The sequence below is a fragment of the Emticicia soli genome, assembly GCF_037860775.1.
GTDB lineage: Bacteria > Bacteroidota > Bacteroidia > Cytophagales > Spirosomataceae > Emticicia > Emticicia soli.
Window position 1 is genome coordinate 173,015 of the sequence record NZ_JBBEWC010000008.1, and the last position, 115,343, is coordinate 288,357.

General features: G+C 40.3%; 100 protein-coding genes (2 of these 100 running past the window's edge). 61 read left to right on the plus strand and 39 right to left on the minus strand.

Annotation, left to right across the window (positions count from 1 at the left end; genetic code table 11):
* From WAE64_RS14490 to WAE64_RS14500, 3 genes are all read left to right on the plus strand, one after another.
* A protein-coding gene (locus WAE64_RS14490) for a RagB/SusD family nutrient uptake outer membrane protein (RefSeq protein ID WP_340237617.1) crosses the window boundary here: on the plus strand, nt 1–1,111 show its 3' portion. Its footprint begins 509 nt before the window's first position; only the last 1,111 of its 1,620 coding nucleotides appear in the window; its start codon lies off the left edge, out of view; the stop codon is at nt 1,109–1,111.
* A gap of 281 nt (nt 1,112–1,392) precedes the next feature.
* A complete protein-coding gene (locus tag WAE64_RS14495) occupies nt 1,393–3,273 on the plus strand; it encodes a heparinase II/III domain-containing protein (RefSeq protein ID WP_340237619.1) in 1,881 nt (626 codons plus the stop codon).
* A gap of 25 nt (nt 3,274–3,298) precedes the next feature.
* Nucleotides 3,299–5,233: a heparinase II/III domain-containing protein gene (locus WAE64_RS14500; RefSeq protein ID WP_340237621.1), complete on the plus strand. Its 1,935-nt coding sequence runs from the start codon at nt 3,299–3,301 to the stop codon at nt 5,231–5,233.
* A 117-nt stretch (nt 5,234–5,350) separates the two neighbouring features.
* Here the strand turns inward: WAE64_RS14500 and WAE64_RS14505 are convergent, their stop codons facing one another.
* Complete coding sequence (locus tag WAE64_RS14505) at nt 5,351–6,508, minus strand: MFS transporter (RefSeq protein WP_340237623.1); 1,158 nt, start codon at nt 6,506–6,508, stop codon at nt 5,351–5,353.
* Nucleotides 6,509–7,135: 627 nt separating this feature from the next.
* Between WAE64_RS14505 and WAE64_RS14510 the strand changes: the two genes are divergently transcribed.
* The 10 genes from WAE64_RS14510 to WAE64_RS14555 all read left to right on the plus strand — a co-directional run bounded on the left by WAE64_RS14510 (nt 7,136) and on the right by WAE64_RS14555 (nt 24,431).
* Nucleotides 7,136–7,693 carry an RNA polymerase sigma factor gene (locus tag WAE64_RS14510; RefSeq protein ID WP_340237625.1) on the plus strand — a complete coding sequence of 186 codons (558 nt, stop codon included), beginning with the start codon at nt 7,136–7,138 and terminating at the stop codon, nt 7,691–7,693.
* A 48-nt stretch (nt 7,694–7,741) separates the two neighbouring features.
* Nucleotides 7,742–8,773, plus strand: a complete 1,032-nt coding sequence (locus WAE64_RS14515) for a FecR family protein (RefSeq protein WP_340237626.1) — start codon at nt 7,742–7,744, stop codon at nt 8,771–8,773.
* A gap of 589 nt (nt 8,774–9,362) precedes the next feature.
* Nucleotides 9,363–12,497: a SusC/RagA family TonB-linked outer membrane protein gene (locus tag WAE64_RS14520; protein WP_340237913.1), complete on the plus strand. Its 3,135-nt coding sequence runs from the start codon at nt 9,363–9,365 to the stop codon at nt 12,495–12,497.
* Between the two features lie 20 nt (nt 12,498–12,517).
* Nucleotides 12,518–14,401 carry a RagB/SusD family nutrient uptake outer membrane protein gene (locus WAE64_RS14525; protein WP_340237631.1) on the plus strand — a complete coding sequence of 628 codons (1,884 nt, stop codon included), beginning with the start codon at nt 12,518–12,520 and terminating at the stop codon, nt 14,399–14,401.
* Nucleotides 14,402–14,487: 86 nt separating this feature from the next.
* A complete protein-coding gene (locus tag WAE64_RS14530; protein WP_340237633.1) occupies nt 14,488–17,877 on the plus strand; it encodes a VCBS repeat-containing protein in 3,390 nt (1,129 codons plus the stop codon).
* 216 nt (nt 17,878–18,093) lie between these two features.
* On the plus strand, nt 18,094–19,395 hold the full coding sequence (locus WAE64_RS14535) for a vanadium-dependent haloperoxidase (protein WP_340237634.1): 1,302 nt from the start codon (nt 18,094–18,096) through the stop codon (nt 19,393–19,395).
* Between the two features lie 111 nt (nt 19,396–19,506).
* Nucleotides 19,507–21,219 carry a GMC oxidoreductase gene (locus tag WAE64_RS14540; RefSeq protein ID WP_340237635.1) on the plus strand — a complete coding sequence of 571 codons (1,713 nt, stop codon included), beginning with the start codon at nt 19,507–19,509 and terminating at the stop codon, nt 21,217–21,219.
* 39 nt (nt 21,220–21,258) lie between these two features.
* Nucleotides 21,259–22,305 (plus strand): glycoside hydrolase family 2 TIM barrel-domain containing protein, encoded by a 1,047-nt coding sequence (locus WAE64_RS14545; RefSeq protein WP_340237637.1) that lies wholly within the window; start codon nt 21,259–21,261, stop codon nt 22,303–22,305.
* Between the two features lie 44 nt (nt 22,306–22,349).
* Nucleotides 22,350–23,825 carry an arylsulfatase gene (locus WAE64_RS14550; RefSeq protein ID WP_340237638.1) on the plus strand — a complete coding sequence of 492 codons (1,476 nt, stop codon included), beginning with the start codon at nt 22,350–22,352 and terminating at the stop codon, nt 23,823–23,825.
* Nucleotides 23,826–24,095: 270 nt separating this feature from the next.
* The gene (locus WAE64_RS14555) at nt 24,096–24,431 is read left to right on the plus strand and encodes a LytTR family transcriptional regulator DNA-binding domain-containing protein (protein WP_340237640.1); all 336 of its coding nucleotides are present in this window, start codon (nt 24,096–24,098) and stop codon (nt 24,429–24,431) included.
* Between the two features lie 106 nt (nt 24,432–24,537).
* Here the strand turns inward: WAE64_RS14555 and WAE64_RS14560 are convergent, their stop codons facing one another.
* The 4 genes from WAE64_RS14560 to WAE64_RS14575 all read right to left on the minus strand — a co-directional run bounded on the left by WAE64_RS14560 (nt 24,538) and on the right by WAE64_RS14575 (nt 28,145).
* Complete coding sequence (locus tag WAE64_RS14560; RefSeq protein WP_340237642.1) at nt 24,538–25,182, minus strand: DedA family protein; 645 nt, start codon at nt 25,180–25,182, stop codon at nt 24,538–24,540.
* A gap of 212 nt (nt 25,183–25,394) precedes the next feature.
* A complete protein-coding gene (locus WAE64_RS14565; RefSeq protein ID WP_340237644.1) occupies nt 25,395–25,838 on the minus strand; it encodes a VOC family protein in 444 nt (147 codons plus the stop codon).
* Between the two features lie 87 nt (nt 25,839–25,925).
* Entirely contained in the window at nt 25,926–27,803 is a 1,878-nt protein-coding gene (locus WAE64_RS14570) for an ABC-F family ATP-binding cassette domain-containing protein (RefSeq protein WP_340237646.1), read from the minus strand.
* A gap of 48 nt (nt 27,804–27,851) precedes the next feature.
* Nucleotides 27,852–28,145, minus strand: a complete 294-nt coding sequence (locus WAE64_RS14575; protein ID WP_340237649.1) for a hypothetical protein — start codon at nt 28,143–28,145, stop codon at nt 27,852–27,854.
* Between the two features lie 337 nt (nt 28,146–28,482).
* Between WAE64_RS14575 and WAE64_RS14580 the strand changes: the two genes are divergently transcribed.
* Complete coding sequence (locus WAE64_RS14580; protein ID WP_340237651.1) at nt 28,483–29,082, plus strand: porin family protein; 600 nt, start codon at nt 28,483–28,485, stop codon at nt 29,080–29,082.
* An 81-nt stretch (nt 29,083–29,163) separates the two neighbouring features.
* On the opposite strand, the gene hemJ is transcribed toward WAE64_RS14580, so the two are convergent.
* Nucleotides 29,164–29,706 (minus strand): protoporphyrinogen oxidase HemJ, encoded by a 543-nt coding sequence (gene hemJ / locus WAE64_RS14585; RefSeq protein WP_340237653.1) that lies wholly within the window; start codon nt 29,704–29,706, stop codon nt 29,164–29,166.
* Nucleotides 29,707–29,796: 90 nt separating this feature from the next.
* Between hemJ and WAE64_RS14590 the strand changes: the two genes are divergently transcribed.
* The 7 genes from WAE64_RS14590 to WAE64_RS14620 all read left to right on the plus strand — a co-directional run bounded on the left by WAE64_RS14590 (nt 29,797) and on the right by WAE64_RS14620 (nt 36,789).
* On the plus strand, nt 29,797–31,671 hold the full coding sequence (locus tag WAE64_RS14590; RefSeq protein ID WP_340237655.1) for an OmpA family protein: 1,875 nt from the start codon (nt 29,797–29,799) through the stop codon (nt 31,669–31,671).
* A 126-nt stretch (nt 31,672–31,797) separates the two neighbouring features.
* The gene (gene trxB / locus WAE64_RS14595) at nt 31,798–32,739 is read left to right on the plus strand and encodes a thioredoxin-disulfide reductase (protein ID WP_340237915.1); all 942 of its coding nucleotides are present in this window, start codon (nt 31,798–31,800) and stop codon (nt 32,737–32,739) included.
* A 90-nt stretch (nt 32,740–32,829) separates the two neighbouring features.
* Complete coding sequence (locus WAE64_RS14600; protein WP_340237657.1) at nt 32,830–33,948, plus strand: peptidoglycan DD-metalloendopeptidase family protein; 1,119 nt, start codon at nt 32,830–32,832, stop codon at nt 33,946–33,948.
* Nucleotides 33,949–34,156: 208 nt separating this feature from the next.
* A complete protein-coding gene (gene bshB1 / locus WAE64_RS14605; RefSeq protein WP_340237658.1) occupies nt 34,157–34,876 on the plus strand; it encodes a bacillithiol biosynthesis deacetylase BshB1 in 720 nt (239 codons plus the stop codon).
* A gap of 33 nt (nt 34,877–34,909) precedes the next feature.
* Entirely contained in the window at nt 34,910–35,770 is an 861-nt protein-coding gene (locus tag WAE64_RS14610) for a hypothetical protein (protein WP_340237660.1), read from the plus strand.
* Nucleotides 35,771–35,909: 139 nt separating this feature from the next.
* On the plus strand, nt 35,910–36,386 hold the full coding sequence (locus tag WAE64_RS14615; protein WP_340237661.1) for an RDD family protein: 477 nt from the start codon (nt 35,910–35,912) through the stop codon (nt 36,384–36,386).
* Nucleotides 36,376–36,789 carry a DUF2752 domain-containing protein gene (locus tag WAE64_RS14620; protein WP_340237663.1) on the plus strand — a complete coding sequence of 138 codons (414 nt, stop codon included), beginning with the start codon at nt 36,376–36,378 and terminating at the stop codon, nt 36,787–36,789. Before WAE64_RS14615 ends, WAE64_RS14620 begins: the two co-directional genes overlap by 11 nt.
* Nucleotides 36,790–37,029: 240 nt before the next feature.
* Here WAE64_RS14620 and WAE64_RS14625 read toward each other — a convergent pair whose 3' ends face one another.
* The 3 genes from WAE64_RS14625 to WAE64_RS14635 form a co-directional block, all read right to left on the minus strand.
* Nucleotides 37,030–39,300, minus strand: a complete 2,271-nt coding sequence (locus WAE64_RS14625; RefSeq protein WP_340237664.1) for an NADP-dependent malic enzyme — start codon at nt 39,298–39,300, stop codon at nt 37,030–37,032.
* Nucleotides 39,301–39,625: 325 nt separating this feature from the next.
* Nucleotides 39,626–40,936, minus strand: coding sequence for a cation:dicarboxylate symporter family transporter (locus WAE64_RS14630; RefSeq protein ID WP_340237666.1), 1,311 nt, complete (start codon nt 40,934–40,936; stop codon nt 39,626–39,628).
* Between the two features lie 17 nt (nt 40,937–40,953).
* The gene (locus WAE64_RS14635; protein WP_340237667.1) at nt 40,954–41,445 is read right to left on the minus strand and encodes a YybH family protein; all 492 of its coding nucleotides are present in this window, start codon (nt 41,443–41,445) and stop codon (nt 40,954–40,956) included.
* Between the two features lie 215 nt (nt 41,446–41,660).
* On the opposite strand from WAE64_RS14635, the gene WAE64_RS14640 reads away from it, so the two are divergent.
* From WAE64_RS14640 to WAE64_RS14665, 7 genes are all read left to right on the plus strand, one after another.
* The gene (locus WAE64_RS14640; protein ID WP_340237669.1) at nt 41,661–43,484 is read left to right on the plus strand and encodes an ABC transporter ATP-binding protein; all 1,824 of its coding nucleotides are present in this window, start codon (nt 41,661–41,663) and stop codon (nt 43,482–43,484) included.
* A gap of 100 nt (nt 43,485–43,584) precedes the next feature.
* Nucleotides 43,585–44,097, plus strand: coding sequence for an alpha-ketoglutarate-dependent dioxygenase AlkB (locus WAE64_RS14645; protein WP_340237670.1), 513 nt, complete (start codon nt 43,585–43,587; stop codon nt 44,095–44,097).
* Nucleotides 44,098–44,099: 2 nt separating this feature from the next.
* Nucleotides 44,100–44,798 carry a DUF7003 family protein gene (locus WAE64_RS14650; RefSeq protein WP_340237672.1) on the plus strand — a complete coding sequence of 233 codons (699 nt, stop codon included), beginning with the start codon at nt 44,100–44,102 and terminating at the stop codon, nt 44,796–44,798.
* 87 nt (nt 44,799–44,885) lie between these two features.
* Nucleotides 44,886–45,959, plus strand: a complete 1,074-nt coding sequence (locus tag WAE64_RS14655; RefSeq protein ID WP_340237674.1) for an AAA family ATPase — start codon at nt 44,886–44,888, stop codon at nt 45,957–45,959.
* Nucleotides 45,960–45,964: 5 nt separating this feature from the next.
* Nucleotides 45,965–46,405: a DUF4276 family protein gene (locus WAE64_RS14660; RefSeq protein ID WP_340237676.1), complete on the plus strand. Its 441-nt coding sequence runs from the start codon at nt 45,965–45,967 to the stop codon at nt 46,403–46,405.
* On the plus strand, nt 46,405–46,626 hold the full coding sequence (locus WAE64_RS24780; RefSeq protein WP_379977501.1) for a DUF4276 family protein: 222 nt from the start codon (nt 46,405–46,407) through the stop codon (nt 46,624–46,626). The genes WAE64_RS14660 and WAE64_RS24780 overlap by 1 nt, the downstream gene beginning before the upstream one ends.
* Nucleotides 46,627–46,646: 20 nt before the next feature.
* The gene (locus WAE64_RS14665) at nt 46,647–47,120 is read left to right on the plus strand and encodes a YdeI/OmpD-associated family protein (protein WP_340237678.1); all 474 of its coding nucleotides are present in this window, start codon (nt 46,647–46,649) and stop codon (nt 47,118–47,120) included.
* A gap of 63 nt (nt 47,121–47,183) precedes the next feature.
* Here WAE64_RS14665 and recQ read toward each other — a convergent pair whose 3' ends face one another.
* Nucleotides 47,184–49,322 (minus strand): DNA helicase RecQ, encoded by a 2,139-nt coding sequence (gene recQ / locus WAE64_RS14670; protein WP_340237680.1) that lies wholly within the window; start codon nt 49,320–49,322, stop codon nt 47,184–47,186.
* A 107-nt stretch (nt 49,323–49,429) separates the two neighbouring features.
* Here recQ and WAE64_RS14675 point away from each other — a divergent pair, with 107 nt between their 5' ends.
* The 23 genes from WAE64_RS14675 (at nt 49,430) to WAE64_RS14785 (ending at nt 74,379) form a co-directional block, all read left to right on the plus strand.
* Complete coding sequence (locus WAE64_RS14675; protein ID WP_340237682.1) at nt 49,430–51,043, plus strand: M28 family peptidase; 1,614 nt, start codon at nt 49,430–49,432, stop codon at nt 51,041–51,043.
* A 370-nt stretch (nt 51,044–51,413) separates the two neighbouring features.
* On the plus strand, nt 51,414–52,241 hold the full coding sequence (locus tag WAE64_RS14680) for a MotA/TolQ/ExbB proton channel family protein (protein WP_340237917.1): 828 nt from the start codon (nt 51,414–51,416) through the stop codon (nt 52,239–52,241).
* A 55-nt stretch (nt 52,242–52,296) separates the two neighbouring features.
* Complete coding sequence (locus tag WAE64_RS14685; RefSeq protein ID WP_340237684.1) at nt 52,297–52,896, plus strand: ExbD/TolR family protein; 600 nt, start codon at nt 52,297–52,299, stop codon at nt 52,894–52,896.
* Nucleotides 52,897–52,933: 37 nt separating this feature from the next.
* Nucleotides 52,934–53,485, plus strand: coding sequence for an ExbD/TolR family protein (locus WAE64_RS14690; RefSeq protein WP_340237685.1), 552 nt, complete (start codon nt 52,934–52,936; stop codon nt 53,483–53,485).
* A 32-nt stretch (nt 53,486–53,517) separates the two neighbouring features.
* Nucleotides 53,518–54,345, plus strand: coding sequence for an energy transducer TonB (locus WAE64_RS14695; protein WP_340237686.1), 828 nt, complete (start codon nt 53,518–53,520; stop codon nt 54,343–54,345).
* Between the two features lie 4 nt (nt 54,346–54,349).
* On the plus strand, nt 54,350–54,592 hold the full coding sequence (locus tag WAE64_RS14700; RefSeq protein WP_340237688.1) for a hypothetical protein: 243 nt from the start codon (nt 54,350–54,352) through the stop codon (nt 54,590–54,592).
* A 162-nt stretch (nt 54,593–54,754) separates the two neighbouring features.
* Nucleotides 54,755–55,654, plus strand: coding sequence for a PstS family phosphate ABC transporter substrate-binding protein (locus tag WAE64_RS14705; RefSeq protein WP_340237690.1), 900 nt, complete (start codon nt 54,755–54,757; stop codon nt 55,652–55,654).
* 250 nt (nt 55,655–55,904) lie between these two features.
* Nucleotides 55,905–57,614, plus strand: coding sequence for a tetratricopeptide repeat protein (locus WAE64_RS14710; RefSeq protein WP_340237691.1), 1,710 nt, complete (start codon nt 55,905–55,907; stop codon nt 57,612–57,614).
* Between the two features lie 175 nt (nt 57,615–57,789).
* Nucleotides 57,790–58,368, plus strand: a complete 579-nt coding sequence (locus WAE64_RS14715) for an adenylate kinase (protein WP_340237693.1) — start codon at nt 57,790–57,792, stop codon at nt 58,366–58,368.
* Between the two features lie 106 nt (nt 58,369–58,474).
* A complete protein-coding gene (gene obgE / locus WAE64_RS14720; RefSeq protein ID WP_340237918.1) occupies nt 58,475–59,473 on the plus strand; it encodes a GTPase ObgE in 999 nt (332 codons plus the stop codon).
* 290 nt (nt 59,474–59,763) lie between these two features.
* The gene (locus WAE64_RS14725) at nt 59,764–62,481 is read left to right on the plus strand and encodes a sialate O-acetylesterase (protein ID WP_340237694.1); all 2,718 of its coding nucleotides are present in this window, start codon (nt 59,764–59,766) and stop codon (nt 62,479–62,481) included.
* 114 nt (nt 62,482–62,595) lie between these two features.
* Nucleotides 62,596–65,541 carry a T9SS type A sorting domain-containing protein gene (locus WAE64_RS14730; protein WP_340237695.1) on the plus strand — a complete coding sequence of 982 codons (2,946 nt, stop codon included), beginning with the start codon at nt 62,596–62,598 and terminating at the stop codon, nt 65,539–65,541.
* 154 nt (nt 65,542–65,695) lie between these two features.
* Nucleotides 65,696–66,073 carry an NADH-quinone oxidoreductase subunit A gene (locus WAE64_RS14735; protein WP_340237920.1) on the plus strand — a complete coding sequence of 126 codons (378 nt, stop codon included), beginning with the start codon at nt 65,696–65,698 and terminating at the stop codon, nt 66,071–66,073.
* 204 nt (nt 66,074–66,277) lie between these two features.
* Nucleotides 66,278–66,820, plus strand: a complete 543-nt coding sequence (locus WAE64_RS14740) for an NADH-quinone oxidoreductase subunit B (RefSeq protein ID WP_340237696.1) — start codon at nt 66,278–66,280, stop codon at nt 66,818–66,820.
* A 156-nt stretch (nt 66,821–66,976) separates the two neighbouring features.
* Complete coding sequence (locus WAE64_RS14745) at nt 66,977–67,477, plus strand: NADH-quinone oxidoreductase subunit C (RefSeq protein ID WP_340237698.1); 501 nt, start codon at nt 66,977–66,979, stop codon at nt 67,475–67,477.
* A gap of 81 nt (nt 67,478–67,558) precedes the next feature.
* Entirely contained in the window at nt 67,559–68,797 is a 1,239-nt protein-coding gene (gene nuoD, locus WAE64_RS14750) for an NADH dehydrogenase (quinone) subunit D (RefSeq protein ID WP_340237700.1), read from the plus strand.
* Nucleotides 68,798–68,814: 17 nt separating this feature from the next.
* Nucleotides 68,815–69,315 (plus strand): NADH-quinone oxidoreductase subunit NuoE family protein, encoded by a 501-nt coding sequence (locus WAE64_RS14755; RefSeq protein ID WP_340237701.1) that lies wholly within the window; start codon nt 68,815–68,817, stop codon nt 69,313–69,315.
* Between the two features lie 2 nt (nt 69,316–69,317).
* Nucleotides 69,318–69,533, plus strand: a complete 216-nt coding sequence (locus tag WAE64_RS14760; protein WP_340237705.1) for a zinc ribbon domain-containing protein — start codon at nt 69,318–69,320, stop codon at nt 69,531–69,533.
* Between the two features lie 4 nt (nt 69,534–69,537).
* Complete coding sequence (nuoF, locus tag WAE64_RS14765; RefSeq protein WP_340237706.1) at nt 69,538–70,872, plus strand: NADH-quinone oxidoreductase subunit NuoF; 1,335 nt, start codon at nt 69,538–69,540, stop codon at nt 70,870–70,872.
* 36 nt (nt 70,873–70,908) lie between these two features.
* Nucleotides 70,909–72,003, plus strand: coding sequence for an NADH-quinone oxidoreductase subunit G (locus tag WAE64_RS14770; protein ID WP_340237708.1), 1,095 nt, complete (start codon nt 70,909–70,911; stop codon nt 72,001–72,003).
* Between the two features lie 10 nt (nt 72,004–72,013).
* On the plus strand, nt 72,014–73,189 hold the full coding sequence (gene nuoH / locus WAE64_RS14775; protein WP_340237710.1) for an NADH-quinone oxidoreductase subunit NuoH: 1,176 nt from the start codon (nt 72,014–72,016) through the stop codon (nt 73,187–73,189).
* Nucleotides 73,190–73,247: 58 nt separating this feature from the next.
* A complete protein-coding gene (locus WAE64_RS14780) occupies nt 73,248–73,799 on the plus strand; it encodes a NuoI/complex I 23 kDa subunit family protein (protein WP_340237712.1) in 552 nt (183 codons plus the stop codon).
* A gap of 34 nt (nt 73,800–73,833) precedes the next feature.
* On the plus strand, nt 73,834–74,379 hold the full coding sequence (locus tag WAE64_RS14785; RefSeq protein ID WP_340237714.1) for an NADH-quinone oxidoreductase subunit J family protein: 546 nt from the start codon (nt 73,834–73,836) through the stop codon (nt 74,377–74,379).
* Nucleotides 74,380–74,518: 139 nt separating this feature from the next.
* Here WAE64_RS14785 and WAE64_RS14790 read toward each other — a convergent pair whose 3' ends face one another.
* Nucleotides 74,519–74,875, minus strand: coding sequence for a hypothetical protein (locus WAE64_RS14790; RefSeq protein ID WP_340237715.1), 357 nt, complete (start codon nt 74,873–74,875; stop codon nt 74,519–74,521).
* Between the two features lie 209 nt (nt 74,876–75,084).
* On the opposite strand from WAE64_RS14790, the gene ade reads away from it, so the two are divergent.
* Entirely contained in the window at nt 75,085–76,734 is a 1,650-nt protein-coding gene (gene ade, locus WAE64_RS14795) for an adenine deaminase (RefSeq protein WP_340237716.1), read from the plus strand.
* Between the two features lie 402 nt (nt 76,735–77,136).
* Here the strand turns inward: ade and WAE64_RS14800 are convergent, their stop codons facing one another.
* The 8 genes from WAE64_RS14800 to WAE64_RS14835 all read right to left on the minus strand — a co-directional run bounded on the left by WAE64_RS14800 (nt 77,137) and on the right by WAE64_RS14835 (nt 84,613).
* On the minus strand, nt 77,137–78,084 hold the full coding sequence (locus tag WAE64_RS14800) for a threonine ammonia-lyase (RefSeq protein ID WP_340237718.1): 948 nt from the start codon (nt 78,082–78,084) through the stop codon (nt 77,137–77,139).
* A 33-nt stretch (nt 78,085–78,117) separates the two neighbouring features.
* Nucleotides 78,118–78,558, minus strand: a complete 441-nt coding sequence (locus WAE64_RS14805) for a DinB family protein (RefSeq protein ID WP_340237720.1) — start codon at nt 78,556–78,558, stop codon at nt 78,118–78,120.
* 1 nt (nt 78,559) lies between these two features.
* Complete coding sequence (locus WAE64_RS14810; protein ID WP_340237722.1) at nt 78,560–80,107, minus strand: putative maltokinase; 1,548 nt, start codon at nt 80,105–80,107, stop codon at nt 78,560–78,562.
* 238 nt (nt 80,108–80,345) lie between these two features.
* On the minus strand, nt 80,346–81,311 hold the full coding sequence (locus WAE64_RS14815; protein WP_340237723.1) for a DUF2167 domain-containing protein: 966 nt from the start codon (nt 81,309–81,311) through the stop codon (nt 80,346–80,348).
* A 127-nt stretch (nt 81,312–81,438) separates the two neighbouring features.
* Nucleotides 81,439–82,215: a diaminopimelate epimerase gene (gene dapF / locus WAE64_RS14820; RefSeq protein ID WP_340237725.1), complete on the minus strand. Its 777-nt coding sequence runs from the start codon at nt 82,213–82,215 to the stop codon at nt 81,439–81,441.
* Between the two features lie 52 nt (nt 82,216–82,267).
* The gene (locus WAE64_RS14825; RefSeq protein WP_340237726.1) at nt 82,268–82,792 is read right to left on the minus strand and encodes a DinB family protein; all 525 of its coding nucleotides are present in this window, start codon (nt 82,790–82,792) and stop codon (nt 82,268–82,270) included.
* A 161-nt stretch (nt 82,793–82,953) separates the two neighbouring features.
* Entirely contained in the window at nt 82,954–83,307 is a 354-nt protein-coding gene (gene rplS, locus WAE64_RS14830; protein ID WP_340237727.1) for a 50S ribosomal protein L19, read from the minus strand.
* 256 nt (nt 83,308–83,563) lie between these two features.
* Nucleotides 83,564–84,613 (minus strand): VOC family protein, encoded by a 1,050-nt coding sequence (locus tag WAE64_RS14835; protein ID WP_340237729.1) that lies wholly within the window; start codon nt 84,611–84,613, stop codon nt 83,564–83,566.
* 279 nt (nt 84,614–84,892) lie between these two features.
* Between WAE64_RS14835 and WAE64_RS14840 the strand changes: the two genes are divergently transcribed.
* The gene (locus WAE64_RS14840; protein WP_340237732.1) at nt 84,893–86,410 is read left to right on the plus strand and encodes an NAD(P)H-hydrate dehydratase; all 1,518 of its coding nucleotides are present in this window, start codon (nt 84,893–84,895) and stop codon (nt 86,408–86,410) included.
* Between the two features lie 178 nt (nt 86,411–86,588).
* Here WAE64_RS14840 and WAE64_RS14845 read toward each other — a convergent pair whose 3' ends face one another.
* The gene (locus WAE64_RS14845; protein WP_340237735.1) at nt 86,589–87,824 is read right to left on the minus strand and encodes an OmpA family protein; all 1,236 of its coding nucleotides are present in this window, start codon (nt 87,822–87,824) and stop codon (nt 86,589–86,591) included.
* Between the two features lie 162 nt (nt 87,825–87,986).
* Here WAE64_RS14845 and WAE64_RS14850 point away from each other — a divergent pair, with 162 nt between their 5' ends.
* The gene (locus WAE64_RS14850; protein WP_340237736.1) at nt 87,987–88,478 is read left to right on the plus strand and encodes a peptide deformylase; all 492 of its coding nucleotides are present in this window, start codon (nt 87,987–87,989) and stop codon (nt 88,476–88,478) included.
* Between the two features lie 81 nt (nt 88,479–88,559).
* Nucleotides 88,560–88,736 (plus strand): hypothetical protein, encoded by a 177-nt coding sequence (locus WAE64_RS14855; RefSeq protein WP_340237738.1) that lies wholly within the window; start codon nt 88,560–88,562, stop codon nt 88,734–88,736.
* 118 nt (nt 88,737–88,854) lie between these two features.
* On the opposite strand, the gene WAE64_RS14860 is transcribed toward WAE64_RS14855, so the two are convergent.
* From WAE64_RS14860 to WAE64_RS14890, 7 genes are all read right to left on the minus strand, one after another.
* Nucleotides 88,855–89,751: a flavin reductase family protein gene (locus WAE64_RS14860; RefSeq protein ID WP_340237741.1), complete on the minus strand. Its 897-nt coding sequence runs from the start codon at nt 89,749–89,751 to the stop codon at nt 88,855–88,857.
* Nucleotides 89,752–89,762: 11 nt separating this feature from the next.
* The gene (locus WAE64_RS14865) at nt 89,763–90,929 is read right to left on the minus strand and encodes a cation:proton antiporter (protein WP_340237743.1); all 1,167 of its coding nucleotides are present in this window, start codon (nt 90,927–90,929) and stop codon (nt 89,763–89,765) included.
* Between the two features lie 59 nt (nt 90,930–90,988).
* A complete protein-coding gene (fahA, locus tag WAE64_RS14870) occupies nt 90,989–92,215 on the minus strand; it encodes a fumarylacetoacetase (RefSeq protein ID WP_340237744.1) in 1,227 nt (408 codons plus the stop codon).
* A 30-nt stretch (nt 92,216–92,245) separates the two neighbouring features.
* On the minus strand, nt 92,246–92,677 hold the full coding sequence (locus WAE64_RS14875; protein WP_340237745.1) for a MarR family winged helix-turn-helix transcriptional regulator: 432 nt from the start codon (nt 92,675–92,677) through the stop codon (nt 92,246–92,248).
* Between the two features lie 383 nt (nt 92,678–93,060).
* Complete coding sequence (gene phhA / locus WAE64_RS14880) at nt 93,061–93,792, minus strand: phenylalanine 4-monooxygenase (RefSeq protein ID WP_340237746.1); 732 nt, start codon at nt 93,790–93,792, stop codon at nt 93,061–93,063.
* A 15-nt stretch (nt 93,793–93,807) separates the two neighbouring features.
* Nucleotides 93,808–94,938 (minus strand): 4-hydroxyphenylpyruvate dioxygenase, encoded by a 1,131-nt coding sequence (gene hppD / locus WAE64_RS14885; protein WP_340237747.1) that lies wholly within the window; start codon nt 94,936–94,938, stop codon nt 93,808–93,810.
* A gap of 28 nt (nt 94,939–94,966) precedes the next feature.
* Nucleotides 94,967–96,127 (minus strand): homogentisate 1,2-dioxygenase, encoded by a 1,161-nt coding sequence (locus tag WAE64_RS14890; RefSeq protein ID WP_340237748.1) that lies wholly within the window; start codon nt 96,125–96,127, stop codon nt 94,967–94,969.
* A gap of 464 nt (nt 96,128–96,591) precedes the next feature.
* Between WAE64_RS14890 and WAE64_RS14895 the strand changes: the two genes are divergently transcribed.
* Both WAE64_RS14895 and WAE64_RS14900 read left to right on the plus strand, forming a co-directional pair.
* Entirely contained in the window at nt 96,592–96,837 is a 246-nt protein-coding gene (locus tag WAE64_RS14895) for a hypothetical protein (RefSeq protein ID WP_340237750.1), read from the plus strand.
* A gap of 2 nt (nt 96,838–96,839) precedes the next feature.
* On the plus strand, nt 96,840–97,439 hold the full coding sequence (locus WAE64_RS14900) for a class I SAM-dependent methyltransferase (protein WP_340237752.1): 600 nt from the start codon (nt 96,840–96,842) through the stop codon (nt 97,437–97,439).
* A gap of 171 nt (nt 97,440–97,610) precedes the next feature.
* On the opposite strand, the gene acs is transcribed toward WAE64_RS14900, so the two are convergent.
* From acs to WAE64_RS14935, 7 genes are all read right to left on the minus strand, one after another.
* Nucleotides 97,611–99,512: an acetate--CoA ligase gene (gene acs / locus WAE64_RS14905; protein ID WP_340237753.1), complete on the minus strand. Its 1,902-nt coding sequence runs from the start codon at nt 99,510–99,512 to the stop codon at nt 97,611–97,613.
* 329 nt (nt 99,513–99,841) lie between these two features.
* Complete coding sequence (locus WAE64_RS14910; RefSeq protein WP_340237755.1) at nt 99,842–100,894, minus strand: acyltransferase; 1,053 nt, start codon at nt 100,892–100,894, stop codon at nt 99,842–99,844.
* A complete protein-coding gene (locus WAE64_RS14915; protein ID WP_340237757.1) occupies nt 100,891–101,124 on the minus strand; it encodes a DUF6814 family protein in 234 nt (77 codons plus the stop codon). Before WAE64_RS14915 ends, WAE64_RS14910 begins: the two co-directional genes overlap by 4 nt.
* A 4-nt stretch (nt 101,125–101,128) precedes the next feature.
* A complete protein-coding gene (locus WAE64_RS14920) occupies nt 101,129–102,691 on the minus strand; it encodes an MFS transporter (RefSeq protein ID WP_340237758.1) in 1,563 nt (520 codons plus the stop codon).
* 76 nt (nt 102,692–102,767) lie between these two features.
* Entirely contained in the window at nt 102,768–103,193 is a 426-nt protein-coding gene (locus WAE64_RS14925; RefSeq protein WP_340237760.1) for an IS1/IS1595 family N-terminal zinc-binding domain-containing protein, read from the minus strand.
* A 150-nt stretch (nt 103,194–103,343) separates the two neighbouring features.
* Entirely contained in the window at nt 103,344–104,039 is a 696-nt protein-coding gene (locus tag WAE64_RS14930; RefSeq protein WP_340237762.1) for a LytR/AlgR family response regulator transcription factor, read from the minus strand.
* Entirely contained in the window at nt 104,036–104,845 is an 810-nt protein-coding gene (locus WAE64_RS14935) for a sensor histidine kinase (protein ID WP_340237764.1), read from the minus strand. Before WAE64_RS14935 ends, WAE64_RS14930 begins: the two co-directional genes overlap by 4 nt.
* A gap of 241 nt (nt 104,846–105,086) precedes the next feature.
* On the opposite strand from WAE64_RS14935, the gene WAE64_RS14940 reads away from it, so the two are divergent.
* The gene (locus WAE64_RS14940) at nt 105,087–106,223 is read left to right on the plus strand and encodes a metallophosphoesterase (RefSeq protein ID WP_340237765.1); all 1,137 of its coding nucleotides are present in this window, start codon (nt 105,087–105,089) and stop codon (nt 106,221–106,223) included.
* A 473-nt stretch (nt 106,224–106,696) separates the two neighbouring features.
* Here WAE64_RS14940 and WAE64_RS14945 read toward each other — a convergent pair whose 3' ends face one another.
* The 5 genes from WAE64_RS14945 to WAE64_RS14965 form a co-directional block, all read right to left on the minus strand.
* Nucleotides 106,697–108,016 carry a hypothetical protein gene (locus WAE64_RS14945; RefSeq protein ID WP_340237766.1) on the minus strand — a complete coding sequence of 440 codons (1,320 nt, stop codon included), beginning with the start codon at nt 108,014–108,016 and terminating at the stop codon, nt 106,697–106,699.
* A gap of 145 nt (nt 108,017–108,161) precedes the next feature.
* Complete coding sequence (gene can / locus WAE64_RS14950) at nt 108,162–108,842, minus strand: carbonate dehydratase (RefSeq protein WP_340237767.1); 681 nt, start codon at nt 108,840–108,842, stop codon at nt 108,162–108,164.
* On the minus strand, nt 108,811–110,391 hold the full coding sequence (locus WAE64_RS14955) for a SulP family inorganic anion transporter (RefSeq protein WP_340237768.1): 1,581 nt from the start codon (nt 110,389–110,391) through the stop codon (nt 108,811–108,813). The genes can and WAE64_RS14955 overlap by 32 nt, the downstream gene beginning before the upstream one ends.
* Nucleotides 110,392–110,581: 190 nt before the next feature.
* On the minus strand, nt 110,582–110,887 hold the full coding sequence (locus tag WAE64_RS14960; protein WP_340237771.1) for a hypothetical protein: 306 nt from the start codon (nt 110,885–110,887) through the stop codon (nt 110,582–110,584).
* 371 nt (nt 110,888–111,258) lie between these two features.
* Nucleotides 111,259–112,749, minus strand: coding sequence for an alpha/beta hydrolase (locus WAE64_RS14965; protein ID WP_340237772.1), 1,491 nt, complete (start codon nt 112,747–112,749; stop codon nt 111,259–111,261).
* 215 nt (nt 112,750–112,964) lie between these two features.
* On the opposite strand from WAE64_RS14965, the gene WAE64_RS14970 reads away from it, so the two are divergent.
* From WAE64_RS14970 to WAE64_RS14980, 3 genes are all read left to right on the plus strand, one after another.
* A complete protein-coding gene (locus WAE64_RS14970; RefSeq protein WP_340237774.1) occupies nt 112,965–114,167 on the plus strand; it encodes a THUMP-like domain-containing protein in 1,203 nt (400 codons plus the stop codon).
* 60 nt (nt 114,168–114,227) lie between these two features.
* Nucleotides 114,228–114,899 carry a hypothetical protein gene (locus WAE64_RS14975; protein ID WP_340237776.1) on the plus strand — a complete coding sequence of 224 codons (672 nt, stop codon included), beginning with the start codon at nt 114,228–114,230 and terminating at the stop codon, nt 114,897–114,899.
* 238 nt (nt 114,900–115,137) lie between these two features.
* Nucleotides 115,138–115,343, plus strand: partial view of an MGH1-like glycoside hydrolase domain-containing protein gene (locus WAE64_RS14980; protein ID WP_340237777.1) — the beginning only. The gene runs 2,431 nt beyond the window's last position; 206 of the gene's 2,637 nt are visible here — the first part of the coding sequence; the start codon lies at nt 115,138–115,140; the stop codon falls past the right edge of the window.

Sequence of the window (115,343 nt, forward strand, 5' to 3'; positions counted from 1 at the left end):
GATTTATCAGGACTTAGATTTTGCTGCAAGCAAGCTACCTACTCCCACAACACTTGGAAATGCTGATTATGGCCGAATCTCTAATACTGCTGCGCTGGCGTTTAAAGCAAGAGTAGCTCTTTTTGAAGGTACTCGTGCAAAATTCCACAATTATGGTACACCAAACTCGCACCTCACTTTGGCAGTAGCAGCCGCTAAAGCAGTAATAGATAGCAAGCAGCACGATTTATTTGCGAATTATTTCAACCTGTTTCAATATGAGGGCGAAGGCCGCCAGAATCGTGAGAATATCATTGTTCGGCAATATGGTGTTTCGGCAACTGAGCGTGTGTCTACACATGCCTATTACAGAAGCACCCTGGAAAATGGTAACCTTAGCCCAACCAAAAGCCTGGCCGATTCTTACCTGATGACCGACGGTTTGCCAACTTCTAAATCGCCTTTGTATAAAACACCTGTTGTATCGCTTGATGTTTTTGCTAACCGTGACGAGCGTATGGGCGCAACCATCATGAAGAGAGGTGATGCCTACATGGGTACTAAACTTATTTTTGATGTTGCTCCGTTGGTATTCAACAAAACCGGTTTTACTTTCCGTAAATACTCAAATGTAGATGATTGGGTTACACAAAACTCAACAATGGACCGGGTCGTTTTACGTTATGCTGAAGTATTGCTGACTTATGCAGAGGCTAAATTTGAATTAGAAGGCCAGATTAGCGATGCAGATTTGGATATTTCAGTTAACTTGTTGCGCAACAGAGCAAAAGTTGCCACTTTAAGCAATGCATTTGTAGCTACAAATGGTTTAGATATGCGTGAAGAGCTACGCCGTGAACGCCGTGTTGAACTAGCGCAAGAAGGCTTCCGTTATTGGGACCTCATCCGTTGGAAAACCGCTGAAACAGAACTGCCAAAGCCTGTTTTAGGTAACTATTTCTTCCGTGACGAATTCGGTACTTCGGTAACTGTAAACCTTACACCACAAAATTATATTTTAGTGCAAGATGTTAGCTTCCGTAAGTTCGATGCCGAGAGAGATTACCTATGGCCTATACCAATCAATGAAATATCGTTGAACTCAAATCTGAAGCAAAACCCTAAGTGGTAATATATAGTAAGAAAGTGTTTTAAAAGTAGAAGTAGATAAATTTTAGTTGTTAATTAAAGGAAACCCCAAACCTTATACAGGTAATCCTGCCTCCCTTCCCCACAGTTGGGGCGACCCGCGTAGGGAAGGGTCGGGGATGGGGTCTTTTTAAGAAGCCTTCTTTCTTCAAATCTCATTGTTTTTTTTAGGCAGAGACGACATGCTGGCGTCTCTACCTAAATAGTACAATTTTAATAGCTCGCCACACAACCCTTATAAAATCAACCTAACAACCTAAGCTAATGAAAAAACGATACCTGATATACTGCACAGTACTGCTTATGGCAGTTGCTACAAGCGTTTCGGCACAACTGAATCATTTAAAAGAAGATACAAAAATGCCTGAACACCCTCGTATTCTGCTTTTGCAGGGCGAAGAAAAAGCTATCCTCAAAAATATTGCCGCAGACCAGAACTGGGCAAAAATCCATCAGGTTATTATTAACGAAAGTGATGCCTTACTCAATCAACCAACCTTAGAACGCATTCAGATTGGGCGCCGGCTCTTAGATAAATCAAGAGAGTGCCTGCGCCGGGTGTTTTATCTATCGTATGCCTACCGCACTACCAACAACAAAAAATATCTTGCCCGTGCCGAACAAGAATTACTCAAAGTAGCAGAGTTTAGTGACTGGAACCCGAGCCACTTTTTAGATGTAGCCGAAATGACAATGGGCGTAGCCATTGGTTACGACTGGCTCTATCATGACTTACCACAATCTTCGAAAGACATTATCAGAGAAGCCATTCTGAAAAAAGGCATTGAGCCTTCGCTTGAAAGCAAAAATAACTATTGGCTCAAAAACTCAAACAACTGGAATCAGGTATGCAATGCAGGCATGAGCTACGGCGCAATGGCTATTTTTGAAGACAACCCAACTTTAGCCACACAAATCATAGACAGAGCCATCAGTACCATTAAAATACCAATGGGCGACTACAAACCCGAAGGCGCATACCCCGAAGGTTATAGTTACTGGGGCTATGGTACGAGTTTCAACGTAATGTTTCTGAGTGCTATTCAGAAAGTACTAAACAGCGATTTTGGCTTATCAGAAGCACCGGGATTTCTGAAAACTGCCGGATATTTTCAGAACATGATTGGCACATCGGGCAAAAATTTCAATTATGCCGATGCAGGCAATGGTGCAAGCCTTAGTCCTGCAATGTTTTGGTTTGCCAGCCACAACAAAGACAACAGTCTTTTGTACATTGAGAAAAATTACCTGAAAGAAGGCCCAAAATCAATGGAACGCAATCGCTTGTTGCCTGCAGCCATGATTTGGGGCAAAGATTTATCGCTCGACAACGCCAGTGCGCCAAAGCAATTGCAATGGGTAGGGCAGGGCAAAAATCCGGTAGCAATGATGCGCACATCATGGACCGACCCTAACGCTATTTATTTGGGTTTCAAGGCAGGTTCACCATCGGTTAGCCACGGGCACATGGATATAGGCTCTTTTGTGATGGATGCTAACGGCGAGCGATGGTCGATGGATTTTGGTATGCAGGAATACGAATCGCTGGAATCGAAAGGCATAAAACTATGGGGCATGACCCAGAACTCTGAACGTTGGCAGATATTCCGCTATAATAACCTGGCACATAGCACTTTGAGTTTTGATAAGGAGCTGCAACGTGTAGATGGCTATGCAGTTATTGAACAATGGAGCAGCAAACCTAATTTCCTGAATGCCACCAGCGACATGAGCGCCATCTACAAAGGCAAAGCTAAAAGTGCCACTAGGGGAGTAGCCATTGTAGATAAAAAATACGTTGCCATAAAAGACGAAATAATAAGCGCCGATGCCCCAACAACGGTTCGTTGGGCTATGCTTACCCCAGCCGAAGTAAAAATAGAAGAAAATGGCACGGCTACACTCAGCCAGAATGGTAAAAAACTGCAATTAAAAGTAGTAGAACCAGCCAATGCATCCATAAAAACATGGTCAACCGAGCCACCGCACGAGTACGATGCGGCAAATCCGGGCACAACGTTGGTTGGGTTTGAGGTGGCAATTCCGGCCAATGCTAAAAGTAACCTGACGGTTTTATTGATTCCTGAAGGAACTAAAACCATAACTATAAAGTCGATTCCGGCATTGAAAGAGTGGAACAAATAACAAAATCATTTAACCCTGATTCATTATGAAAAGACTCCTCACAGTTTTATTAATAAGTGTAAGCGTGCTTTGTCAGGCGCAAGTAACACCACGTAACATATTTGCTACTAAGTTTTCAGCAGACAGCTTTAAGTCGGCTATTATTCCTAAAAGCCAATGGAAACCATACCCAAAAACACCCGATGAGTGGAGAATCGCTCTACCTGATAGTATTATTCAAAGTATCATAAAAACGGGCGAAGAAACTGCAAAAAAAGAAATGCCTCAGTTATCGGCAACAATTCTGATGGACTACGTGCGCTCTGGAGACAGGGAACGGCATTCTAAAATATCTTATGCACGCCGTATAAACCTGATGGACTTGGTATTGGCTGAATCGATGGAAGGTAAAGGACGCTTTACCGAAGATATTATGAATTATGTATGGGCTATTTGTGAAGAAACATATTGGGGAGTTCCGGCTCACCTGGGCGTACAAAAAGCAAAAAGCGGCCTACCCGATGCCGAAGACCCAACAGTTGATTTGTTTGCTGCCGAAACTGCATCGGTACTAGGCTTAACCGACTATTTTGTAGGCGAAAAATTAGATAAGATATCGCCACTTGTGCGTAAAAGAATTTATTTCGAAACCAACCGCAAGATTTTTGAACCAATCAAAGAAGTAAACCGCTATGGTTATTTGAGTAAGACAACACAGGTAAATAACTGGAATCCGTGGATAGTTTCGAACTTGTTGATAGCTGATTTATTTCTGGAGACTGACGAGAGCAAAAGAGCAAGCAATGCTTATACCTATTCTACATTAATGGATGCTTACCTGAATAGCCTTGGCGATGATGGCGGTTGCGACGAAGGCCCAAGCTATTGGTTTGCCGCAGGTGCTTGTGTGTTCGACGCCCTCGAAACGCTCTCTAGTGCTTCAAACGGGAAAATTGATATTTATGAGCAACCCATAGTAAAAAACATGGCAGCTTATATTTATAAAACCCACATTGCCGACGATTACTTTGTAAACTTTGCCGATGCCGACCCAAAACTTCGTCCTGATGGTTTAATGCTATACCGCTTCGGAAAAGCATTGAATGATGATGCCCTTACGCAATTCGGTTTGTGGGCTTTTGAGAGATTCCCTACCACGGCCTCATCAAATGGCAGTTTCCATCGTATGCGCCGCCTTGCTAATCTTCTGACTGTGAAACAAATGCCACAGATAAAACATAATTATGTGCCAAGCACCGATGCATGGTTTAACGATACACAAGTGCTTACAACCCGTGCTTCAAATGGCTTTTATCTGGCTACGCACGCAGGCCACAATGCCGAAAGCCACAACCATAACGATGTTGGCGATTTTCTTTTATATGCCAACGGTGAGCCTGTGATTATTGATGCCGGCAGAGGCAATTATACAGCCCGCACTTTTTCGTCAAGACGTTACGAACTTTGGTTTACACAATCGCAATACCACAATCTGCCTATCGTAAACGGTAAAGGCCAATTGGCTGGCCGCCATTTTGAAGGTGCAAACGTGCAAAGCACCATCAACAAAAAAGAAGCTTCTCTAAGCATGAATATTGCCCCTGCTTACGACAAAGAAGCGGGTATTCAGACCTGGAATAGAACAGTAAAACTCAACAAAAATAAAAACCGAATTGAAATTGCCGACGATTATACTTTAAACCAAACACCGACCTCTTTGGAGCAGGTCTTTATGACTGTCTGTGATATAGATACAGCTACACCGGGCAAAATCGTATTGACCACTCCAAAGAACCAAAAGGTAATGGTATTGTATAATGATAAAAACTGGACAGTTTCAACCGACCTGCCCTCAACCGAAGGCATGGAGTACAAAAGCTTTAAAACCAAATGGGATAACCGCCCTGTGCGCCGTATTATACTAAGTAGCAAAAACCTTCAGAAAGAAGGTAAGAATATCTTTACGATAGCAATGAATTGAAAACTTGTCTTGAGCTGTGATTTACCTGATTAAACTGATTGTTATGATTTTGAACAGACAACAATTCATTTTTTTTCAGGTAAATCAAAGTTCAGACAATAATCAAAGACTAAAAAATCATTTATCCTTAAAAGTAAAAGCAACAATTACCAGCAATACACTTACACCTCCTAAAGCTAAGGGTAATGAGGTAAGCTCTGCAATAAAGCCAAGTGCTGCAGGGCCTGCCAATTGCCCAATATAACCGAGCGTTGTTACACCCGCAATAGCTACACTAGGCGATGTATCAGGTAAATCTCCGGCGGCACTAAAAAACACAGGAACAATATTGGCACAGCCAATACCTACCAGCACAAAGCCAAACACCGTAATTGCACCAATCGGAATACTAATAGCTATTATGATACCAATAGCAGCTATAATACCACCATAAAGCACTACTTTTTTAGGATTGAAGTGATGAATAAGTTTATCGCCCGACATACGCATAATTGCCATCGCTACCGAAAAAGCAGCAAAGCCTACACCCGATATACTCTCATTAAAATTGCGATAAAATTGCAGAAATACTGCGCTCCAGTCGAGAATTGCTCCCTCGGCCAGAAACGCAACAAAGCACATTAAACCTAGCACAAGTACTCTGCCCTTCGGAATAGTGAGCGTGGCGGCCTCAACCGTTTTTTCTTCTGAGCGAGGCAGTAAGCTGCTATATTGGCTCACAGCAATAAACACCAACAAGCCTGATATAACAACTATTGCAAGGGTAGAAGATAAGCCCAAACCCAACAGAAAACCCAAACCTAATGAGCCAATAAGCCCCCCAACGCTAAACAAACCATGAAACGACGACATGATGTACTTACCCGTGCGCTCTTGTATTACCACAGCCTGCGCATTCATTGATACATCAATAGCGCCAATAGCTACGCCAAACAAGTATAACGATACCGCCAGCGCAAGGCTGGTGCTGGCAAATAATAACAAGGGCAATACGGCCGCAATCATTAATGCCGACAGAAGCATGATAAGCCTGCTGCCAAACCTGTTAATGAGTGAGCCCGTAAAGGGCATAATGGTCATGGCACCTGCGCCAAGGCACAAGAGTATCAAACCGAGTTCGGCTTCGTTGAGGTTGAGTCTGATTTTAGCCAACGGAACCATTGGCACCCATGTGGCCAAACCAAGCCCACAAACCAGAAAAAGTGCTTGAGTAGCAAAACGGGCCTTGCTTAATTGTTTCTGAGGAGTTGTGTCTGTTGGTAGAGGAAGATCCATCTAAATAATAAGTATGATTAAAGTATTTATTAAAAATATTATAAAAGAGATTTCGCCGAATTAGTTCACGCTCAAATGCCCTCAGGGTGTATATTTTAAAAAAAATTAATAATTAATTTCAATCTTCTAAGAATATTCCCCAAATTTACATAGATATTTGAGCACCTTACGAACCTCATCTAGTAATTTTTTATAAAACCATAGTAGCAATTTGGGCAAAACAATTGTATGTTTTTGCATACTGCGGTCCTGCTCTTTGGCTTTCCCAAAAAGTCATCATAAGCACAGAAGTAGTCTTTTTGAAAAATCCACAATAGTCAGAAGATTATTTTAACCTAACCTCGATTGAATAGGATTATACAAAGAAATTTCAAATTTCTTAAAAAATGTTAAATTCTATTGAGAAGAGGCCTAAGAAAAGTTAACTATTTGATTTCTAGCAAATAGACATTTGTATAAGCCTTAATTTCATGATTTTTTTCTATCAGAAATTTAGGAATGGAGAAATCTGCTAAACCGTTTTTGTTTGTATTTTTTAAAGAATATTTGAAATGATTTAGGGATTTTGCCGAGTTAATTGACTATAACTATTAAGAATTCATACGTTTGAAAACTGACCTACCCGTAATGAAGTACCAAAAACTTAGTGATGAAGAATTGGTTGATTTCTTAAAGAGCGATAATGAAACGGCTTTTGAAGAAATATATAATAGGTATTGGTACAAATTGTTTGGCGTTGCTTATCATGAAATAGGTACAAAGGAAGAGGCCGAGGAGTTAGTACACGATTTGTTTGAGAGCCTTTGGAACCGTCGCCAGAGTAGTGTTATAAGACATTTGAGCTCTTACCTGGTGGTGTCAATCAAACACCTGTCCACCAACTACATTAAGTCGCAAATTACACAGAGAAAGTTTCAGGAGTACCTGATTTTCAATCAGATACAACAATCATATTCAACAGACGAAATCGTTCATTTTACTGACTTATCAAAAGCAGTAGAAGAAGCTATGAAGAAGTTGCCCGAAAAAAGTTGTGAAATATTCAAACTAAGTCGTTTTGAAAACCAGTCGGTACGAGACATTGCCCACAGAATGAACCTATCAGAAAAGGCAGTAGAATACCATCTGACCAAAACCCTTAAGGTTTTGAAAGAGCAGCTAAAGGCATATCATAGCGATAATTAATTTTTGTTTTTAAAATTAAAGAATCCGTTATCTACGGAGCCCAGGTCTATGAACCAGCACGAATTCGACAAACTTTTAGAAAAATACTTGGCAGGCGAATGTGATTCTGAAGAAGAACAACTGATTTGGGATTGGCAGGAGAATATGCTGAAAAACAGCCAGATTCTCTTGAATTCTGACGAAAAAGAAGCCATTAAAAACCGACTATGGAACAGAATATACAATAACACAATAGGTGGTACATACACATACGAAGAAGACGAAGAAGGAACAAGGAACAGAGGGCTTAAAATTCTGAAATGGGGCATTGCAGCCATGCTTGTTATTGGTTTAGCCAATATTTTTCTGATAATGAAAAATAACGATGCTAAAGCCATAGCCGAGGCCACAGCAGTTACACAAGCAAGCGATATTGAAGTTAAAAATACTTCGGCCACCGATAGTGAAATAAAACTCGAAGATGGCACAGTGGTAACTTTAAAGAAAAACAGTAGTATAAGTTACCCAAAGCACTTTGGCCAAAAAACACGGAATGTGTATTTAAAAGGTGAAGCCTTTTTTAAAGTGAAAAGAAACCCAAATGCACCATTTATAGTACACACGGGCGAGTTGGTAACCGAGGTATTGGGCACAAGTTTCAACGTGAAATCTTATGATAACTCTAAGGCCATTGAGGTGTCGGTTACCTCCGGCAGAGTATCGGTTTATGAAGTGTCAGAAAAATCGCCGGCAAAGAAAAACGGGGTAATACTAACCCCAAATCAAAAGGTGGTTTTTGATAAAAGTTCAAAAAAAATTATGCCTGGTATTGTCGAAAATCCCGTTGTTTTAACGGTTTCGCCTACTAAAATTGACTTTATTTTTGAAGATACGCCTTTGTCTCAGGTATTGCAGAAATTGAAAAATGTATACGGTATCGAGATAATTCTTGAGAACCAGGACCTGAACCATTGCGAACTAACTGCCGACCTGAACGACCTGCCACTAAACACGCAACTTGAATTAATTTGTAGAACAGTTAACGCAAGATACGAGCAAAGAGGCACCAGTTATTTTGTGAGTGGCGAGGGGTGCAAATAAAGAACTTAAAAACGTCTATCTATTCAATCTTAACATACAAGTAAAACAATCACCAAAAAAATCTAAAAGTAATTAATTAACCAAAATGAAAACATGAAACAAAAAAGCCGACAATGTAGTAACACATCATCGGCCTTGAAAGACTCTCAACCGAACGGCAATTCGGTGTAGAGAGTAGAGTTTTTACCTATCTCAAGTATAAAAACAACCTAAATGTATGAAAAAAGACGTACGTAGAAAAAATTTTTTGCTCATAGCAATGAAAATTACGTTTACTCAACTCCTGATGGTCGCTCTCTTTAGCGGACTTTCTTATGCCTATGACGTGAATGGTCAGGAAGTACTGAACACTAATGTTTCTTTAAAGATAGAGGCTTTAGAAGTGAAGAAGATTCTGAGCCAAATAGAAAAACAGGCTGATGTGAAGTTTGTGTATAGTTCAAACACTATACGATTGAATCAGAAAGTATCTATCATGATAAGCAATCGTTTATCAGAGGTACTTGATGATTTGTTTACACCACTTCAAATCTCTTATGAGGTAATAGGTGACCGCATTTTACTGCGCAAAAAGTCTCAAATGAAAAAGATGTCGCATATCGATGAACTTCGACTGCAAGACGGAAGCATCATTGAGCAAACAGTAAAAGGCCGTGTTACTGAAGGCGATAAGAACGAAGGTTTGCCGGGTGTAAGCGTTGTGATAAAAGGTACTACGAAAGGAACAACTACCGACGTTGACGGTAACTATACCCTTGTTGTGCCTGATAACAAGGCTGTGCTTGTTTTTAGTATTGTTGGTTTTGAGCCTCAGGAGGTGATTGTAGGCAACCGCACTACTATTGATGTAGCTATGCAGTCTGATGTTAAAACTTTAGGTGAAGTTGTGGTTGTGGGTTATGGTGTTCAGAAAAAAGAAACCGTAACAGGTTCGGTTGTAAGTGTGAAAGGGGCTGAATTAGTAAAATCACCAGCCGTAAACTTAACCAACTCTTTAGCAGGTCGTCTTCCTGGTGTTGTTGCCGTCAACAGAAGTGGAGAGCCAGGTAATGATAACTCAGCAATTCGTATTCGTGGTGCAAATACCCTTAATAATAGTGAAGCCCTAATCGTAATCGATGGTATCCCTAACCGTGCTGGTGGTTTATCTCGTTTGAACCCGGCTGATATTGAAACTATCTCAGTATTGAAAGATGCCTCTGCAGCTATCTACGGTTCTCGTGCGGCCAACGGTGTTATCTTGATTACTACCAAAAGAGGTAAAACTGGTAAACCAGAATTATCTTACTCGTTCAACCAAGGTTTTGCAAGACCAACAGTTGTACCTGCATTAGCCAATGCTGCACAATATGTTAGTATGCTTAACGACCTTGACATTTACCAATTGCCAGTAAGTGAGTGGGCTGCTGCCAATCAGGCTTACAAAACAAATGGTTCTTTTACAAGACCAAACGGTGAAACTAGAAAAGCTCCTTTCCAACCGTCTGAAATCCAGAAATATGCTGATGGTTCAGACCCTTGGTTGTATCCTAACACTGACTGGTACGCTGCTACTTTGAAAGATTGGTCGCCACAGTCACGTCATAATGTACAATTGAACGGTGGTACAGAAAACATCAGATACCTTACTTCATTGGGTTATCAGAAACAAGATGCGTTCTACAAACAATCGGCTACTGCTTATGAGCAATACGATATCAGAGTTAACCTTGATGCTAAAATCAATAAATACATCAATGTTCAGGTAGGTTTAGTAGCTCGCGAAGAGTTCCGTCGTTATCCTACAAAACCAGCAAGTGCTATCTTCCGTATGCAAATGCGTGGTAAACCACACCAACAAGCTTTCTGGCCAAACGGTTTACCTGGTCCTGATATCGAAAACGGTGAAAACCCGGTTGTAATTACAACAAACCAGACAGGTTACGAGCACGATAAACAAGATTATTTCCAAAGTAACGGACAAATCGACATCAAAATCCCTGGTATCGAAGGTCTTAAATTTACAGGTACTGCAGCAATTGACAAACGTATCCGTTCGACAAGACGTTGGGAGACACCATGGACGCTTTATGAAAGAGGTGTTGGTTTTGAAGCTGATGGTACAACGCCAATCCTTAGCCCAAGTAAACGTGGACCTGCCGAGCCTCGCTTGAATCTTGGTAACGAAACGCAATTGAATATCTTATTGGGTGCTGTTGGTACTTATGAGCGTACATTCGGTAGCCACGGTCTTACTGTACTAGCTGGTACAAACCGTGAGACAATCCAAGGTACAAACTTCAATGCTTTCCGTCGTTACTTTATCTCAACAGCTATCGACCAGATGTTTGCCGGTGGTGACCTTGAGAAAAACAACGGTGGTGGTGCTTATGAATCTGCACGTCTTAACTACTTTGGTCGTGTAGCTTATAATTACAAAGAAAAATATCTTGCTGAGTTCTTATGGCGTTATGATGGTTCTGACATCTTCCCTAAACAAACACGTTATGGTTTCTTCCCTGGTGTTATGTTGGGTTGGGTAATGTCTGAAGAAGGTTTTATCAAAAACGCTCTACCAGTTGTTAATTACTTAAAACTACGTGGTTCGTGGGGGCAGATGGGTAACGACCAAGTGTATTTACCTAATACAACAACGCCTGCTACTTACCAATACTTGTCTACTTATGGTTTCCGTAGCTATATTATCAACAATATAGAAACCAAAACTTTGTTTGAAACACGTATTCCTAACAATAACATTACCTGGGAGGTTGCCAATAACTCAAATATTGGTTTAGAAGGTCAGTTGTTTAATGGTAAATTATCGTTTGAGTTCGATTTATTCTCAAACAGACGTACAAACATCTTGTGGTTCAGAAATGCATCGGTTCCTCAATCAACTGGTTTAACACTTCCTGCTGAAAACATCGGTGAAGTATCAAACAAAGGTTGGGATTTCAGCCTAGGTTACCGTAGCCAAGTTGGTGAATTCAAATATAGCGTAGGTATCAATGGTGGTTATGCTAAAAACAAAGTAGAGTTCTGGGACGAAGCTCCGGGTGCTCCTGAATGGCAACGTACTACTGGCCGCCCTATGAATACCTATTTGGTTTACCAATATGATGGTGTATTCAAAGACCAAGCCGAAATTGATGCAAACCCAATTGATTACAAAGCTATTGTAAACCAATTGCGCCCTGGAGATATGAAATACAAAGATTTCAATGGTGATGGTAAAATCACTCCTGATGATCAAGTTCGTAACGATAACACGCAATTACCGTTGTTCCAAGGTGGTGCTAATATCTCTGCATCGTACAAAAACTTCGACCTTTCTATCTTATTCCAAGGTGCAGCAGGTGCAAAACAATACGTAAGTGCAGGTGAGTCGGGTAACATTGGTAACTACTTGTTAGATATTTATGAAAACCGTTGGACAATCGACAACCCAAGCAGTGTACACCCACGTATCGCTAACCGTAGCGACCAGTACTACTCAAATGGTAACACATATTGGTTAAGAAGCACAGACTATATCCGTTTGAAAAACTTCGAGATAGGATACACTATTCCTAGCAACCTGGGTTCAAAAATTGGTTTAAACAACTTTAGAGTTTATGTGAATGGACTAAACATGTTGACTTGGGATAAACTTAAAGTATATGACCCTGAGACAGATAACTCAACTGGTCAGTACTATCCTCAGTCAAAAATCATTAACGTAGGTCTAACAGCAACATTCTAAAAAAATTAACTTGAACAGCAATGAATAAATTTAAGAAAATATTAGTAGCGGCTGTTATAGCAGGTTTTGCTGTAACCAGTTGTAATGATGATTTCGTGAACACCAGTCCGCTTGACCAGGTTTCTGAATCGGCGGTATGGACTGATGCAGCACTTGCTGAGGCCTTCGTAACAGAGCTTTATGCTAGTTTACACATGGGAGGTTTCAGTGAAGAAATGCAAGCATCATTAACCGATGAAACATCTTTTACGCACCCGGGTCGTGGTATTACTACTATCACCGAGGCACGTTCAAATCCTGCTGATGTGGGTTGGGGTCAAGGTACTAACACTACCGGTAACAACCGTAGTTTTAGCTGGGGCCAGATGTACATCCGTATCAGAGCTTGTAATATTGCACTTGCCAACCTTGAGGCTCCTAAGTTTACTAATACAAACAAAATAGTTGAGCGTATGAAAGGCGAAGCCCTGTTTATGCGTGCATACTTGTACCATCAATTAGTACGTGTATATGGTGGTGTACCTTTAGTTGACCGCCCTTATGCACTAGGTGAAGCTGATTACCTTGCACCTCGTAACACAATGGAAGAGTGTATCAATTTCATTGTTAAAGATGCAGAACAAGCAGCTACTTTACTTGATGGCTTTACTATGGTTCCGGGCCGTGCGTCAAAAGCAGCAGCCTTGGCCCTTAAAGCTCGTATCTTGACCTACGCAGCCAGCGACTTGTATGATGCAAACACTGCAAAAGCAAAATCGACTGTAATGGCAGCATTCAGCAAACCTGAAATACTTGCTATTACAAGTGGAAGCCGTGCAGAACGTTGGACAAAAGCTAAAGCAGCAGCTAAAGCTGTATTAGATTTGTCTGGCTATGGATATGCAACTAACCTTTCGGCACCTGTAAGCAAAGAAGAAGGTACTACTAACTACATGAACCTATCTCTTGCAAGAAGCGGTGGTGAAAGAGACTTGATTTTTGGTCGTTATTTCATTAATGCAAAACAAGAAGACGGTGGCCGTCAAGGTTTGTTCAATGGCCCTAATGGTTACCATAACTGGGCTGGTAATGCACCAATCCAACACTTTGTAGATGACTACGAAATGATGGACGGTACTAAATTTAGCTGGCAAAACCCAACACACGCTGGCGACCCTTATGTAAATCGTGACCCTCGTTTCTATGCTTCAATCTTATATGATGGAGCTCCTTGGAAACCACGTACGGCCGATGTTGCATCAAAAGACCCTGCAAACCAGATTCAGACAGGTCAATACGAATTAGGCGATGGCTCAGGTACAAAAACAGCTTACTTTGGCTTAGATACTCGTAAATCTACAGTTGAAGACTGGAACGGTAGCTATACTGGTTATTATATGCGTAAATTTATTGACCCAAGTGCATCTATCGTTGACCAAAATACATGGCAACAAATTCCTTGGCCTGTATTCCGTTACACTGAGGCTATCTTCAACTATGCCGAGGCTTGTATCGAATTGGGCGAAGACGCTGAGGCACGTACATGGTTGAACAAAATCCGTTTCCGTGCTGGTATGCCTGCAATCACTGAGTCAGGCGATGCGCTACGTCAACGTTACCGTAACGAGCGTCGTATCGAGATGGCATTTGAAGAGCAACGTTACTTCGATGCACGTCGTTGGATGATTGCTCCAACTACTTTGGGTAGAAAAGCAAATATCATCACAGTGTTAGGTACATTAAAACCTGGTAAAACTGTTACATTATACAAGTACGATAAAAACAATTATAACTATGAGTATAAAGTAACTGACCAAGACCCAGGTAAAGAAAATCGTTTGTGGTTAGATAAGATGTATTTCTTACCGATTCACCGCGATGAAATGAACCGTAACAAGAACTTAGTACAAAACCCTGGATATTAATTTTATCCGAAATAAATTGGGTAGTTGGGTGCCATTCAGGTATCCAACTACCCAAAATTTTTATTACCGAAGCTCCAAACTACCCGATGAAATCCCTGAACCTAGTTTTACTAAGCCTATTATTTCTAACAGCTTGCCAGAGCGATAAGAATACTGCCGACAACCCAACTGCCGACACTTCAAACGAGCCTCAGCTTTTTACACTTCTTGCACCCGAAAAAACTAATGTCAGTTTTCAGAACATCATTAACGAAGGGCTCAATACCAACGTTTTGATGTATGAATATTTCTATAATGGCGGCGGTGTAGCAGTAGGAGACCTTAACAACGATGGTTTAGACGATATTTATTTTACGAGCAATATGCAAACCAACCGCCTTTATCTGAACAAAGGCGCAATGGTTTTTGAAGATATTACAGCCGCATCGGGTACTGCAGGCCGTGAAGGCCCCTGGAAAACAGGTACAACTATGGCCGATGTAAATGGTGATGGTTTACTGGATATTTATGTGTGCTACTCGGGCAACCTGAGACCCGAAAAACGTACCAATCAGTTATTTATCAATCAGGGCAACAACGCCGCCGGCGTGCCGAAATTTATTGATAAAGCCCATGAGTACGGGCTAGATAGCCCCGCAACAAGTACACAAGCTGCATTTTTTGATTATGACAAAGACGGCGATTTAGATATGTTTCTGCTGAACCATAACCCTAAATCTTTGCCTGTTTTAGATGAAGCCACAACTGCTGAGATATTAAAAAAAGAAGACCCTGACAACGGTATGCGTTTTTTCAGACAAGATAAAGGCGCAAACGGAGAGCCAATCTTCAAAGATATTACCAAACAGGCAGGCTTAATGAGCACTGCTTTATCGTATGGTTTGGGCATAGCCATTGCCGATTATAACAATGATGGCTGGCAGGATATGTATGTATCAAACGATTACACCATTCCTGATTTTCTATATATCAACAATAAAAAAGGCGGGTTCGTAAACCAGATTAGCGAAAGTGTTGGTCATTTCTCGCACTTTTCGATGGGTAGCGATGCCGCCGATATAAATAATGATGCCCTGACCGACATCTTAACGCTCGATATGTTGCCGGAAGATAACCGCAGACAAAAACTATTGATGGCCCCTGATAATTATGAGAAATTTGATTTCAATGTGAGAGTGGGTTTCGGGCATCAGTATATGCGTAATATGTTGCAGTTAAATCAGGGCTTATTGAATACGAATGGTGCGGTGAAATATCCGAAGTTTTCCGAAATAGGCCAGTTATCGGGCATTTCAAATACCGATTGGAGCTGGAGCGCACTATTTGCCGATTATGACAACGATGGATGGAAAGACCTCTATATAACAAATGGCTACCTGCGTGACTACACAAACATGGATTTTCTGAAATACATGAGCGATTATGTACAGAATAACCAAGCAAACATACAACGCCAGAATGTGCTCGACATGGTGATGAAAATGCCATCGTCGAACCTGGTGAACTACATGTATAAAAATGGGCAGAACCTGCAATTTAAAAACGTAGTAACCAACTGGGGCTTAAACCACAATGCCAACAGTAATGGAGCAGCTTATGCCGACCTCGACAACGACGGAGACCTTGACCTTGTAGTAAACAATATAAATGTACCGGCTTTTATTTACCAGAACGATGCCGAAAAACAACTAAAAAACCATTACTTGAAACTAAAACTTAATGGCGCCGGACAGAATAAGTATGGGTTGGGAGCGAAGGTATATCTCTATAAAAACGGGCAAGTACAATACCTTGAACAAATGCCAACCCGTGGCTATCAGTCAAGCGTTTCGCCTGTGTTGCATTTTGGCTTAGGCAGCCACACAGAGCTTGACTCTGTTCGCATCGTTTGGTTAAGTGGTAAACACCAATTATTAACCAAAGTAGCAGCCGATAAATTGTTGACCCTTGACGAGAAAGATGCAAAAGCAGGCTCGTTGCCTGTGCCATCGGTTGAGCCTTTGCTTAAAGAAACCAATACAGGTATTAAGGTTGTTGCGGCAAGCAATGTTATCAATGATTTCAAACGCCAGACGCTGCTAGTAAATCCGCTATCGTTCAGTAGCCCGGGTATGGCAAAAGCTGACATAAACGGCGATGGACTGGAAGATGTTTTTATAGGTGGCGGCAGCGGGCAGGCAGGCGTTATATATATACAATCGGCTAGCGGAACATTTACTATAAAAACCCAGCCGGCGTTCGATACTGACAAGCAAAGCGAAGATGCTGATGCCATTTTCTTTGATGCTAATGGTGATACTTTCCCCGATTTATATGTAGCAAGCGGCGGCTATGGTTCGCTTATGCCTGAAGACCCGCTTCTGCAAGACCGCCTCTATATAAACGATGGCAAGGGTAATTTTACAAAGGCAGCTAACGCTTTGCCACAAATGTTGGTTAGTAAAAGTTGTGTAAGAGTAACCGATATTAACCAAGACGGTAAACCGGATTTATTTATTGGTGGCAGGGTGATTCCGGGCCGTTATCCTGAAAATCCACAAAGCTATATTCTTATTAACCAGAGCAACGGCGGTACGCCTAAATTTGTTGACCAGACCGCCAGCATTGGCGCAGAACTCAAAACCCTGGGAATGGTAACCGACGCGGCGTGGTACGACCTCAACAACGATAAAAAAGCTGAACTGATAGTAGTAGGAGACTGGCAGCCGATACAGGTATTTGCGCTGAATGCTGGCAAACTAAGCAATGTAACTACTACATACTTTAATAAACAATACACAGGGCTTTGGAATAAACTATTGCTCGAAGATTTCAATAACGATGGCAAAGTAGATTTATTGGTAGGTAATCTGGGGCTAAACTCGCAGCTAAAAGCCAGCGAAAAAGAACCTGCCGAGTTGTTTTACAAAGACTTTGACGACAATGGCTCTGTTGACCCTATTGTGTGTTTTTATATTCAGGGTAAAAGCTATCCGTACGTAACACGCGACGAACTGCTCGACCAACTAAGCAATATGCGTACCCGTTTCCCTGATTATAAAAGCTACGCCGATGCTACCATGACCGAAATCTTTACCAGTGAAGAGCTGGCCAATGTGCAGAAATTAACCGTTAATACGCTCAAAACAACGCTGTTTATATGTGACTCACAGGGCAAGTTTCAAGAAAAGGGCTTGCCTTTAGAAACACAATTCTCACCAGTTTTTGCTATGGCCGCAACTGATATTGATGGCGATGGTAAAAAAGACTTGGTGATAGGTGGCAACATTAACCGAGGGCGTTTGAGATTTGGTAAATATGATGCTAATTTGGGTTTAGTTTTAAAAGGCGACGGCACAGGCCAGTTTAAGGCAGTAAGCCAGCAGCAGTCAGGCTTAAACCTGAAAGGTGATGTAAGAAGTATTATATCTGTCAATAATTTAATACTTTTCGGCGTTAACCAACAAGCATTGAAAGCGTATAGTTTTAAGAAATAGATAAAGATTTTGATCGCATATATATGATTTTTAAGAGTTGGGAGAATAAAAATCTTAAGAGTGCCTGATTTTGTTTGTAGAGACAGGGTATTGCCCTGTCTCTACGTGCACATTTTAGAGATTTTATTCTTCTTAATTTGTTGAATCACCTTTTTGCACGGCAAAAAATAACATTTAACCATTCATTCCCTAAATTATTAAAGCACATTGAACCCGATGAGATTTGCGATAATATTATTAACCTGCGTTTATATAACAGTTGGTTGTACAAACAAAGCCGAGCAGTTACCCAAGCTGAATAGTAAAGAAGTAAACAACGTTATTACCCGCATGACCGACATCATGATTCATGATGTATCAAACCCTCCGCTGGCTTCTCGTTTTTTTGCTTATGCTTGTTTGGCAGGGTATGAGGTGGCTTCTCAGGCTAACGATTCAATTCCTTCAATGAAAGGGAAACTCAACGAGTATCCCGACATTAAAGAACCAAAGGTTGCCGGAACATTCTCGCCGGATGTAGCTGCTATTCTAGCCATGATGGAAACCGCACAAAAAATGCAACCATCGGGCAAATTATTGGCCGACTATCAGAAAAAATGGATAGATTCTTGCCAAACACTTGGTTTTTCGAAAGAAGTAATCGAAAACTCTCTGACCTATGCGCAAGACATCAGCAAGCAGATACTGGTCTATGCCAAAGCTGACGAGTACAACAAAATCAGTAATTACCCTCGTTATACACCGGGTGGTAAAGACAGTGACTGGTTTCCGACACCTCCGGCATATTTTCCGCCTGTTGAGCCTTATTTTCATACCGTACGCTCATTTACGCTCGACTCGGCCAATCAGTTTATGCCACCAAAGCCTGTTCCTTTTTCAACCGATAAAAAATCAGCTTTTTATCAATTAATGCTCGATTTATATAATGAAAAACTATCGGAAGAGCACCGCCAAATAGCTGCTTTCTGGGACTGTAACCCCTTTGCACTCCAAGATAACGGGCACTTGATGGTAGGCATGAAAAAGATTTCGCCGGGTGCGCACTGGATGGGCATTGCCGGCATTGTATGCAAACAGAAAAACCTGAGCCTTGCCAAAACCTTGCAGATACACACAGCAGTAGCCATCGGCCTTATGGATGGTTTTATTGGTTGCTGGGGCGAAAAATACCGTAGTAACCGTGTGCGCCCCGAAACGGCTATCAGAAAACAAATAGACCCACAATGGCGGCCAATGTTACAAACACCGCCATTCCCTGAGTATCTGAGCGGGCACTCTACTATTTCTTCTACTTCTGCGGTAATTCTTACGCATTTTCTGGGAGATAATCTTGCCTATACCGATTCGGTAGAGGTGCGTTTTGGCTTACCGGCACGCTCATTTGCATCGTTCAATGCAGCCTCTGACGAAGCTGCCATTTCTCGTTTTTATGGTGGTATCCACTTCATGGATGCTATTGAGCATGGGCAAACACAGGGTACATCAATTGGGAATCAGGTATTGAAAAGATTAAAATAGAATATTTTCAAGATTAAATATTGATGATTTGGTAGATTTTTAGAATATTTACGTAAGAAATTCGTATTATATTCTTACGACTTATTTAACCAACCTAACCGAAGTTCCCTGATGTCAAATTTGAATATCGACAGTGTAAAGGACCGTACTTTTGATGCAATAGTAGTAGGCTCGGGCATGAGTGGCGGCTGGGCTGCCAAAGAACTCACCGAAAAAGGCTTAAAAACCCTTGTTTTAGAGCGTGGCCGCAATATTGAACACGTTACAGATTACCCTACAACCCTCAAGAACCCCTGGGAATTTGAGCATCTGGGGCAAGTACCCGATATTATTAAGCAAGAATACAAAATCCCTAGCCGACACTACATTTTTGGCGAAAGTACCTTGCACTTTCTGGTAAAAGATTCCGAACAAGAATATATACAAGAGCAACCATTCGACTGGATGCGAGCCTATCAGGTAGGGGGGCGTTCGTTGTTATGGGCTCGCCAGACCCAACGCTGGAGCGACTTTGATTTTGATGGCCCTGCCCGTGATGGCTATGCTGTCGACTGGCCTATCAGATACGCCGATATTGCACCTTGGTATAGCTATGTAGAAAAATTTGCGGGCATTACAGGCAACCGTGACGGTGTTGATACATTACCCGATGGCGAGTTTCTGAAACCGCACGAAATGAGTTGCGTTGAGAAACATTTCAAGCAACAGATGGCTACACATTACAAAGACCGCCACGTACTTATTGGTCGTGCAGCCCATCTGACCGACCCCAAAGAGATTCATTTCAAACAAGGCCGTGCACAATGCCAGAACCGGGTTATTTGTGAGCGTGGCTGCCCTTATGGTGGTTATTTTAGTAGCGTGTCCTCAACAATTCCTTGGGCTAAGCGCACAGGTAACCTTACCCTTCGCCCGCATTCGGTAGTACATTCGGTTATTTATGACGAGAAAAAACAAAAAGCCGCAGGCGTGCGCATCATAGATGCACAAACCAACGAAATGATTGAGTATTATGCAAAAATCATTTTCATGAATGCTTCAACGGTTAACACAAATCTGATATTATTAAACTCAATATCAAATCGTTTTCCGAATGGTTTGGGCAACGATAACCTTATGTTGGGCAGATTTATGGCTTTCCATACATTCAGAGGCCGTATAACGGCCGAATATGATGGTTTGCTTGATTCTACAACAGAAGGCAAACGCCCCAATAGCAGTTATGTGCCACGTTTCCGCAATGTATATAAGCAAGAAACTGATTTCTTACGTGGCTATTCGGCTGGTTTCAGTACTTCAAGAGGCTATGCCTCATATAACAAAGGCATAGGCGAAGACCTGAAAGAGCACCTGATGAAACCAGAGCTAGGCTTGTGGCAGGTGAACTCGCACATGATGGGCGAAACCATACCAAAATACGAAAGCCAGGTGTGGCTCGATACCAATCTGAAAGATAAGTACGGTATTCCGCAATTACACGTTTCGGTGAAATATGACGATAACGATGATAAAATGCTGAAAGATTTTGGCGAACAGTTTAACGAAATGTACACCAAAGCAGGCTTTATTAATATTCAGGTGCATGATACCAAACGGAATCCGGGTAGCGAGAACCACGAAATGGGAGGGGTGCGCATGGGTAAAGACCCTAAAACCTCAATGCTGAATAAGTGGAACCAGATGCATAATTGTAAAAATGTGTTTGTAACCGATGGCGCTTGTATGACCTCAACCTCAACACAAAACCCTTCGCTCACTTACATGGCGCTTACCGCCCGTGCCGTTGACTACGCCTTGAAACAAATGAAAGCCCTTAAATTGTAATTTAATTCAACCTTAAAATAGATAAGTATTCGTATTCTCATGAAAAAAAGCCTTTTGTCGCTAGTATTACTGATTACTGTTTTTGCCACTAACGCTCAACAAAGATGGACAGTAGAAAAAGCCAATGCCTGGTATGCTAAACAGCCATTGTTTGTAGGAGCAAATTTTATTCCGAGCACAGCTATTAACGAACTGGAAATGTGGCAGGCCGATACTTTCGACCCCGCTACAATTGACAAAGAATTAGGCTGGGCCGAAGACCTCGGAATGAACATGATGAGGGTTTTCTTACACAACATTCCTTACGACGATGACAAAGAGGGTTTTATCAAGCGCATTAACCAGTTTCTGGAAATTGCCGATAAGCACCACATAAAAATCATGTTTGTGTTGTTTGATTCTTGCTGGAATGACAACCCAAAATCGGGCAAACAAATGGAGCCGATTGTGGGTAAACACAATTCTGGTTGGTTAAGATGCCCGGGTACAAAAATGTTGTTTGATTCAAGAACCTGGGGTAGCCTTGAAGCCTATACAAAAGGTATCATCAGCACTTTTGCTAACGATAAACGTGTAGCCGTATGGGATTTATTCAACGAGCCAAGTAACTCGGGTTATAATGATGCCGTAATGCCATTGTTGAAAAAATCGTTTGAGTGGGCAAGGGCTGCTAAACCGTCTCAACCGATTACAGCAGGTTGGTGGACAGACCACCCAATGAGCAACGAGTTTATGTTTGCCAATTCAGACATCATCACTTTCCATAACTACAAAGATGCTGAGAATCTGGAAGCACAGATTAAAGATTTACAAACACGGTTCAAACGTCCGCTTATTTGTACCGAATACATGGCACGTAAACACAAAAGCACTTTTGAAACTTGCCTGCCGATATTTGCCAAATACAAAGTTGGTGCTATTAACTGGGGCTTAGTAAAAGGTAAATCTAATACTATTTATGCTTGGGATGAGCCAATGCCACAAGGTGGAGAGCCTGCACTATGGTTCCACGATATTTTCCGCCCTGATGGCTCAATCTACAAACAAAGCGAAGTAGACGCTATTAAAGCGACTACGAAGAAATAAGATAAAATTGAGTATTGGATAGATATAGATAACACAGCTAACTAATGAGATACACCACCCTTTTACTCTTATTTATGTGTTCAGTAGGGGCTTTGTATGCGCAAAAGTCTAAAAAGCCCAATGTTATCTATATCTATGCCGACGACCTCGGCTATGGCGAATTAGGCTGTTACGGACAAAAGAAAATCAGAACTCCTAACCTTGACCAGATAGCCAGCGAAGGAATACGTTTTACGCAGCATTATACCGGAGCGCCCGTGTGTGCACCTGCCCGAGCCATGCTCATGACAGGCAAGCACAGCGGGCATTCTTATATAAGAGGCAACTACGAACTGGGCGGTTTTGAAGACCACAAAGAAGGCGGCCAGATGCCCTTGCCCGAAGGTGTATTTACCATTGCTGATTTAATGAAAAAAGCCGGATATGCTACCGCTGCCATCGGAAAATGGGGCTTGGGTATGAGTAACACCACCGGAGACCCAAACAAGCATGGCTTCGATTATTTTTACGGTTACCTCGACCAGAAGCAAGCCCATAATTTTTACCCGACTCACCTCTGGGAAAATGGTAAGTGGGATACCCTTCGTAATGCCTACATAAAAGTGCACGAGGCTTTGCCTAAAGATGAAAACAACCCACAGGCTTTTGAAAAATTTAAAGGCAAGGATTATTCGCTGACAAAAATGGCCGAGAAAACGCTGGCCTATATTCGTGCGCATAAAAATGAGCCCTTCTTCTTGTATCTGCCTTATACCGGGCCACACCTCTCTCTGCAAGCGCCTGACGAAGCCGTAAAAGAATACATCGGTCAGTTTGAAGAGCAGCCATACAGAGGCGAAAAAGGCTATGCTTCAACTTTATATCCACGCTCAACTTATGCGGCTATGATTAGCTACATGGATAAGCAGGTAGGTAGAATAATGGCTTTGCTCAAAGAATTGAATCTTGACGAAAATACGCTTATCATGTTTAGCAGCGATAATGGTGCTACATTTGATACCGGTGGCGCCGATACAAACTTCTTTGACAGCGTGGCCGGACTAAGAGGCCGAAAACAAGATTTGTACGAAGGGGGTATTAGAGAACCGTTCATTGCCCGTTGGCCGAAGAAAATTAAAGCAGGGCAAACGTCTGATTTAATTAGTATCCAATATGACCTGATGGAAACCCTGGCAGAACTAACAGGAACAAAAGCCCCTTCCAATGATGGTATCTCGTTTTTACCTACTTTGCTCGGCAAGCCACAGCAACAAAAACAACACCCTTATTTGTATTTTGAATTCCCTGAGAAGGGCGGGCAGGTTGCCGTACGTATAGGCAACTGGAAAGGAGTAAAGAGTAATATGAAAAAAGATAAAGAAGCTCGCTGGGAAATATATAATTTACAGACCGACCAAAAAGAAACTACCGATATTGCCAGCCAACACCCCGAACTTGTAAAACAGTTTGAAGCCATTCTGAAAAAAGAACACCAACCCTCACACATAAGAGATTGGGAATTTATAGACCCTAAATTCTGAAAAAACGTAGCCGCTTGCTCATTGATTTTTCTAAAAAAAACTTACAAATATCCCTATTTGTAGTGTCTTGCCTACTAGCTGAGTAGTAGGCCCTTCCTTAAAATACTGTTTAATGGGTATTTCAATTCTTCATGTTCTTGTTGAAATTTGGTAAAAATACGGGAATAACACGGCCTTCATTATGGGTTATTCCTCGTGTGTTGCAAACTGCCTGTTATCTACATTTACTTAAGTTTTAGCTTGAATAAATTCCTAAAAATACCCTTACTCATGTTAAAAAATTATAACCTTTACTCGCAAGATATATTATATCTGAAGGCAGATATAAACTATACCGAATTTTACCTGAAAGACGGAAAAAAACTCGTTTCTTCAAGTACATTGAAGCATCATGAGGCCGACGAACGGCTAAGAGATTTTCTGAGAGTCAGCAAGTCGTATATGGTAAACTTGCAATATATAGGGCAGTATTGTGCACATCAAAAAGATGTGAGAATATACCTGACAAATGGTTATGAAATAAAAGTGGCCCGCCGCCGATGCGTAGAGATAAAGAAAAATCTGAAAGATATAAATGTGCCGAGAGTGAACTTTGAGAGAACCTAAATAGTGAATGAGCGAATGGCGAATTGGTGAATAATTAATTGCTTGAATTTCTAACATCAAGAACATAAACTATTCACTAATTCGCCATTCGCAATTCACCATTCATTTATGCGTCTTTGCTTTCATTCAGTTCTTTTCTGGCGTTCAGATAGCCTTTTACTACCGTAAAGGTTGTAACTGCCAGGAAGAAGATGATAATGTATTCTACATAATTGATTATTCCGGGGAATTTTTCGCCGAAATAGAAACCGCCACCTACCAAAGAGAGTGTCCAGATACCTCCACCTATGATATTAAAAATAGAAAACTTATAGGCTGGCATCTTCACGATTCCGGCCAGAATAGGAGAGAATGTGCGCACAACCGGAAGAAAACGAGCGATTATTAAGGTTTGGCTACCATATTTAGCGAAATATTTCTTTGTGCTATCGATATGCTTTTTCTTAAAAAACAAAGAGTCAGGTCTGGCCTGTATTCTGTCGCCGAAATACCAACCCGAAAAATACCCGACAAACGACCCGATTACAGCCGCCAGGAAAATACAGGTAAGTAACAAAGGAAGCGGAACGTCGAGGGTTTTGGTACCACAAAATACACCCGAAAGAAACAATAAATAATCGCCGGGAAGGAAGAAACCAAAAAAGAAGCCGTTTTCAATGAAGATAATCAAGGTAATAGTTACCAAGCCACCCGTTCGGATTAATTCTTCCGAATCCATCAAATACTGAAACCAATTGTTTACCTGTTCCATTGAAGTAATTTTTAGCTTTTCTAAGAAACTGTTTGAGTTAAATTTTAATGATAAAAAAGGAGTTTTTTTGACTCGATACAAGATTTAAAAACCGGAGTTTAGCAGAGCTAAATGAGCGGTCCGCCGCTGTGGGATTTTTAAAGCGTAGTATTGAGCAAAAAAAGCCTTTTTTAGCTTAACAAGATTAACTCAAACAGTTTCTAATTATATAATTATTGAACTTTTGGTTCGTTCAGTTCAATTACATAGCCGTCAGGGTCTGTAATGTAAATCTGAAATGCCCCGTCAAATCTTTGTTGGCGATGATAAGGAACGCCTTTTTCTTTTAAATAAGCCTCGATACTATCAGCCGATTTAGCCGGAATTGTCCACGAAAAATGGCCACCATTCTTATCGTTATTGCTTACAGGGTCTTTTCTGCCAAGTAATAAGTGTAATTCCTGACCCGGAGCAATTACGAACCAACGTCTGATAGCCAACAAATTATCTGGCACGTCAAGCGGTTTTAAACCAACAATTTCACGATAGAATTTGGCACTTGCCTGAAGGTCTTTAACCGACAAGCCTACGTGGTTATATGATTGAACAGGGATTTGTGCAAAGGTGTTAAGTGAAACACCCAACAAAAGAACAACAATACATTTAGAAAAATTCATAGGGATAGTTTTTATATCAAGGTTGAAAATAGTTTTAATATTTTATTAATAAACTACACCAGCGGTTGCCTGCCAATGATGAGTCTATCACACCAATTCTGATAATTCAAGCCAGCGCATTTCTTTTTCGGCAATATTCTCGTTTATTTGCTCAAATTCTTTTGCCCAATTTGCTAACTCTTCATGCGAGCCATCGCCCGAATTCATTTTCTCTACCAGTTCACCTTTGCGTATCTCTAGTTTTTCTAGGTCTTTTTCTAAGCTTTCGTACTCTTTTTGTTCCTTAAAGCTTAGTTTTCGCTTGGTTTCCGGTTTGCCTACTTGCGGAGCAATAGCTGTTTTATTGGTATTTGCCTCACTTGTTTCAGGGCTACTTACTTGTGCAGGTAGCTCATCTTTAAACTGACGGTAGTCGGTATAATTACCCGGAAAATCTCTGATTTGACCTTCGCCTTCAAATACAAAAAGGTGGTCAACGATTTTATCCATAAAATAGCGGTCGTGAGATACCACCAGCAAACACCCGCCGAAACTTATCAGAAAATCTTCCAACACATTCAATGTCGAAATATCGAGGTCGTTGGTAGGCTCATCAAGAATCAGAAAGTTGGGGTTCTGAACCAATATTTTTAATAACTGTAAACGTCGTTTTTCTCCACCGCTTAATTTATGCACAAAGCTGTATTGCATGGCTGGAGGGAACAAAAACAAGGTCAGGAAATTGGAGATTGAAAGCTCGCTTCCATCGGCCATTTTTACGTACTCTGCAATTTCACGTACTACATCAATCACACGTTGCCCTTCATCAAAATCAAGCCCTTCTTGCGAGTAATACCCAATTTTAATGGTATCGCCCTTTACAACCCTGCCCATATCGGGTTTAAGTTTCTCTGTAATTATTTGCAGAAGTGTACTTTTACCCATACCATTTTTACCTACAATCCCGATTCTATCTCCTCTTTTAAAAGTATATGTAAATTCCGAAATTATCTTCTGGGTATCAAAAGACTTACTCACGTGCTGAATCTCAATGATTTTGCTACCCATACGCTCCATTTTCATACTCAGTTCCAGTTTTTCTTCCGGGCCTTTCTTAATGGTTTTGTCTTTTAAATCATAAAAAGCATCGATACGGCTTTGCGATTTTGTACCACGCGCTTTGGGTTGGCGTCGCATCCATTCCAACTCTTTTCTGAGTAGGTTGCGGTAGTTTTTTTGTGTAGCGGCATTTACAGCCTCTTGTGCTTCTTTTTTCTCGAGGTAATAATTGTAATTACCCGTAAACTTATAAATCTGGTTATCAGCAATTTCAAGAATACGGTTACACACTTTATCCAGAAAATAACGGTCGTGGGTAACAAGCAGCAAAGTGATGTTCGACGATGATAAGTACCCTTCAAGCCACTCAATTGTATCTAAGTCCAGGTGGTTGGTAGGCTCATCGAGAATCAGAAAATCAGGCTCTTCAATCAATACACGGGCCAAAGCAACCCGTTTTTGTTGCCCGCCTGATAGATTTCCTATCAGTTTATCAAAATCAGTAATACCCAATTTGCCTAAAATCTGTTTTACTTTTACCTCGTAGTCCCATGCTTTCAGGGTGTCTACTCTTTCAATAGCATTGGCAAGCCTGTTATCATCGTGCAGGCTCAGTGCAATTTCATATTCCTTAATTGCTAACGTAAGCGAATTCTCCGAGGCAAAGATGGTTTCCAGAACAGTTTTCCCGGCCGGTAAGTCTGGATTCTGGTCAAGATACCCCGTTCTGATGTCTTTTCTGATGCTTATACTGCCCCCGTCAACATCTATTTTGCCTGTGAGCATATCGAGCAAAGAAGATTTTCCTGAGCCATTAGCGCCAATCAGGGCAACTTTTTCACCTTGTAAAATGCCAAACGTAAGATTTTTAAAAAGCCAGCGTTCGCCTAAATTTCTGCCTATATTTTCAGCCGATAAATAATTCATAGTTTTATATATAATCCCGTCCCTCTAATTTATGTGGCAAAAGTACACTTAATTTTTGGTTAATCTTTTGGCTAATTCTTCCCATTCTTCGTCGAGCGATACCTTTGGCATAGTTTCGCCTGCTCGGCGGTACCAATAGTTGGCATTCCATTGGTCGCCTTCTTTGCGGTGCAAGTAGGCATGCAGGCGGTCATACTCACGGGTGCCTTCTTTGCTTTGAGCAATATTGTGCGATGCTTCCCAGTCCCCGTTGTAATCATGCCAAAGCGCCTGTAATAAAGGATGTATATCTTGTGGAACTTTTGCTGCCGAAAGTGAGCTTTTAAATGTCTGGATGTTCATACAACGATTTTTTATACTGATTGAAACATGACGAAGATTTTCTTCGTCTACACCAATAATTTGCTCAAATTTACAAAACCAATATGAATTTTTTATACTTAATTATGTGCTTCAAAGCTAAGACCTCTCTTCAATCCTGTCGGAACGGACTAATAGCTAACAATTGGGTGATTTTTAGATAAATACCCTGAACTTTAAAAATATTGGGGAATATTTTCCTCGACATTATGTAAATGTGTTACCACATATAGCTTAAATGAACCTGATTGCTGGATTGGAATGATATTTTTGCTGATAAAAATGTACAAAATTTTTACCACTAAATTTACACAAGAAAATGAAAAACAGATTGTTTTTGTTAGGTGCTTTACTTTCAATGTCATTAGTAGGATACGCTCAACCAACAACTTCGTGGGGGCCGAAATTAGGGGTTAATTTTACATCTTACGCACCTAAAGCCGAGGTTTTTGATGTACTGACAGGCTTAAATGCAGGTTTATTCTTAAACCATAGTATTAACAGTAATTTTGGGGTAACTTTTGAAGCTAATTACTCGCAGATGGGTACAAAAGTGCAGAATGGAGGCAATCTGGAGAGAATCCATTATATTCAGATTCCGGCATTAGCAGTTTATTATTTCGGGCAACGAGGCGATTCTTTCCGTCCTAAACTTTTTGCAGGGCCATATCTGGGTATTTTATTGGCATCGACCGATAAAGGAGGAAACAAGTTGTCAAACGGTCAGCAAGTATTTAACACTGCCGATGTAGGTGGGCAAATAGGCGCAGGATTTAATTTCAGAATCAAGCGTGAAACATGGTTGAACACCGACGTGCGCTACATAAGAGGTTTTGGTGATATTACCAAAGAGCCAAGCACGAGCTATCAGAATGCAGGTGTAAACATCAACGTAGGTATCAGTTTCCCGATAAAGTAACAAACCACACAAAAGAGCTTAAGGGATTCACCTCCCTTCCTAAAACCCTTTCTCATTTTATATGGGAGAGGGTTTTCTGGTTTATTTCTTCTCTCTATGGTTTTTATATGCCTTTGCAGCCATAAACAACAGTACACCAAATGCAATAATACCCAGAAACAAATACGCAAAATTGAGTAGATTCTTCACCACAGCCAGCATTACAATAGAAACCAGAAATAATGTGGGTAGTTCGTTTAACAATCTGTATTGAAAAGAGTTAAATACCATATATTTTTCTCCTCGCTCAAGGCGTTCAATCGTTTTTTTACAAAAAATATGATACCCCGTTAGCAATACCAACAAAACCAGCTTAACGTGTAACCAGCCTTGTTGCAGAAAATAAGGAGAATTAATGAGCATCAGAATCCCGAATGTCCAGGTAATCATCATGGCCGGATTACAGATAATCTTGTAGGCTCTTTTTTGCATAAGCACGTAGTCTTTTTTAAAGGCTTCACGCAGATGCTCAGGTTTATCTTCGGCTTCGGCGTGGTAAACAAATATTCTTACCAGATAAAATAAACCTGCAAACCAAGATACGAAACCGATGATGTGTAACGATTTAAGATAGAGATGAAGCATTCAAGTACGATTTAAAAAACAACTGTAATTTTAAGCCCTCAAAAATAAGCAACAAAACTCGTACGTTAAACTATAAAACTGTTTTTAAAAATGAAAAGGCTGTTTTCGCTACTTTTATTTATCTACATATCGGGTGCCACAATGGCACAAGACCAAAAAGCAAAAGAGTTTTATGATAAGGGTGTAAAGAGTTTTGTAGCCCGCAAACCAAGCGACGCTACCGAAAGTTTATTGAAAGCAATTGAGCAAGACTCAACCTATGCCGATGCATATTTTAAACTTGGCCAGATGAGCGAAACCGCACGCAACGAAGGCAACGCCATGAAATATTATGCAAAGGCGATACAGTTTAAACCTGAAGAACCTTCTTACCGACAGGCTTATACCTATGTTGGCACACGTGCTTTACGTGCCGGCGATTACCAGAAGGCAAAGCCGCTACTGGAATATGCCTTGAAACAATCACCTCCGGGTAGTATGATAGTAAAACAGCTTAATAAACAACTGGAAACCTGCAATTTTGCCATTGAAGCACAACAAAAGAAATTGAGCTTTGCTGCAAAAGATATGGGCGAGGCTATTAATTTTAAAACCTACCAGTATTTTCCGGTTTTAACGGCTGATAACGAAACGTTGTTTTTTACAGCCCGCTCAAACGAGGGCGACGAAAACCTGTTTTCTTCGCAGTTTGTAGATGGCAAATGGTCGAAACCTGAGAGTATTTCATCAAATATAAATACACCTGCCAACGAAGGTACTTGTAGCATTTCGGCCGATGGCCGAACGCTCGTTTTTACAAGTTGTGATGCCAAAGATAGTTTCGGAAGCTGCGACCTCTACATATCAAAAAAAGTAGGAGATGAATGGAGCGCACCCGAGAACCTTGGCCTGAATATAAATACCCATGAGTGGGAAGCGCAGCCAAGTTTATCGAACGATGGCCATATTCTTTATTTCTCATCAAAACGCCGGGGCGGTTTTGGCGAGAAAGATTTATGGATGAGCGAGCTTGTAAACAACGTATGGTCGCCGGCTGTAAATTTGGGTAATACAATTAATACCGACAAAGACGATATTTCGCCATTTATTCATGCCAATGGGCATACACTTTTCTTCGCCTCCGAGGGGCACACGGGCATGGGTGGCTTCGATTTGTTTATGACCGAGCAAAAACTCAATACCTATACTAAACCTCAGAACCTCGGCTATCCGATTAATACGCACGAAGACCAAGTGGCATTGTTTATTACTTCCGATGGTAAAAAAGGCTATTATTCTTTTAATACCAAGCAAACTACACGCCTTTATGAGTTTGATATTCCACAAGAATTAAGTACACGTTTTAGTAGGGTAAACTACGTGAAAGGAATTGTGCAAGATGCCCAGACCAAGAAAAACATATCGGCTGATATTGAACTGATAGATTTAAAAACAGGCAAAACCATAGAGCGTGTAAAGTCTGATACCAAAACAGGGCAATACACAGCCGTATTGCCAAATGGTAGCCATTTTGGGCTTTTTATTAACAAGGATAATTATTTCAACAAGAGCCTTTCGTTCGATTTTTCGGAGAAAACCGATGCCAATGGCAAAACGGTAAATGTGTCGCTAGAGCCAATCAGAAAAGATGTTGATATTGTGCTGAATAATATTTTCTTCGATTCGGGTAAGGCCGAACTAAGACCCGAATCATTTGCCGAATTAGATAAATTACTGCTCTTATTAAAAGGAAATCCACAGGTAAAAGTCGAGATTTCGGGGCATACCGATAATGTAGGTAAAGATACCGATAACCTTGCTTTATCGCAGAGCAGGGCTGATGCCGTGGTAAGTTATCTGGTAAGCAAAGGAGCCATAGCAACCAATGTAAAAGCGGTTGGCTATGGCGAAACCCGCCCGATTGCTGCAAATGATACTGACGAAAACCGCCAGATGAACCGAAGAATTGAAATGAAGATATTCTAAACTTGTCTATCCCGCCAAATTTGATGAACTTTGTGCCTCGAAAACTATGTTCATTTATCAACATGGCTATCATTAATAACCATGTTGATAAAATATACAATTAATACAATCACGATTATCAATATAATGGCACAAGAAAAAGTAGAAGTGTTGATTTTGGGTTCAGGTCCGGCAGGTTATACCGCAGCAATTTACGCAGCAAGAGCAGGTTTGAAACCTGTAATGTATCAGGGAGGCCAACCGGGCGGACAATTAACAATTACCACCGATGTTGAAAATTTTCCGGGTTATCCAGAAGGAATCATGGGCCCGCAAATGATGGAAGATTTTAAAAAGCAAGCTGAACGTTTCGGAACCGACAACCGTTGGGGAATGGCTACAAAGGTTGATTTCTCAACACCACTAGAACACAAAGTTATTATTGACGATACACACGAAATTGTTGCGCAAACCGTTATTATAGCTACGGGTGCTTCGGCTAAATGGCTGGGTCTGGAATCAGAACAACGTTTGAATGGCTATGGGGTTTCGGCCTGTGCGGTTTGTGACGGATTCTTTTTCAGAGGCCAGAATGTAGCCATAGTAGGCGGGGGCGATACCGCTTGCGAAGAAGCACATTATTTATCGAAACTCTGCAAAAAGGTATATATGCTTGTGCGTAAGGGTGAGTTCAGAGCCTCACAAATTATGCAGAAACGCGTTGAAAATACCCCGAATATCGAGATTCTTTACCACACAGATACATTAGAAGTACTAGGAACCGACGGCGTAACGGGTGTGAGAATCAAAAACAATGTTACACAAGAAGAGTCAGTACTAGATGTAACCGGGTTTTTTGTAGCCATTGGTCATCAACCAAATACACAAATCTTTAACGGATTTTTGGATATGGACGAAGCGGGATACCTTGAAACTGTGAAAGGAAGCTCTAAAACAAACATTGAAGGGGTATTTGCCTGTGGCGATGCACAAGACAAAATCTACCGTCAGGCGGTAACAGCAGCAGGTTCGGGCTGTATGGCTGCACTAGACGCCGAAAGATATTTGGCAGAAAAAAGTTTGCATTAAAAGGCATAATTGCTTAATATTGAACATTTTATGTGTCAGACCACTCGGCCTGATACATTATTATGGGGAAACCTAAAACATAAATACAAAATGAGAAAGGCTTTATTTACCATTATTGCTTCGCTTTATCTTTTGAGTATCGCTAATGTGCAGGCTCAAAGAGAGAGAGGCGTAAGATTGAATAAACCCAATATTCCTTCTAATCAGAAAGATTCCAAAAACAAAAATAACAAACCTCAGAAACAAGACGATGAGTTTAGTTTTGAGGAAGAGCCTAAATTGCGTTTTATCAACGATTTTGATGCCGCAAAAGGCAGCAAAAGCAGCAATCTGAAAATTGAGCCTATCAAAGAACTGAATGCCGCTGTGCATGAAGATACGTCTTCTATTGATGAAGGCGAAATACAGATTGTAGAGATTGAAGAAGAAGCGCAGTTTGCCGGAAGCGACGACATGGTAAAAATTGCTAGTTATTTTTCGGTCTGGAATACCAGCGTAATTGACCCTTATGGTATTGATGCCAAAGATTACGAAGAGGTAGTGCCGATTCAGCTATACGATATTTCACAAGGCCGATACTGGTCTGGCCCGATGGCAAAAGGCGTAACCAACTCGCAGTTTGGCTGGAGATGGCGCCGTTGGCACACAGGTATTGACCTTGACCTTGATACAGGCGAGCCTATCTATGCCGCTTTTGATGGTATCATACGGGTATCGGGCGTGCATGGTGGCTATGGCCGCTGTGTGGTAGTGCGCCACTACAATGGTTTAGAAACCCTTTACGGACACTTGTCGAAGATTAACTTTGAAGCCAACACGGTTGTGAAAGCAGGCGATGAAATTGGTAAAGGTGGAAGCACCGGCCGTAGCTCTGGGCCTCACTTACACTTCGAGACTCGTTATGAAGGTAACCCTTTCGACCCGAAAAATATCTTTACTTTTAACCCTGAAAAAATAGAAATCAACTCAGCCGAATTTACCATGACCTCGCGTGTGTATGATTACCTGAGAGGAGGTACAAGCAAAGGAGATTTCGAGTTTGACGAGCCGCAAGCAATAACCCGCAAACAATGGATACGTGTTCGCTCAGGAGACACTCTTTCTGAAATTGCCGACCGTTTCAATACCACTGCAAGCAATATTGCCAAAATGAACCGCATCAGAACAACCACTAAACTTCGCCCGGGTTATAGACTCCGTGTGAAATAAGGTTTAAAAGACATATTTTAATTGCGACGTGAAACTATTTACGTCGCTTTTTTTTTATGAATATAGAGGAGAATTTAGTGATTTAGTGAATGAGCGATTGAGTGATTATAAACGCAAAAATCAAAATATTCACTAATTCACCATTCGCAAATCCGCCATTTACAATTCACTAAATCACTCATTCACTAAATCACTAAATAATCAAGCGATGAAATTAGATATACTCGTAATGGCAGCCCACCCTGACGACGCCGAAATGTCGGCCGGAGGAACAATGGCAATGGCCATCAGTAAAGGTAGAAAAGTAGGCATTGTAGATTTTACAAGAGGCGAACTCGGAACCCGTGGCACGCCCGAAATACGTGCAGCAGAGGCAAAAGCTGCCTCAGAAATACTAAATATCTCGGTTCGTGAGAATCTGGGTTTCAGAGATGGATTCTTCAAAAACGATGAAGACCACCAGATGCAGCTAATAAGGGTTATCCGCAAATATCAACCTGAAATAGTGTTGGCCAATGCTGTTGAAGACCGCCACCCCGACCACGGTAAAGGGGCAGCTTTAGCAGTAGATGCCTGTTTTTTATCTGGTCTGCGCATGATTCAAACCCTCGATGACTCTGGCAACACGCAAGCCGCCTGGCGCCCAAAATACCTGTATCATTATATACAAGACCGCCACATAAAACCCGACTTTGTGGTTGATATTTCTGATTTCTGGGCTGCAAAAGAAGCGTCTATCCGTGCCTATAAGAGCCAGTTTCATGACCCTGAAAGTACAGAGCCGGAGTCTTACCTCACAAGCCCTGAGTTTATGGATTTTCTGAAAGCTCGTTCACAAGAAATGGGGCATCCGATTGGTGCAAAGTTTGGCGAAGGTTACACCAAAACCAGAATGCTAGGCGTAAAAGACCTATTTGATTTGATATAAAATTAGCCTTATTTTGCCCCAAAATTCGTGTTTATGGTAAATTTCCTTTTGTCGGTACAGCAATCAATTAATTTAGTTATCAATAGCATCATTTCTGTTTTTAAGGTGCTATTGATGTCGAAGTTTTCGGTAGAACGAACCACCGCCAGTAAGCCTCGCTGTGGCATATTGGGCAATGGGCCTTCGCTTAATACTTCACTCGAACGAGATATTGAGTTCATTAAGAGTCTCGAACTATTTGCTGTTAACCTTTTTTCTGTTACTGAGCAATATACCCAACTAAAACCCAGAAACTATTTTATTCTGGATATGTCTTTCCTGAATCCTAATCATGTTTGTAAGAATGGTCTGCAACACATGGCTAGCGATACCACCTGGGAAATGAACCTTTATATGCCGTTTCAGATGTATAATTCGGCCTATTTTCAGAGTTTCTTTAAAGATACGCCTAACATTAAACTTGTTCCGTACAATTATACTATTGTTACTGGTTTTACGTGGCTTAAACATTGGTTTTTTAAGCGTGGTTTGGGTACGCCTCAATGCCAGAACGTATTGGTAGGTACACTTTTTTATGCGGTTAATATGGGTTTTAAAGAAATTTATATCTTTGGCGCCGACCACTCATGGCACGAAATGATAAGACTTGACGACGACAATAATCTGGTTGTGAGCGATAAGCATTTCTTTCAACAAAAAGACTTTGACATAGCCGTAAAAGAAAAGTCATATATGAGTCAGCAGCTTTTTTCGCTGCATAAAGCCTTTTATGGCTACGAGGTAGTAGGGCAATATGCCCAAGCCTTAGGCGTAAAAATCTACAACGCTAGTGCCAGAAGTTTCATTGATGTATTCGAAAAAATAAAGGTAAATGAGTTTGTAAACAAGAATTGATTGCCTTTAAGTAAATAAATACGTTAACTTGCTGATTATTAGCTATTTTTGAACTTAATATTTGTGATTGTTCGGAATTATTTTTTAGATTTGATTATAGAACTGTATAAACTTATCTTCTACTCTAAACAAATTTATTATGAACAATTTCAGGTTGGCTGGTTTTGGCAAGCGTCTCATTGCCTATATTCTTGACTTTATCATTCTTAGTGTTGGTTTTACCTTAATCTTTATTCCTTTCGGTGGTATTTTTGCTTTTTTAGGCTTTGCATCGCCTGGTTTTGACGGTGACCTTACAAGTGGCGAAGCCGCAGCTCTTGCTGCAACAGGCATTAGTTTTATCGGTATCATATTGTTGGCTCTTGTTGCCCCTATTATTTACGATGGCTTAATGATAGCATCGCCACGCCAAGCAACACTGGGCATGAATATTATGCGCATAAAAGTGGTAAAAGAAAACGGCGAAATGCTGAATAGTGGTGAGTCTTTTATCAGAGCATTGGTTAAGTATGTTACAGGCCAATTCTGCTTCCTTTTGTTTTTGGTATGTTTGTTTAACAAAGAAGAACAAAACCTGCACGATTTAGCCGCAAGAACCCTTGTGATTGAAGAATAGACACGCTATGAGCAACAAGCGATTATATAAAATAACATTGGCGGTAATAGTTTGTGCTATTACCGCTTATTATTTTTATTATCCTGCGCTTGGTTTTTTGCCTAATATGCAATGTATGTTCAATAAGGCTACGGGTTTGTATTGCATGGGTTGTGGCGGGCAAAGGGCTTTTCATGCCTTGTTGCATGGGCACATTGTAAGTGCTGCACAAAATAACCTGCTTGTTTTTGTTGTACTACCTCTTGTTGCCTTAAAATTGTATGAAGAAATAAGCAGTAAAAAAGTACTCCCTACGGCGCTATATTCCAGAAAAATCATTTTGCCCCTTGTGTTATTTGTTGTATGCTTTCTGGTTCTCCGAAATATCCCTCTTTATCCTTTCACTTGTTTGGTACCTGAATAAGGTTTTCTATCTTATATAATCGCAACAAGCCATTTGCTGTCATTTGGCAAAAAAGTAAAATAGGGCGGTGAATAATTTTAAACCACGGAGTGGCACAGAGTTTAAAAACACGGAGTATCACGGAGAAAACTCTGTGTAAATCTGTGCTAAACATAGTGCACCTCCGTGGTAAAATATTAAACCAAACAAAAAATGCTACCCATCAAAAGACAGATAGCATTTTTCTGTATAAAAATACTCTTATTTCGCATCAACTACTGCAATGGCAACCATGTTTACGATTTCTCGCACCGAGCTACCTAGCTGCAATACGTGCACAGGTTTTTTCATACCAAGCAAAATAGGTCCAATCTTCTCAATATTGGCTATTTCTTTTACCAAGTTATACGCAATGTTCGAAGCCGATAGATTCGGGAAAATAAGCGTATTGGCACCACCATCTACCAAGTCGCAGAATGGGTGGTTTTCACGCAATAAATCCAAGTCAAACGGTAAGTGGGCTTGCATTTCACCGTCTACAATCATGGTCGGATGTTTCTCTTTCAGAATCGCCACTGCCTTTTGCATTTTTAGCGCATCTTCACCATCGGCACTACCAAAGTTAGAGTAAGTTAGTAAAGCAATTCTAGGCTTAATATTAAATTTCTCAACCTCTTTGGCTGCCAGTTCTGTAATCTCAACAATCTCTTCGGTTGTCGGGTTAAAGTTAACCGTAGTATCGGCAAGGAACAACGGACCAAAACGGCTCATCAGAATATACATACCCGAAACTTTCTTTACGCCCTCTTGTCGGCCAACGATTTGAAGCGCAGGACGAACAGTTTCAGGATAATTACGGGTCATACCACCAATCATAGCATCGGCCTGGCCAGCTTCTACCATCATGGCACCAAAGTAGTTACGATTAAGCATCGATACCCTTGCCTCAAATTTATTCAGTCCTTTGCGCTTACGTTTTTCATAGAAAATATCGCCGAATTGCTGCAAACGAGCTTCTTCTTTTGGCGAGCGAGGGTCAATTATTTCAACCCCTGCCACATCAATATGGTTTTCTAATACCAATTGGTTAATGCGGTTTTCGTTACCCAATAAAATCGGAATAGCAATGCCATCGTCAATTACCTGTTGCGCAGCTTTCAATACCGTAAGGTTTTCGGCATCGGCAAAAACTACACGTTTAAGGTTTTGTTTAGCTTTGGTAATGATAACCTTGCTCAGGGTATTGTCTTGACCCAGACGTTTCGATAATTGCGTGTCGTAAGCCTCCCAATCAGTAATCGGAAATTTAGCCACGCCTGTATCCATAGCAGCTTTGGCTACGGCAGGGGCAACTGTGGTTAGCAAACGAGGGTCAACAGGTTTTGGAATAATGTATTTTTTACCAAAAATCATGTTGTTTTCGCCATAAGCCAGGTTTACAATATCAGGCACAGGCTTTTTAGCTAATTCAGCCAGGGCTCTTACAGCCGCCAGTTTCATTTCTTCGTTAATTACTTTCGAACGCACATCTAGCGCCCCTCTGAATATATAAGGGAAGCCCAATACGTTGTTTACCTGATTCGGGTAATCTGAACGACCCGTAGCAAAAATAATATCTTCACGTGCGGCCATTGCTTCGTCGTACGAAATCTCAGGCGTTGGGTTTGCCATAGCAAACACAATACAATCTTTTGCCATTGATTGTACCATTTCCTGCTTCAGTGTGTTCCCTTTCGATAAACCGATAAATACATCAGCACCATTTAAAGCCTCGGCTAATGTAGTTTCAGCAGCCATTGTATCGTTGGCAAATTCAATTTTCTTGCCATCGAGGTTTGTACGACTAGGGTGAATAAGCCCTTTGCTATCGAACATAAAAATGTTCTTTTTCTGTGCGCCTAAACTATTGTATAAGCGAGTACAAGAAATAGCCGAAGCACCTGCGCCGTTGATAACGATGCGTACGTCTTCAAATTTCTTGTTTACCAACTCAAGAGCATTCAACAAGGCTGCGGCCGAGATAATGGCCGTTCCGTGTTGGTCGTCGTGCATTACCGGAATATTCATTTCGGCTTTCAGACGCTCCTCGATTTCAAAACACTCAGGTGCCGAAATATCTTCAAGATTCACACCGCCAAACGTTGGTTCAAGAATCTTTACTGTTCTTACAAACTCGTCAACATCTTTGGTATTTAATTCTATGTCGAACACATCAATATCGGCATATATTTTAAATAAAAGCCCTTTCCCTTCCATTACAGGCTTTCCTGCTTCCGGCCCGATGTCGCCCAAACCTAATACCGCTGTGCCATTAGAAATAACCGCTACCAGGTTTCCCTTGGCAGTGTATTTGTAAACATCTTCGGGGTTTTCAAAAATAGCCATACATGGGTCGGCAACCCCCGGCGAATAGGCTAGCGTTAAGTCTCTTTGCGTGGCTGTTTCTTTTGACGGAATCACCTCAATTTTGCCCGGTCTTCCTTTGGCATGGTAATATAAGGCTTCTTCTTTTAGTGTTTTCTTCGTACTCATTTCGAATAAGTTTTGTTTTCCAGGCGCAAAGGTACGCATAGAAAATTGTTAGATAGAAAGAAAAATGTTGTTTTAACCTATTGAAAGGCCATGAATGATAGTGTAATTGATGAAATATATTTGGAAATTGTTTGCTGTTTTTGATTGATAATAAAGAATAATATTTTAAAAATAGTCCGCTTCGTAGAGACGACATGCTGGCGTCTCCAAGGGTCTATAAATGTTTAAAATCTATCTATTGGGTTCTATTTATCAAATATCATTTTTTGGAATCAGACAGTCCAATGGAGACGCCAGCATGTCGTCTCTACAAAAAATGAACCCATTAATACTTAATATTATCAGAAATAATATCTTCAAATTTATCGACATTATTAAATGCCAGATTCATTTTGTTGCGGTCGAATTCGTTTTCATTGTTTGAAATCCAGACCGTAGCCACACCATTGCCAATAAAATTGGTAATGGCACGGGCTTCGGACATAAAACGGTCGACACCCAGTAGCAAAGCAAGCCCTTCTACCGGGATGACTTTGATGGCCGATAGGGTAGAAGCCAACACAATAAAACCGCTGCCTGTTACGCCAGCTGCACCTTTCGATGTTACCATCAGAATACCGATGATTGTCAGAATCTGCTGAATATCGAGATGCACGTTAAACACCTGCGCCAGAAAAATAACCGCCATTGATAGGTAAATAGTAGTGCCATCAAGATTAAAAGAGTACCCTGCCGGAACAACCAGCCCAACCACAGATTTTGAACAACCCATTTTTTCGAGTTTTTCCATTAGTGAGGGTAGCGCAGCTTCTGACGATGAAGTGCCTAATACAATCAGTAATTCTTCTCTGATGTATTTCAAGAACTTCAGCAGGCTTATTTTATAGTAATTCAGTATAAAATATAGCACCACAAACACAAAAATAGCCATTGTAGTATAAACCGTACCCATAAGTTTGGCTAGCGGAAGCAAGGTTTTGATACCATATTTGGCTACTGTAAAGGCCATACCGCCAAAAGCACCGATAGGGGCAAACAACATAACTTTATGCAATGCCCAGAAAACTTTTTTAGAGATAGGCGTCAGGAAATTAACCACCGCTTGTCGGCCCGAATAATTGCTTAGTGAAATACCCAATACAATGGCTACAACCAGTACTTGAAGCGTTACGTTATCCCAGAAGAATTTTATCCAACTGAAATCGTCGGCACTTTGGGTGTATTTAGAGATGTCGCCGCCCTTAATGTCTTTCGTAACAACGCCATCGCCGGGGCGAAGAATATTGGCAACCACAATGCCGACAATAAGCGCTACGGTTGTAACAACCTCAAAATAAATCAATGCTTTAGCACCTACTTTACCCACCTTCTTTAAATCACCCATCGAGATAATGCCCAATGTGATGGTTACGAAGATGATAGGGTTGATAAACAACTTAACGGTGCTGATAAAAATACTACTCAGAAACTCACTGAAAGTGTTTTTTATCTCAAATTCAGAAATAAGCAGATTAAATTTGAAACCTTTTTCGAAAATAGGATTTAAGGCAAACTCCGGGTTATAGTGGCCTAACAAAACACCACCTATAATGGCCGTTAGTACCCAGAAGGTAAGATTGGTAAAAAGTTTTTTCATTCGGTGTCAGGCTCAGGTTATAGTTTTTTCCCTTTCAGGAACATGGTTTCTGTTATGTCTTTACTTGTATCGCTATCGAGGGCTATTTTCCAACGTCTATCGAATTTTCGTAAAACGACTGTGAATTTGCCATAAAAATAGCTGATTTTTCCTGTTGACTCCGTGATGGTAATTTTATAATAGCCTGTTTCATAGGCTGTAGTTTCGTTATGAATGCGCTCTTCGAAGCTAAACTCAATGGCTTGCTTCCTTTTGTGGCGCATGTTATATTCGTTGTTTTGCTGATTGTTATAACTGTATTCGTCGAACGTATAGATTTTTTTTGCATCAACAGGCACACGTATGAGGTCTCTTGTATGCAGATTCATGAAACCAAAGGCATCCAGATTACCGTAGGTTTTAATAAAAGGTAACCAAACCTGATTGTTAATTTCGGTTTCGATATTATCAGACTGGGCTATTACGGTAAAAAAACTACACATCAGAAGTGCACAGAGTAGTGTTTTCATGCGTTTGATGACGAATTGCTATATAATTAGGTTACAAAAGCGTGTTTAAGTATGCTTTAAAACAAATGTAAGAATTTAATTCTATCAAAAAATAGCGATTTGCTTCTTTTCTTTCATTTTTGAGTATTGATACTCACAACAGTAAAAGCAATAAAGCAAGTTGAACCTAAACTGCTTGCACTTGTGTTAAATCTTCAAAACGACACGACAGAGAAATGGCTACTGCACCTAAAGAAGAAAAAATAGATATACGTCAACGGCTGAAAGCACTCAATAATCTGCCTACTTTTATCAAAGAAGTTTACCAGACCTCGCCTGCGTTGGCATCAGGCAATATTGTACTTAGGCTTATTCGTTCGGTTATTCCCTTGCTGGTTTTATACACAGCCAAATTGTTGATTGATGAAGTAATAAAACTTTTTAATACAAAATCAGACGATTTTAACCATTTGTGGCTTTTGCTCGGCATAGAGTTTGGCTTGGTGATTATCAGCGATATATTGGCAAGAGGCATAAGCCTTACTGATAGCTTATTAGGTGATACGTTTGCCAATAAAACATCAGTTAAATTGATGGAACACGCCGCATCGCTCGATTTGGCGCAATTTGAAGATGCTACTTTTTATGATAAACTCGAGCGGGCTCGCCAGCAGGTTTCCGGCCGAACGGCCCTGCTTTCGCAAACTTTGGCACAAGGGCAAGACGCCATTACAATGGGAAGTTTACTGGTAGGTTTGTTTGCCTTCAATCCGTGGTTGATTCTTTTGTTGTTGGTAGCGGTTATTCCGTCTTTTATCGGTGAGTTGCATTTCAATGCACGAAGCTATTCGCTGCAAAGAGGCTGGACACCCCAACGGCGTGAACTAGATTATTACCGCTACATAGGTGCCAGTGATGAAACCGCCAAAGAAGTAAAACTCTTCGGCCTCTCAGGTTTCTTGATTGAGCGATTTCGTAATTTATCGACACGCTATTTTAACGAAAACAAAAAACTGTCTATCCAACGGGCATCGTGGGGGACTTTGCTTGTGGCAATAGGCACGGTAGGATATTTTTCGGCTTATAGCATCATTGTTTTTGAAACCGTGAAGGGCGTGGTGAGTATCGGTAGCCTTACTTTCCTGACAGGTTCGTTCCGACAATTACAGTCATTGTTAGAAGGCATTTTAGGTCGCTTTACAAGTATTTCGCAGGGCGCACTTTACCTTAACGATTTGTTTGATTTCTATAAAATCATACCTACCATTATTTCTCCGGCCAAACCTAGGCCAATTCCGAATCCGATACGTGAGGGTTTTGTATTTGAGAATGTGGGCTTTAAATATCCTAATTCTGAGCGGTGGGCAACCCGTGGTTTGAGTTTTACCTTAAAAGTTGGCGAAAAACTGGCTTTAGTTGGCGAGAATGGCTCAGGCAAAACTACCTTGGTAAAACTATTGGCTCGCTTGTATGACCCTGATGAGGGTAGAATTTTGCTCGATGGTTATGATTTAAGAGAATACGACCTAACAGAACTACGCCAGCAAATAGGCGTTATTTTTCAGGATTTCCAACGTTTTCAGTTTACAGCCGGTGATAATATTGCTGTGGGTGACATTGAATCATTAGATATACAAAGCGAGCTGGAAAGAGCCGCCGAACAAAGTCTGGCCGATACGGTAATTGAAAAACTACCACTTAAATACACTCAACCACTAGGGCGACGCTTTGCCAAAGGTGTAGAATTATCGGGCGGAGAATGGCAGAAAGTAGCCCTCGCCAGAGCTTACCTGCGAGAAGCCAATGTAATTATATTGGACGAACCCACCGCCGCCCTCGATGCCCGTGCCGAGTACGAGGTGTTCCGCCGCTTTGCCGAACTCACAAAAGGCAAAACAGCCGTGCTTATCTCTCACCGATTCTCAACCGTTCGCATGGCCGACCGCATTCTGGTTTTAGACAAAGGCCAATTGTTAGAAATAGGCAGCCACGAAGAACTACTCGCCAAAAACGGCCGCTACGCCGAGTTGTTTTACTTGCAGGCTGAGGGGTATAGGTAGGGGAGTGCTTAAGATAATTTGCACCACAATTAATCAATAATTGCATCTGGATTATTATATTTGTGATACTGTGACAGATTAAGTAAAACACAATTTTAAAATGGAAGGGATTCTTCACGTCAATCAATTTATTGACAATCACAAAGAATTATTCGAGTTGCTTACTAAAGAAGTTAATTGGGATAGCCAGATGGCTGCCCGTAAAACGGCTAGCTTTGGTAAAGCCTATAATTATTCCCAAATAGCTTATCCGTATCAGGCATTTCTGCCAGAGTTAGAAAAAATCATTGAGAAGTTAGTGCCTGTTATTGGTTTTAAGCCTAATAACTGTCTGATTAATTATTATCTTGATGGTAAGTCAAAAATGGGGTATCATTCCGACCAGATTGACATTTTAGAGCCTCAAACCGGAATCGCCATCGTTTCCTTGGGTGAAACCCGTACGTTGAAATTCAGAAATATAGCAGACCCAGAAGAATATATCAGTTATGACTTGCCCTCAGGAAGCCTGATATACATGACACAGGAGATTCAGCAACAGTGGCAACACGCCATTCCGAAATCAGATACTGAAAATGGTAGGATTAGTTTGACTTTTAGAGAGATGAAGTAACCATGATTGATAGGACTGAAATATTAAGACAATTAGATTCTGAAGCAGAAGCATATGTTTTTCCTATGCTTGATAATGGTTACTCTTTTCACGGGGATCAAAAGATGACCATTTTTAGAGACGAAAAAAGGTGGGCGATTTTGATTGAGGTTTTAGATTATTTTAATCGAGAACAAGGTTTAGATGGAATCTCATCTACATCAGCTATTTTTGGCAATTGCTTGATTGGATGGGGCGATAGATTTAAATATTTCGCATCTGATAATGACGCTCCTGCTTTTTTGTATGAAGAAGGAACAGGAATCGAATATTTAAATGATGAAGCCAAGAGTATAAATATCAGAAATACTGTTGTGCCTATCATATTTGATAAAGAACATTATAAATTAAAGGGGATTGAGTTTGAATACGAAGATAAAATTACTCCATGGGAATTTATGCGTGGGCTAATACCTGAGTATTCTCATTTATTCTGGTTGACAAGAGAGGAAATTTCTGATAAAATCCCTAAAGATTTACCTGTTTTTATGACTTTACATAATTGGCATCACCCTGATTTAGCAATAGAAGAAAAACCTAGTGATAAAGAAACGTTTCAGCAATTAGCTGATGCTATTCTTACAGGCGATGTCAGTTTATATAATCCAACTGAAATGGTAAATACCCATTGGTCGAATTGGCCAGAGGGTGGACGGTGTTAAAATGAAAAGCGTGACGGCTGATATTTATAACGCCTAATTTATATCTTTGTCAATAGAAGCAATAATTAATAGGCTTTAAAAAGAGAAATGGAAAGAATAGAAATTAAAGGATATAAATCAATAAAAGAATTGGATTTGCCACTGCGCCCAATTAATATTTTGATTGGCGCAAACGGGAGTGGTAAAAGTAATTTCCTGTCTTTTTTTGATTTCCTTAAGCAGATTTATAGAAGAAATCTTCAAGAATTTGTTGCACTTAAAGGTGTGGATACTTTTTTGCATAAAGGCGATAAAGTTACTGAGGAAATTTCGGCTCATTTATTCTTTAATCAGACTAATGGATATTCATTCACATTAAAAAAGGGCGATGCCGGATTCATATTTACCAAAGAAGGAATGTGGTACAGTAATAACTCTTTTCAGGGAAATGTAATTGATATAGCATCATTTGGTAATGAATCTACATTAAGACATCAGACATTTCCAGAAGCAGATTATTTAAGAGATTATCTCTATCGTCTCTCAAAATATCATTTTCACGATACTGGAGAAAACTCTCCCTTCAATAAAGAGTCAAACATTGAAAATGATAAGTACTCTCTTTATGAAAAAGGAGAGAATATAGCTGCGTTTTTGTATAATATTTTAAATGAACACCCTAAGGTTTATAATTTTGTAGTAAAGACTATTCAATCAATAGCCCCCTATTTTTTAGACTTTTTTCTAAGACCTGAAGCAAGTGGGAATATTAAATTAAGATGGCAAAGTAAATATTCTTCAACAATTTATGGAGTTAATGATTTGTCTGATGGAACAATTAGATTCATTGCCTTAACGGTTCTATTTATGCAACCTAATCTACCGGAAACCATTATAATTGATGAACCCGAATTAGGGCTGCATCCAACTGCCATTGCGAAACTGGCTGGTTTGATAAAATCGGTAGCTGCCAAAGACTGTCAGGTTATAATTGCTACACAGTCCACCGATTTGATAAGCCATTTTGAGCCGGAAGACATTATTACAGTTGATCAGATAAATGGCGAAAGTGTGTTTAAAAGATTGAGTTCAGATACCCTTGAATTATGGTTAGAAGATTATACGATTGATGATTTGTGGAAGAGAAATATTATTAACTCTGGCCAACCTAATTTTAATTAATGGCTATGAAGAGAATAATTATTATCTGTGAGGGTGAAACAGAACAGGCATTCTGCAACCGAATTTTACAGCCACACTTTCTTGCAAAAAACATATATATTCAAGCACCTTTGATTAAACATTCAAGAGGTGGAATTGTAAAGTGGTCAATCCTTAAACAGCAAATTGAGACGCATTTGCGAACAGATTCTACAGCAATTGTTACTACGTTTATTGATTACTATGGTTTGTTTTCAAAATATAGTTTTCCTGATTGGGACTTGGCAGAAAGAATACCGAATCCAAACCTAAGAATGGAGGCATTGGAGAAGAGCATGAAGGCCGATGTTTCAGAATTACTTAATTTCAGATTTATTCCATATCTTCAATTGCACGAATTTGAGGGCTTGTTATTTAATGATATTGGTGTTATTTATACTCAGATACCCTACCCGCCGAGGATATAATTGGGAAGCAAGAATTAGAGGAGGTTTTTGCAAATTATGATAACCCCGAAATGATAAATAATAAAAAAGAAACTTCCCCTTCGCATCGCCTTGCTAGAATCATAAAAGGATACAATAAACTGGTATATGGTGATATTTTAGCAGATGCCATAGGTTTATATAGAATACGTAGTAAATCTCCAAGATTCAAAGCCTGGATTACCAAATTGGAAAGTATTTAATACTCCGAAGATTTTTACCTATGCCTCACAAATTCAAAGCAAAAATATACCAGACTGGCATTAATTGGTGTGTTGATGTGCCGCAGGAAATTACGGCGCAGTTGACAGCCGAAAAAGGCTATATCAGAATAAAAGGACAAATAAATACCTTTGATTTTATTCAGACGGTTGTGCCTGTAAAAAATGCGCTATACAGGCTTTTTGTGAATTATGTAATGATGAAAGGAGGCAAGACTGCGCTCGGAGAAGTGGCTGAGTTTGTAATTGAGCAAAACACCGAAGTTTTAGAAAAACAATATCCAATGCCCGAAGCCTTGGCAAATGCCTTACAAACAAATGACTTAAACGCAGCATTTGACACCCTGACACCTGCACGCAAGAAAGATATTCTGAAATACCTTAGCTATGTAAAAACAGAAGCAACTATGCAAAAGAATATTGCTAAGCTGATAAGCCAATTGCAAGAAGGTAGTAAAAATGTGAGGATACCCTAATGAAAATCAAATTGATAGTTATTCATTTGCAAGCTCTCCATTAAATAAAACAAGAGCAAGGCGCTAGTTCTCCCACAAGGCCATTGCAATACGCAGTTTGCCGTAGTCGTACAAACCCTCTAGTTCGTCAAAGAGTGGTCTTAGCGCATCGCCTTTTTGCATATTTAATCGCATAGCTGCGGCTATAATTTGGTTATATTCGTAGCTTTGTATTAAATCTTTTAGGTTAATCTCATTTCCTTCTTCCCGAAGTTTTACTAAGTGGCTGATAATCGTAACAGGACTAAGATTACGTCGTTGAGCAATGTCTTCTATCGGCAAACCTTTCTGATAAAGCTCAAGGGTTTCAATAAAAGTAAAGCCTTTTACATTTTTTGTCTTGCCCGATTCTGAATTATCTCTTGCAAAATCAAGAATCTCATTAATAAACTGCTCGCCAAATTGCTTAAACTTCTGTTCCCCAACGCCCGATACCGCCAGCATCTGCATTTTGTTGATAGGTTTCTTCTGCGCCATGTCTGAAAGCGTAGCATCAGAGAACACCACAAAAGGAGGGAGGTTGAGCTCATCGGCAATCTTTTTGCGCAATATCCTTAGTTTATCAAACAGCGCATCTTTAATAACCTCTTTCTTCGATTTTTCTTTTGGTGCGGCCTCTTCCTGTTTCGCCTTTTTCACTTCATACGGCTCAAACTTCACAAGTTCAACTTTACGTTCGCCTTTAAGAACCTGCCACGAGAGGGCATTTAGTTTCAAAGCATGGCGTTCGTCATAAGCAATATCTATAATGCCCGAGTTGAGCATTTGCGTTATATAATCGGCCCATTCTTCATACCTTAGTTCTTTGCCTACGCCAAAGGTTTTAAGTGTATGATAATTGTGTTCGAACACATTTCGGTTTTGCGCACCTCTCAATATATCAATCAACATACCCATAGCCACTTTTTCGTTGGCTCTGGCAACGGCTGATAGTGCCTTCTGTGCAAAAATAGTAGCCTCAAACTTCACGGGCGGGTTTTGGCACACATCACAATTACCACAATCTTGCTGCGCTTCTTCGTTAAAATAACTTAATAGCACCCTTCGACGGCAAATCTCTGTTTCAGCATATTGTTTCATGCGGTCGAGTTTTGCCAACTGAACCTCTTTCATTTCTGGTGGCAACTCCGACTTATCAATCATTTCCTTGCGGGTAACAATATCGGCAAAGCTGTAAAACAAAAGCGTATCAGATGGCATTCCATCACGACCCGCCCGACCAATTTCCTGATAAAAACTCTCAACGTTCGATGGTAAACTGTAATGTACCACAAACCTCACATTCGATTTATCGATACCCATACCAAAGGCAATTGTAGCCACAATTACCTGAATCTCGTCTTTTATAAAAGAATCCTGTACTTCCGAGCGTGTTTGAGCATCAATTCCGGCATGGTAATGCATGGCTCTTACACCCAGTTTTCGTAAGCCTTCGGCTACTTCTTCGGTATTTTTGCGGCTCAGGCAATAAATAATACCGCAATCTTTTGGGCGTTGAGCAATAAACTGGTGAATCACTTTCAGCCGATTCCGCCCCGGTGAAACAGCCAGTTTAAGATTAGGTCTGTCGAATGAAGATATAAATACTTTGGCGTCAGGAATGCCCAATTGTTTCAGAATATCTCTTCTCGTTACCCTGTCGGCGGTAGCTGTAAGGGCTACCATTGGGGTATTTGGGAATGCCTGTTTCAGTATATGCAGTTGGGTATATTCAGGTCTGAAATCGTGCCCCCATGTAGAAACGCAATGCGACTCATCAATGGCAACCAAACAAACATTTAGTGTTTTAACAAAATCAAGATAATTGGGTGTAAGCAGTTTTTCAGGCGAAACATACAGTAGTTTCAAGGCACCTGTGCGGCATTGCGTTTCAATGTCACGTTGCTCTGCCCCCGATAGTGTACTGTTAATAAAAGCCGCCGGAATACCATTGGCTTGCAGGGCCTGCACCTGGTCTTTCATGAGTGCTATAAGTGGCGAAATTACCAGCGTTAAGCCATCAAGCACCATAGCAGGTACCTGAAAACACACCGATTTACCACCGCCTGTGGGCATCAGCACGAGGCAATCCTGCTTTGATAAAATTGTGTCGATAATGTCAGATTGAAGTGGGCGGAATGTATCGTAACCAAAATATTTTTTAAGAACCTGTTCTTTTGTCATCAGTCGTTGAAACGCATTTTTTAACAAAATAATAAATAAATCTGCAAAGACTACATAAAAACGTCTTATTTTTACAGTTTTATAACTCAACAAACCTAAAGTATCGTATGAAAAAAAGCTTCATAGCACTTATTTTCTTTAGTTCTTATTCATTTGTTAATGCTCAAAGCAGTACCCCCGACGAAAAAGTCAAACAGTATGCGGCAACAATCTCGGCCGACAACCTAAGAAAAGACCTCACCTATATTGCTTCTGACGAACTCGAAGGCCGTGATACAGGCTCAGAAGGACAGCGCAAAGCCGCCGATTATATAGCCAAACGCTTTGCTGATTTAGGCTTAACTCCACTCGCCTCAGATGGCAAAGGAGGCAAAGGCTATTTTCAGTATTTCAACCTTTATCAAAAAGGCTGGAAGGATGCCTATATCATGATAGGTAACAAAAAGAAAGAATTTTTTAAAGATTACTATCCAAACGGCCTAACGAGTATTCCGCAAGAGGAATCGATAAAAGTAGTTTTTGCAGGCTATGGCATCGAGTCTGATACTTACAACGATTACAAGAATATTGATGTAAAAGGCAAAGCCGTTGTGATACTTGATGGCGAGCCTAAAAATGCATCGGGCAAATATTACATTACCAAAGAAGGCGAAAAATCAGATTGGGAAGAAAAAGCCGGTTTACAGAAAAAAACAAACATTGCTTTGAACAAAGGCGCTAAAATGTTTTTTGTAGTAACTGATTCTGACGAAACACAGTTTAAGAGCCTTGCGGCCGAAAGAAAAGCGGTGCTTTCTCGTTTCAACCGTATGTCTTTAGCCGAGTCAAAACCTGAGCAGGCAAGTTCAAACCCTACTTTCTATATCTCTAAAGCAATGGCGGCCGAAATGCTGGCAACCAAACCGGCTAAGTTTGATAAACTGGTAAATAAAATTACTGAAACAGGCGAAACTACGGCAGGAAAAGCCAAAGAATCAAAAATTTCGATAAAAGCCGAGAGGGGAGAAGTGCCGGTGCAAACACAAAACGTATTGGGTTTTCTGGAAGGAACAGACAAAAAAGACGAAGTAATATTGATTACCGCTCACTACGACCACGTAGGTATTCAAGGAGGACAGATTCATAATGGTGCTGATGACGACGGCTCAGGTACTTGTGCTGTATTAGAGCTTGCACGTGCCTTTGCACAAGCCAAAAAAGAAGGCAATGGCCCACGCCGTAGCATTTTGTTTATGACCGTAACAGGCGAAGAAAAAGGCTTGCTAGGCTCACAATACTATGCCGACAAAGACCCGATTATTCCGTTGGCCAATACAGTTTGTGACCTTAACATTGATATGATTGGCCGTATTGATAAAGAGCACGCCCCGCGTGAAGATTATGTGTATCTGATAGGTTCTGACAAATTATCTTCTGAATTACACCAAATAAGTGAAGAGGCAAACAATAATTCGATAAAATTTCAGTTAGATTATACATACAACGACCCTAAAGACCCTAATCGTTTTTACTATCGTTCTGACCACTATAACTTCGCCAAGCATAAAATACCTGTTGTCTTCTACTTTACAGGAGTCCATGCCGATTACCATCGCCCTGGTGACGATGTTGAGAAAATCCTTTTTCCTAAGTATCAGCAGATAACTCAATTAGTATTTCATACAGCGTGGGGAGTGGCCAATCGTGAAGAAAGAATCAAGGTTGATAGTAATAAGCCTTAAAGTTGTAAGAATTGTTAAAAAAACACTTCTTTTGATAGAGAATCTTTGAGAACGAAAATTTTAGTTATAGAGAATCGGTTGAAATATTTAACTGTCTGATAATGAAAAAGTTATGTTTTTTCGGTAGCCGTCAAAAAGAAATAAATATTCTAAGAAAAGTCCAAGAGAATATTTTCCTAACAAAAAATTATCATGGCTGATATTTTTTGTTTCAACGATTTTGCTTAAACTTGTCCCACGATTGAAAAGAATATGTGGCAGGTTTTTACAAAATTTTCTTTTACTAATATTCTTTCTTTTAAAATTTTCACTTTTATTTACCAAAAAATTCATTGTTTCATTTTTTAAAACCCTAAAAATTTCAAAGCTAATGGAAAAAAAGACTACAGCCCCAGCAGCAAAAGCAGCAGCACCTAAGTCTTCAAGTGGAGGATTAAATCCAGTATTTGTTATTCCAATTTTAATGATTATCGGTTTTTGTTTATGGTATTTTATCTTAGGAGACCCTTCAAACTTCTCTGATCCTGAAACTAAACACAAACCAATTACTGCTATGGGTATCGTTTACTCAGGTGGTATCATTGTACCTATCCTATTAACCTTTATGCTTTCGGTATTAGTTTTCTCTATTGAGCGTTTCATCACAATCAATAAAGCTTCTGGTACTGGCGATCTTGACGCTTTTGTACGTAAAGTACGTTCATTAGTTGACTCAAACAACATTGCTGATGCGATTAAAGAGTGTGACAAACAAAAAGGTTCGGTTGGTAACGTTACAAAAACTGCACTTCAAAAGTACAGCCAATTAGCTACTGACAACTCACTAGCTAAAGACCAAAAATTAGTTGCTTTACAAAAAGAAGTTGAAGAAGCTACTACATTAGAGCTTCCAATGTTAGAGAAAAACCTAACTATCCTTTCAACACTTGCTTCAGTTGCAACCCTTGTAGCCCTACTAGGAACTGTAATCGGTATGATCCGTTCGTTCTTTGCTCTTGGTTCTGGTGGTGGTGCTCCTGATGCATCTGCTCTTGCAACTGGTATTGCTGAGGCCTTGATCAATACAGCCTTAGGTATCGGTACATCAGCAATCGCGATTATCATGTATAACTTATTTACCTCAAAAATAGATACGCTTACTTACAAGATTGACGAAATCGGAATGAGCCTTCAGCAAAACTTCGCTGCTCATCACTAAGATAAAGCAGTTAAGTTAACAGTTTAATTTAAACATTTAAACTTTCGTAAAAGCTATGGCAGCACCGAAACCAGCCAGAAAGAGTCCATCAATGGATATGACGGCGATGTGTGACGTTGCGTTCCTACTCCTTACTTTCTTCATCATGACTACCCAGTTCAAAAGTGAAGAATCGGTAACTGTAGATACGCCTTCATCCATCTCTGAAATCAAAGTTGAAGACAAGGATATGGCTACAATTACAATTGACAAAGACGGCAAATATTACTTTGGCGTTACAAACCCGACAGACAGATATACGCTCATTCAGAAAATGAATGATAAGTATGGCGCTGGGTTGTCAGAGTCGCAACAAGCAAGTTTTACTAAATTATCAGAAACCGGTGTTTCTATTAATTCATTAAAACAATACTTGTCGCTAACTGAAGCACAGAAATCGCAAGTTAAATTGCAAGGTATTCCGAACGACAGTACAAAAAGTGAATTGGTTGACTGGGTTAAGACTTACTTGACCGACATCAACAAAAGCGCAAAATTGGCTGTTCGTGGAGACGTGAAAACACAGTATCCGGCAATTAAAAAATTGTTTGCTGAATTAGGTAAAAACGATATTAACAAATTTCAGTTAATTACCTCTTCAGAAACAGCAGAATAGTTTTAATTAAGAACCTTTAAATTACCATATTTAAAAAATGGCTGAAATACAGGAATCCGGTGGTGGTGGTAAGAAAGGCGGTGGTAAGGTACGGTCGAAGAAAGCAGGTGGTAAACCTGATATGACTCCGATGGTGGACTTGGGCTTTTTGCTTATCACATTCTTTATGTACACCACTACGTTTGGCAAGCCAAACATGATGAAACTGAATATGCCTGATAAACCAGATCCAAACGATCCGCCTCCACCAGAAGTAAAAGTAACCAATACGGTTACTGTTCTAATGGGTAAGGATGATAGAATTTTCTGGTATCAGAAACCACTTCCAGAGTTAACAGTAGCTGACCTCAACGAAACCGATTATTCGGCCGAAGGTATCAGAAAAGCAATTTTGGTTAAAAAAGCAAATGCGCTTGACGTAAACAAATTTACTGTTATCATCAAACCTAGTGATGAAGCGAACTGGAAGAATACTGTTGATATTCTGGACGAAATGGCAATTACGAAGTCTGACCGCTACGCAATTGTTGATTTAGCCCCGAAAGAAAAGGAAATGCTAGACCAAAAACTAGCAGAGCCTAAAAAATAAGAGTAATCTAAGGAAAAATAACAATCAAAGAAATGGAAGCAAAAAATGCTAAAAACATTACCTTAGATGAAATTGTATTCGAAGGACGTAACAAGGACTACGGTGCATATTCACTAAGGAAAAACTACTCAAGATACCTTACTAGAGCTGCGGTTCTAGGTATCGGGTTATTTGGTGGAGCATTATTGGCAGCTTGGAGTTTCAATAAATTTGGCGGTGCAAAAGAAGAAGAATTGCAAAGCGTTGAAATTGACCTCTCTAAGTTGAAGGAAGAACAACCGGAAGAAAAGAAGCCGGATATTCCTCCTCCGCCGCCAGAGCCAGAACCACCAAAACCAGAGGTAGCGCAAATTAAGTTCGTTCCGCCTGAGCCTAAAGCTGATGAGGAAGTAAAGAACGAAGAGCCGCCACCAAAAGTGGAAGAGGTTGAAAAAGCGGTTATCTCAAACGTAACCAAAGAAGGTGTTGAAACCGAAGAAGTAGCTGCGGCTCCGCCTCCGGTAGAAGCACCAAAACCAGCCGAAATTGAAAAACCAAAAGAAGAAGAAATCTTTACTACGGTTGAGCAAAATCCTGAGTTCCCGGGTGGGTTGAAAGAGATGTATGCCTACATTGGCAAAAACCTTAAGTACCCATCAGCGGCACAACGTGCAAACGTTTCAGGAAAAGTATTTGCTAAATTCGTTGTTGAAAGAGACGGACGTATTGGTGATGTACAAATTCTGAAAGGAATTGGTTTCGGTTGCGACGAAGAAGCGCAAAGAGTAATTAAGTCGATGCCAAAATGGAATCCGGGTAAACAAAATGGTCGTGCAGTAAGGGTATTCTTTACGATGCCGATCAATTTCCAACTTGAGTAATACAATGGCAACACGACGTAATTCATCAGATAAGCAGCGTCAGGTATTTCAGAGAGTCTTGCAATTATCAATGGGTTTATTCGCATTAGTATATATTGTTTTAGGATACTTTGTAATCAAATTGAAATGGTTGATGGTGCCTCTCTCTGATACACTTGCTTATGCTATGGGCGCTTTGCTTGTTGCATATGGCATTTTCAGAGGCTACAGAGCTTACCTGTCAATCAAGGATACGATGAATGACTGATAGAAATTAATTAATACAAGCATGCCACTTTGTACTACAGAGTGGCATGTTTTTTAATTTTGTTTTAATTTTTTTTTAATATTATACCAAATCGCTTGACTTTATCGTTTACTAATACTTATTTTTACATTGTTCAAACTTAAACGACTATAAATGACCACCATGAGAAAGTTTCTTCTCTTGATAATGTGTGCGTTGCTATTTTTGAAATGTTCCAAACCGGAAAAGCCAGATTTACCCAATGACGGCGAAATAACGATTGCAGCCGACGAATCACTAAAACCTATTGTTGATGCGCAGATAATGGCTTATAATGCCCATTATCCTAAAGCTATTTTGCATGTGAAATACATGCCTGAGCAAAAAGCGATGGCAATGATGATGAATGATTCGGTAGATATAGCTATTGGAACACGTGAAGCAACCGATAACGAAAAAGCTTATTATGCTTCTCACCGAATAGAATATCTTCCTGCAAAAATGGCCTTGGACGGAGTAGCCCTCATTACCAGCCCTGAGAATCAGCTGGAAAATATTTCTTTAAAACAATTGAAAGAAATATTTGATGGTAAAGCTTATACTGATTATAAACTGGTTTTTGACAACAGTAATTCGAGCAACCTGAATTACATGATTCAAAAACTAAATATTCAGGATATAAAAAAGGCAAATATTTTTGCTGCCAATGGTAATAAAGATGTAATTGATTATATCGAGAAAAATCCGAAAGCCATCGGCATGATAGGTGGAAACTGGATTAGTGATTTAGACGACCAGAACAGCCGTGTTTTTATTAATAGAGTAAAAGTGTTGGGTGTTTCGGCGGCTGATAATCCGGGTGAAAATGACTATTATAAACCTACTACCGAGTCGCTTAGGGCAAGAAAATATCCGCTCGAAAGAAGGGTGCTCTTGCATACCAAAAAGCACTTCGGGCTCACAAAAGCATTCATCCGCTTCTGTTGTGCGCAGATAGGCCAGTTGGTAGTCGAAAAATCAGGTTTGATTCCTTATTACATTAATCCTAAAGGCGTGATTATCAACAAAGAACAGCCCCTTTAATGACAATGTAGATGTAGAAAATAAACAATAGCGTTAAAAAGTTTGTTTTCAAGAATCAACCCAACAAAAATTCATTAACAAATTATTAGTAAACCTCAGATAAAAGATTTTGTCTTAATCGGTAAAAGCAAAAGATTTAAAAAGTTTATCCAAACATCAACAAATTTTTTTCTGTTTTGAATACATTTTTTAACTTTGCTTAATTTTTTTTTAATACAAGGAATTCGTAAACCTAACTTTCAGAGTGAAAATGAACAAGATTTTGAGATCTTTGTCAGTATCAGCGGTGGCGGTGCTGGCGTTGACTTTCCACACCTTGGCACAAACTGTGCAGGACGGACTGAGAAATTTGGATGCCGAGCGGTACAACGCTGCTGGGACAATTTTCAATCAACTAGTGGCTTCTGCTCCAACAGCAGAGAATTATTTTTATCAGGGATACTATTTCCTCAGTTTGCCTGAGCCAGACCTGGAAAAAGCAAAAGAAGCTTTTACTAAAGGCGTAGAATCACAGAAAAAACCTGATCCACTTAATCGTGTTGGTTTAGGTGCTGTGAAATTACTTTCGGGTGATAAAGCTGGTGCCAAAGCTGATTTTGATTTGATTAAAAAGGATACAAAAAATAAAAATTCTGACGTATTATTCAGAATTGGAGATGCTTACGCTATTTCAGAAAATCCTAAGTTTAATGACCCTGCAGAAGCAGTATTAAACATTCAAGCGGCTCTGGATGTGCAGAAAGTAAAAAACAATCCTGATTATTACATCTCATTAGCAAAAGCATATTTCCTTAAAAACGATGGCGGCCCTGCCATGACAGCCCTTGAAAATGCGCTGAATATGGGTCAGAAAACTGCCGTTATCCATACTTTGATGGGTAGAGTGTGGTTCCAGGGTAAAAGCTATCCTAAAGCGCAACAAGAGCTGAACGAGGCTATAAGTGCTGACCCTGAACACGCTCCTGCATACTTCTATTTAAGTAGCATTTTCCAGGTATTCGGTAAATATGATTTAGCTGCTAAAAATGCAAAATTATATCTTGATAAAAGCGAGCCATCAAACGAGGCGAAATTGAGATATGTTAAACTAGCATTTACAGTAAAAGATTATGACAATGCTTCTACTGTATTGAACGAGATTTTCGATAAAACGCAAGACCCTGTTAAATACCGTTTGAGAGGTTATACACAAGTTGAAAAAGGCGAGTGTGCTGAAGGTATCAAAAACATTCAGGAGTTCTTGAAACAAGCTCCGCAAGACCGTCACTTACCGCTTGATTATGGTCAAATCGGTCGTGGTTATATTTGTATCAAAGACGATGCAAACAAAGCGCTTAACGATTCAATCGGTATCACATACATGGAGAAAGCCATTGAATTAGGTGATACTACAAGCAATTACATGAACGACATCTTGGCTGTTTATAAAGCTGCCAAGAGATGGGACAAACTAGCTGCTACTTACGAAAAAGTAATGGCTACAACAGGTAAAGCAACTGCACCAGATTACTATAATCTTGCTGATGCTTATATGCGCTCAAAAGAATATGTTAAAGCTGACTCGGCTTTATCAAAAACTATTGAATTGTATAAAGATACCTGGTTAGTACCTTATATCATCAAAGCACGTGCAAAACAATATGCGAATCCGGAAGATTCGACATTTGCAGCTGCACCTGTTTATGAAAAATATCTTTCTTTAGTGCCAGAAGCTGACAAAGCAAAAGACGCTACCAAGAGATATTTGGCAGAGGCTTACGGTTATTTAGGCGTAAAAGCCCTGTTGCTTGATAAAGACACTGCAAAGGCAAAAGAATACATGAATCTTGTATTGACTTATGACCCTGCAAACCAACAAGCATTAAAAGTATTGGAGAGCATCAATGGTACACCTGCTTCGGGTGGCACTGCTGCACCTGCAAATAATAACAACCCTTCCGGAAGTAGCCCTAAAGGCTGATGATGAGGAAGGGTATTTAAAAAACAGCCTGATTTAGCTAAATCAGGCTGTTTTTTTTACCGTTTGATAAATTATTTGTCCCGAAACCATACAAATTATAAAATTTGATTTTATTTTTGCCCACCTGCTCATATCAAAATGTTATGAGAGAAGGTATTGACCATTAATTTCCGTTATGTTTAATCTTGTAATATTTGGACCTCCGGGTGCCGGAAAAGGCACACAATCTGCGAAAATTATCGACAAATACAAACTTGCTCACATTTCAACAGGCGATATGTTCAGAATGCATATCAGCCAGGAAACAGAACTAGGAAAACGAGTGAAACAGATATTAGCCGACGGCTTACTTGTACCTGATTCTATTACGATTGATATGTTGGAAGAAGAAGTACAGAGAAATCCTGATGTAAATGGTTTTATTTTTGATGGTTTTCCACGTACTGTTCCGCAAGCAGAAGCACTAGATAAATTTCTGGAAAGCAAAGGAGAGAAAATAGACCTTGTATTACAATTAGATGTAACCGAGGAAGAAATAAAGAACCGTATCGCCGAGCGCCAGAAGGTAAGCGGAAGAGCCGATGATGCCGAAGAAAAATTATTGAAACGCATCGATGAGTATTTCAGTAAGACTATCCATGTTTTACCATTCTACCAAGAGCAAGGTAAAGTTTCTAAAGTAAACGGTATCGGTGAAATCGAATTGATTTTCGGCACGATTTGTGATGCAATTGATAACGCAAAAGTAGACTGAAGTAATAGTGAATTTGCGAATTACGAATTAGTGAATTAGCAAGAATAGATTTATTATTCGCTAATTCACCATTCATTAATTCGTTATTAAGTAATTGACCCAATAGATTATGGCAAGCAATTTTATAGATTATGTGAAAATAAATTGCCGTTCGGGCAATGGTGGGGCTGGGTCAAAGCATTTTCGTAGAGAAAAACACGTACCAAATGGTGGCCCAGACGGCGGTGACGGCGGACGAGGCGGCCACGTAGTACTTAAAGGAAACTCTCAGCACTGGACACTCCTGCACTTGAAATACCGCAAGCATATTAAAGCGCAAAACGGTGTGGCAGGTGAAGGTGGAAGACGTGCCGGTGCACAAGGGAGCGACGAAATAATTGAAGTTCCTCTAGGAACGGTTGCCCGTGATGCCGAAACCGGCGAAATTATAGGCGAAGTAACACAAGACGGCGAAAAACTCGTTTTGCTTGCGGGTGGCAGAGGTGGTCTTGGCAATTATCATTTTAAGAATTCAACCAACCAGGCACCTGAATACGCTCAACCCGGTGAGGGAGGCGAAGAAGCCTGGATTATACTGGAACTAAAAGTTTTGGCAGACGTAGGCCTTGTAGGGCTTCCGAACGCCGGAAAATCAACTTTATTATCAGTGGTTTCGGCTGCAAAACCCGAAATTGCCGATTACCCGTTTACAACTCTTACGCCTAATCTTGGCGTAGTGCCTTATCGTGATTTTAAGTCTTTTGTAATGGCCGATATCCCCGGTATTATTGAAGGTGCTTCTGAAGGAAAAGGCCTCGGACTACGTTTCCTTAGGCACATCGAGCGAAACCCAATACTGCTCTTTCTGGTTTCGGCCGATAGTGAAAATCCTGCAAAGGAATATAAAACCCTGCTCAAAGAATTAAAACAGTACAACCCCGAACTACTTGACAAAAAGAGAATTTTAGGTATTTCGAAATGTGATTTGGTTGACGAGAAGCAAATCGCAAAAATTAAGAAGAAAATTCCGGTAGATTTACCTTATGTATTCTTCTCATCCTTTGCAAACCAAGGGATTGACGAATTGAAGGACTTGGTCTGGAATAGCATCCATGAGGCAAACTAATGGCTGATTTTGCCCATTGGTTTGTATGGTGTTTATTGACCCAACTGCAAGAGAGATTAAATATGCCCGATTTTAGTCAGGTTAAAGCAATTTAATCTTAGGTTTGCTCAATACTTCTTAATTTCGGAGTACAGATGGTAGCGTATGTTTTACCATGATGATTTATCATGGATAATTATGTTATTGATTTGTATCATACTAATTGCCTCAAAATAACCAAGTATGAGAAGTATATTATTCCACAACAATAATTTATTGATTGAGTGAACCTTTACTATTTTGCTAAGACCATGAAAAAAATTCTGGTGGCCTTATTCCTATTAGCGAATTCAAATGTTTTTGCACAACTGATGATAACTTTCCCGATGAACCGTGCCGTTTTTCAACGCAATAGTTCGGGGGGAGGCATGATTCCTATTGCCGGTACATTTCAGACAAGAGTCGACAGGATTGATGCACGCCTTGTTTCTATTAAAGGCGGCTCAAACGTCGATTGGATTCCGATTGCCTATAATCCTAATTTTGGCGGATTCTCAGGTAACATTTATGTTGCAGGGGGGTGGTATAAACTTGAGGTAAGAGCTATCAGAAACAATAACGTTATCGCTACATCTTCAATTGATAAGGTAGGGCTGGGCGAGGTCTTTCTTATTGCAGGCCAATCAAATGCGCAGGGCTACGAAGGGCGTGGTAATCTACCCGCCTCTGACGACCGAGTAAGTATAATTACAAACTTTTATTCGTACGGACAAATTACTGAGGTACCATACCCGATTGTCGGGCATCTCGACGAAAATATGAAAATTGCGCCACTCGGTAATGGCTCGTGGTGCTGGGGAAAACTGGGCGATTTTCTGGCATCAAAGCTAGATGTACCCATTATGTTTTTTAATGCAGGGTTCGAAGCCCTTGGCGTAGAAGAATGGAGCAAAAGTGCAAACGGCGAGCGTGGGCAAGACTACTACTCTGGCAATTATGCCATGCCGGGGTATCCGTTTGAAAACATAAGGAAATCGATGCACAACTACGCCAATATGTTTGGCGTTAGAGCCGTGCTATGGCATCAGGGGGAAACCGACAACGATAAAGGAACAAGTTTTGAAGTTTATAAAAATGCTTTGCAATACGTAATTCAGCGAAGCCGCAACGATAGCGGTCGGGAGATAAGCTGGGTTGTTAGCAAAGCATCACGTACTCGCCGAGGTACCTCGCCTACCATTATTGAAGCCCAAAGGGCGGTTATTCGTGAAACTTCTAATGTATTTGATGGCCCCGATACCGACGATATAACCTACCGCTCGGATGGTGTGCATTTTGATAGTTTCAGCCTTATTCAGCTAGCTGAGGCATGGAACGACAGGCTTTCTTATGATTTCTTCGGCAGGTCAAACCCTATTCCGCCTTCGTCTCCTTTGTACTTTCAGATGAATTGTAATTCTGATAACATAAATTCACCGTTGAATCTTTCGATGCCTGATGGTTTTAGAGATTATAGATGGACAAACGGATTTGGGGATTTAAATCAAAGTTCGCACATTCAAGTAAAAAACGGCTTCTTTAGAGGCAAAGCCATCGATTATCTGGGCAATGTTTACTATACGGCTGCCGTAAATTATACGGGCGATGTAGTGCCCGAAAAGCCATTTCTGACTGTTGACGGAACAACCGAGTTTTGCGAAGGTGGTAGTGTAAGAATCACGTCTTCAACAGCACAGGAAATAAACTGGAATACTGGCGAAGGAAGCCAGACAATTGTTGCCTATCATTCGGGATACTATACCGTTAATACATTCAATTATCTGGGCTGTTTTAATGTATCCAACGGCATAAATGTAACTGTTCATCCGAACCCCGAAGCCAGAATAGAGGCCGATGGGCCAACTACGTTTTGTCAGGATAATAGCGTGAATCTGCGTTCGGTGAGCGATGCAGGTAATCTCTGGAATACAGGCCAGAGTGAACAGTCCATAAGGGTTGATAGAGCCGGAGAATATTTTCTGAAAGTGAAAAGTAATTTTGGTTGCGAAAGTACCTCAGAGAAAATTCTGATTAATGTAAATCCTAAGCCCGAAAGGCCAAGTATTGTGGCCGACGGCCCAACGGTTTTCTGCGCCGATACGATAGTGAATCTGGCATCTGACATAAGCAACGATATAGCCTGGAACACAGGCGAAACCACACCACAGCTCCGAATCAACAGTAGTGGTGATTTTTTTGTAACAGCCACCAATCAGTTTGGGTGTCAGGAGGTTTCAAATACTATTACTGTTCAAGTAAACCCAACACCACAAAAGCCTAACATTACTGCAAGCGGGCCGCTCGAATTCTGTAATGGCGATAGCATTATGCTGGCATCTTCGCCAAGTATTGGCTATATCTGGAACAATTCTTACACCGAACAACAATTTAGCGTGAAAAGGTCAGGCGTATTTGCAGTCAAAACTCGTGACGAAAACGGGTGTATTTCACCACCTTCTGATGAAGTAAGCGTAGTTGTGAAAGACAATCCGCTCAATATTGATGTTCTGCAAACAGGGCCTTATACCTTAGATGCACTCACCAATGGCATATTTGACCCTACATTTGAATGGTATAAAGATACTGCAAGACTAGCCTCAACAGAGCGTGCCATAAAAGCCCGTGAAGCCGGTGCTTATAGTGTACGTGGTGCCATTACCTATACACTCAAAGATGGCCGCACCTTGCGTTGTTACTCCAAACAATCAAAACCATATAATTTTAAAATAGACCCGGCTGATGACGGCGCTCGTATTTTTCCGAACCCTGCCACCGACGACCTCGTAAATGTGGAAACACTGCAAGACCTCGAAGACGTAACCATAACTTTTTATGACATGAGAGGTGCTATTCTACGGGTTTTCAACGTTGATAAATTTGATACACGTAAAACATTACAGCTTTCTGGCCTAACTATGGGTAATTATGTAGTTACCATACGAAACAAAGATTTTTCTGTATTAAAGCGTGTTTTTGTTGAACAAAAGTAATTTTTTCGCCATTAAATAAAATTTTAATGCTATTACCAATTATGGGTAGTTGTTAATGTTTGAGGGCATTACTACTTTTGTTTCTCCATGCAATAAATTTTAACCCAGTTATATATGTTCAAAAGAAAATGGTTGGTAATAGTGTGGAGTTTTATTGCCTTTAATACTTACTCCCAAATACAAATTACCTTCCCGGTTTCGCGGATAGTTTTTCAGCGAGATAACAATAACCAGGCTACTGTTAACATTGCCGGTAGCTATTTTCAGCAATTAGATCGTATTGATGCACGTGCTTTTCCTGTTTCGCCAGGGCAGGGTCATGAGGTTGGCTGGACCACCATACAAGACTATCTAACTACGGGTATTTTCAATGGATTTCTTCAATTGAGTGGAGGATGGTATAACATAGAGGTAAGGGGGGTTCTGAACGGACAAATTGTAACATCAACCATACTCGAAAGGGTAGGGGTTGGCGAGGTATTTATTGTGGCCGGGCAATCAAATGCACAAGGTGACCCAAGCTATGCCGGTGGAGCCATTGGCGCAGGCGACGACCGTGTTTCTACTATTGATTATTACAACGCATCGCTTAACGAAGACCAATTGCCTTTTCAGTTTACACACATGGGCAATTTCTCTCGCATGGCGCCTTACAACTACGTGCCGTGGTTCTGGGGGCGTTTGGGCGATAAACTTATTCAACGATACAATGTTCCGGTGTTGTTCTACGGTGCAGCACTTGGTGGCATAGGTGTTACCGCATGGCAGCGGTCGTCGCAAGGCGAAGACCTTCGTCGGGAACTTCCGGCTTTTATTGCCGTGCCAGGTATGCCATACCGGGCACTTAAGGCTGCTTTACAGCAGTATGTAACCCGTACTGGGGTGCGGGCTGTATTATGGCAGCAGGGCGAAAGTGACGATGGCTCGTCGGCCAATGCTTATTTCAATAACCTGAAAAGTGTGATAGAAACAAGCCGGAACGACACCGGAAAAGGAGATTTAGCATGGGTTGTAGCCCGTTCGTCTCGTAACCCTGAGCCACATCAGAACGTAATAGATGGCCAGAATTTTGCGACAGAGAATGTTCATGCAGTATTTAAAGGGCCAAATACGGATAACATAGTGGGCGCTAATTTCAGAGCCGACGGTGTGCATTTTCATAACGAAGGTTTAAACAGAGCCGCCGAAGAATGGGATGCTGCCCTGAACGATGGCTTTTTTGCCAGTTCTCAACCTTTGCAATCGAGAGGGCTTATAAATGTAAGTATATCTTGTAATCCATCAAATCCGAATAATAGATTCACGATTCAGGTAAACGGCGATTACCGCAGTTTTAACTGGAGCAACGGCACCAATAACAGGTCAATCACGGTAAATAGCGGAAGCTACACAGTTAAAACCACCGATTGGAGTGGCAATACGCTTTTTTCTCAACCTATACCTATTTCGCCCAATAACCCAACAGTACAGCCTTTTATAAATGTTGGCGGGCCAACCGTTTTTTGTGATGGTGGAAGCGTAGTATTGACCTCAAGCGAGGTTGGGGGGAATATCTGGAGCAACGGCCAACAGGGGCAAGTGCTGGTAGCACGTGCAAGCGGAAATTATACAGTAACTACATATAGCCTTAATGGCTGCCCCTCGGTATCTGGTAGCGTAAATGTAAATGTAAATCCATTACCCCGAAACAATATCATTACTTCTAAATCATTACCTATTTGCCCTGACGATAGTGTAACGCTTGTAACCGATAATTTTGGAAGTGTAACTTATCAGTGGAGCACCAATGCTACCGGGCAGAATATAACTGTTAAAGATGCCGGAACTTACAGCCTCAAACTACAAGACCAGAATGGCTGCGAGTCTACCAGTTCTATCAATGTTGGTTTGAGAGAAAGACCATTTACCGATATAATACCTGATGGCCCAACCGAATTTTGCCTGGGTAAAAGCGTTAACCTCCGTTCTGGGGGCGATTTTAGCGGGTATGTATGGAGCACAGGTAGTACACAGCAAAGCGTTACCATCAAAGATGGTGGCGAGTACTCGCTCAGGGTAATAGATGGCTTCGGTTGTTATTCGTTGCCAGTTTCAATGGGTGTTACCGTTAATCCACTACCAACTGTACAAATTGCAGCCACAGGGCTTGAGCAGTTTTGCCCCGGAAATGTTGTGAACCTGACAGCCGCCTCAGACGAAAACTTTGTGTATATGTGGAATACAGGCGCAGCCACTAAGTCGGTAACAATTACCGACCCCGGTATTTATACATTAAGAGTAAGAGACAACAACGGTTGCGAGTCAAAAGCTGACTCGGTAAATTTGAGTTATATTCCACCCCCTGCGGTTTCAATTTCTACTGTTGATAATATCAATACCATTTGTGAAGGCAGCAGTGTAACCCTAAGCAGTAGCAATGCCGTGAGTTATGCATGGAACAATGGGCAGACATCAAAAGATATTATGGTAGAACAGGCAGGAACGTATATCCTGAGAATCAGAGACGAGAAAAACTGCCAGTCAGACCCTGTATCGTTTCAGGTATTTGTAAAAGATACGCCACCAATGCCAAGTTTAGAGAAAGATGGCGTTTACCAGATGGTGGCAATTCCGGCTAGTGATATTGCAGGGCAATATTATAACTGGAAGCTAGACGAAACAGCCCTTAATGATACAACAGCAGTGCTGAAAGCACCACGCCAGGGCAATTTTGCAGTTCGTACGGCATTGAGGTACAACAATACCAATAATAATTTTCTGGTTTGTTATTCGCCGTTTTCGCAGACACTTAATTTCCTGATTCCTGCCGGAGACAACGGCCTAAAAGTATATCCGAATCCGAACCCAACCGGATTGTTTACCATAGAGACATTGGCTGATAATCCGAATGCCCGAATCGACGTGTATAATTTATGGGGAGCAAGTGTTTATTCAGGCACACTAAGCGAGCTGAAAGAAAAGCGGGAACTGAACCTGGAGGTGCTCCAACCCGGACTTTATATTATACGGCTCACAAGCGGAGACTTTAAAGCAACACAAAAACTTTTCGTAAAATACTGAAAGGGGTGAATATTCACCCCTTTTTTATTTTGTTTCTGAAACTTTACTTAGTAATTTTGACACGCAATTTGTTTGCAACTAAACGAAGCATTTAATTGTTAATGATGTAGGGCCAAAATCAGAAATTCCTATATTGTTTATTACTATTACAGTTATTATGAAAGAATACTTGCCCTCAGATTTTCTCCCTATTTTGGTGCAGTTAATCGCTGCTATTGGTTTTATTGTCTTTACAATGATTGTTACTCATTCAATTGGCCCCAAAAGAAATAGTGTAAAAAAAGACGACCCTTTTGAGTGTGGTATCGAGTCACAGGGAGACGCCAGAACCCCTATTTCAATTAAGTATTTTTTAATAGCCATTTTGTTTGTGCTTTTCGACGTGGAGGTTATCTTTATGTATCCGTGGGCGGTAAACTTCATGAAGTTAGGCTGGTTTGGCTTTTTTGAAATGATAGTTTTCTTAGCTTTATTGATGTCTGGTTTTTATTACATCATCAAAAAAGGTGTATTAAACTGGGAGCGTGATTAAAGCCAGTTGTCGGGTGTGTATCCGACACTTTTGTTTTTTAGCGTTTCGGTATCTGCAAATGAGCAATTCGGCAATTTATTTAACAGATTCTTGTAGCAATCGCTCTTGCACCAACTCGCTAAAGCATTTAATTTTTAAGATTTCTCAAAATTGTTTTGGCTTAAAAACGTTTTAAGTCTTTTAAAACAAGAACAGTAAGAAGATATGAGTTCAGTTAAAATGGTGGAAGCACCAGAAGGATTAGAAGGAGCGGGTTTCTTTGCTACTTCGCTCGATAAAGTTATAGGTATGGCCCGCAGCTACTCGCTGTGGCCTTTGCCGTTTGCCACTTCTTGTTGTGGTATTGAGTTTATGGCTACTATGGGTTCTCATTATGACATCTCACGCTTTGGCTCTGAAAGACCGAGTTTCTCGCCTCGCCAGGCCGACCTGCTGATGGTAATGGGTACAATTGCCAAAAAAATGGGGCCGGTTGTAAAACAAGTATATTTACAAATGGCCGAGCCACGTTGGGTAATTGCCGTAGGTGCTTGTGCGTCGAGCGGTGGTATATTCGATACCTATTCAGTGCTACAAGGTATTGACCGTATCATTCCGGTTGATGTTTACGTGCCGGGTTGCCCGCCTCGCCCTGAGCAGATTCTTGATGGCTTAATGCAGATACAAGAGCTGGCTCGTAACGAGTCGCTGCGCCGCCGCAATAACCCTGAGTACACAGCCTTGTTAGAGTCATATAATATTCAGTAGTGAATAAATTGTCTGAACTTTGATTTACCTGATTGAGGTGATTTAAATGAAGAAACAATTAGACAAAAAATCTGTTATCAACTTATTTTTGTCTTGTCAGTTTAATCATTTAATCAGCTAAATCAAAGTTCAAGACTAATCCCTAAACAGAATTACATGTTAAGTAATCAACAAATAGCAGAAGATATATTAGCTCAATTTGGTGAAAATGTAAAGAATTTTGAAGAGCCCTATGAGCTGCTTACATTTACTACCAACCGCCAGAATATAATTAATCTTCTGGTATATCTTAATAAGCACGAAACATTCCGTTTTCGTTTCCTTACCGATATTTGTGGTATTCATTTACCAGATAACACCGGCGAAGAGTTTGGTGTAATTTATCATTTGCACAGCCTGGAAAATAACAAGCGGGTTCGTATCAAAGTTTTTCTTTCGGCTGACGATATCCACATCCCAACGGCTACCACATTATATGCTACCGCCAACTGGATGGAAAGAGAAACCTACGATTTCTACGGAATCATATTCGATGGGCATCCTAACCTGAAACGTATTCTTAACATTGAAGAAATGGATTATTTCCCGATGAGAAAAGAATATCCTTTAGAAGATGCTACCCGTGAGGATAAAATTGACGCACTTTTCGGAAGATAAAATACAAATTGAACAATTAGCTTCCGAAACGGAATATCGTATATATATTTGATAGCCGAGGTTAATTGATAATTGAATACAATGGCAGAAGAACTGATTATCCCTAAGAACACTACTGACGCATTGGCTTTGAACAGGCCAATTGTAGAAGAGACAGAATATACTACCCTCAATCTGGGGCCTACGCACCCCGCAACACATGGTATCTTCCAGAATGTGTTGAAAATGGACGGTGAAAAAATTGTATCAGGCGAGCAAACAATTGGTTATATTCACCGTGCATTTGAGAAAATAGCTGAGCGCCGTCCTTTCTATCAGATTACCACCCTTACCGACCGCATGAACTACTGCTCGTCGCCTATCAACAACATGGGCTGGCACATGACAGTAGAAAAACTCTTAGGTGTAGAAGTACCTAAGCGTGCGCAGTATATCAGGGTTATCATGATGGAGCTGTCACGCATTGCCGACCACATTATCTGTAACTCTATTTTGGGTGTAGATACCGGCGCATTTACCGGTTTCTTATACGTGTTTCAGGAGAGAGAGAAAATATACGAGATATACGAAGAAATGTGTGGCGCCCGCCTTACTACCAACATGGGGCGTATCGGTGGCATGGAGCGTGATTTGTCGCCAACAGCTATCAAAAAAATCAAGCAATTGATTTACCACGATTTGCCAAAAACGCTGGCTGAATTTGAAAAACTATTCAACCGCAACAGAATATTTATTGATAGATTAGTAAATGTTGGCCCTATTACGGCCGAGCGTGCCTTAGAATACGGCTTCACAGGCCCTAACCTTCGTGCCGCAGGTGTCGATTACGACGTGCGTGTAATGGAGCCTTACTCATCTTACCAAGACTTTGAATTTGATATTCCGGTAGGCCACAATGGTGATACCTACGACCGCTTCATGGTTAGAAACCAGGAAATGTGGGAGAGTATCAGAATCATCAAACAAGCATTAGAAAACCTTCCGGAAGGGCCATACTATGCCAACGAAGACCACTACTACCTGCCACCAAAGCAGGAGGTTTACCGTAGCATGGAAGCACTTATCTATCACTTCAAAATTGTGATGGGTGAAATTGACGCCCCGGTAGGAGAGGTGTATCATGCAGTTGAAGGCGGTAACGGAGAGCTAGGGTTTTATTTGGTAAGCGATGGTGGCCGGGCCCCTTATCGTTTGCACTTCCGTCGTCCTTCATTTATTTATTACCAAGCTTATCCTGAAATGTGCAAAGGCGTGTCTATTTCTGATGCCATTGTAATTATGAGTAGCCTCAATGTAATTGCAGGGGAATTAGATGCCTAAAATTTGATTACACAAAAATGACTGAAACCAAAAATACAATAGCTTTTACTCCTGAACGTTTGGCCAAAGCCAAAGAAATGATAGCCCGCTACCCTGAAGGTAAACAAAAATCGGCTATTATGCCTGTTATGCACTTAGCGCAAGAGCAATTTGCATGGATGAGCCAGGACGTAATGGATTATGTTGCTTCATTGCTTGATATTACCCCGATTGAAGTTTATGAAGTAGCTACTTTCTATACCATGTTTCATTTAGAACCTGTTGGCAAGCACGTAATAGAGTACTGCCGCACAGGCCCTTGTGTATTAATGGGCGGCGAAGAAGTATATGCGCACCTGACACAAAAATTAGGCGTTAAAAAGGGGCAAACTACTTCTGATGGCTTGTTTACGCTGAAAGAAGTTGAGTGCTTGGCCGCTTGTGGCTGGGGGCCTTGTTTCCAGATTCGTGAGAAATACTATATGCATCTGACAAACCAGAAGGTTGACGAAATAATTGCAGAATTATCTAATCAATAACAATGGCAGACACCCTTCGATACAAATGCCCTAAATGTGCTAGTACCGAAGCTCTGATTGATGAAATCAGAACAAACGGACGAGGTGGTGTTTTGTCGGCGGTGATAGATGCACAACATACCAAATACACGGCGGTTACCTGCAAAAGATGCGCTTATACCGAACTTTACCGAGTAAGCCGTGATAAAATAACAGAAGTATTTGATTTTTTAACATAGTATCATGAAGATATTAACCGAACATATTAATACACCAGGTATTGAAACTTTAGAGGTTTACCGCAAAAAAGGTGGTTATACTGCTGTTGAGAAAGCCCTGAAGAAAATGACCCCTGATGAAGTGGTGGAAGAAGTGAAGAAATCAGGTGTGCGTGGTCGTGGAGGTGCAGGATTCCCGATGGGAATGAAGTGGTCTTTCTTGGCTAAACCAGAAGGTGTGCCTCGTTATCTGGTGTGTAATGCCGATGAATCGGAGCCGGGTACATTTAAAGACCATTACCTGATGAAAAACATTCCGCATCTTTTGATAGAAGGAATGATTATTTCGAGCTTTGCCTTAGGTGCTAATAAATCGTTTATCTACGTGAGAGGCGAGTTAATGTATGTAATTCGTATCCTTGAAAAGGCTATCGAAGAAGCAAAAGCGGCTGGCTTTTTAGGAAAAAACATACTAGGTAGCGGTTTTGATTTAGATTTAGTAGTTCATCCGGGTGGTGGTGCTTATATTTGTGGAGAAGAAACAGCACTCTTGGAGTCGTTGGAAGGTAAAAGAGGTAACCCAAGAAACAAACCTCCGTTTCCTGCCGTAAAAGGTTTATACCAATGCCCAACTGTGGTAAATAACGTTGAGTCTATTGCCACAACCTCATGGATTATCAACAATGGTGGAGATGCCTATGCAGCCGTTGGTGTTGGTAGAAGTACAGGCACAAAGCTGATTTCAGCGTCTGGTCATATCAACAATCCGGGTGTATATGAAATCAATCTGGGTATCACTTGCGACGAATTCCTGAACTCTGATGAGTTTTGTGGCGGCGTGCGCAAAGGCCATTACCTGAAAGCCGTTGTGGCAGGTGGTTCGTCAGTGCCTATCGTTCCGGGTTCTTTGTTCTTGAAAACAGCTAATGGTGAAGACCGCTTAATGAGCTACGAGTCGTTGTCAGACGGTGGTTTTGCTACCGGAACAATGCTAGGCTCAGGAGGTTTCATTGCTTTTGACGAAACGGCCTGTATCGTTCGTAACACATGGAACTTTGCCCGTTTCTACGAGCACGAGTCATGCGGACAATGCTCACCATGCCGTGAAGGAACAGGCTGGATGCAAAAAGTATTAAACCGTATTGAACACGGAAAAGGCTCAATGCACGATATTGACTTATTGGTTGATATTTCGAAGAAAATCGAAGGAAACACCATTTGTCCGTTAGGTGATGCAGCCGCCTGGCCTGTTGCTTCAGCAATTCGCCACTTCCGTGACGAATTTGAGTGGCACGTGAAAAACCCGATAGCAGCCACACAACCAGGTGCAGTTTATATGAAAGAAAGTGTGTTAGCTTAAGCTGCCCTTTACAACCAAATTAAGAAAATTGATTTTATGGAAAATACAGCCCCTCAATTATTTAAAGTAACCATTGATGGTGTAGAGGTTGAAGTACCACCAGGAACAACCATTTTGCAAGCGGCGCGTAAAATTGGCCCAGAAGTTGCCCCTCCGGCAATGTGTTATTATGAGCCTCTAAAAGGTTCGGGCGGAAAATGCCGTGCTTGTTTGGTAAAAGTTTCTGCTGGTTCGGCTAAAGACCCTCGTCCGATGCCTAAATTGGTAGCTTCTTGTATCACACCTATTCAAGATGGTATGGTAGTAGAAAACTACACCAATCCACAAGTAGTAGATGCAAGAAAATCGGTAGTTGAATTCTTATTAATCAATCACCCGCTTGATTGCCCTGTATGCGACCAGGCCGGAGAATGCCACTTGCAAGATTTCTCTTATGAGCACGGTGTAGGTGCAACCCGATACGAAGAAGAACGCCGTACTTTCGAAAAAGAAGACTTAGGCCCGTATATTCAACTACACATGACACGCTGCGTGTTGTGCTACCGTTGTGTGTACACTGCCGACCAGATAACCGATAAACGTGTACACGGTGTAATGAACCGTGGCGACCACGCCGAAATCTCAACTTACATTGGTCAGGCCATCGACAACGATTTTTCAGGAAACGTAATCGATGTGTGCCCGGTAGGTGCTTTAACAGATAAAACGTATCGTTTCAAAAACCGTGTATGGTTCTCGAAACCTGTTGATGCACACTGCGACTGCGAAAAATGTAGCGGTAAAGTACAACTATGGTACCGTGGCGACGAGGTGATTCGTGTTACTGCCCGCAAAAACGAGTGGGGTGAAGTAAAAGAGTTTATCTGTAATACTTGCCGTTTTGAAAGAAAACAAACCAGCCAGTGGACAATCGAAGGGCCAACTAAAGTATCTCGTGCTTCGGTTATCTCGGCAAATAAGTATTCGAAAAATCTTGTGAAAAAACCAGACTTCGCTCTGCAACTGGCCGAAACACAATACAAGAAAATCGATGACAGCCGTCCGTATCTGCACGAAATGAAAGATATCGAGAAGTCAGATGATTATAAGGCTTTGATGGCAACAGATGAAAAATATTTTGGGCATAAGTAATTAACAAACTATGAACGGTTTTATTCAATGGGCAAACGAAACAATGTTTCTTTGGAAAGCCCTTATAATTATAGTAATTTTTGCAATTACCCTTGGCGTAGCAGCTTATTCAACTTGGGCAGAGCGTAAAGTAGCCGGATACATTCAGGACAGGCCAGGCCCAAACCGTGCAGGTTGGGGTGGTTTATTACAGCCCCTTGCTGATGCAGGTAAAATGTTTTTTAAAGAAGACTTTATTCCGGCACAGGCTGATAAATGGTTGTTTATCTTAGGGCCTTGTCTTTCGATGCTTACGGCCTTGATGGCGAGCGCAGTTGTGCCTTTCGGAGATTCGTTCCTGATTGATGGTAAAACAGTAACGGTTCAGGCTATCGAAATCAACATTGGTATTCTTTATGTATTTGGCGTGGTTTCGCTGGGTGTGTACGGTATCATGATTGGTGGTTGGGCATCAAACAACAAATTCTCTTTGTTGGGTGCTATTCGTGCCGCTTCACAAAATATCAGCTACGAGCTTGCAATGGGTATGTCAATCATCGCTATTCTGATGATGTCGGGCTCATTATCGCTACGTACTATCGTTGAGCAACAACACGGAGGTAACTGGAATATCTGGTATCAACCATTAGGTTGTTTGATTTTCATTGTGTGTGCTTTTGCAGAGTGTAACCGTACACCATTCGACTTACCAGAGTGTGAAACCGAGCTTGTAGGTGGTTACCACACAGAGTATAGCTCAATGAAACTAGGTTTCTATCTATTTGCCGAATACATCAATATGTTTGCTTCGTCGGCAGTTACGGCTTGTTTGTTCTTCGGTGGTTACAATTATCCGGGTATGGACTGGGTACAAGCACAATTAGTAGGTGCATTAGGAGAAACTGTAGGCCACAACCTTGCTACTGGCTTAGGTATTGGTGCTATGTTCCTTAAAATCCTTTTCGGAATCTTCTTCTTTATGTGGGTACGTTGGACACTTCCACGTTTCCGCTACGACCAATTGATGCACTTAGGTTGGGAAGCATTAATTCCGCTCGCTGTAGGTAACATGATCATCACGGCAGTAGCTATGCTTTCGGGTTATAAACTGGTAGGTATCTGGGTTGGTCTCTTGGTATTGATTCTGATAGTATCGGTTTTCTGGGCAATGCGTCCGAAAAAGAAAGGAGCAGTTTTAGGTGCTTAAAATATAGCAAGCCATCTAGCTGATTCAGTATGATGGTGTGTATTGAAATATTAAAATTATGCAATTAACTAATAGAGCTAAAAAAACAGATAAGAGTGAGCTGAGTTTATTTGAGCGCAGCTACTTGCCTTCTATAGCAACAGGTTTAGGAATTACGATTCGTCACTTTTTCATGAAAAAGCCAACGATTCAGTATCCTGAGCAAAAAAGATATTTAGGGCCTGTTTTTCGTGGGCATCATATATTAAAGAGAGACGAAGAAGGACGTGAGCGGTGCACAGCCTGTGGGCTTTGCGCAGTGGCTTGTCCGGCCGAAGCAATCTCGATGGTAGCACAAGAAAGACGCAAAGGCGAAGAGCACCTTTATCGTGAAGAAAAATACGCAGCCGTATATGAAATCAATATGTTGCGTTGTATTTTCTGTGGTCTTTGCGAAGAAGCCTGCCCTAAACAAGCGGTTTATCTTCGTCATGATAAATTCGTGCCTATTTTTACCGACCGTGAAGACGTAATCTATGGTAAAGATAAGCTCGTAGAAGACCCGAAACAGCGCTATCACCGTGATGCCTGGACGAAAGAAGATGCAATGAAACTTTGGAAAAACGATTAATCGAGAGGTCTTAACAATCTGAGACAATTTTAATATGGAATATTTTAAAAATTTACTTAGTCTACCACCAATCTATTACACCTTTGCTATACTTTCGGTGCTTACCCTTTTTGGGGCTTTAGGCACCATTATGTCTCGCAATCCTGTGCATAGTGTTATTTATATGATAGTTACGTTTTTCTCGCTATCGGCACACTATATTTTGTTAAATGCACAGTTTTTGGCAGCGGTTAATATCATTGTATATGCAGGTGCAATCATGGTTTTGTTTCTGTTTGTTATCATGTTTCTGAATATGAGACAAGAGGCCGAAGAAATGAAAAAAGAGAAAATTATCATTACAGCCGTAATAACTGCTATTGTTTTAGGTACTGTTCTGATTATCTTCTTGCGCCGAGCCGAGCGTGAGCCTGTGAACCCGTACACTTACAACTCGCAGAGCGGTATGGTTGAAGTATTGGGTAAATCACTTTATGGTGAGTACCTGCTTCCTTTTGAGCTTATTTCAATTTTGCTTCTTGCAGCAATGGCCGGAGCCGTAATGCTTGCTAAAAGAGAAGCTGGCGAAAGACACTTCTAAGATTGATATTATTGCCTGTTTACAGGCGTTTAAAATCCTTTCTGTTTACAGAGAGGATTTTTTATTTGTTCAGGCAAACCAAAAAATAAGCCCCGAACCAAAACAGGCCAGGGCTTTCGGGTTTCAATCGTCAGAGGGTTTATTTCACAACCGGAATCGTGATGGCTCTCTTCTTATTAAACTTGTTGGCAAATGTTTGCCATGTGTCTTTTTTCTTGAAAATATAACGATACGCCCACAGAATTGTAGCCGACGGAATAATATCTGTAAATGGAAGAATCTCTTCAATAAAACCAAAGGCCGCTCCGAAAGATGTTCGGTGCACTGCGTATATCAAAGCCGCAATAACCGGAGCCAAAGCCAGGTCGAAGGTTTCACCCAAAGCAGGTAGCAGGTAGGTCGACATACCAAGCGCATCGATAGCCAAACTTGCCAGAAGGTCAAATTTACGTCTTTCTGCAAATTTTTCGTTCAGTTCTACATCGTTTTTATTCATTTCACATACGTTTGATTCATACATACATTTAAACGTAAAATATCATAAAAAGTGTCAGATTTAGAATTGTTTTTTTAGGAACGGCATATTTGATAAAAAAATGACTATTTTTAGCCCTTTCAACGGCTTTAATTAGCCTTTTATTAAAAAGAATGATATATTCAATTCAGAATAGCTATTTACGCCTATAAAATTAAGCCTTTTATACAATGACTACCTTCGCAGCCAACCTTGTAAATGTGTTTGATGGAACAATCGAATTTGGAGAAATAACAATAGAAAACAAAAGGATTCAGCAGATAAGATATTTTGGAGAAGAAAAAGCGGGGGAGAAGTACATATTACCGGGCTTGATTGATGCACATATACATGTTGAAAGTTCGATGCTTACGCCTGCGCAATTTGCAAGGCTTGCCGTAGTGCATGGCACAGTAGGAACCGTCTCTGACCCGCACGAAATCGCTAATGTGCTTGGTGTAGATGGGGTAAAATACATGATTGAAGACGGACGCAAAGTGCCTTTTAAATTCTGCTTTGGTGCGCCTTCGTGCGTACCTGCCACTACCTTTGAAACCGCAGGTGCTACTGTAACGGTAGATGATATAGCGCATTTGTTTACTTACAGAGAAGTAGGGTATCTGGCCGAAATGATGAATTTTCCGGGGGTATTGAACGAAGACCCTACTGTAATGCAGAAAATTGCATTGGCTAAAGCTTTTAATAAACCTGTTGACGGACACGCACCGGGTTTAAGAGGTGCATCGGCCAAGAAATACATTGATGCAGGCATTGAGACCGACCATGAGTGTTTCACGAAAGGTGAAGCACTCGAGAAACTGAAAATGGGTATGAAAATCCTGATTCGGGAGGGGAGTGCTGCCAAGAATTTTGAAGAACTCATTCCCTTGGCTGATACCTATTATTCGGAAATGATGTTTTGTTCTGACGACAAACACCCTGATAATCTGGTAGAAGGGCATATCAATCAGCTTGTAAAAAGAGCCATTGCCAAAGGTATTGATAGGTTTAAAGTGCTGCGCATGGCAACTATTAATCCGGTGTTGCATTACCGCATGAATGTTGGCTTGCTAAGAGAAGGCGACTGGGCCGATTTTATATTGGTCGATAATCTTGAAAACTTTGAAGTGCTTGAAACCTATATTGAGGGCCAAAAAGTGGCAGAAAATGGCACTTCGCTTATGCCAAACCTCACAAGCGATGTTGTTAATAATTTTAATTGCCAACCTCTCGACCCTAAGGATATTATCGTTACGATTCCGGCAAAAGATAACCTACTGCGTGTAATACAAACCATAGATGGGCAACTGATTACAAAAGAAATACTGGTAGAACCTAAAGTTTTTGAAGGCAAGATTCAAACCGATACCGAAGCAGATATTCTGAAAGTGGTAGTTTATAACCGCTATGCTGAAGGTAAGCCTGCCGTAGCTTTTATCAATAATTTCGGTTTAAAAGAGGGAGCAATTGCCTCATCGGTGGCGCATGATTCGCATAATATCATAGCCGTTGGGGTTGACGATGAGTCAATCTGTGAAGCGGTAAACCTGATAGTAAGGGAGCAGGGTGGAGTGTCGGCTGTAAGCAATCTCAAAAAAGGTGTATTGGCTTTACCCGTAGCAGGGCTTATGAGCAACAAAGATGGTTATGAGATAGCCGAAAGTTACACCATGATTGATAAATTTGCCAAAGAACAACTCAAAAGCACACTTATCTCACCTTTTATGAGCCTGTCGTTCATGGCATTGCTTGTAATCCCATCATTAAAATTAAGTGATTTAGGTTTGTTTGATGGTTATACTTTTAGATTTACAGAGTTGTTTGTGGAGAGGGAGGAATAGAAAAAGAATAAAATTGTCAAATTTGGTAGAAATGTACTACTAAATAAGCGTTCTTTCGTAGAGACGACATGCTGGCGTCTCCAAGGGTCTATAAACCTCAAAAAATCATATTTGAGAGACCAACCTAATAGATAAATCTTTAATTTTTACAGGCCCTTGGAGACGCCAGCATGTCGTCTCTACGAATCGGTCTGATTTATTTAAAGAACGCTTATTTCTTGAACCTTAATTAGCTGGAGTGACTAAAATATTATACTGATGGGGCTTTAGCTAAAATCTGTCTTCACTAGCAAATTTTAAAGAATATTTATTCTTTTATCCTAATCAGCAACCTTCAAATAAAAAGGAAAAATCACTAAATCACACATTCACTCAATCACTCAATCACTCAATTCCCCAACCTCAAAACGGCAATTTCCCTAAATCAACATTTCCGCCCGTTAGGATAATCCCAACTCTTTTGCCTTCAAAGCGTTTTTTATCTTTTAGTAATGCAGCAAACGGAACGGCTGATGATGGCTCAACAACAATTTTGAGTTGTTCCCAAATCAGGCGCATTGCTTCAACAATTTCTTCTTCACTAACCGTGATAATATCTTTCACATAGGTGCGGATAATCTCTAATGTTTTATCACCTAAATTAGTCAATAAGCCATCGGCTATGGTTTTAATGTAGGGCGCTTTTTCTATTTTTCCACTTTTGAACGATAACACCGCATCGGCTGCACCCTCTGGTTCTCCGGCTATTACATCGGCATTTGGTAATAAATAATGCGCTGCTAAAGCAGTGCCGCTCAATAAGCCACCACCACCTACAGGGGCCATGATTACTTGCAATTCTCCGGCTTGTTCAATCAATTCAACGGCTGCGGTTGCTTGTCCGGCTATTACGTCGTAATTATTAAAAGGATGCACAAAAGTAGCTCCTTTTTCATCTATTATCTTTTGTACAGTGCTTTCACGTGCTTCTAGCGTCGGCTCACATTCAATGATTTCGCCACCCAGATATTTTACCCCGTTTTTCTTTATTTCAGGTGCATTGTTGGGCATTACTATATAAGCCTTCGTACCAACAGCTTTAGCCGCCAGCGCAATAGCCTGTGCATGATTTCCCGACGAATGTGTGGTAATACCTTTCTGCTGCTCTTCTTTGCTAAGCGAAAGCACGGCATTCATGCCTCCACGAGCCTTAAAAGCACCGATTTTTTGTAAGTTTTCGCATTTAAAAAACACTTGGCAACCCGCCAGTTCATTAATAAAGTCGGAACTCAATACTGGTGTTTTTATAATATAAGCTCTGATTTTCTGGTGTGTGTCTCTGATGTCGTCGAACGTTGGAATATGATTCATTACTATGCTGATGATGGAAAGCAAATATAGGGCTTATCGGTAATAAAAAATATAATCGGTGGCGGGTAGTTTTTCTACCTGCCCTTTTACGAGTAAAATAACTTGTCCTCTATGATACGACGAATGCAAAGCCATGTGTGTAAGTATATCGCTCACAAGGCTGCTGTGTTGCTCGCCTCGGGAGTTATGGTAGGCAACCACACGGCTAAAATCTTCGTTCAACAATAGTTGCTGCAAAGCGGCATAATTGGTATTGAATAAATCTTTCAGGGCATCTTTTTCGAATAATTCCCACACTTTTGTGTCAGATGTTGTGCCATTAATGCGCTCTATCCATATTTTCTGGGCGGCAGCCATGTGCGACACTATCTCGTGGGTTCGGTCAGAAGCCTGGCTTGCCTCCATAAAAGTTTCTAGCACTTTCAGGTTTGCCCAATGCTCGTGTTCAAAAAGTTTCTGAAAATAAGCTTTCATATCAGCGTCTTAGTTTCTCGATTTCGTTTATTACCTCAACAATTCCTTTAAGCGGAATCTTCACCCACGTTGGTCGGTAATTGACCTCATAGCCTAGTTCATAAATAGCTTTTTCTAAAAGGTGAAACAAAAGCAGGTAGTTTACCTCATTCGGGTCTTTAAACAATGGGTGCGGTGAGCCAAACATAGACAGGTACTCTTCAAGATATGTGTCTTTTATGAGTTTATACCAGCGGTCGGCAGCACGCTGCAAGACAATCGCATCTGTATTGCTTGTTTCGGCCGAGTTAAAGAGTTTTGCCGAAACAGCATAATGATACGAGCGAATCATACCTGCTACGTCTTTAAGAGGTGAGTGCTTAATTTTTCTTTCTGTGATACTACTCTCTGGCTCGCCTTCAAAGTCAATAATCACGAGGTCGTCGTTGGTAGCCAGAATCTGCCCCAGATGATAATCTCCATGAATGCGAGTACGGAACGATGAGAGCGGACGAGTAAGAATCTGGTCTATAAAGTCAAGTATCAGGTCTTTGGCTTCCATAAATATCCAGGCCAGATTCTGAGCTTGCACATCTAAACGCAGATAATTGTCTGTTAAAAGATTATAGCGGCGTTCTAGCAGCGCTTCAAATTTTCCGTGTAAATAACGTCTGTACTCACGGTCGAAGGGCTCGGCATTAAATTTATCAGCACCACGTAAGGCAAACAAAGCCAGGTGCATTTGTGCCGTGCGATGTGCAAGTTGTGAAACTTTATCAAAGACCGACTCTTTAATCTGAAAATTACCTTCTACAAAAGCCTCAAGAAAATCGTTGAGGTAGTCGCCGGTCATACTCCAGTCGTCTTTAATATTTTCAACAACCTGAACCATCACCCCAAAGGTAATTGGTAGCTCTTCTAGGCGGTTCCACGTAACACTTCCGGCAAAAAGAGGTATATTTCTGAATTCAGAATGCTCTGTGATATACTCAACCATTTCAACCTCAGGGTTTGTATCAGCAAATAGTTTTCTGTAAAGTTTCAGAAAATATTTGCCACCAAAAATCATGGCTGAGTTTGAAGAATCAATATTGGGTAAATGAGAATCTAGTCCGTCTGCTTCTTCAGTAAGAATTTTACCTTTATTAAATACAAGTAAATCGTTATTGTATTGTGTTATCTTCGACTGATTAAAGATAGCTTTATACAAAGCCCTACGGAAACTGGCATCATAAATGGCATCAACCAGATACCCCATTTTATCGTCGAGTGTCGCTTTACTCAAAACCCCTTTTGCCGGAATATTCTGTGCATTTTCTTCAATAAATGAGATAGGCAAAAGATATAACTCATTGTCACCTTCTTCGTATCGGGCCTCAAACATCAGGAAGATAAACTCTTCAAAATGCACAACGTGCCTCACTTTCAATTGTTTGATTTTTCGGGCTTTTCCGGCAAACCAACGGCAATTTTTAATATAAGGTGGCAGAATATTGTCTTCAAGAACCGTGTGCACATACTTATCTCGCTCAAATCCTTTCCACTCAATGGTTAATACAAATTCGGTCATTGTATCAGGCTGGTTAAAGTTATTTTGCGAATATAATAGTTAGAGATACATTCTCTGAACTTTTCATTGAATAAATTCGGCCGGCCGCTGCTGTCGCTGACAAAAAAAACAAAGGAATTATGATATATTTAAGAAACTGTTTGAGTTAATCTTGTTGGATTGAAAAAGAGCGGTTTTTGCTGCAAGACAAGATTTAAAACCGCTTTTTTTCATCTTCAAAATTTAACTCAAATAACTTCTAAGAGGCTTGTGTCTCCGTATTATCTGGCTCCGAAGGGCTCACGTTTGTATCGGTATCAGTCTCGGTATCATCTTTTTTCTTGCCGAAAAACTTTCTGATAGCACCGCCACCAACAATAATAGCGCCCACAATGACTTTCCAGAATTTAGCCAAGAGAGCGAAGAAACCTACTTTGGCAAGCACTTTACCTGCTACTAGGCCACCAATGCCCACAGCGGCAACCTGATCTAAGTTAGAATCATAGTCCTGATAGCGATTTCCATCTGAAAAAGACACAGAGGCTATCATATCATTGATTTTGGGCTTGATTTGAGATAAAGCCGTTAAATCGCCCACGGCATTCAATGAAAACATTCCTTTTCGGCCTAAGACCCGTACATCATAATTAAGCGTATTGGTTTCTTCTCCCGAAAATTTGAGGTTTTTTGCCCAATGGAGCGTTTTACGCTCTTTGTCATAAAACGGGGTAGAAGCCCAGCCAACGAGACTTACTGTGCCATAGCCCAGTTTGCTACGCTCGGTATTTGCTTCTTCCACTTCTTTCTGCATTTGTTCCAGCAGTTCTTTGTAATCAACATCGTCGGCATCTTCGTCTTTTACATAGCCGATAGGGTCGTATCTGATAATAAACGCCCAGGTATTAACCGAATCAACAGGCGAGCCGTTTTCCTGAAAAAGCATACCTAGTGGTGCTTCGTTCGGCGGATTGCCCCAGATGTCTTCTAATACTTGTTTGCTTTGGGTGCTGTTCAGGTACTTAAAGCCTTTTGGAACGGTCAGTTTACCCATTCCGCCTAATTCGATTGTTTTGCCTGCCGGCTCGTATTTGAGTTCTTGTAAGATAGTAAGGATTTTTACAAACGAAGAATCAAGGACTTCGGTAGATTCTTTTTCTTTTTGAGCAAAAACAGAGTTTGAAAGTACTATGCATAGTACCGCCAGGGTAGTAAAAAATTTAGTCATGCAAAATCTAAGGTTTAGTGTTTAGAACTTGTAAATAACAAAATTCCTAGCAATAAATCAACCTCAGTACTAAAATTATTTGTAGGTAGTATTTAATAAAAATGCCCCGAGAATTTCGGGGCATTTTTTATAATTCACCATTAAAAACCCGTACTGCCGGGCCAATGAGGTGAACACTCTTAAAGTCTTCATCAAAAGCAACTTGTAGATTACCACCTTTGGTGATAACCTTAATAGGGCTTGGCATCTTGTATTTAAGATGCGCCGATATTGCACAAGCTGTTACGCCAGTTCCGCACGAATAGGTTTCGTCTTCAACGCCTCTTTCGTAGGTGCGTACATAGATAGTTTCATCATCAAGCTTTTCAACAAAGTTTACATTCGTGCCTCCACGTTTTACCCATTCGTCGGCATATCTTACGCTTTTCCCTTCGTTGAATACATCGTAATTTTTAATATCCTCAACATATCTCACATAGTGCGGCGAGCCGGTATTCATAAAGTCATATGCTTCATGGTGCTCACGGCTATGTACTTCGCCCATTTTTAGTGCAATTACTTCTGAGCTTGCTGTGGCTTCATGCTCGCCATCAACGGCAATAAAAGTAGTGCTACCGCTGAAAATACCTAAATCCTCGGCAAAACGCACGGTGCAGCGGCCGCCATTGCCGCACATACTGCCCTCACGGCCATCAGCATTGAAGTACACCATCCTGAAATCGTAATCGGGGTCGTTTTGAAGTAGAATAAGCCCATCGGCACCAATACCAAAGCGGCGGTGGCAAAGATGTTCAATATAAGCCTGGCTTACAGGAAACTGCCCGTCACGGTTATCAATCATCACGAAGTCGTTGCCTGTGCCCTGATATTTATAGAAATTACCGGAGTATTTTTGATTGTTCATAGTGGTTCAACAAATTGGCCTCAAACTTAATTCTTTTATTCCGAAAATCTTCTTAAGATTTCAATATTCGCAGATATTCTACCCAAGGCCCAACTTCGGTTTTGTATTGCTTGGCCATAATGCGTGTAATTTGTGCCGTGTGGCTCAGGTCATGCACTGTCCAGGTCGATAGGAGTTGCGCAAGGCTCACTTCACCAAATACCGGATGAATGCCTTTCTTTTCTAAATCTTCTGCTGTAATGTTTTTTGAACGGAGTTTCTCCAGATTCTCATTTCTTACGCTGATAAATTCTGCTAACAGTTCGGCTAATATTTTAGGAGTGTTTTCTTCGGGTGATGCAACACGCTTGAATGTGCTAAAATTCTTGTCTGTTTCATCAGATAAAATGAGTTCAAGCCTTACAAGCCAGTTTGTTTTTTCGGCCGTAATCAGGTGGGCTATTACCTCATATACACTCCAGCTTTCGCCACCCTCGTTTTGCATTGTCCAGTCATCATCTAGCCCTTGTAGAAACAATTGCAGGGCTTTAGGTGTGCGCTCAAGTATTTCAATAGATTTGTCGATAGAAAACTGCATAGTATCAATGATTTTGTATGCAAGATACACATTGGCCATAAACAAAAAAAGCCGCTTCAAAGAAGCGACCTTTTCCCATACAAAATTATGAAAAAGCTATTACTTTTATCTTTAGACATCTGAAACCGCAAATAGTTTAACTATTGTTGGTTTGATGTACATTATTTCTTTAATTCTTTGATACGAGCAGCTTTACCTTGTTTTCCACGTAGGTAGAACAATCTCGCACGACGCACTTTACCTCTACGTACAACCTCGATTTTATCGATGCTTGGCGACAAAATAGGGAAGATTCTTTCTACACCTACGCCATTTGAAATTTTACGAACTGTAAAACTTTCGCCGTTTGTACCAGCGTTACGACGCTGAATAACTGTACCAGTATAAACCTGAATACGTTCTTTATTACCTTCTTTGATTTTAACGTGAACGTTTACTGTATCACCTGCTTTAAAATCTGGTTGGCTGTCTCTTTTGGTAGCAAAATCTGCTTCAACCAATTTAATCAAATCCATTGTTTTGTTATTTACCTGATTATTAATTTACTCGCTTAGCGAAGCGGCTGAACCGTACAAACCCAGCATTCTCCTAACCGGACTGCAAAATTAACAATTTCTACTGTAAAAACCAAAAAACGTTTTGATTTTTCATTTGTTGTATTTCTTGATGCTAATATATAAAAAAATGTATTTGAGTAAAAATTTGATTGAAAAAAAAATAAGTTTTTTTTCAATATTCGTATAAAAATAATCGTTACCCCTTTTTTTGATATCATTCCTCAGCTTTTACCTTACCCCACCCCATAGTTGCAATCATCCAATCGGGCAGAGGTTTCTGGGTTTTTCGCTTTTTAAGGTTTAAATACCAGCCTATTTTTTTCAATATTGGCACTCTATGCGTTTCAACGAACTCTATCAGCGTACCGTCGGGGTCTTCCAGATATGTGAATCTACCACCTGCTTCGCCCATATCAAAGGTGTCGCTACTGTCTACTGTAAAAGGAAAACCATTTTTTTGGCAAAGTTGTTTCAAATTATTCATATTTATTGTGTCGAAACACACATGTATGTAACCCAAATCGCCCCAACTGCGGTTTGCAAATATTGTTCTTGGCTTGGCATCGGGTTCTAAATTCTGCACTAGTTCAATTTCTATATTACCTATCAGCCTACTAAATGCGCCATTGTTATTCATGCTTCTGCGCAGTAAAACTCTTCTGAAACGTACTTTCCCTTTGCCCAAAGCTGCAAAATCGTCGAACTCACCTGTTTTGTCGTAAGCTACTTCGTTTATGCCCAGTGTGTCTTTATACAGTTTCAGGGCTTTATCAATATCACTTACGCCTATAATTACCCCAACAATACCGCCGGTAAGGGTATCTTTAGGCTTAAACCATGAGGTATCGGGTACTATTTGTAGCTGATTACCATAAGGGTCAAGCAGCCAGCTTGTTGTTTTGTTTTCGGGCGATGTTTCTACTTTTAAGTTATTTTTTGCCGCAAACTGCTTTACATCTAAGGATTTTATTTTGGCTGCAAAAATACCGTAGTCGCCAAGTTCAGGCGTAAAATCAGGTGCGAGTGGCTCCGGACGATTCGACTGCCAGATTTCGGCACCACCGCCACCGGCCATATTCAGGGCCAGAATTGCACGGCGTTGTCTGACGATACCATTGGTATGGGGTGTCATGAGTTTGGCTTCGGCCACGTCATCAAAAAGCGGGACATTGAGCCCTAATGTTTTATTATACCAATTAAAGGCTTTTGCGGCGTCTCGCACGCCAATTCCCACCTGTTGAATGCCGCTGATAAATTCTGACATATTTTTGTATGATTAGGTTTTAAAAATCTATTTAGTGATTGTGTGAGTTCGTGATTGAGTGATTGGATTTTTATGCTCAAATCCTTACTATTTCTTAATTTGCTAATGTATTTTTCTACGGAAATGGTCTTTATTTTATAAATTTTGATAAACAATATATGCAAAAAAGGATTTAATATTAAACGGTTTTTTGTGATTGTGGCTTTTCTACAAATATAGCCTAAACAATCACTAAATCGCTAATTCACTCATTCACTAAATTCTCAAACCACAAAATTGATGAAAATTTTATTAACAAGAAAGCACACAGAGGATGGCAATTATATATCGGAGATAAAAGAGGCCGATGAATATACCATTATCCACGAGCCTATCGCTTCTATTGATTTGATGGAGCGTGCTTCAAGGGCTTTTGTGAATAATTTTATTCAGCATTTTTCTACGGCTTATAAGAAAATATTTGTGCTGGCTGGTTTGGGCGATAATGGGGGCGATGGCCTTGCCATTGCCCGAATGCTTTATGCTTTAGGCTATGAGGTTGAGATATATGTTGTTAATTACTCAAATAAGCAATCGGCTAATTTTCTGATAAACCTTGAAAGACTAAAGAATAAAATTACATCACAGTGGGTAGAAAACACAACAGAACTACCGAATTTTGATGATAATACATTAGTAATTGATGCTATACTGGGTGCAGGACTTTCAAGGCCGTTGGATGGATTGATAAAATCAGTGGCCGAAAAACTAAATGCAAGCAAAGCCGAAATTGTAGCGGTTGATATACCCACAGGTTTATTTGCTGATTCGCTGAATGCCAAAGACGATGTAGTTATCAATGCTCATTATACTATTACCTTTCAGGCTCCCAAACTAGCCTTTGTATTACCACAAAATGCCGACATTGTAGGCGAATGGATAGTTGTAGACATTGGTCTGCACGAAAAATTTATTGAACAAATAGCCGCTAAATATTTATACACCGATAGCCAAACTGTTAAAGCCATAATTAAACCCCGAAAGAAATTTGCTAATAAAGGTAATTTTGGACACGCCCTTATGATGGCCGGAAGCTATGGCATGATAGGAGCAGCCGTGCTTTCGACACGTGCTTGTTTGAGGTCGGGCGTAGGAAAAGTTACGGTTTATGCGCCAAAATGTGGCTATGAGATTTTACAGACGAGTATCCCCGAAGCTATGTGTTTGCCCAATGAAAGTGTAGATTCGCTCGAAAAACTCCCCGAATTAGAGGCTTATCAGGCTGTTGGTATTGGTTGCGGTATCGGCACTGAGCCCGAAACTGTGGCATTGGTTGAAGAACTGTTGAAAAACATAAAAGTACCAATTGTGATAGATGCCGATGCACTGAATATCATTGCTGCCGATAAAAAGCGTTTAAAACTACTGCCCGAAAATGCCATATTAACGCCGCACCCAAAAGAGTTTCAAAGATTGATTGGCACAAATTGGGAGAATGATTACGAGAAACTAAAGATTTTAAGCGTTTTTGCTGCTGATTATAAATGTATTGTGTGCCTGAAAGGCGCTTTTACGGCCATTGCTTTACCCGATGGTACAATTCATTTCAACTCAACAGGAAATGCCGGAATGGCCAAAGGTGGGAGCGGAGATGTACTTACAGGCATGATATTGGCATTACTGGCGCAGGGCTACGCGCCACAAGAGGCTGCCATTCTAGGTGTGTACGAACACGGTCTGGCCGGAGACCGAGCCGCCCAAATTAAAAGCCCAACCAGCATGATAGCCAGCGATATTATTGAGAATATTAAGTTTTGAGATTTAAAACACCCCATCCCCAGCCCTTCCCCAACTGTGGGGAAGGGAGACAATAACGGCCTAAAATATTAAATTCCTAATTTAACAAAGAATCATTATTTTCTTCCAAAGAGAGTAATTGCTTTATTTTTACTCCCTTCCCCACTGTTGGGGAAGGGTCGGGGATGGGGTTAATATTTTACGGCTTCACAATCACAAACTCAACACGTCTGTTTTGTTTTTTGCCGTTTTCTGTCTCATTATCGGCAATTGGTTTGGTATCGCCATAGCCTTTAAACTGTATGCGCTTGCCTGCAATGCCTTTTTTAATAAGGTATTCTCGCACATTATAAGCACGTTCTAAAGATAAACGCTTATTTTGCTCAGGGTCACCAATGTTATCGGTGTGCCCTTCAATAATAATACTCATGGTTGGGCTATCCTTCATCATTTGCAAAAGACCATCTAATTGTGGGTAAGATTCAGCTAATAAACCCGACTCGCCCGTATTAAAATACACTTTATCAAGCCTGAATTTATTTTCTTCTACCTTAACAGGTGCTGCTTCTTCAGTCGGAGCTACTTCGCTTGAATCTACCTTGTCTTTTTCAAGTATCGGTACTTTTTCCTTAGTTGGTTTCGGAGTAATTGGATTCAGATAAATATTCTGAGTAAACTGCTGGTCTTTCTTGATTTTTGATAAATCCAGATTCGCTTCTGCCGATTCATAACCTTGTGCACTCCCTATAAGCGTATAGGCATCGGGGCTTAGGGTAAAAGAGTAATCACCATTGGCCGCAACATTGCGTGAGCCCGTTTTTTGCGCATTTTTATCAAACTTATAGGTAACCTTACCCGCAATAGGTTTCTGGGTTTTGGCGTCTAATATTTTGCCCTTTATAACCAGTTTTAAGTCGGCCGCTGGAACAGCAGGCGAATTAGTTTTTCTTAAAGGATTTTTGACGTGTACACCATAAAAATTCCAGTATTGCAAGGTTTGTTGAGGATCGTTTTTACCTTCTATCAGGTTAAACAATTCAACGCCGGGGTCTAGCCTTTCATAATAAACCGTGAAACGATATTCTTCGCCCGGATACACCGGTTGCGCATCAGGAAGCTCAGGAATACCCCTTGATTTTATATAATTGTAACGCTTACCATTACCATTCAGATAACTCTTGGGGTTAATAGAAATAGTAGCCGTAGAGGTTTGCTCCCGCTGATTGGGCAGCGGAAATGGCAGGCTATAATTCTGGCTTTTCTTTTTACTATATCTATAACTAAAGTGAATAATGGTATATTGGTCGTTTAATTCTACTTTAGTAATATCAGAATCATAAGTTGTCTGGTCGTCAATTTCCGGCGAATGTGTGATGGCCTGACCAAAGCTTTGTAAACTACAAAACATGAGCAGTAGCAGATATATTCTTTTCATAAGGCTAAAATTTATTGCACAAGTTTTAACGAAACAAGTGTGCTAATCATTTAACACAAATCGTTAATATTTGTTAAATACTTTTATATTACGAATGCTAGCCGAAAATTATTATAAAGCAATTACATAAACAAACATATATCGGCTTGTTTGATAAACACAATGAAACACCTGAAAGATTTATTATTACTAGGCGACCCTCGCCTTTATGAAATTTGTGAGCCTGTAAAGCCCGAAGAATTACCACAAGTAAAAGAATGGGTAAAAGATTTGCACAATGTGATGGAAGAAATACGGGCAAAATACCAGTTTGGCAGAGGCATTGCTGCTCCACAATTAGGAATCATGAAACGCCTGATTTATGTAAACATCGATAAGCCTGTGGTTATTATTAATCCTGAGTTTGAGAACATGAGCGAAGAAATGTTTGAACTCTGGGACGATTGCATGAGTTTTCCGAATCTGCTTGTGCGGGTTAACAGACATAAGTCGCTGACGATGAAGTATCTTGACGAAAACTGGCAGCTCCAAAAGTGGCAGGCAGATGATGCTGTTTCGGAACTACTACAACATGAGTACGACCACCTGAACGGGGTATTGTGTACCATGCGAGCTATTGATGCGCAATCGTATCGTTGGCGACCTACCCCATAAACGTACTAAAGCAGATTCTGATTGGCTGGCATAGTTTTTTATCACAATTAATTACTTAATTCACTAAAACTTTTAAAGGTCATGAAACTTATAAATTATCTTTTAGTCATCTGCTTTGTATTAATATTATCATCTTGTGAGGCTATCGCAGGCATCTTTAAAGCAGGATTTAACACAGGTATTGTGGTAGTAATAATCGTAATTGTGTTGATTATTGTAGGTATGTTTAAGATGTTTGGTGGCGGTAAAAAAGGCTAAAACATCTAACTCGCTACATGATTTGAACTATCCTTAAAAATTTCAGCCTCACTCTCAAAATCGCCAAACTTGTTGATTTAGGGAGTGAGGTCTTTTTTACCCAATATTCAAAATATTTTTAGCTTTTATCCACATTCTGGCTTTGTAGCAGCACCAACCACGCTTCTTTTAATTTATTTTTTGCCAATAATCTTTGCGCTTCGTCGTGCAGTAAATTATCCAGATAAGCGCAGCCATGCATGGCCTGCTCAAAAATATCCTGCATCAAAGGCGTTTGCCTGAACGCCACCACTTCTTCTTGCGTTGGCAATACCTCAATATTACCTAATTGCCCCAGATGATTCCCCGTCAGGATTTTTGATAAGCGTATACTTTCAGGAATAGCATCATAGCCAATACCGATTTTGGTATTAGGTTTTTCTACCTCAAACATAGCAGCTTGGTTTACGTGTGCATACCAGTCGGCTCCCATGCGGGCTACCCAATCGGTTTTGCGTTGGTCTATTCTGCCGTTTTCGCCGATAATATCCTCCGAAAAATGCGCCATTACAATCTGGCATATATACAGGTTCATGGTGCCAATCTCTCGTACTTCCAATACTTTACATTCAAATTGCGCAGGCGATTCTTTCACACGGGGCGGAGCCACCACAAGTGAAGGTTCAGGAGTAAAGCCTGATTTGATAAATTCATTGATGCCACGGGGAAATTCCACACTCGCCAGCGACATCTGGTGTACCATCTTGTAATCAACCATATTTATTACTACCTCGGGCACTTCGGCAATATTTAGCGTAGTGTCTTTTTTTGAGCCATCACGCCCACGATTATTGGGTGCAAAAACCAATAGGGGCGGGTTGATACCCATGATATTGAAAAAGCTGAAAGGGCTTAGGTTTACATTGCCCTGCGAATCAATACTGCTTACAAAAGCAATCGGGCGTGGAGCTACCGTTCCGGTCATGTAACTGTAAAAGGCCCTGGCCTCTAAATCTTTGGGGTCAATGGTAAGCATAAGAAGAAATTTTAAACAGGCTTTTTGTTTTTTATCAAACCAAACATCATCACAAATGCTGTCAGGAATATTACCTGTGTAAGTAAACCTTTATTTACCTCCAGAATCTGATAATGCGAAGGTATTGCCAGAAACAATAAGATGGTAATCAAGCCTCGTGGAGCTATGTAAATCAATGGTTCTATTTTGATTTTCAATAAGGCGAAAATCAGGTATCGGCCACCAAAAATAAACACCAGTATCAGCATGGCATTCACAAAATCGGGTAAGCTCAGTAATGAGTCTAAATCGGTGTAGTAGCCAAACATAATAAAAAAGAAAGACCTGATTACAAACGTTACCTCGGCAATAAGATGCTCAAAAGAGTTGACTTCAGTTTTAATGGTTTCAAGATTTATCCATTTGCGCATAAAGTCAAATTTGATAAGATGCGCATTGTTGAGAAACAAACCAAAAGCCAGCACCAATACCAGAGATGGTAAATGATAGATTTTGGTAATGATATAAAACAGTATAAGAATTGTGATGATAGGAATATACTTGATGTGATGGCTTAGTTTACTTATCATGCTGCCTAAAGCAATGCTGGCTACTACCGATAAGGCTATAATAATAATAATATCAAATATGAAAGAGGTAAACGTGGCTATACCGAAAGAATTATGCAAAACCAGAAAATTGAAAAAGATAATACCCAGAATATCTGATATTGAGCTTTCATAAATCACAAATTCACGGTTGCCTGCACTCAGGTTTTTTACGCTTGGTATAGCAATAGCGCTGCTGATAATACCTAGCGGAATAGCATTGATAAGGCAATTAAGAAAAGGCTGGTGCGTAAGATAATATAAACCAACGGCTAGCATAATACTAAAGAGCACAAGCCCTAAAACTGCGCTCTGTACGGTTGAAACAAACAACTTTCGTTTTTCGGCTTTAATTTCTAGTTCAAGCGCACCCTCAAGTACTATCAGAATAAGCCCTATTGTACCTATTACAGGCAGGTAAGGTTCGAGATTCGGGATTCGTAGGTTTAATGAATTAGTAATTATATGAGCAACAATACCAACAGAAAGAAGAAGCACTACACCCGGAATTTTGGTGTTTTTGGCCGAAATATCAAATAAGTAAGCTATTAATATTAGCGAACAAATGATAATAATAATGGTATTTGTCATGGATTAGCTGTGTTTAGCAATTTTGATGAGGGTAAATCTTGCGGTAAATTACAAAAAAATCAATTACTTGCAACTATCTTACCGCTTACCTCACCAAAGCCAAGTCTGATACCATCTTTTTGGCAGAAACCCGTAATAATCAAAGTATCGCCATCTTCCAGAAAAGCCCTTTGAGTGTCTGAATCTAAAACAATAGGCTGTTTGCCTCCTAAACTAAGCTCTAGCATTGAGCCATAGCTATCAGGCTTTTGTCCGCTTATCGTGCCCGATGCCAGTATATCACCAATTTTCAGGTTGCAACCATTGATGGTATGGTGGGCTATTTGCTGCGCTATGTTCCAGTACATGTATTTAAAATTTGTACGTGAAATAGTATAGGCTTGTTTATCTTGAGGTATAAGGTTTACTTCTAGCTCAATATCAAAATTACGTTTGCCTTCAAAGGCCAGATACGGCAGCGGCTCGGGGTCTTGCTGTGGTGTTTCGGTTCTGAAATGTGCTAGTGCGTCTAAAGTTACTACCCAGGGCGAGACCGACGAGGCAAAATTTTTGCCCAGAAAAGGCCCAAGCGGTTGGTATTCCCAGCGTTGTATGTCACGGGCTGACCAATCGTTAAAAAGCACCAATCCAAAAACATAGCTTTCGGCTTCTGTCGTGCTGATGCTTTGACCTAAAACCGAGTTTTTGCCTATTATTGCGCCGATTTCCACCTCAAAATCCATTTCTTTGGTAGGCGAAAAAACAGGAACTGCGCTATCGGCAGGTTTTATTTGTCCTTTGGGCCGAATAACAGGCGAGCCCGAAACTACAATAGAACTTGCCCGACCATGATAGGCAATAGGCACGTGTTTCCAGTTAGCAACCAGTGGGTTGTCTGGCCTGAACATTTTGCCTACATTCGTAGCGTGTTCAAGGCTCGAATAAAAATCGGTATAGTCGCCCACTTTTACTGGCAAATGCATCTTTACCGATGCTATGGGGTGAAAAGCCTGATTGAAATATCGTTTCAGCGGAGAATTTTCTTGTCGTAGCCACTCTTGCAATTGCAGCCTGATAGCACTGGTTTTGTTTTTGCCAAGATTAATAAAGGCATTCAGGTTGGCCTGATTACACACATTGCGAGGTACAGCCAGCAAACCGAACTTTCGTAATTGCTCTAAATCTATTACATAATCGCCAATGCGTACGCCTACTCTTGGTGAGTTTTTACCAACACTAAAGATACCAAAAGGAAGATTATGAATCGAGAAATCTGTATCTGCAGGAATATTCAGCCAGTGGGTCATTCTATCAAATTAAATATCTGTGCGGTATTATTAACTAACGTTCTTGTGAATCGTGTTCATGATGCGTACCAACTCATCGTAATCTTTATCTGTAAGTCCATCCCACGATTTTCGTCTTATCTCACCAATTACTACCAAGGCTTTGTCGTGTAATATCTCGCCTTCTTCTGTCAGAAATATGTTGAATTTTCTGCGGTCATCATCGGCCATTTGGCGTCTTACAAGTTTTTTCTCAACCAATAAGTCCAGAATACGGGTTACAGTAGGGGCATCTTTGGCCGTGTCAACAGCCAAATCGTTCTGGCTGATACCGGGTTTGGGCTTCACGTGGTCAAGCACTACCCATTGGTCTACTGTCAGGTCGATATTATTATCAGATAACCCCTTTTGCATAAAGCTACGGATACGCTTGATGGTCGTATCTATTTTAAAAAAGTAGGAGCGTTGATCAGAATGCGTCATATTTTATTGTCGGTGAGTCCTTTTGTAATTTATCAGGATTTTGTCCTTAATTTTAAATAGTAAGCATACAAATAGGAGAAATAGACGTCTAAATATACCAGCACTACCTGACTTTGAAGCTGTTTGGGTTGTTTTCTACTGATATATTATCTCTATGAGATATTTTTACATTTATTTTGATGTATTAGTCCCGTAGGGACGATATATCGGTAGACAGTTCAGCTTTTAAAGTTGAGTATCCCGTAGGGATAATATATTTACTGCAAGCTTTTATTTCAACCTACTTCTGATGATTAATATTTATACGTTCGAACTTAAAAGAATATTCTGCTATAATGCCTTTAAGCAAGAAAGTATTTTACAAAAGTAGAAAAAACCTTCAATTATTGACACACTAATAATTGTTGCTCTAAAACTTTTTCAAATTCGGGTAAGGAATGATACAATTGCTCATACGAATCAATGATGAAGTACTTTTTCTGATACTCATCAATCTTTACTTCGGTAGCAATTATTTCTTCAATATTATAGGGCACTCGCTCGGGTATATCGCTATATAAGCTGTATTCACTTTCGCCGCTTGATGAGAGAATACCACCGCCATAAATTTTTACTTGTCCGTTTTCTTTTACCAATCCAAACTCAACGGTGTACCAGTATAAGCGTTGCATCATTTTAATTGCGGCTTCGTCTTCAATGTATTTCAACGAAATCTTGCTGAATTCGGCAAGAAAATCGCAAAAAGCCTGATTGGTCAGTAGCGGCACATGGCCAAAAGTATCATGAAACATATCGGGCTCTTCCAGATATTCCAGTTGGTCACGGCGGCGCAGCCATGTCGAAGCCGGAAACTGTTTGGCGGCCATCAACTCAAAAAACTCTTTGATAGGCACCAACCCCGGCACACCAATTACCGACCAGCCCGTTAGAGCTTGTAGGCGAGGGTTGAGTTCTTTCTCAAAATCAGGAATATGCGCAGCCACAAAACCCGCTTTCTCTATACCGTCGAGGTAATCTTTACTGGCTAGCGTGGGCAGTTTCTCTAATTGTCTTTCAAACAGCATACGCCACACTTCGTGGTCGTCGGCTGTGTATGTATCATAAGCTTGGTTCATAATCTTATTCTTTTATCACAAAGTGCCTCTAAGCACCTGCTCTCTTTCAATTGCCTCAAAAAGTGCTTTAAAGTTACCTTTACCAAACGATTTAGCCCCTTTGCGCTGAATTATCTCAAAAAACATGGTTGGGCGTGGCTCAATTGGCTTGGTAAAAATCTGCAAGAGGTAACCCTCATCGTCTCTATCAACCAAAATGCCCAGCGATTGCAATTGTTCTATTTCTTCATCAATATCGCCAATGCGGCCTCTTAGTTCTTGGTAATAACTATCGGGTACACGCAAAAACTCTACGCCACGTTCACGCAGGTGCGTTACGGTTGTAATAATATCGTCGGTTGCTACGGCTAGGTGTTGAACACCTGCGCCGTCATAAAAATCGAGATACTCTTCCACCTGTGATTTTTTCTTACCCTCAGCAGGTTCATTAATCGGAAACTTGATTCGACCATTTCCGTTCGACATTACTTTACTCATAAGTGCCGTATAATCGGTCGAAATATCTTTGTCATCAAAACTTACCAATTGGTTGAAACCCATCACATTGGCGTAGAAATTCACCCATTCGTTCATCTCGTTCCAGCCTACATTACCCACCATGTGGTCTACGAATTTCAGCCCAACCGGAGAGGGGTGATAAGCCGGTGCCCATGCACGGAAATTTGGCAGAAAAACGCCGTTGTATTGGCTGCGTTCTACAAAAATATGTACTGTATCGCCATAAGTATGTATGCCAGAGCGGACTACGGTGCCGTGTTCGTCTTTTTCGTCTACGGGTTCCATATAAGGTTTTGCCCCACGCGAGATAGTCTCATAATAGGCATCACGGGCGTCGTCAACCCAAAGGGCCACTACTTTTACACCATCGCCGTGTTTATCGATATGTTTTCCGATTTCGGTGCCGCCGTGTAGAGGCGATGTAAGCACCAGCCGTATTTTGCCTTGTTGCAAAACATAACTCTCTCGGTCTTTCAGTCCTGTTTCAAGTCCGGCATACGCCAACGGCTGGAAACCAAAAGCAGATTGATAATAATGGGCTGCCTGTTTACAGTTACCTACATAGAGTTCCAGATAATCAGTGCCGTTAATAGGCAGAAAATCGGTATTTTCTGCCTTGTCGATTGTGTTTTTTGATTGATGAAGCATAATTGCGAAGTTTTTTTGTGGAATTCTGTTAATCTATCCAGCTATGAAAATACTTGCCGTCGTCAAGTTTCAGTGCATCCTCTGTAAGCATCAGCGGTCTGAAAGTATCAACCATTACGGCCAGTTCCTGTGTTTCTTTTTTGCCGATACTGCGCTCCATTGCCCCCGGGTGTGGCCCGTGTGGTATACCACCCGGATGTAGTGTAATGTGCCCCTGTGCTATGTCATTACGGCTCATAAAATCACCATCAACATAATATATCACTTCGTCGGAATCGATGTTTGAGTGATTATATGGCGCCGGAATGGCCTGTGGGTGGTAGTCGTACAGCCGAGGACAAAACGAACACACCACAAAGGCATCAGTCTGGAATGTCTGATGCACCGGCGGTGGCTGATGTACACGCCCCGTAATAGGCTCAAAATTGTGTATCGAAAAGCCCCACGGATAATTGAAACCATCAAAACCCACTACATCGAAAGGGTGATACTGGTAAACAAGGCTGTGAAGCTGGTTTTGTTTTTTTATTTTTATGATAAACTCACCCTTTTCGTCGTGCGTTTCAAGGTTTTCAGGGAGTTTATAATCTCGCTCACAAAACGGCGAATGCTCTTGCATTTGCCCGAAATGATTACGGTATCTTTTGGGCGTATAAATAGGCGAGTGCGATTCTATATAGAAAATACGGTTATCGGCCGTATCAAAATCAATCTGGTAAATCATACCTCTGGGTATTACCAGATAATCGCCGTATTCAAAACTGATATTACCTAATTGTGTGCGAAGCGTGCCAGAGCCTTTATGGATAAACAGCAGCTCGTCGGCATCGGCATTTTTATAGAAATATTCTCTAAGCGATTGCCTTGGTGCTGCTAGCCCGATGATACAATCTTTGTTTACCAACAACGGCACACGGCTGTCGAGAAAATCGTCTTTTGCTTGCACATTAAAGCCAATCAGCTTGCGCATCATTAGTTGGTGCGTGTCGGCCAATTTGGGGTTTAAGTCTTTGCTATCCAATATTTGCATCACCTGCGTAGGCCGATGTATATGATACATAAGCGAAGCCATGCCATCGAACCCGATAGTGCCAAAGAGCTGCTCGTAATACAGCCCGCTGCCATCAGGTTTCTGGAATTGCGTGTGGCGTTTAGCAGGTATTTTCCCTAGTTTATGATAGATAGGCATATATTTGCTATAACAATTATTGTTAAGCAAAATAAAGAAAAAATAATTGTTATGACAAGTAAATTAGTAATATTTTTTTATTGAATAGGATTTAATGAATATTTAATGATTGGTTGTTTTTGTGTTGATAGGAAGGTTTAAAGAGTAAATAGCCATAAAAATAACATTCCATTTCGTCTCTACAAATGCATTTAATTCCCTTAATATTAAGAAACTGTTTGAGTTAAATTTTGAAAATGAAAAAGAATGTTTTTTGTTTCAAGACGAGATTTAAAAACCGGAGTTTAGCAGAGCTAAATGAGGATTTTTAAAGCGAAGTATTGAACAAAAAGCGACTTTTTCAATTCAACAAGATTAACTCAAACAGTTTCTAAAGTATTAAAGCCAACCAAATAAAACGTCTTTCTGCACATGAACTTTTATTTTTGAAACAATGTTGCAAAAATAAAAAATAACGTAAAACCATGATAGAAGTTTTTATCACCGATATTCAAACCCAGATGCAAGCAGATAGTATGCTTGAAATTTTGAAAAAGAGTTTTCCTGAACTGAAATTTAATTTTGATTTGAGCAGCTCCGATGCACCTTTCCCTTGTGGAAATAATATTTTAAGAGCAGAAGGAGCAATGATTAATGCCGAAAGCATAATTGCAACACTCAATAAATCTGCGTTTAAATGTGAGGTATTAGAAGATAAAATCTGTGTATAAATATGGAATTCTGGGAAGCTAACTTTATTGAAAAACAAGAAATGTGGGGCTTTGAGCCATCACGTTCGGCTGTATTGACCAAAGATTTTTTCGTTGAAAAATCCATAAAAAATATGCTCATTCCGGGCATTGGTTATGGCCGAAATGCCCAGGTTTTCAGAGACAATGGCATTGCCGTAACTGGCATTGAGATTTCTAAAACTGCTATTGACATGGCAAAAAAGCACTATGGCAATGACATGACCATTTATCATGGCTCAGTAGTGGATATGCCGTTTGATACTCAGCAATACGATGGTATTTTTTGCTATGCACTTATTCATTTATTAGATGCCGACGAAAGAAAGAAACTCATCAGTGATTGTTACAAACAACTTTCAGAAGGTGGATACATGGTTTTTACGGCTATTTCAAAAAAGGCTCATACCTATGGCAAAGGCAATTTTATCAGCAAAGACCGCTATGAGATATTTGAGGGAGTAAAAATGTTTTTTTATGACATAGAATCTATCCGTGAAGAATTTAAAGATTTCGGATTGTTTGAAATCACAGAAATAGAAGAGAGTTTTCCGTTTTATTTGATTAAGTGTAGGAAGAGGTAGAAGGGAATCAATTAATATGAGAAATGTATTTTGGAAGAGAAGTTTTGTTTAAATAACCCCACCCTACACGGGTCGCCCTAACCCTCTCCAACAGTGGGGAGAAAACTTGAATTTATCTCCCTTCCCCATTGTTGGGGAAGGGTCGGGGATGGGGTTTATTTTATCAAAATCCTACTTTAACAACTGCGCACCATTCTTTATTTCTTCTACTACATTCGGGTCGAGTAGGGTAGAGGTATCGCCTAGATTGGCTGTTTCGCCTTCGGCTATTTTTCTTAAGATACGGCGCATGATTTTGCCTGAACGGGTTTTAGGCAAACCACTCACAAACTGAATTTTGTCAGGTTTTGCAATGGGCCCGATAACTCTCGAAACTGTTGCCAGAATATCTCGACGGGTCAAATCTAAATCATTCAGATGGCTTTCGCAGATTACATACGCATAAATACCTTGCCCTTTAATATCATGCGGATAACCCACTACCGCCGACTCAACTACGCCCGTGTGCATATTGATAGCGTTTTCTACCTCGGCAGTACCGATTCTATGGCCTGACACGTTCAATACATCATCAACACGGCCAGTAATTCTATAGAAACCGTTTTCATCTCGCATAGCGCCGTCGCCTGTAAAATACAGATTCGGGTAAGCCGAGAAATAATTGGTACGGCATCGCTCATGGTCGCCCCAGGTAGTGCGGATAGTAGATGGCCACGGGAATTTGATACATAAATTACCACTCACGTTTCCACCCAGAATCTCGTTGCCGTTTTCGTCAACAAGCATCATCTGAATACCCGGCAACGGAAGCGAAGCCCACGCTGGTTTCAATGGTGTAATGCCAGCCAATGCCGAAATCATAATACCACCTGTTTCGGTTTGCCACCAGGTATCAACCACCGGACAATTGTCTTTACCGATGTTTTTAGAGTACCAATGCCAAGCTTCTTCGTTGATTGGCTCTCCTACCGAACCCAAAACTTTTAGTGAACTCAGGTCTTTACCCTCAACGTATTCAAGCCCAAAGCCCATCAATGAGCGTATGGCTGTTGGCGCAGTATATAAAATATTAACTTTGTGTTTTTCTACAATATCCCAGAAACGCCCGGCATCAGGGTAGGTTGGCACACCTTCAAACATCAACGAGATTGCCCCACAAGCCAAAGGCCCGTAAACAATGTAAGAGTGTCCAGTTATCCAGCCAATGTCAGCCGTACAAAAATGTACCATACCCGGTTTATACTGAAACACGTTCATGAACGTATAAGCCGAATAAACCATATAACCACCACAGGTATGCACTACACCTTTGGGTTTTCCGGTCGAGCCAGAGGTATAAAGAATGAAAAGCGGGTCTTCTGAGTCCATTTCCTCTGCCGGACAGTCAGAGTTTACGAATTTTACTTCTTCTTCCCACCATACATCACGGCCTTTAATCATACTTACAGGCGTGCGTGTACGGGTAGCTACAATCACTTTCTTTACAGTAGGGCAGCCAATCAGGGCATCGTCTACCGTATCCTTCATCGGAATCGTCTTGTTACCACGCACGGCTCCGTCGGTTGTAATTACTGCCACACACTGCGAGTCGTTAATACGGTCGGCAATAGAAGACGCCGAAAAACCACCAAATACTACCGAGTGAATAGCACCGATACGTGCGCAGGCCAAAGTAGCCACGGCAAGCTCGGGTATCATAGGCATATAAATACAAACCCGGTCGCCTTTTTTTACGCCATTGCGTTTAAGCACATTGGCAAAACTACATACACGGTCGAACAATTGACGATAGGTAAGCGTAATACTATCTTCGCTTGGGTCGTTTGGTTCCCAGATAAGGGCAGGTTGTTGAGGCTTGTCTCTTACGTGGCGGTCGAGGCAATTTTCGGTAATATTAAGTTTACCACCTACAAACCACTGTATTTTAGGCTCTTTGAAGTTCCAGTCTAATACTTTTGTCCAAGGCTTTTTCCATTCAAAATTATTGGCAGCAATCTCAGCCCAGAAGCCTTCAGGGTCTTGCACACTAGCCTCATAGGCTTTTTGATACTCTTCGTAGGATTGAATAAGCATAATTGAATAATAGGGTAAATAGGATTATAATAATGGTACTCCGAAATATGGTTGGGTGTAGCAAGGAACTTGCTACATGGTAGAGGAGTATTAATTGAGATTCAGAGAATAAATGGTTTTGTACATACCATTAGATATTGTTGAAAATGTATAATAAAATGCCCGAAGATGTTTGCGTGTAGAGACAGGGCATTGCCCTGTCTCTACCAAATCCGGCATTTATCAGAGAAATTTATTTTCTGAATCTTGCTTGATACCCACTACAAATCTATCGTAAATAAATAATTGTCTATTCTTTTTTAAATTAACCCTGCAAATATCGCAGATAATTAGCCTACAATCCAACTACCTACTTTAGGAATTTTGCTGATAATCTTTACAATCAGGTAGCTGATAACTGCCGTTAGTAAAAAATGAACGCTGATACCGACTAATGGATTAATCCATGTAAAGTTAATCTGGTACTCGCGTGATAGTATCCTTAAAATTAAGGCATGAACCAGATATACGCCATAGCTGGTTATATCTAATTCTTGCATGAGTCTTGGTAAAAAATCAACATCACAGGCTTTCTGAAAAAGCAAAAATATCGAAACTGACATCAGCATAACAGGTATGCTCAGGTAGTCGGTATAATCGTAAACATATTTGCCTGCCTTCCACGATACAACATAACAAATATAGGCAGCTAATGCCCAAGATGCTAAAAATAAGAGGATAAGCATACTTTTTGAGAGTTTTGTGCCTGTTTTGCCTAGCCAATAGCCCAGCACAAAATAACCTACAAAGCCCGTAAAATACCTGATATCGAACTTGATTTCGAAGCCAAACCACTTATTTACCAAGGTATAAACCACATTGCCAACAAACCACAAAAAGATAAAATATCTTATTTCGTTCTGCTGAATATTAGGATTAGGGCTGTTTTCGGTGCCTTTTATCCATCGGCTTATAATAGGTGTAAATGCATAAATGCCCAAAAGCATATATACAAACCACAAATGCCCTGAGCCACCACCGCCACCGCTTAGTATTTTTTGAGTAAAATCACCGATTGTCCACGGAGTTCGTTCGTTGGGTTGTCCTTTAAAATTAGACCAAATGATATACACCAGGCTCCAGATTACAAACGGGACAAAGATACGGGTGAGGCGTTTTTTCAGGAAACTATTTAATTCTTCATATTTACCAATGAGTAAATAACCCGAGAGCATCACAAAAACAGGCACGGCGAATCGGCCAAAGACATTAATAATATGGCAAATCCACCAGTCAGTATAGGCTAATTTCTTAACATGCAGCGAGCCAAAGCCCGCTGCATGCAATAAAATAACCGTTAGTGTTGCAAATACCCGCAGGTTGCTTACCCAGTATTTTTTCATAGTTTTTCACCATTCTTGGTGCTGTATTCGCCTTGCATGGCATAATAACCGAATATAGACATTCCCAGCGAGATAATTGGTGCCAATATAAAAGTGTAAATAATAGCAGGCACCAAATCGTTGCCGCCGCTTTGCCACAATGGCAAGGCCTGAAAATATATTAAATAGATACCGGCACTTATGCCTACCAGTATCCATAAGTATCCCAATGCTTTTCTGATTGCGTTCATAGTTTTAGTCGTGAATGTTTCTGTCTTTACCATTAATATAAATAAGCCCGATTATAAAGCTGATACCTGCAATAATAATAGGGTAGTATAAACCTTGCAGATAAGGTTTATCGATTGCCATTGGTTCGCCCATGCTTTGGGCTTTAGCATTTATTTCGTAAGCCTGAGTAGCCAGAAATGTGGCAATGGCAGGCATTAAGCCTCCAAAAACACCATTGCCAATATGATAAGGCAAAGACATAGACGAATACCTGATTTTGGTCGGGAACATCTCAACCAAAAAAGCGGCAATAGGCCCATAAGCCATTGTTACAAATAAAATGAGGCAGAAAACCAGCAAGACTAAAGTCCATTTATCTTTGCTATTGAGTGTTATGGTTTTCTTTACGTCTGGTTTGGCAGATGCCACAGATTTATCGGCCAGATTAGTAGTTTTCATCACTTCGCTCATGATTGTTCCGTCTTCATAATCATGTACGGTGGTGGTCGTAACCAACGAATCGGCAATACTATTGGCAATCAAATCAACCTGTACATTTGTTTTGTCGGTGGTATTTACTTCAACTTTATTGGCTACGTTGGCGGTCTGGTAAATTTTCTCGAAGATTGGGCGATACAGTAGCACAGCCAAAAACATACCCGCCAACATAATGCCTTTACGGCCAATTTTGTCCGACAAAGCACCAAATATAATAAAGAAAGGAGTACCCATTAGCAAAGCCCACATCATAATACTATTGGCCTGTACATCGTCCAGATTACAGGTTTTCAATAAAAAACTCTGGGCATAAAACTGCCCTGTGTACCACACAACTCCCTGCCCCATAGTTGCTCCGAAAAGCGCCAGTAAAACAAATTTGAAATTAAGGCGATTACCGAAAGATTCTTTGAGCGGATTTGCCGAGATTTTACCTTCTGCCTTGGCTTTAGCAAATAGGGGAGACTCCGACATATTGCGGCGGATAAGGAAAGAAACAAAAACCATTATGATTGAAACCAGAAAGGGCAAGCGCCACCCCCAATCGTCAAACGATTCTTTCGACATCATGGTGCGGGTAATCATAATTACACCTAACGAAACAAACAGCCCAACAGTGGCGGTGGTTTGTATCCACGATGTCCAATACCCTCGTTGATGTACCGGAGAGTGTTCAGCTACATAAGTAGCGGCACCACCGTATTCACCACCCAGTGCCAAGCCTTGCAAGAGCCTTAAAATCAATACAAGTATAGGAGCTAAAGCACCGATGCTTTCGTAGCTTGGTATTAAACCAATAGCAAAAGTGGCACCGCCCATTAGCATAAGGGTTACCATAAATGTGTATTTACGCCCGATTAAATCGCCTAAACGGCCAAAAAACAAGGCACCAAATGGCCGCACCACAAAACCTGCCGCAAATGTGGCAAGGGTATTAAGAAAGCCGGCTGTGGGGTTGTCGGTCGGGAAAAATTTAGAGGCCAAAACTGTAGCCAAACTGCCAAAGATATAAAAGTCGTACCATTCAATAAGCGTACCCACCGACGAAGCACCAATGATGTAGCCCAGATTTTGTTTTTTTTCAGACATGTACTAATAGTTTTTTAGGGAATAGATGGAAATTATATTATGGTTTGGTTGATTTCTTTTAATCAGCTTGGTTTTTCTAATGCATTTTGGCTCGTTTCCACTTTATGAGCATAAACTTATCGCCTACTTCTGTAACCGTAACACCTATGCCATGTAAGTTTTCTCTGTTGGCATAAAATTCCGTAAGTTCGGCGTAGGTCAATATCGAAGTAGTTGGTTTATACGTGTTTTTTCGGTTGGGTATAGTAATATTATATTTTCGCACCCAGTTCATAACCGATACATGGCTTATGCCCAGAAGCCGCTCAATTTCACGGAAACTAAACCCTTCGAGATACAATTGCAATGCCTTGATTACAAAATAAGTTTCGATACTTTTTCCGAGTTTTTCAACCGTAAAATTGTATCCGCAATCTTTACATTTATAACGTTGTTTTTCCTTGACAATCCCATTTCGGGAAATATTATTAGAATCACATTGAGGGCAATGAGGGAGTTCCATTGTGTTCTATAGTTTTTTAGCAAAGTTAATTTTTTTTGGCAGGATACCACCATTTGGGGCAAATATTAAATTTTTCGGTAGTTTTTAGTATTGTGTGCTTGTAGATAGTATAGAAATAAGCTAAAAGCCGATGCCTTAGTTGTAGCAAGGTTATTTCAGTAACTGAATAATATTTGATTTATACATCATTCCGATGGGAACAATGTAATCAGCGATAAATATCCTATTTCCTTCGATGCTCTTAATGTGTTGAGTAGCAATTACGAAGGATTTGTGTACTTGTAAGAATTCGTTTTTGGGCAATAATTCTAATAAAGTAGAGAGTTTTTCACGGATAGTAATGGTTTCTGTCGTAGTTATTATTTTTACATAATTTCCGGTAGCCTCTATGTATAAAATAGTGCCTGTTTCAAACTGCAAATACTTTTTATTGCTTTGTATAAAAAAACGGCTAGAAGTAGTACTGTTTTCATTAGGCAAGGTATGCCGGGCAGCGGTATTACCAAAGGCTTTGTTGATTGCTTTTAAAAAGCGTTCAAATCCAAATGGTTTGAGTAAATAATCAGAGATGTTATATTCGTAACCCTCCAAAGCAAATTCCTGATAAGCAGTGGTTACAATTATTTTTGGTGGGTTTAATAAGGTTTTCAGAAATTCAAAACCTTTTAAAACAGGCATATTTAAATCCAGAAATATTAAATCTACTTCGTTTTTATTCAGATACTCAAATGCTTCCAGAGCGTCATAACAGCTTTTCATTAACTGCATATTTCGCAATAAATCGCAATAGCCTTTAATGATGTCGTGCGCTATATATTCGTCATCAATTATTAAATACCTTATCATAATTGTTTTAAAATTAATTGAGCTTTATACACATTGCCGCTTATAGAAAAAGATAGCTCGTGCTGGTTTGGGTAAATCAGCTCCAATCTTCTTTTCAGGTTTTTCAGTCCAATACCTGATGATTCATTTTCAGACTCCTGATAATTATTTTCAATCGTGAAACTTATATGATTGGCGGCAGATTGTAAGTCGATTTTTATATATGCAAGTGTTCTCAGGTTTTCGACTCCGTGTTTAAACGCATTTTCAAGAAGAATGATAAGCAACAAAGGAGTTATCGTTTGGTTGCCGTCAGTATCACATTTAAATTCAATGTTTATAGGTTTATGATACCGCATTTTATGGAGTTCGATATAGTTTTTCAAAAAATCTATTTCTTCCTTTAGTGTAACTGTTTCCTTGCTCCCTTCATAAATACTGTAACGCATCATATCAGAAAGTTTCAGAATTAATTCCTGTGCTTTTTTGGTGTCTTTTGCAACCAGTCCGTATAAATTATTAAGCATATTAAAGAAAAAGTGCGGACTTATCTGACTTTTTAAAAGCATAAGCTCGGCTTTGGTTTTTTCGTTGTTTAATCGGGTAATGATGATTATTTGCCTGATAAACCAGAAAACCCCAAGGCACAACAATAAAACATAGTAGCCTATAACAAGAAAAACAAACTTAGGGTGGTAATTTTCTAGAAACGTAACCGACTTGTTTTCTGTGAAAATTACTTCATAAGTTGTAATAATCAGCGGAAAAAGTGCTAAGGCTACCAGAGCAATTATTATCCATTTTCTATTTCTTTTCCAGAGTACCATATTGCAATATTACAATTAATCGGCAAGCCTTTGCAAGTATTTGATAAACAATAAGGAAACAGCTTTGAAACGAGCACAATGCGGGATAAAAACATTATGAGTTCTGTCGATTGGTGTTTGTGCGGAGTAAAAAAACGTATATCCCATTTTTTTTTCAAGCAATAAAACGGCTTATAGGTTTGTGGAAACTTAAAAGCAAAACAAAATGAAAAAAAGATTTTTTAGGTATGTAAAGCATGTCATGCTAACATTTATAATTCTTGGTACTATCGGTATTTTATTTGGTCTGTATCATGGTGCAAGTCTAAGGTACTCAGAAGACCCAATGATGATGGATTGGGATAAAGATGGACCATACGTTTTTTACAAAAACGATAGTACTATGACCGTAAATTATATCAGAGGAAATCAGGAAAACGGCTTTTATCTGGCGCATAAAGACTATTTTGCGGCATCAGAGATACCTGCTTTTTGTTATTTTCCGCTTGATTCAACACGTTTTGATTTCACAATCAAAACAAATTTAAAAACACCACCCAATACGTATAGCGACAATCGGAAAATTTTGGCCATTTCAGATATTGAAAGCAGTTTTAAAACATTCCGTGATTTTCTGATTAATAATAGAGTGATTGATTCAAAGCTGAATTGGACTTTCGGGAATGGTCATTTGGTTTTGCCAGGTGATTTTATGGATAGAGGATTCTCTACTACCCAAGTACTTTGGCTTATATATAAATTAGAAAACGATGCGTTGCCTCATGGAGGTACAGTTCATTTTATTTTAGGAAATCACGAGCTGAAAAACATGCAGGGAAATTATGAATCTACTTCTCCGAAATATTTCCATGTAGCAGCAATCTTACAAAAACAACAAAGCCAGTTATATGATACCAATGCTTTTTTAGGGAAGTGGATGGCAAGTAAAAATACCATAGAGCTGATTAATGGCATACTTTTTACACACGGAGGGCTCAATCCTAAGCTAACCGATTATGATACAAACCTGGATGAAGTTAATCAGATTGTTCGCAAAAATTATTATAAACCTTATTATCCGAAAGCCGAAAAGAGTATTGAACAATTGTTGATTTCGTCACACAATGGCATTGCTTGGTACCGAGGGTATTTTAAAGAAAATTTATCACAAGAAGAGGTGAATAAAGGGCTTGATAAATTTAAAGCAAAAGCAATTGTAGTAGGGCACACACTCCAATCGAAAGTAAACAGGCAATATGATGGAAAAGTGATTGGGATTGATGTAAAACATCCCAAAGATTACGCTAAGAGTTTCCCGAACCAGAAATCAGAAGGTTTACTAATTGAAGGGGGGAAATATTATAGAGTTTTTTATAGTGGCAAAAAGCAAGAAATATAACTCCGACACCCGGCTAAGTAGTTTATTTATTTTTTTTCAAAAATATAAATCCAAGTATTCTTTAGTTCCGTATATACAATTGATTAGGTTATCGAATCATACAATTAGCTTTATAGCCATAAAAAACTAATGCCCAATTGAAGTCTTTAACAGTTGCTTTTTCTGTTAAAGACCCATTTGAGCAATTATTGAATATTATAATTAATTATACAATCCCCTACGCTTTTGTGCACTTTTTAAACTGTGCGAATAGTGTGTATAATTTGAGTAGCTGGCATAGTTTGAGGTACAATAGCAAAAGAAATTAGAAACAACTTTTGCTAAAATCAAGTAATCCGAGGGTATTAGACTGTTTACGTCGCGAACGAGGAAAATGAGGTACTTCAGCTAAGCAGTTAAATGCTCTTATCCGTAATCCACGAAAGTAAATTTAATGCCCCAAAGAGCAATCTGCGGGGCAATTTTTTTATCAATCAATTAAAAAATACCTGATATTGTATTACAGTAGAGCCTTTTCGGTTGCTAAATTCCCCTTTACCGTTTGCATCGGTCAAGAAAACAGGTCTGTTCTGATGCGCCAATGTCAGTTTTGAATTATGGCCGCTCAACAACCAACTCACGCCAAAATCCCAGAAATTCATTCCCTGATTTAGTCGCTCATAATTGGCGTGTTGCAACGATACATAAGGCATTAGCGTAGTTTTTCCAATCAGGTTATCTTTAAACTTATAGCCCACTTGGGTATAAAATACATTCCCTGTTCCATAAGCCGAAAACCCATTGCCTGCGCCATTGATAACATCCGTTCTGGTACTTCCGTTAGCGGGGTTCATCACAGCCAGGTTTCGCAGGTAGTTTTTGCCATAATCAAAGTATCCGGCCGAAGCATAAATACTTATCGCCTGCCCGCCTTGCCCGATGGGTGCATCATAATAAGCGTCTACTGCCAATTGCACCATATTTGTTTCAAGCGTATCTGTTTTATTGGCGGCAAGCCTCCACATAGCTTTGGGCTGATACACAAAGCCTGCCCCAATGTTAAATACTTTTTTCTTGCCAAGATAAGTACCTGTCATATATGGTGTCAGGTTAGATTCCTGATCAAGAAACTGCCATTGAAAATAACCATTCCATTGCAGTTTAGGCGGTTTTGATGAGAAATTGGCTGTTTCAGAATTGAGCACTCCGCTATAAGAAGCTGCTTTCTGAAAAGCCATTGGGTTCGAAAGCGCCAGTCGGTAGTCAAAATTCCCTAGCTTACCTTTGGCATAAACCGATAGTTTTCTTAAAAACTGGTCGGTAACATCGTTGGTTGATTGCTGATAAAGCGGCGCATCAACCCCAAGAATACTACCCACCGAAGGCGAAGCAAAACGAGCCAGCCCACTCCAGGCAGCTAAACCACCACCGAGCGATAGTTTGTTTTTCACCACAGCGTATTCACCCAGCGCATCATGAACAAAGAAGCCAAACTTACGGTCAGATATATTGTTAAAATTGTTTTCGCCAATTTGGCTATAAATAAACACCCTGTCGGTAAGTTGGCCATAAAACTGCATTCTGAACCTACGGATACCAATATCCCAGGTGTTTTTTTTACCATACCCAAATACCGTCGAGCCTTCGTTGAGTGTTGTATTACGCAGCCAGGCCTGATTCACAATCGTGAACTTTACATAGTGCAAGCCATCTTCATTAAGTGTTAATTTTCCGTCTTTTAAAACCTGCGCCTTTAGTATTAGAGGCAATAAAAAAACAATTAGCCCTATTAAGGCTATCTTTGCTAACTTCATAAGCTTTTAATTATTTGTGAGATTCAAGAAATTGGCTTCAGAATAGATGGTTCTGATATAATAGAAATAAAGGCGTTTATTCAATAAGCCTATGAGGAGAAAGCCTATCGATAAACGCCCTATAAAACAAACGCAAACTGTCAGATTAATGCTCTACATTTACATCTTCTAATTTCTTCGATTTCTTCTTATTGAAATCAAAGTTATAGACTTCTTCCAAAGCATCACTATCTTTTGATTCGATTTCAATGATAGGTTTGATAAGACCCGTTTTAAGGTCAACTACCCAACCATGTATCATCGGATACTCGCCACTATTCCATGCATTTTGTACAATTGTAGTTTTGGCCACGTTTTTCACCTGTTCTATCACGTTTACCTCTACCAAACGATCAAAACGCTCTTGGTCATCTTCAATACTTTGTAGCTCTTGATGATGTTTGGTATAAACATCTTTTATGTTTCTTAACCAGTTGTTAATCAGCCCGTAGTCATTATTGGTCATCGATGCCTTCACACCTCCGCATTGGTAATGCCCTACCACCAGAATATGCTTTACTTTCAGTACCTCAACTGCATATTGCAATACGCTTAACATACTCATATCGGTATGAATCACCAGATTGGCAACATTGCGGTGTACAAAAATTTCACCCGGTTGTGTACCAGATACCTGATCGGCAGGCACACGGCTATCAGAACATCCAATCCATAAAAATTCAGGTTTTTGGTCTGCCGCTAAATTCTGAAAATAAGAGGGGTCAAGTTGAAGTTTTTCAGAGGCCCAGGCCTTATTAGCTAATAAGAGTTTTTGATACGATTCCATCACTTTTTCTGTAGTTAAATTTTCTTCTCTTGATATTTTTAAATTCAATATTGATATGCCTTACTTTAGCTTCAGCCTGAAACTCTTCTAATGTCAGAAAAATATCGTGGTCAATAAAAGTAGTTTTTGTTCCATCAATCAGCACCATATCGCCCGATTTCAAAGCGGCCAGGTTTTGCATTAGCTCTGATTTATTGAAATAGAATATGTCTTTATTAAACTGAATCAACACATTGTTGCCGTTTCGTATTACAAGCATTGAGCCTTTGTAATTGGTATAAAGAATATATATCATAGCTACCAAAGTGCCAACCGCAATGCCAGTAAGCAGGTCGGTAAATACAACAGCCACAACAGTAATCACAAAAGGCACAAATTGGTCTGGCCCTTCTTTAAACATAGTTTTGAATACAGTGGGCTTTGCCAGCTTATAACCAACCATAATCAGAACCGCCGCTAACGATGCCAGCGGAATAAGGTTAAGCAATGATGGGATACTTAATGTACAAATCAATAAAATAAGACCATGTATGATAGTAGATAACTTTGATTTATTGCCTGATAGGATATTGGCCGAACTACGCACAATTACCTGTGTGATTGGGATACCACCGATTAAGCCCGAAATAATGTTACCCGATCCTTGCGCAATTAACTCACGGTTGGTTGGTGTAATTCGGCTTTGTGGGTCTAGTTTGTCGGTTGCTTCCACCGATAGGAGGGTCTCAAGACTGGCTACGATTGCAATTACAAATGCGGTTTTCCAGATGAGCGGGTTGGTAATAGCTGCAAAGTTGGGGAACACCAGAAAACTCGAAATATCAGATAACGAGTTTGTAACCGGTAAGCTAACAAGATGATTGCTTTGTAAATGAAAGTTGGTAGGAAATACGCTTAGGCTACTGTTTAAAAATATACCCAGTATTACAGCAATCAAAGGCCCGGGTACAAGGCTTAAGATACGGTTTCTTTTTACGAAGTCAGTATCCCACAGTATCAGTACAAGTATAGATATGATTCCGATAGCTAAAGCACCCTCGTTAAAAAACTCTGTAATATTCAGAATTTCAGAGAATGTATTTTCGCCATCTTTCTGTAAAAAACTTTCGTCTCCTTCGTAATCCTGGTCTATTCCGGCTACATGCGGAATTTGTTTCAATATAATAATAATACCGATTGCGGTAAGCATTCCTTTAATAACCGACGAAGGGAAATAATAACCGATTACTCCGGCTTTTACGGCACCTAAGATAATCTGGATAAAACCAGCCAAAACAACCGCAAGAATAAATGAGTCAAAAGCGCCAAGTTCTGTAATAGCATTGAGCACAATTACTGTAAGCCCGGCCGCAGGCCCACTAACACCTACCTGCGAACCACTGATGGCTCCAACCACGATACCGCCTACAATACCGGCAATAACACCCGAAATGAGCGGTGCCCCTGATGCTAGCGCAACCCCTAAGCACAGAGGCAGTGCAACCAGGAAGACCACAAGACCGGATGGTAAATCGTGTTTAAGGTCTGAGAAATTTATTGTTGATTTCATTGATATAATAAATAAGATGAATGTTTCAGAAAGTCTTTTGTAATATTTTATACTTAGCTAAAATGCTACAAACAACTACCGAGAAATAAATGCAAAGGGTAGCCATAGTTGATGCTACTCTTCGAAAGAACAAGTGTTTTGCTCGCTAAGAAAACTTTGCCGGGTTTGCACCCTGCATACTATTTGTAAATTAAGCTTTGGGAGGAGGTAAAGGTATAAACTGAAAGGGAGACCGCTCTGATGATTGTCTAAAAAAGTAAATACTTTTCTGCGCAGAAAAGTATTTAAACGTAAAATTAAGCCCTAAAAAAGAAATCAGGTATTTGTTCGATTCGTTTTTGTTTTCCTGATTTTCGCTTTCGCATTCGCTATCGTCGTTACCGCAGGTTTCTACATTGCACGTAACTACCTCACCAAAGAAATCTTTGATGTATTCGCTAAAAGTCGAACATTCGATAATTACGAACAGAAACAAGACTGCGATTTTTTTTATCATATGCTAGATATAAGAATTTTACAATTTAGGGCTATACAAAAAAACGAGAACTTTTGTTCAAAGATAAAAAAGATTAGCGGCAAAAAAGCATATATGTGGAGATTTTATTAGAATTTAATTTTGAAAAATCGCTAAATTGACAAATCTGCCTTATTATCAACGAAGTATCGTGCAACTAAAATTTGTTACTTCAGATTTTTTTCTACTTCGGTATCTTTTGTTTAGCTTTTTATCTATTGAGTACGAAAATCTAAACAGTGCCAGTCCCCTTCAAAATACAGGATTGAGCAGAATGAGTCCGCTCAATATCTTAAATAAAGAAATGCGTTTTTGGGGTTTAGATTAGTACCAATAAGATTTGAGTTTCAATATCAATAACCTAGTTTTTCCAGAAACTTGGCTCTGGCTTTTTGAATTACTTCGGCGTATCGGGGGTCGAACCAGATAAAATGCCCTGCCGCAGTTAGCGGACGAAAGACTAAATCGGTGTGTCCGATATTAACCATGTCTTCGCCAAATTTTTTGGCACTTGCATAAGGCACGTTGCGGTCGAAAGTACCATGAAAAATAAGTGCAGGTGGGAAGTCTCTCCTAATCAAAAAGTTTGGCGATATTTCTTTTACAAGGTCTTTATTTATCAGGTCTTTTCTAATCCAAGCTGTTACATCGTCAGTTAAATCATATACTCCGGCATTAATTATCAAGGCATTAGGTTTTGCACTTACCGATAGTCTGTCGGTTTTTTCATTCCAGTTATCAACCAAAGCTGTTGTTAGTGCCAGATGCCCTCCGGCCGAGTTACCAGTGGCTAAAATCTTGGTTGTATCTATATTATAAGCATCGGCGTTTTGCCGAATCCATCGGATAGCCGACTTAGCGTCCATCACGGCCTCAAAGGGTAAAGTGCCGAATCGGCCAAAGGTGCGGTATTCTACCGCACAGGCTACCCAACCTTTTTTTGCGTATTCCTGGCAGGTAGAGAAAAACCAGTCGGGTTTACCTTCCGACCAGCTTCCGCCATGAAAAAAGACAATCGCAGGGTGTTTGTTTAGATTATTCGCTGGCAAAAACATATGCATATCCAGGCTATGCGGCCCTAGTGTTTTATAGGGTTTAATTATGTGCCCCTTTTTACCTTCTACATCTGCCGCATAGGCTTTATTAACTTTGTTAAGTAAGGCTGTATCTTTACAGTAGGCATTAAAATCTTTGTAAATGGCCTCAATATGCTTTATACCATTGTTATCAATATGGTTAAACAAATATTCATGTTGCCAGTATTCACGGCACTTCCGATTCGATACATATTTGGGTATCAGTTTCCATTGGGCTTGCAGGTGTTGGTTATCCAGATTTTTGTAAGTGCCTTTTTTGAGTTCGAAATAAGTTTGTAGCGATATATAGGCTTTAAAATAATTAACAAAGTCTGAGTTCTTCAATAGGTCGGGTTTATTAAAATCTACTAAGTTTCCTTTTAGTCGCTCGGGTATTCCAGAGGTTTTAGCGGTAGCATTCTGCCCATACACTTCATGGCTTTGTGGGTAATCAATCAAGAGTTTATCGAAGTAGTATTTTATTTCTAATAGCTGGTTTTCGGCGTACGGTTTTTCAAGTTGGCTTTTATATTTACCAAGAGTAGCATTGAAGTCTGTTCTTGCCGAATCAATTTTTGCAGTAAATGCTTTTTCTGGTAAGGCATATATCTGGCTATAATTAGGATAAAACTCATCGCTGAACTTCTTGCCAAGTGCTTTTAGCTCTGCCTGATAATTTTGTTGAGGCGTATTAACAGGTGCTTGCGTTTCCTGCGCCCGAAGCTGGAAACCGATTAATAGTAATAGGTAAGGAAGGTAAGTTTTCATAATTTTCATAAAGTACTAATAGGTAATTTATAATGAAGCAAGATAAGTTTTTTATTCCGAAATTATTCTTGTTTTGATATAAATTCAAAGGGTTTAGCCCCATTCTGAACACCTAATCAATATCTCAATTCCCTCCATTGCTTGCCATACCTACCTAATTAGTGTACTTTTGCAAAGGGTTTAGCACAAAAACTGCTTAAACCAACGCATACCCTATGGATTTAGAACTACTAAAAAAAGCAAGAGACGCAGCGCATCAGATTCAGGAGCCTGATATTCAGTCTTATATTCTGAAAAGCCAGAAAAAGATAGATGCTCATTTTTTGCGCATGGTAGCCGACCAATGGATTGCCCGCCAGAAAGCCAGATACAAGTTACCCACATGGTATGCCAATGCTGATATTATTTATCCGGCTCCGCTATCTGTCGAACAATCGTCTTCTGAAACCACAGCACACTACAAAGCCCAGCTATTTGCAAAATCAGGCCACGAAAACCTTGTTGACCTGACAGGCGGCATGGGCGTTGACACCGCAGCTTTTGCAGCGTTTCATAAGCACGTAACATATATTGAACGCAACGAAGCCCTTGCTCCCATAGCCAGGCATAATTTTGCCGTGCTTGGCCGCACCAACATAGAGGTAATAAATACCGATGCCCTTAGTTTTTTGCATAATAATAAGGCTTTACCTGATACCCATTATTATATTGACCCCGCCCGTCGGGATTCGGCTCAAAACAAGGTTTTTAAGATAGAAGACTGCGAGCCCAATATGTTGAGTGTTAAGCCGCTTTTAGGTGAGTTTTTAATTAAATACTCGCCGATACTAGATATTAAACAGGCGCTTGAGCAATTACAGGATATAACCGAGGTGCATATAGTGGCCGTTGAGAACGAAGTAAAAGAGCTCTTGTTTTTAAAGCATGGTAATGCCGACAATACAAAAATCAATTGCATCAATTTCTTATCAGACAATACTCAACAAACATTTGAGTTTACCTACGAGCAAGAGCAGCAACTTGCGGTGTCTTATGCTTTGCCCCAAAAATATATTTATGAGCCTAATGCCGCTATTCTGAAAGCCGGAGCTTTTAAGAGTATAGCAAATACGTATGGCCTTGAAAAACTGGCACCTAATAGCCATATTTATACTGCTGATAGATTGGTAGAAGATTTTGCAGGGCGAAGTTTCATTTGTGAAGCTGTTTGTAAATTTGATAAAAAAGAAATACTGTTACATTTGCCATCAAATCAGGCTAATATCAGTACCCGTAATTTTCCGTTAAAGCCCGATGAGATAAGAAAAAAATTAGGATTAAAAGATGGAGGAGATATGTATCTTTTTGCCACCGAAAACCATCAGAAAAAGAAAATTGTTTTAATTTGCAGAAAAACATTAACGAACATTTTTGATTGATAAATTTGTTTTTTTGTTACCGATAGGCAAATTCAGCGTCAAAAAATAAAATCTAAGTCTATGAAGAAATTATTTTCATTAATAGTAGTCGTATTCTTAACGAACGGGCTTTTTGCGCAAACAATTTTGAGCGGCTCCGAGCTTTTTGGCAAAGACCGTAAACAAGGGTTTTATATGACCCTGGGCATTGAAAAAAAATATATAGAGAAAGACTGGCCTATGTTTATTGGCAAGTACGGTAGCATTTCTCAAAACCGTGAAGTCTATAATATCGCCTCGGCGAGTATTCCTGATTTGACTTCAGAACCTGTAAATCTGATGACCAAAATTATTAGTGATAAAAAGACCGTAACCAGGATTTTTGCATCTTTTGATATTGGTGGTACTCCGGTTTCGAACAGCTCGAGTAATTATTATGAGGTCGAAAAACTATTGAAAGAATTCTATGCCTTTGCCATGCAAAACGAAGACGTAAGGCTGGCAGAACGTGATGCGGGTGAGTCGGAGAAAAACCTGAGCAGAGTAGAAAAAACAGGCAAGCAAATTGCCCGCAATATTGAGCGCAATAAACGTGAAAAAGAAACCCTACTGCGCAAGATTGAAGAAAATAAAAAAGAACTGGAGCAATTGCTAAAAGACGAAATAGACAATAAGCAAGACCTTGAAAATGCGAAAATTGCTTTAGACGAAAAGCAGAAGTCGCTGAGCACTGTAAAAACCCGTAAGCAGTGATAACATATATACGCTAAAAAAGACAGATTTACTGAAATCTGTCTTTTTTAATAAAATTATCTTACAAGAGCACACAAAAAAGGTATAATAATTGCCTTTCTGCTTAGAAATAAAGGCTTTGATGCCTCAATTGTACTTTAGTAACAAGTTTTTTGATTTTTACAAGTGATTAAATGTGCGGTATTTTATCGTATGCATTTTTTTCTATTTTTGCGATAACCACCAAAATTAACCAACTATGACAGAATTGGCGGAGAAGATAAGGCTAAACCTACGAAAAGATAACAAAGGATGGAAAAGATGGGGCCCATACCTATCTGAAAGACAATGGGGAACTGTAAGGGAAGATTACAGTGTCTACGGTAGCACATGGGACTACGTGTCGCATGACATGGCCCGCTCGTGGGCTTATCGGTGGGGCGAAGATGGTATCGGTGGTATATC

What these genes read in the sequence shown, in the direction of transcription:
- recQ (WP_340237680.1), bottom strand. Translation starts at nt 49,322, where the DNA reads ATGACAAAAGAACAGGTTCTTAAAAAATATTTTGGTTACGATACATTC.
- trxB (WP_340237915.1), top strand. Translation starts at nt 31,798, where the DNA reads ATGGCACAAGAAAAAGTAGAAGTGTTGATTTTGGGTTCAGGTCCGGCA.
- WAE64_RS14615 (WP_340237661.1), top strand. Translation starts at nt 35,910, where the DNA reads ATGAACAATTTCAGGTTGGCTGGTTTTGGCAAGCGTCTCATTGCCTAT.
- WAE64_RS14865 (WP_340237743.1), bottom strand. Translation starts at nt 90,929, where the DNA reads ATGACAAATACCATTATTATTATCATTTGTTCGCTAATATTAATAGCT.
- fahA (WP_340237744.1), bottom strand. Translation starts at nt 92,215, where the DNA reads ATGACCCACTGGCTGAATATTCCTGCAGATACAGATTTCTCGATTCAT.
- WAE64_RS14525 (WP_340237631.1), top strand. Translation starts at nt 12,518, where the DNA reads ATGAATAAATTTAAGAAAATATTAGTAGCGGCTGTTATAGCAGGTTTT.
- bshB1 (WP_340237658.1), top strand. Translation starts at nt 34,157, where the DNA reads ATGAAATTAGATATACTCGTAATGGCAGCCCACCCTGACGACGCCGAA.
- phhA (WP_340237746.1), bottom strand. Translation starts at nt 93,792, where the DNA reads ATGAACCAAGCTTATGATACATACACAGCCGACGACCACGAAGTGTGG.
- acs (WP_340237753.1), bottom strand. Translation starts at nt 99,512, where the DNA reads ATGCTTATTCAATCCTACGAAGAGTATCAAAAAGCCTATGAGGCTAGT.
- WAE64_RS14790 (WP_340237715.1), bottom strand. Translation starts at nt 74,875, where the DNA reads ATGAATAAAAACGATGTAGAACTGAACGAAAAATTTGCAGAAAGACGT.
- WAE64_RS14805 (WP_340237720.1), bottom strand. Translation starts at nt 78,558, where the DNA reads ATGAAAGCTTATTTTCAGAAACTTTTTGAACACGAGCATTGGGCAAAC.
- WAE64_RS14570 (WP_340237646.1), bottom strand. Translation starts at nt 27,803, where the DNA reads ATGAATTATTTATCGGCTGAAAATATAGGCAGAAATTTAGGCGAACGC.
- WAE64_RS14675 (WP_340237682.1), top strand. Translation starts at nt 49,430, where the DNA reads ATGAAAAAAAGCTTCATAGCACTTATTTTCTTTAGTTCTTATTCATTT.
- WAE64_RS14645 (WP_340237670.1), top strand. Translation starts at nt 43,585, where the DNA reads ATGGAAGGGATTCTTCACGTCAATCAATTTATTGACAATCACAAAGAA.
- WAE64_RS14635 (WP_340237667.1), bottom strand. Translation starts at nt 41,445, where the DNA reads ATGAAAACACTACTCTGTGCACTTCTGATGTGTAGTTTTTTTACCGTA.
- WAE64_RS14495 (WP_340237619.1), top strand. Translation starts at nt 1,393, where the DNA reads ATGAAAAAACGATACCTGATATACTGCACAGTACTGCTTATGGCAGTT.
- WAE64_RS14510 (WP_340237625.1), top strand. Translation starts at nt 7,136, where the DNA reads ATGAAGTACCAAAAACTTAGTGATGAAGAATTGGTTGATTTCTTAAAG.
- WAE64_RS14725 (WP_340237694.1), top strand. Translation starts at nt 59,764, where the DNA reads ATGAAAAAAATTCTGGTGGCCTTATTCCTATTAGCGAATTCAAATGTT.
- WAE64_RS14780 (WP_340237712.1), top strand. Translation starts at nt 73,248, where the DNA reads ATGCAATTAACTAATAGAGCTAAAAAAACAGATAAGAGTGAGCTGAGT.
- WAE64_RS14555 (WP_340237640.1), top strand. Translation starts at nt 24,096, where the DNA reads ATGTTAAAAAATTATAACCTTTACTCGCAAGATATATTATATCTGAAG.
- nuoH (WP_340237710.1), top strand. Translation starts at nt 72,014, where the DNA reads ATGAACGGTTTTATTCAATGGGCAAACGAAACAATGTTTCTTTGGAAA.
- WAE64_RS14540 (WP_340237635.1), top strand. Translation starts at nt 19,507, where the DNA reads ATGTCAAATTTGAATATCGACAGTGTAAAGGACCGTACTTTTGATGCA.
- WAE64_RS14840 (WP_340237732.1), top strand. Translation starts at nt 84,893, where the DNA reads ATGAAAATTTTATTAACAAGAAAGCACACAGAGGATGGCAATTATATA.
- WAE64_RS14970 (WP_340237774.1), top strand. Translation starts at nt 112,965, where the DNA reads ATGGATTTAGAACTACTAAAAAAAGCAAGAGACGCAGCGCATCAGATT.
- WAE64_RS14920 (WP_340237758.1), bottom strand. Translation starts at nt 102,691, where the DNA reads ATGTCTGAAAAAAAACAAAATCTGGGCTACATCATTGGTGCTTCGTCG.
- WAE64_RS14590 (WP_340237655.1), top strand. Translation starts at nt 29,797, where the DNA reads ATGAAAAGGCTGTTTTCGCTACTTTTATTTATCTACATATCGGGTGCC.
- WAE64_RS14515 (WP_340237626.1), top strand. Translation starts at nt 7,742, where the DNA reads ATGAACCAGCACGAATTCGACAAACTTTTAGAAAAATACTTGGCAGGC.
- WAE64_RS14690 (WP_340237685.1), top strand. Translation starts at nt 52,934, where the DNA reads ATGGCTGAAATACAGGAATCCGGTGGTGGTGGTAAGAAAGGCGGTGGT.
- hppD (WP_340237747.1), bottom strand. Translation starts at nt 94,938, where the DNA reads ATGCTTCATCAATCAAAAAACACAATCGACAAGGCAGAAAATACCGAT.
- WAE64_RS14930 (WP_340237762.1), bottom strand. Translation starts at nt 104,039, where the DNA reads ATGATAAGGTATTTAATAATTGATGACGAATATATAGCGCACGACATC.
- WAE64_RS14665 (WP_340237678.1), top strand. Translation starts at nt 46,647, where the DNA reads ATGCCTCACAAATTCAAAGCAAAAATATACCAGACTGGCATTAATTGG.
- WAE64_RS14940 (WP_340237765.1), top strand. Translation starts at nt 105,087, where the DNA reads ATGCTAACATTTATAATTCTTGGTACTATCGGTATTTTATTTGGTCTG.
- rplS (WP_340237727.1), bottom strand. Translation starts at nt 83,307, where the DNA reads ATGGATTTGATTAAATTGGTTGAAGCAGATTTTGCTACCAAAAGAGAC.
- WAE64_RS14630 (WP_340237666.1), bottom strand. Translation starts at nt 40,936, where the DNA reads ATGAAAAAACTTTTTACCAATCTTACCTTCTGGGTACTAACGGCCATT.
- WAE64_RS14655 (WP_340237674.1), top strand. Translation starts at nt 44,886, where the DNA reads ATGGAAAGAATAGAAATTAAAGGATATAAATCAATAAAAGAATTGGAT.
- WAE64_RS14730 (WP_340237695.1), top strand. Translation starts at nt 62,596, where the DNA reads ATGTTCAAAAGAAAATGGTTGGTAATAGTGTGGAGTTTTATTGCCTTT.
- WAE64_RS14625 (WP_340237664.1), bottom strand. Translation starts at nt 39,300, where the DNA reads ATGAGTACGAAGAAAACACTAAAAGAAGAAGCCTTATATTACCATGCC.
- WAE64_RS14890 (WP_340237748.1), bottom strand. Translation starts at nt 96,127, where the DNA reads ATGCCTATCTATCATAAACTAGGGAAAATACCTGCTAAACGCCACACG.
- WAE64_RS14740 (WP_340237696.1), top strand. Translation starts at nt 66,278, where the DNA reads ATGAGTTCAGTTAAAATGGTGGAAGCACCAGAAGGATTAGAAGGAGCG.
- WAE64_RS14560 (WP_340237642.1), bottom strand. Translation starts at nt 25,182, where the DNA reads ATGGAACAGGTAAACAATTGGTTTCAGTATTTGATGGATTCGGAAGAA.
- WAE64_RS14550 (WP_340237638.1), top strand. Translation starts at nt 22,350, where the DNA reads ATGAGATACACCACCCTTTTACTCTTATTTATGTGTTCAGTAGGGGCT.
- WAE64_RS14925 (WP_340237760.1), bottom strand. Translation starts at nt 103,193, where the DNA reads ATGGAACTCCCTCATTGCCCTCAATGTGATTCTAATAATATTTCCCGA.
- WAE64_RS14975 (WP_340237776.1), top strand. Translation starts at nt 114,228, where the DNA reads ATGAAGAAATTATTTTCATTAATAGTAGTCGTATTCTTAACGAACGGG.
- WAE64_RS14695 (WP_340237686.1), top strand. Translation starts at nt 53,518, where the DNA reads ATGGAAGCAAAAAATGCTAAAAACATTACCTTAGATGAAATTGTATTC.
- WAE64_RS14875 (WP_340237745.1), bottom strand. Translation starts at nt 92,677, where the DNA reads ATGACGCATTCTGATCAACGCTCCTACTTTTTTAAAATAGATACGACC.
- WAE64_RS14700 (WP_340237688.1), top strand. Translation starts at nt 54,350, where the DNA reads ATGGCAACACGACGTAATTCATCAGATAAGCAGCGTCAGGTATTTCAG.
- WAE64_RS14650 (WP_340237672.1), top strand. Translation starts at nt 44,100, where the DNA reads ATGATTGATAGGACTGAAATATTAAGACAATTAGATTCTGAAGCAGAA.
- WAE64_RS14810 (WP_340237722.1), bottom strand. Translation starts at nt 80,107, where the DNA reads ATGACCGAATTTGTATTAACCATTGAGTGGAAAGGATTTGAGCGAGAT.
- WAE64_RS14785 (WP_340237714.1), top strand. Translation starts at nt 73,834, where the DNA reads ATGGAATATTTTAAAAATTTACTTAGTCTACCACCAATCTATTACACC.
- WAE64_RS14800 (WP_340237718.1), bottom strand. Translation starts at nt 78,084, where the DNA reads ATGAATCATATTCCAACGTTCGACGACATCAGAGACACACACCAGAAA.
- WAE64_RS14520 (WP_340237913.1), top strand. Translation starts at nt 9,363, where the DNA reads ATGTCGCATATCGATGAACTTCGACTGCAAGACGGAAGCATCATTGAG.
- WAE64_RS14835 (WP_340237729.1), bottom strand. Translation starts at nt 84,613, where the DNA reads ATGTCAGAATTTATCAGCGGCATTCAACAGGTGGGAATTGGCGTGCGA.
- WAE64_RS14760 (WP_340237705.1), top strand. Translation starts at nt 69,318, where the DNA reads ATGGCAGACACCCTTCGATACAAATGCCCTAAATGTGCTAGTACCGAA.
- WAE64_RS14610 (WP_340237660.1), top strand. Translation starts at nt 34,910, where the DNA reads ATGGTAAATTTCCTTTTGTCGGTACAGCAATCAATTAATTTAGTTATC.
- WAE64_RS14565 (WP_340237644.1), bottom strand. Translation starts at nt 25,838, where the DNA reads ATGAATTTTTCTAAATGTATTGTTGTTCTTTTGTTGGGTGTTTCACTT.
- WAE64_RS14900 (WP_340237752.1), top strand. Translation starts at nt 96,840, where the DNA reads ATGGAATTCTGGGAAGCTAACTTTATTGAAAAACAAGAAATGTGGGGC.
- WAE64_RS14680 (WP_340237917.1), top strand. Translation starts at nt 51,414, where the DNA reads ATGGAAAAAAAGACTACAGCCCCAGCAGCAAAAGCAGCAGCACCTAAG.
- WAE64_RS14685 (WP_340237684.1), top strand. Translation starts at nt 52,297, where the DNA reads ATGGCAGCACCGAAACCAGCCAGAAAGAGTCCATCAATGGATATGACG.
- WAE64_RS14535 (WP_340237634.1), top strand. Translation starts at nt 18,094, where the DNA reads ATGAGATTTGCGATAATATTATTAACCTGCGTTTATATAACAGTTGGT.
- WAE64_RS14640 (WP_340237669.1), top strand. Translation starts at nt 41,661, where the DNA reads ATGGCTACTGCACCTAAAGAAGAAAAAATAGATATACGTCAACGGCTG.
- WAE64_RS14915 (WP_340237757.1), bottom strand. Translation starts at nt 101,124, where the DNA reads ATGAACGCAATCAGAAAAGCATTGGGATACTTATGGATACTGGTAGGC.
- WAE64_RS14705 (WP_340237690.1), top strand. Translation starts at nt 54,755, where the DNA reads ATGAGAAAGTTTCTTCTCTTGATAATGTGTGCGTTGCTATTTTTGAAA.
- WAE64_RS14965 (WP_340237772.1), bottom strand. Translation starts at nt 112,749, where the DNA reads ATGAAAACTTACCTTCCTTACCTATTACTATTAATCGGTTTCCAGCTT.
- WAE64_RS14575 (WP_340237649.1), bottom strand. Translation starts at nt 28,145, where the DNA reads ATGAACATCCAGACATTTAAAAGCTCACTTTCGGCAGCAAAAGTTCCA.
- dapF (WP_340237725.1), bottom strand. Translation starts at nt 82,215, where the DNA reads ATGAACAATCAAAAATACTCCGGTAATTTCTATAAATATCAGGGCACA.
- WAE64_RS14530 (WP_340237633.1), top strand. Translation starts at nt 14,488, where the DNA reads ATGAAATCCCTGAACCTAGTTTTACTAAGCCTATTATTTCTAACAGCT.
- WAE64_RS14945 (WP_340237766.1), bottom strand. Translation starts at nt 108,016, where the DNA reads ATGAAGTTAGCAAAGATAGCCTTAATAGGGCTAATTGTTTTTTTATTG.
- WAE64_RS14660 (WP_340237676.1), top strand. Translation starts at nt 45,965, where the DNA reads ATGAAGAGAATAATTATTATCTGTGAGGGTGAAACAGAACAGGCATTC.
- WAE64_RS14910 (WP_340237755.1), bottom strand. Translation starts at nt 100,894, where the DNA reads ATGAAAAAATACTGGGTAAGCAACCTGCGGGTATTTGCAACACTAACG.
- nuoD (WP_340237700.1), top strand. Translation starts at nt 67,559, where the DNA reads ATGGCAGAAGAACTGATTATCCCTAAGAACACTACTGACGCATTGGCT.
- WAE64_RS14715 (WP_340237693.1), top strand. Translation starts at nt 57,790, where the DNA reads ATGTTTAATCTTGTAATATTTGGACCTCCGGGTGCCGGAAAAGGCACA.
- WAE64_RS14710 (WP_340237691.1), top strand. Translation starts at nt 55,905, where the DNA reads ATGAACAAGATTTTGAGATCTTTGTCAGTATCAGCGGTGGCGGTGCTG.
- WAE64_RS14960 (WP_340237771.1), bottom strand. Translation starts at nt 110,887, where the DNA reads ATGATAAAAAAAATCGCAGTCTTGTTTCTGTTCGTAATTATCGAATGT.
- WAE64_RS14825 (WP_340237726.1), bottom strand. Translation starts at nt 82,792, where the DNA reads ATGCAGTTTTCTATCGACAAATCTATTGAAATACTTGAGCGCACACCT.
- WAE64_RS14580 (WP_340237651.1), top strand. Translation starts at nt 28,483, where the DNA reads ATGAAAAACAGATTGTTTTTGTTAGGTGCTTTACTTTCAATGTCATTA.
- WAE64_RS14860 (WP_340237741.1), bottom strand. Translation starts at nt 89,751, where the DNA reads ATGCTTACCATTGACCCCAAAGATTTAGAGGCCAGGGCCTTTTACAGT.
- WAE64_RS14505 (WP_340237623.1), bottom strand. Translation starts at nt 6,508, where the DNA reads ATGGATCTTCCTCTACCAACAGACACAACTCCTCAGAAACAATTAAGC.
- WAE64_RS14815 (WP_340237723.1), bottom strand. Translation starts at nt 81,311, where the DNA reads ATGACTAAATTTTTTACTACCCTGGCGGTACTATGCATAGTACTTTCA.
- WAE64_RS14770 (WP_340237708.1), top strand. Translation starts at nt 70,909, where the DNA reads ATGGAAAATACAGCCCCTCAATTATTTAAAGTAACCATTGATGGTGTA.
- WAE64_RS14895 (WP_340237750.1), top strand. Translation starts at nt 96,592, where the DNA reads ATGATAGAAGTTTTTATCACCGATATTCAAACCCAGATGCAAGCAGAT.
- WAE64_RS14955 (WP_340237768.1), bottom strand. Translation starts at nt 110,391, where the DNA reads ATGAAATCAACAATAAATTTCTCAGACCTTAAACACGATTTACCATCC.
- WAE64_RS14745 (WP_340237698.1), top strand. Translation starts at nt 66,977, where the DNA reads ATGTTAAGTAATCAACAAATAGCAGAAGATATATTAGCTCAATTTGGT.
- WAE64_RS14545 (WP_340237637.1), top strand. Translation starts at nt 21,259, where the DNA reads ATGAAAAAAAGCCTTTTGTCGCTAGTATTACTGATTACTGTTTTTGCC.
- WAE64_RS14845 (WP_340237735.1), bottom strand. Translation starts at nt 87,824, where the DNA reads ATGAAAAGAATATATCTGCTACTGCTCATGTTTTGTAGTTTACAAAGC.
- WAE64_RS14850 (WP_340237736.1), top strand. Translation starts at nt 87,987, where the DNA reads ATGAAACACCTGAAAGATTTATTATTACTAGGCGACCCTCGCCTTTAT.
- WAE64_RS14500 (WP_340237621.1), top strand. Translation starts at nt 3,299, where the DNA reads ATGAAAAGACTCCTCACAGTTTTATTAATAAGTGTAAGCGTGCTTTGT.
- hemJ (WP_340237653.1), bottom strand. Translation starts at nt 29,706, where the DNA reads ATGCTTCATCTCTATCTTAAATCGTTACACATCATCGGTTTCGTATCT.
- nuoF (WP_340237706.1), top strand. Translation starts at nt 69,538, where the DNA reads ATGAAGATATTAACCGAACATATTAATACACCAGGTATTGAAACTTTA.
- WAE64_RS14855 (WP_340237738.1), top strand. Translation starts at nt 88,560, where the DNA reads ATGAAACTTATAAATTATCTTTTAGTCATCTGCTTTGTATTAATATTA.
- WAE64_RS14935 (WP_340237764.1), bottom strand. Translation starts at nt 104,845, where the DNA reads ATGGTACTCTGGAAAAGAAATAGAAAATGGATAATAATTGCTCTGGTA.
- WAE64_RS14600 (WP_340237657.1), top strand. Translation starts at nt 32,830, where the DNA reads ATGAGAAAGGCTTTATTTACCATTATTGCTTCGCTTTATCTTTTGAGT.
- ade (WP_340237716.1), top strand. Translation starts at nt 75,085, where the DNA reads ATGACTACCTTCGCAGCCAACCTTGTAAATGTGTTTGATGGAACAATC.
- can (WP_340237767.1), bottom strand. Translation starts at nt 108,842, where the DNA reads ATGGAATCGTATCAAAAACTCTTATTAGCTAATAAGGCCTGGGCCTCT.
- WAE64_RS14755 (WP_340237701.1), top strand. Translation starts at nt 68,815, where the DNA reads ATGACTGAAACCAAAAATACAATAGCTTTTACTCCTGAACGTTTGGCC.